This is a genomic window from Idiomarina sp., from assembly GCF_048265525.1.
Lineage (GTDB): Bacteria > Pseudomonadota > Gammaproteobacteria > Enterobacterales > Alteromonadaceae > Idiomarina.
On sequence record NZ_JBLXBI010000001.1, the window covers coordinates 57,672 to 173,014 of the forward strand.

General features: G+C 47.3%; 110 protein-coding genes and 3 tRNA genes (2 of these 113 cut by a window edge). 84 read left to right on the plus strand and 29 right to left on the minus strand.

Features of this window, described 5'->3' with window-relative positions:
• The 7 genes from flgK to ACN0TF_RS00275 all read left to right on the plus strand — a co-directional run.
• Positions 1-1,471, plus strand: partial view of a flagellar hook-associated protein FlgK gene (gene flgK, locus ACN0TF_RS00245; RefSeq protein ID WP_417440301.1) — the 3' portion only. 545 nt of this gene lie to the left of the window's left edge; 1,471 of the gene's 2,016 nt are visible here — the last part of the coding sequence; the start codon falls outside the window, past its left edge; the stop codon is at positions 1,469-1,471.
• A gap of 5 nt (positions 1,472-1,476) precedes the next feature.
• On the plus strand, positions 1,477-2,691 hold the full coding sequence (flgL, locus tag ACN0TF_RS00250; protein ID WP_417440302.1) for a flagellar hook-associated protein FlgL: 1,215 nt from the start codon (positions 1,477-1,479) through the stop codon (positions 2,689-2,691).
• A gap of 254 nt (positions 2,692-2,945) precedes the next feature.
• Positions 2,946-4,373, plus strand: coding sequence for a flagellin (locus ACN0TF_RS00255; protein WP_417440303.1), 1,428 nt, complete (start codon positions 2,946-2,948; stop codon positions 4,371-4,373).
• Positions 4,374-4,592: 219 nt separating this feature from the next.
• Positions 4,593-5,003 (plus strand): flagellar protein FlaG, encoded by a 411-nt coding sequence (locus ACN0TF_RS00260; protein ID WP_417440304.1) that lies wholly within the window; start codon positions 4,593-4,595, stop codon positions 5,001-5,003.
• A gap of 12 nt (positions 5,004-5,015) precedes the next feature.
• A complete protein-coding gene (gene fliD, locus ACN0TF_RS00265; protein WP_417440305.1) occupies positions 5,016-6,410 on the plus strand; it encodes a flagellar filament capping protein FliD in 1,395 nt (464 codons plus the stop codon).
• A gap of 16 nt (positions 6,411-6,426) precedes the next feature.
• Positions 6,427-6,849: a flagellar export chaperone FliS gene (gene fliS, locus ACN0TF_RS00270; RefSeq protein WP_417440306.1), complete on the plus strand. Its 423-nt coding sequence runs from the start codon at positions 6,427-6,429 to the stop codon at positions 6,847-6,849.
• A gap of 1 nt (position 6,850) precedes the next feature.
• Positions 6,851-7,144, plus strand: coding sequence for a hypothetical protein (locus ACN0TF_RS00275; RefSeq protein WP_417440307.1), 294 nt, complete (start codon positions 6,851-6,853; stop codon positions 7,142-7,144).
• A 105-nt stretch (positions 7,145-7,249) separates the two neighbouring features.
• Here the strand turns inward: ACN0TF_RS00275 and rpsT are convergent, their stop codons facing one another.
• Positions 7,250-7,510 (minus strand): 30S ribosomal protein S20, encoded by a 261-nt coding sequence (gene rpsT / locus ACN0TF_RS00280; protein ID WP_011234382.1) that lies wholly within the window; start codon positions 7,508-7,510, stop codon positions 7,250-7,252.
• A gap of 193 nt (positions 7,511-7,703) precedes the next feature.
• Here rpsT and murJ point away from each other — a divergent pair, with 193 nt between their 5' ends.
• From murJ to ispH, 6 genes are all read left to right on the plus strand, one after another.
• Complete coding sequence (gene murJ, locus ACN0TF_RS00285) at positions 7,704-9,266, plus strand: murein biosynthesis integral membrane protein MurJ (RefSeq protein ID WP_417440308.1); 1,563 nt, start codon at positions 7,704-7,706, stop codon at positions 9,264-9,266.
• A gap of 61 nt (positions 9,267-9,327) precedes the next feature.
• On the plus strand, positions 9,328-10,266 hold the full coding sequence (gene ribF, locus ACN0TF_RS00290; protein ID WP_417440309.1) for a bifunctional riboflavin kinase/FAD synthetase: 939 nt from the start codon (positions 9,328-9,330) through the stop codon (positions 10,264-10,266).
• Positions 10,267-10,292: 26 nt separating this feature from the next.
• Positions 10,293-13,127, plus strand: a complete 2,835-nt coding sequence (gene ileS, locus ACN0TF_RS00295; protein WP_417440310.1) for an isoleucine--tRNA ligase — start codon at positions 10,293-10,295, stop codon at positions 13,125-13,127.
• Positions 13,120-13,647 carry a signal peptidase II gene (gene lspA / locus ACN0TF_RS00300; protein WP_253619815.1) on the plus strand — a complete coding sequence of 176 codons (528 nt, stop codon included), beginning with the start codon at positions 13,120-13,122 and terminating at the stop codon, positions 13,645-13,647. Before ileS ends, lspA begins: the two co-directional genes overlap by 8 nt.
• 10 nt (positions 13,648-13,657) lie before the next feature.
• The gene (gene fkpB, locus ACN0TF_RS00305; protein WP_034819709.1) at positions 13,658-14,098 is read left to right on the plus strand and encodes an FKBP-type peptidyl-prolyl cis-trans isomerase; all 441 of its coding nucleotides are present in this window, start codon (positions 13,658-13,660) and stop codon (positions 14,096-14,098) included.
• 36 nt (positions 14,099-14,134) lie between these two features.
• Positions 14,135-15,079 carry a 4-hydroxy-3-methylbut-2-enyl diphosphate reductase gene (gene ispH / locus ACN0TF_RS00310; protein ID WP_417440311.1) on the plus strand — a complete coding sequence of 315 codons (945 nt, stop codon included), beginning with the start codon at positions 14,135-14,137 and terminating at the stop codon, positions 15,077-15,079.
• A 5-nt stretch (positions 15,080-15,084) separates the two neighbouring features.
• Here ispH and ACN0TF_RS00315 read toward each other — a convergent pair whose 3' ends face one another.
• Genes ACN0TF_RS00315 through ACN0TF_RS00330 form a run of 4 tightly spaced genes read right to left on the minus strand, consistent with a single transcriptional unit; the run spans position 15,085 to position 16,527 of the window.
• Positions 15,085-15,429 (minus strand): Type II secretion pathway-like protein, encoded by a 345-nt coding sequence (locus ACN0TF_RS00315; RefSeq protein ID WP_417440312.1) that lies wholly within the window; start codon positions 15,427-15,429, stop codon positions 15,085-15,087.
• The gene (locus ACN0TF_RS00320; protein ID WP_417440313.1) at positions 15,410-15,604 is read right to left on the minus strand and encodes a Type II secretion pathway-like protein; all 195 of its coding nucleotides are present in this window, start codon (positions 15,602-15,604) and stop codon (positions 15,410-15,412) included. The genes ACN0TF_RS00315 and ACN0TF_RS00320 overlap by 20 nt, the downstream gene beginning before the upstream one ends.
• 12 nt (positions 15,605-15,616) lie before the next feature.
• Positions 15,617-16,117: a prepilin-type N-terminal cleavage/methylation domain-containing protein gene (locus ACN0TF_RS00325; protein WP_417440314.1), complete on the minus strand. Its 501-nt coding sequence runs from the start codon at positions 16,115-16,117 to the stop codon at positions 15,617-15,619.
• The gene (locus ACN0TF_RS00330) at positions 16,111-16,527 is read right to left on the minus strand and encodes a prepilin-type N-terminal cleavage/methylation domain-containing protein (protein WP_417440315.1); all 417 of its coding nucleotides are present in this window, start codon (positions 16,525-16,527) and stop codon (positions 16,111-16,113) included. The genes ACN0TF_RS00325 and ACN0TF_RS00330 overlap by 7 nt, the downstream gene beginning before the upstream one ends.
• 167 nt (positions 16,528-16,694) lie before the next feature.
• Between ACN0TF_RS00330 and flhA the strand changes: the two genes are divergently transcribed.
• The 12 genes from flhA to ACN0TF_RS00390 are packed head-to-tail and all read left to right on the plus strand — an operon-like array spanning position 16,695 to position 28,982.
• A complete protein-coding gene (gene flhA / locus ACN0TF_RS00335; RefSeq protein WP_417441099.1) occupies positions 16,695-18,848 on the plus strand; it encodes a flagellar biosynthesis protein FlhA in 2,154 nt (717 codons plus the stop codon).
• A gap of 12 nt (positions 18,849-18,860) precedes the next feature.
• On the plus strand, positions 18,861-20,195 hold the full coding sequence (gene flhF, locus ACN0TF_RS00340; RefSeq protein WP_417440316.1) for a flagellar biosynthesis protein FlhF: 1,335 nt from the start codon (positions 18,861-18,863) through the stop codon (positions 20,193-20,195).
• 56 nt (positions 20,196-20,251) lie between these two features.
• Positions 20,252-21,124, plus strand: a complete 873-nt coding sequence (locus tag ACN0TF_RS00345) for a MinD/ParA family protein (protein ID WP_011234369.1) — start codon at positions 20,252-20,254, stop codon at positions 21,122-21,124.
• Positions 21,117-21,842: an RNA polymerase sigma factor FliA gene (locus tag ACN0TF_RS00350; protein WP_417440317.1), complete on the plus strand. Its 726-nt coding sequence runs from the start codon at positions 21,117-21,119 to the stop codon at positions 21,840-21,842. Before ACN0TF_RS00345 ends, ACN0TF_RS00350 begins: the two co-directional genes overlap by 8 nt.
• Positions 21,843-21,879: 37 nt before the next feature.
• Entirely contained in the window at positions 21,880-22,263 is a 384-nt protein-coding gene (cheY, locus tag ACN0TF_RS00355) for a chemotaxis response regulator CheY (RefSeq protein ID WP_016341317.1), read from the plus strand.
• Positions 22,264-22,276: 13 nt separating this feature from the next.
• A complete protein-coding gene (locus ACN0TF_RS00360; protein ID WP_417440318.1) occupies positions 22,277-23,026 on the plus strand; it encodes a protein phosphatase CheZ in 750 nt (249 codons plus the stop codon).
• A 13-nt stretch (positions 23,027-23,039) separates the two neighbouring features.
• Positions 23,040-25,178: a chemotaxis protein CheW gene (locus tag ACN0TF_RS00365; protein ID WP_417440319.1), complete on the plus strand. Its 2,139-nt coding sequence runs from the start codon at positions 23,040-23,042 to the stop codon at positions 25,176-25,178.
• 15 nt (positions 25,179-25,193) lie between these two features.
• The gene (locus ACN0TF_RS00370; protein WP_417440320.1) at positions 25,194-26,354 is read left to right on the plus strand and encodes a protein-glutamate methylesterase/protein-glutamine glutaminase; all 1,161 of its coding nucleotides are present in this window, start codon (positions 25,194-25,196) and stop codon (positions 26,352-26,354) included.
• 12 nt (positions 26,355-26,366) lie between these two features.
• The gene (locus ACN0TF_RS00375) at positions 26,367-27,143 is read left to right on the plus strand and encodes a ParA family protein (RefSeq protein ID WP_417440321.1); all 777 of its coding nucleotides are present in this window, start codon (positions 26,367-26,369) and stop codon (positions 27,141-27,143) included.
• A gap of 3 nt (positions 27,144-27,146) precedes the next feature.
• Positions 27,147-28,004, plus strand: a complete 858-nt coding sequence (locus ACN0TF_RS00380; protein WP_417440322.1) for a chemotaxis protein CheW — start codon at positions 27,147-27,149, stop codon at positions 28,002-28,004.
• A 21-nt stretch (positions 28,005-28,025) separates the two neighbouring features.
• A complete protein-coding gene (locus ACN0TF_RS00385; protein ID WP_011234361.1) occupies positions 28,026-28,529 on the plus strand; it encodes a chemotaxis protein CheW in 504 nt (167 codons plus the stop codon).
• The gene (locus ACN0TF_RS00390) at positions 28,530-28,982 is read left to right on the plus strand and encodes a DUF2802 domain-containing protein (RefSeq protein WP_417440323.1); all 453 of its coding nucleotides are present in this window, start codon (positions 28,530-28,532) and stop codon (positions 28,980-28,982) included. It abuts the gene before it with no gap.
• Positions 28,983-28,988: 6 nt separating this feature from the next.
• Here the strand turns inward: ACN0TF_RS00390 and ACN0TF_RS00395 are convergent, their stop codons facing one another.
• Both ACN0TF_RS00395 and ACN0TF_RS00400 read right to left on the minus strand, forming a co-directional pair.
• Positions 28,989-29,270 carry an EscU/YscU/HrcU family type III secretion system export apparatus switch protein gene (locus ACN0TF_RS00395; protein ID WP_011234359.1) on the minus strand — a complete coding sequence of 94 codons (282 nt, stop codon included), beginning with the start codon at positions 29,268-29,270 and terminating at the stop codon, positions 28,989-28,991.
• Positions 29,267-30,904 carry a flagellar hook-length control protein FliK gene (locus ACN0TF_RS00400; protein WP_417440324.1) on the minus strand — a complete coding sequence of 546 codons (1,638 nt, stop codon included), beginning with the start codon at positions 30,902-30,904 and terminating at the stop codon, positions 29,267-29,269. The genes ACN0TF_RS00395 and ACN0TF_RS00400 overlap by 4 nt, the downstream gene beginning before the upstream one ends.
• 78 nt (positions 30,905-30,982) lie before the next feature.
• Here ACN0TF_RS00400 and ccmA point away from each other — a divergent pair, with 78 nt between their 5' ends.
• The 11 genes from ccmA (at position 30,983) to ACN0TF_RS00455 (ending at position 39,712) form a co-directional block, all read left to right on the plus strand.
• On the plus strand, positions 30,983-31,639 hold the full coding sequence (ccmA, locus tag ACN0TF_RS00405; protein WP_417440325.1) for a cytochrome c biogenesis heme-transporting ATPase CcmA: 657 nt from the start codon (positions 30,983-30,985) through the stop codon (positions 31,637-31,639).
• Positions 31,636-32,319 carry a heme exporter protein CcmB gene (ccmB, locus tag ACN0TF_RS00410; protein ID WP_114981598.1) on the plus strand — a complete coding sequence of 228 codons (684 nt, stop codon included), beginning with the start codon at positions 31,636-31,638 and terminating at the stop codon, positions 32,317-32,319. Before ccmA ends, ccmB begins: the two co-directional genes overlap by 4 nt.
• Position 32,320: 1 nt before the next feature.
• Entirely contained in the window at positions 32,321-33,058 is a 738-nt protein-coding gene (locus ACN0TF_RS00415) for a heme ABC transporter permease (protein WP_414018540.1), read from the plus strand.
• Positions 33,058-33,288, plus strand: coding sequence for a heme exporter protein CcmD (gene ccmD / locus ACN0TF_RS00420; RefSeq protein WP_414018539.1), 231 nt, complete (start codon positions 33,058-33,060; stop codon positions 33,286-33,288). Before ACN0TF_RS00415 ends, ccmD begins: the two co-directional genes overlap by 1 nt.
• Positions 33,272-33,754: a cytochrome c maturation protein CcmE gene (ccmE, locus tag ACN0TF_RS00425; RefSeq protein ID WP_417438288.1), complete on the plus strand. Its 483-nt coding sequence runs from the start codon at positions 33,272-33,274 to the stop codon at positions 33,752-33,754. Before ccmD ends, ccmE begins: the two co-directional genes overlap by 17 nt.
• Positions 33,751-35,706, plus strand: a complete 1,956-nt coding sequence (locus ACN0TF_RS00430; protein WP_414018537.1) for a heme lyase CcmF/NrfE family subunit — start codon at positions 33,751-33,753, stop codon at positions 35,704-35,706. Before ccmE ends, ACN0TF_RS00430 begins: the two co-directional genes overlap by 4 nt.
• Positions 35,699-36,247, plus strand: a complete 549-nt coding sequence (locus ACN0TF_RS00435; protein ID WP_414018536.1) for a DsbE family thiol:disulfide interchange protein — start codon at positions 35,699-35,701, stop codon at positions 36,245-36,247. Before ACN0TF_RS00430 ends, ACN0TF_RS00435 begins: the two co-directional genes overlap by 8 nt.
• Positions 36,244-36,705 (plus strand): cytochrome c-type biogenesis protein CcmH, encoded by a 462-nt coding sequence (locus ACN0TF_RS00440; protein ID WP_417440326.1) that lies wholly within the window; start codon positions 36,244-36,246, stop codon positions 36,703-36,705. Before ACN0TF_RS00435 ends, ACN0TF_RS00440 begins: the two co-directional genes overlap by 4 nt.
• Entirely contained in the window at positions 36,698-37,906 is a 1,209-nt protein-coding gene (ccmI, locus tag ACN0TF_RS00445; RefSeq protein WP_417440327.1) for a c-type cytochrome biogenesis protein CcmI, read from the plus strand. Before ACN0TF_RS00440 ends, ccmI begins: the two co-directional genes overlap by 8 nt.
• Positions 37,903-38,649, plus strand: a complete 747-nt coding sequence (locus tag ACN0TF_RS00450; RefSeq protein WP_417440328.1) for a VacJ family lipoprotein — start codon at positions 37,903-37,905, stop codon at positions 38,647-38,649. The genes ccmI and ACN0TF_RS00450 overlap by 4 nt, the downstream gene beginning before the upstream one ends.
• A gap of 73 nt (positions 38,650-38,722) precedes the next feature.
• Positions 38,723-39,712, plus strand: a complete 990-nt coding sequence (locus ACN0TF_RS00455; protein WP_417440329.1) for a response regulator — start codon at positions 38,723-38,725, stop codon at positions 39,710-39,712.
• Here ACN0TF_RS00455 and ACN0TF_RS00460 read toward each other — a convergent pair.
• Positions 39,681-39,992, minus strand: a complete 312-nt coding sequence (locus tag ACN0TF_RS00460; protein ID WP_011234346.1) for a DUF6170 family protein — start codon at positions 39,990-39,992, stop codon at positions 39,681-39,683. The genes ACN0TF_RS00455 and ACN0TF_RS00460 overlap by 32 nt on opposite strands.
• Positions 39,993-40,095: 103 nt before the next feature.
• Here ACN0TF_RS00460 and galU point away from each other — a divergent pair, with 103 nt between their 5' ends.
• A complete protein-coding gene (galU, locus tag ACN0TF_RS00465; protein WP_114981594.1) occupies positions 40,096-40,980 on the plus strand; it encodes a UTP--glucose-1-phosphate uridylyltransferase GalU in 885 nt (294 codons plus the stop codon).
• Positions 40,981-40,987: 7 nt separating this feature from the next.
• On the opposite strand, the gene ACN0TF_RS00470 is transcribed toward galU, so the two are convergent.
• From ACN0TF_RS00470 to cmoA, 3 genes are read right to left on the minus strand one after another with little or no spacing between them, the layout of a single operon-like run.
• Positions 40,988-41,881: a LysR family transcriptional regulator gene (locus tag ACN0TF_RS00470; protein WP_114981593.1), complete on the minus strand. Its 894-nt coding sequence runs from the start codon at positions 41,879-41,881 to the stop codon at positions 40,988-40,990.
• A gap of 21 nt (positions 41,882-41,902) precedes the next feature.
• On the minus strand, positions 41,903-42,874 hold the full coding sequence (gene cmoB / locus ACN0TF_RS00475; protein WP_417440330.1) for a tRNA 5-methoxyuridine(34)/uridine 5-oxyacetic acid(34) synthase CmoB: 972 nt from the start codon (positions 42,872-42,874) through the stop codon (positions 41,903-41,905).
• Between the two features lie 8 nt (positions 42,875-42,882).
• On the minus strand, positions 42,883-43,614 hold the full coding sequence (cmoA, locus tag ACN0TF_RS00480; RefSeq protein ID WP_417440331.1) for a carboxy-S-adenosyl-L-methionine synthase CmoA: 732 nt from the start codon (positions 43,612-43,614) through the stop codon (positions 42,883-42,885).
• 116 nt (positions 43,615-43,730) lie between these two features.
• Here cmoA and ACN0TF_RS00485 point away from each other — a divergent pair, with 116 nt between their 5' ends.
• From ACN0TF_RS00485 to ACN0TF_RS00570, 18 genes are all read left to right on the plus strand, one after another.
• Positions 43,731-45,161 carry a diguanylate cyclase domain-containing protein gene (locus ACN0TF_RS00485; RefSeq protein WP_417440332.1) on the plus strand — a complete coding sequence of 477 codons (1,431 nt, stop codon included), beginning with the start codon at positions 43,731-43,733 and terminating at the stop codon, positions 45,159-45,161.
• A gap of 74 nt (positions 45,162-45,235) precedes the next feature.
• Positions 45,236-47,005, plus strand: coding sequence for an aspartate--tRNA ligase (gene aspS, locus ACN0TF_RS00490; RefSeq protein WP_417440333.1), 1,770 nt, complete (start codon positions 45,236-45,238; stop codon positions 47,003-47,005).
• Positions 47,006-47,021: 16 nt separating this feature from the next.
• The gene (locus ACN0TF_RS00495) at positions 47,022-47,771 is read left to right on the plus strand and encodes a YebC/PmpR family DNA-binding transcriptional regulator (RefSeq protein WP_417440334.1); all 750 of its coding nucleotides are present in this window, start codon (positions 47,022-47,024) and stop codon (positions 47,769-47,771) included.
• Positions 47,772-48,308, plus strand: coding sequence for a crossover junction endodeoxyribonuclease RuvC (gene ruvC, locus ACN0TF_RS00500; protein ID WP_110012732.1), 537 nt, complete (start codon positions 47,772-47,774; stop codon positions 48,306-48,308).
• Positions 48,309-48,320: 12 nt separating this feature from the next.
• Positions 48,321-48,938 (plus strand): Holliday junction branch migration protein RuvA, encoded by a 618-nt coding sequence (gene ruvA, locus ACN0TF_RS00505; protein ID WP_417440335.1) that lies wholly within the window; start codon positions 48,321-48,323, stop codon positions 48,936-48,938.
• 9 nt (positions 48,939-48,947) lie between these two features.
• Positions 48,948-49,967 carry a Holliday junction branch migration DNA helicase RuvB gene (gene ruvB, locus ACN0TF_RS00510; protein WP_414018525.1) on the plus strand — a complete coding sequence of 340 codons (1,020 nt, stop codon included), beginning with the start codon at positions 48,948-48,950 and terminating at the stop codon, positions 49,965-49,967.
• Positions 49,968-50,368: 401 nt separating this feature from the next.
• Positions 50,369-50,779, plus strand: coding sequence for a tol-pal system-associated acyl-CoA thioesterase (ybgC, locus tag ACN0TF_RS00515; protein WP_417440336.1), 411 nt, complete (start codon positions 50,369-50,371; stop codon positions 50,777-50,779).
• 3 nt (positions 50,780-50,782) lie between these two features.
• The gene (gene tolQ / locus ACN0TF_RS00520; protein ID WP_011234334.1) at positions 50,783-51,493 is read left to right on the plus strand and encodes a protein TolQ; all 711 of its coding nucleotides are present in this window, start codon (positions 50,783-50,785) and stop codon (positions 51,491-51,493) included.
• Entirely contained in the window at positions 51,490-51,918 is a 429-nt protein-coding gene (gene tolR / locus ACN0TF_RS00525; RefSeq protein WP_034819849.1) for a protein TolR, read from the plus strand. Before tolQ ends, tolR begins: the two co-directional genes overlap by 4 nt.
• 2 nt (positions 51,919-51,920) lie before the next feature.
• A complete protein-coding gene (tolA, locus tag ACN0TF_RS00530) occupies positions 51,921-52,838 on the plus strand; it encodes a cell envelope integrity protein TolA (RefSeq protein WP_417440337.1) in 918 nt (305 codons plus the stop codon).
• An 11-nt stretch (positions 52,839-52,849) separates the two neighbouring features.
• Positions 52,850-54,199, plus strand: a complete 1,350-nt coding sequence (tolB, locus tag ACN0TF_RS00535; protein WP_417440338.1) for a Tol-Pal system beta propeller repeat protein TolB — start codon at positions 52,850-52,852, stop codon at positions 54,197-54,199.
• Positions 54,200-54,260: 61 nt separating this feature from the next.
• Complete coding sequence (pal, locus tag ACN0TF_RS00540; RefSeq protein ID WP_417440339.1) at positions 54,261-54,797, plus strand: peptidoglycan-associated lipoprotein Pal; 537 nt, start codon at positions 54,261-54,263, stop codon at positions 54,795-54,797.
• A 68-nt stretch (positions 54,798-54,865) separates the two neighbouring features.
• Entirely contained in the window at positions 54,866-55,576 is a 711-nt protein-coding gene (gene ybgF, locus ACN0TF_RS00545; RefSeq protein ID WP_417440340.1) for a tol-pal system protein YbgF, read from the plus strand.
• Between the two features lie 132 nt (positions 55,577-55,708).
• Positions 55,709-55,784 (plus strand) — tRNA-Lys (locus ACN0TF_RS00550).
• 30 nt (positions 55,785-55,814) lie between these two features.
• Positions 55,815-55,890 (plus strand) — tRNA-Lys (locus tag ACN0TF_RS00555).
• A gap of 143 nt (positions 55,891-56,033) precedes the next feature.
• Positions 56,034-57,074: a quinolinate synthase NadA gene (gene nadA, locus ACN0TF_RS00560; protein ID WP_114981589.1), complete on the plus strand. Its 1,041-nt coding sequence runs from the start codon at positions 56,034-56,036 to the stop codon at positions 57,072-57,074.
• A 138-nt stretch (positions 57,075-57,212) separates the two neighbouring features.
• On the plus strand, positions 57,213-61,679 hold the full coding sequence (gltB, locus tag ACN0TF_RS00565) for a glutamate synthase large subunit (protein ID WP_417440341.1): 4,467 nt from the start codon (positions 57,213-57,215) through the stop codon (positions 61,677-61,679).
• The gene (locus tag ACN0TF_RS00570) at positions 61,679-63,109 is read left to right on the plus strand and encodes an FAD-dependent oxidoreductase (protein WP_417440342.1); all 1,431 of its coding nucleotides are present in this window, start codon (positions 61,679-61,681) and stop codon (positions 63,107-63,109) included. Before gltB ends, ACN0TF_RS00570 begins: the two co-directional genes overlap by 1 nt.
• A gap of 16 nt (positions 63,110-63,125) precedes the next feature.
• On the opposite strand, the gene ACN0TF_RS00575 is transcribed toward ACN0TF_RS00570, so the two are convergent.
• Positions 63,126-63,968, minus strand: coding sequence for an SDR family oxidoreductase (locus ACN0TF_RS00575; RefSeq protein WP_417440343.1), 843 nt, complete (start codon positions 63,966-63,968; stop codon positions 63,126-63,128).
• A gap of 68 nt (positions 63,969-64,036) precedes the next feature.
• Between ACN0TF_RS00575 and ACN0TF_RS00580 the strand changes: the two genes are divergently transcribed.
• The 6 genes from ACN0TF_RS00580 (at position 64,037) to ACN0TF_RS00605 (ending at position 70,918) form a co-directional block, all read left to right on the plus strand.
• Complete coding sequence (locus ACN0TF_RS00580; RefSeq protein ID WP_417440344.1) at positions 64,037-65,950, plus strand: PilZ domain-containing protein; 1,914 nt, start codon at positions 64,037-64,039, stop codon at positions 65,948-65,950.
• A 93-nt stretch (positions 65,951-66,043) separates the two neighbouring features.
• Positions 66,044-67,429 carry a M28 family metallopeptidase gene (locus ACN0TF_RS00585; RefSeq protein WP_417440345.1) on the plus strand — a complete coding sequence of 462 codons (1,386 nt, stop codon included), beginning with the start codon at positions 66,044-66,046 and terminating at the stop codon, positions 67,427-67,429.
• Entirely contained in the window at positions 67,422-68,399 is a 978-nt protein-coding gene (locus tag ACN0TF_RS00590) for an amidoligase family protein (protein WP_417440346.1), read from the plus strand. The genes ACN0TF_RS00585 and ACN0TF_RS00590 overlap by 8 nt, the downstream gene beginning before the upstream one ends.
• Complete coding sequence (locus ACN0TF_RS00595; protein ID WP_417440347.1) at positions 68,372-69,031, plus strand: gamma-glutamyl-gamma-aminobutyrate hydrolase family protein; 660 nt, start codon at positions 68,372-68,374, stop codon at positions 69,029-69,031. The genes ACN0TF_RS00590 and ACN0TF_RS00595 overlap by 28 nt, the downstream gene beginning before the upstream one ends.
• A 121-nt stretch (positions 69,032-69,152) precedes the next feature.
• On the plus strand, positions 69,153-70,784 hold the full coding sequence (locus ACN0TF_RS00600; protein WP_417440348.1) for a methyl-accepting chemotaxis protein: 1,632 nt from the start codon (positions 69,153-69,155) through the stop codon (positions 70,782-70,784).
• A gap of 46 nt (positions 70,785-70,830) precedes the next feature.
• A tRNA-Ser gene (locus tag ACN0TF_RS00605) sits at positions 70,831-70,918 on the plus strand.
• A 60-nt stretch (positions 70,919-70,978) separates the two neighbouring features.
• Here ACN0TF_RS00605 and bfr (ACN0TF_RS00610) read toward each other — a convergent pair.
• The 9 genes from bfr (ACN0TF_RS00610) to ACN0TF_RS00650 form a co-directional block, all read right to left on the minus strand.
• Positions 70,979-71,446 carry a bacterioferritin gene (gene bfr, locus ACN0TF_RS00610; RefSeq protein WP_011234318.1) on the minus strand — a complete coding sequence of 156 codons (468 nt, stop codon included), beginning with the start codon at positions 71,444-71,446 and terminating at the stop codon, positions 70,979-70,981.
• Complete coding sequence (gene bfr / locus ACN0TF_RS00615; protein WP_034819886.1) at positions 71,446-71,922, minus strand: bacterioferritin; 477 nt, start codon at positions 71,920-71,922, stop codon at positions 71,446-71,448. The genes bfr (ACN0TF_RS00610) and bfr (ACN0TF_RS00615) overlap by 1 nt, the downstream gene beginning before the upstream one ends.
• 33 nt (positions 71,923-71,955) lie before the next feature.
• On the minus strand, positions 71,956-72,180 hold the full coding sequence (locus ACN0TF_RS00620) for a (2Fe-2S)-binding protein (RefSeq protein WP_114981584.1): 225 nt from the start codon (positions 72,178-72,180) through the stop codon (positions 71,956-71,958).
• A gap of 62 nt (positions 72,181-72,242) precedes the next feature.
• Positions 72,243-73,220 (minus strand): calcium/sodium antiporter, encoded by a 978-nt coding sequence (locus ACN0TF_RS00625; RefSeq protein ID WP_417440349.1) that lies wholly within the window; start codon positions 73,218-73,220, stop codon positions 72,243-72,245.
• Between the two features lie 36 nt (positions 73,221-73,256).
• Positions 73,257-75,128, minus strand: a complete 1,872-nt coding sequence (locus ACN0TF_RS00630) for an acetate--CoA ligase (protein WP_417440350.1) — start codon at positions 75,126-75,128, stop codon at positions 73,257-73,259.
• Between the two features lie 101 nt (positions 75,129-75,229).
• On the minus strand, positions 75,230-76,171 hold the full coding sequence (locus ACN0TF_RS00635) for a CorA family divalent cation transporter (RefSeq protein ID WP_034819895.1): 942 nt from the start codon (positions 76,169-76,171) through the stop codon (positions 75,230-75,232).
• 73 nt (positions 76,172-76,244) lie between these two features.
• A complete protein-coding gene (locus ACN0TF_RS00640; protein WP_034819897.1) occupies positions 76,245-77,303 on the minus strand; it encodes an ABC transporter ATP-binding protein in 1,059 nt (352 codons plus the stop codon).
• Positions 77,304-78,932, minus strand: coding sequence for an ABC transporter permease (locus tag ACN0TF_RS00645; RefSeq protein ID WP_110012673.1), 1,629 nt, complete (start codon positions 78,930-78,932; stop codon positions 77,304-77,306).
• Between the two features lie 22 nt (positions 78,933-78,954).
• Positions 78,955-79,980, minus strand: a complete 1,026-nt coding sequence (locus ACN0TF_RS00650; protein WP_034819901.1) for a Fe(3+) ABC transporter substrate-binding protein — start codon at positions 79,978-79,980, stop codon at positions 78,955-78,957.
• A 174-nt stretch (positions 79,981-80,154) separates the two neighbouring features.
• Here ACN0TF_RS00650 and ACN0TF_RS00655 point away from each other — a divergent pair, with 174 nt between their 5' ends.
• The 4 genes from ACN0TF_RS00655 to ACN0TF_RS00670 are packed head-to-tail and all read left to right on the plus strand — an operon-like array spanning position 80,155 to position 85,396.
• Positions 80,155-81,984: a cation:proton antiporter gene (locus ACN0TF_RS00655; protein WP_110012671.1), complete on the plus strand. Its 1,830-nt coding sequence runs from the start codon at positions 80,155-80,157 to the stop codon at positions 81,982-81,984.
• The gene (locus ACN0TF_RS00660) at positions 81,947-83,212 is read left to right on the plus strand and encodes a PqiA/YebS family transporter subunit (RefSeq protein ID WP_417440351.1); all 1,266 of its coding nucleotides are present in this window, start codon (positions 81,947-81,949) and stop codon (positions 83,210-83,212) included. The genes ACN0TF_RS00655 and ACN0TF_RS00660 overlap by 38 nt, the downstream gene beginning before the upstream one ends.
• Positions 83,209-84,849, plus strand: coding sequence for an intermembrane transport protein PqiB (pqiB, locus tag ACN0TF_RS00665; protein ID WP_417440352.1), 1,641 nt, complete (start codon positions 83,209-83,211; stop codon positions 84,847-84,849). Before ACN0TF_RS00660 ends, pqiB begins: the two co-directional genes overlap by 4 nt.
• Positions 84,842-85,396, plus strand: coding sequence for a PqiC family protein (locus ACN0TF_RS00670; protein WP_417440353.1), 555 nt, complete (start codon positions 84,842-84,844; stop codon positions 85,394-85,396). Before pqiB ends, ACN0TF_RS00670 begins: the two co-directional genes overlap by 8 nt.
• Here the strand turns inward: ACN0TF_RS00670 and ACN0TF_RS00675 are convergent.
• The gene (locus ACN0TF_RS00675) at positions 85,393-86,703 is read right to left on the minus strand and encodes a capsule assembly Wzi family protein (RefSeq protein WP_417440354.1); all 1,311 of its coding nucleotides are present in this window, start codon (positions 86,701-86,703) and stop codon (positions 85,393-85,395) included. The two genes, ACN0TF_RS00670 and ACN0TF_RS00675, sit on opposite strands and share 4 nt — an antisense overlap.
• Before the next feature lie 116 nt (positions 86,704-86,819).
• Between ACN0TF_RS00675 and ACN0TF_RS00680 the strand changes: the two genes are divergently transcribed.
• The 12 genes from ACN0TF_RS00680 (at position 86,820) to ACN0TF_RS00735 (ending at position 98,423) form a co-directional block, all read left to right on the plus strand.
• Positions 86,820-87,296: a hypothetical protein gene (locus ACN0TF_RS00680; RefSeq protein ID WP_417440355.1), complete on the plus strand. Its 477-nt coding sequence runs from the start codon at positions 86,820-86,822 to the stop codon at positions 87,294-87,296.
• Positions 87,297-87,411: 115 nt separating this feature from the next.
• A complete protein-coding gene (locus ACN0TF_RS00685; protein ID WP_034819916.1) occupies positions 87,412-87,732 on the plus strand; it encodes a BolA family protein in 321 nt (106 codons plus the stop codon).
• Positions 87,733-87,823: 91 nt separating this feature from the next.
• Positions 87,824-89,002 (plus strand): enoyl-ACP reductase FabV, encoded by a 1,179-nt coding sequence (gene fabV, locus ACN0TF_RS00690; RefSeq protein ID WP_417440356.1) that lies wholly within the window; start codon positions 87,824-87,826, stop codon positions 89,000-89,002.
• A gap of 174 nt (positions 89,003-89,176) precedes the next feature.
• Positions 89,177-90,517 carry a Na(+)-translocating NADH-quinone reductase subunit A gene (locus ACN0TF_RS00695; protein WP_417440357.1) on the plus strand — a complete coding sequence of 447 codons (1,341 nt, stop codon included), beginning with the start codon at positions 89,177-89,179 and terminating at the stop codon, positions 90,515-90,517.
• A 2-nt stretch (positions 90,518-90,519) separates the two neighbouring features.
• On the plus strand, positions 90,520-91,722 hold the full coding sequence (locus ACN0TF_RS00700) for an NADH:ubiquinone reductase (Na(+)-transporting) subunit B (RefSeq protein ID WP_417440358.1): 1,203 nt from the start codon (positions 90,520-90,522) through the stop codon (positions 91,720-91,722).
• Positions 91,715-92,491: a Na(+)-translocating NADH-quinone reductase subunit C gene (locus ACN0TF_RS00705; RefSeq protein ID WP_417440359.1), complete on the plus strand. Its 777-nt coding sequence runs from the start codon at positions 91,715-91,717 to the stop codon at positions 92,489-92,491. Before ACN0TF_RS00700 ends, ACN0TF_RS00705 begins: the two co-directional genes overlap by 8 nt.
• Positions 92,484-93,116, plus strand: coding sequence for an NADH:ubiquinone reductase (Na(+)-transporting) subunit D (locus ACN0TF_RS00710; protein ID WP_011234298.1), 633 nt, complete (start codon positions 92,484-92,486; stop codon positions 93,114-93,116). The genes ACN0TF_RS00705 and ACN0TF_RS00710 overlap by 8 nt, the downstream gene beginning before the upstream one ends.
• A gap of 5 nt (positions 93,117-93,121) precedes the next feature.
• A complete protein-coding gene (gene nqrE / locus ACN0TF_RS00715) occupies positions 93,122-93,730 on the plus strand; it encodes an NADH:ubiquinone reductase (Na(+)-transporting) subunit E (RefSeq protein WP_126782735.1) in 609 nt (202 codons plus the stop codon).
• Between the two features lie 36 nt (positions 93,731-93,766).
• Positions 93,767-94,993, plus strand: coding sequence for an NADH:ubiquinone reductase (Na(+)-transporting) subunit F (gene nqrF, locus ACN0TF_RS00720; protein WP_417440360.1), 1,227 nt, complete (start codon positions 93,767-93,769; stop codon positions 94,991-94,993).
• A gap of 3 nt (positions 94,994-94,996) precedes the next feature.
• Positions 94,997-96,025 carry an FAD:protein FMN transferase gene (locus ACN0TF_RS00725; protein ID WP_417440361.1) on the plus strand — a complete coding sequence of 343 codons (1,029 nt, stop codon included), beginning with the start codon at positions 94,997-94,999 and terminating at the stop codon, positions 96,023-96,025.
• Positions 96,026-96,036: 11 nt separating this feature from the next.
• Complete coding sequence (gene nqrM / locus ACN0TF_RS00730) at positions 96,037-96,249, plus strand: (Na+)-NQR maturation NqrM (protein ID WP_034819948.1); 213 nt, start codon at positions 96,037-96,039, stop codon at positions 96,247-96,249.
• 56 nt (positions 96,250-96,305) lie between these two features.
• Complete coding sequence (locus ACN0TF_RS00735; protein ID WP_417440362.1) at positions 96,306-98,423, plus strand: aminotransferase class V-fold PLP-dependent enzyme; 2,118 nt, start codon at positions 96,306-96,308, stop codon at positions 98,421-98,423.
• 13 nt (positions 98,424-98,436) lie between these two features.
• Here the strand turns inward: ACN0TF_RS00735 and ACN0TF_RS00740 are convergent, their stop codons facing one another.
• Together ACN0TF_RS00740 and ACN0TF_RS00745 are read right to left on the minus strand one after the other, a co-directional pair.
• On the minus strand, positions 98,437-99,507 hold the full coding sequence (locus tag ACN0TF_RS00740) for a WD40/YVTN/BNR-like repeat-containing protein (protein ID WP_417440363.1): 1,071 nt from the start codon (positions 99,505-99,507) through the stop codon (positions 98,437-98,439).
• A gap of 81 nt (positions 99,508-99,588) precedes the next feature.
• Positions 99,589-100,341, minus strand: coding sequence for a YciK family oxidoreductase (locus tag ACN0TF_RS00745; protein WP_417440364.1), 753 nt, complete (start codon positions 100,339-100,341; stop codon positions 99,589-99,591).
• A gap of 185 nt (positions 100,342-100,526) precedes the next feature.
• Between ACN0TF_RS00745 and ACN0TF_RS00750 the strand changes: the two genes are divergently transcribed.
• The 3 genes from ACN0TF_RS00750 (at position 100,527) to ACN0TF_RS00760 (ending at position 105,347) form a co-directional block, all read left to right on the plus strand.
• Positions 100,527-102,896: a VolA/Pla-1 family phospholipase gene (locus tag ACN0TF_RS00750; RefSeq protein ID WP_417440365.1), complete on the plus strand. Its 2,370-nt coding sequence runs from the start codon at positions 100,527-100,529 to the stop codon at positions 102,894-102,896.
• Positions 102,897-102,968: 72 nt separating this feature from the next.
• Complete coding sequence (sohB, locus tag ACN0TF_RS00755; RefSeq protein ID WP_417440366.1) at positions 102,969-103,967, plus strand: protease SohB; 999 nt, start codon at positions 102,969-102,971, stop codon at positions 103,965-103,967.
• 96 nt (positions 103,968-104,063) lie between these two features.
• Entirely contained in the window at positions 104,064-105,347 is a 1,284-nt protein-coding gene (locus ACN0TF_RS00760) for a dicarboxylate/amino acid:cation symporter (protein WP_417440367.1), read from the plus strand.
• Between the two features lie 56 nt (positions 105,348-105,403).
• On the opposite strand, the gene miaE is transcribed toward ACN0TF_RS00760, so the two are convergent.
• Entirely contained in the window at positions 105,404-106,186 is a 783-nt protein-coding gene (miaE, locus tag ACN0TF_RS00765) for a tRNA isopentenyl-2-thiomethyl-A-37 hydroxylase MiaE (RefSeq protein WP_417440368.1), read from the minus strand.
• A gap of 197 nt (positions 106,187-106,383) precedes the next feature.
• Between miaE and ACN0TF_RS00770 the strand changes: the two genes are divergently transcribed.
• Positions 106,384-106,983: a Yip1 family protein gene (locus ACN0TF_RS00770; RefSeq protein WP_417440369.1), complete on the plus strand. Its 600-nt coding sequence runs from the start codon at positions 106,384-106,386 to the stop codon at positions 106,981-106,983.
• Between the two features lie 87 nt (positions 106,984-107,070).
• Here the strand turns inward: ACN0TF_RS00770 and ACN0TF_RS00775 are convergent, their stop codons facing one another.
• The gene (locus tag ACN0TF_RS00775) at positions 107,071-108,615 is read right to left on the minus strand and encodes a M17 family metallopeptidase (protein WP_417440370.1); all 1,545 of its coding nucleotides are present in this window, start codon (positions 108,613-108,615) and stop codon (positions 107,071-107,073) included.
• A gap of 28 nt (positions 108,616-108,643) precedes the next feature.
• On the minus strand, positions 108,644-110,023 hold the full coding sequence (gene cysS, locus ACN0TF_RS00780) for a cysteine--tRNA ligase (RefSeq protein ID WP_417440371.1): 1,380 nt from the start codon (positions 110,021-110,023) through the stop codon (positions 108,644-108,646).
• 117 nt (positions 110,024-110,140) lie between these two features.
• Between cysS and ACN0TF_RS00785 the strand changes: the two genes are divergently transcribed.
• Together ACN0TF_RS00785 and ACN0TF_RS00790 are read left to right on the plus strand one after the other, a co-directional pair.
• The gene (locus ACN0TF_RS00785) at positions 110,141-110,638 is read left to right on the plus strand and encodes a peptidylprolyl isomerase (protein ID WP_011234283.1); all 498 of its coding nucleotides are present in this window, start codon (positions 110,141-110,143) and stop codon (positions 110,636-110,638) included.
• A complete protein-coding gene (locus ACN0TF_RS00790) occupies positions 110,598-111,344 on the plus strand; it encodes a UDP-2,3-diacylglucosamine diphosphatase (RefSeq protein WP_417440372.1) in 747 nt (248 codons plus the stop codon). The genes ACN0TF_RS00785 and ACN0TF_RS00790 overlap by 41 nt, the downstream gene beginning before the upstream one ends.
• Here ACN0TF_RS00790 and ACN0TF_RS00795 read toward each other — a convergent pair.
• Positions 111,326-113,029: a GNAT family N-acyltransferase gene (locus tag ACN0TF_RS00795; protein ID WP_417440373.1), complete on the minus strand. Its 1,704-nt coding sequence runs from the start codon at positions 113,027-113,029 to the stop codon at positions 111,326-111,328. The two genes, ACN0TF_RS00790 and ACN0TF_RS00795, sit on opposite strands and share 19 nt — an antisense overlap.
• A gap of 126 nt (positions 113,030-113,155) precedes the next feature.
• Positions 113,156-114,802 (minus strand): M28 family metallopeptidase, encoded by a 1,647-nt coding sequence (locus ACN0TF_RS00800; RefSeq protein ID WP_417440374.1) that lies wholly within the window; start codon positions 114,800-114,802, stop codon positions 113,156-113,158.
• A gap of 176 nt (positions 114,803-114,978) precedes the next feature.
• On the opposite strand from ACN0TF_RS00800, the gene ACN0TF_RS00805 reads away from it, so the two are divergent.
• A protein-coding gene (locus ACN0TF_RS00805) for a TonB-dependent receptor (RefSeq protein ID WP_417440375.1) crosses the window boundary here: on the plus strand, positions 114,979-115,343 show its start. Its footprint extends 1,795 nt past the window's final position; the window shows 365 of its 2,160 coding nt (coding positions 1-365); it begins with the start codon at positions 114,979-114,981; its stop codon lies off the right edge, out of view.

Here is a 115,343-nt window from a genome sequence, read left to right on the forward strand (position 1 = left end):
TAGTAGTAACGGTGATATTAACGCACTATTGAATAAACGTGACGAACAGCTGCGGGAGCTTGCCGAGTTAGTGGAATTTAGCACCGTAGAACAAAAAAACGGTGCCATTGCGGTTAACCTGAAAAACGGTCAGCCATTAGTTTTAGAAGATGGTCGCTTTAATGCCGTTGCGGTGAAAAGCAACCCGGATACTGAACGTTTAGAGATGGTGCTTAAGAAAGAGCACAGCGGCGGAAGTGTCAGTGAGTTTTATGTGCCAACCGACGAAGTCGGTGGCTCTGTCGGTGGTTATCTGGAATATCGCGACGAAGTGTTAATGCCCACCCAAAAACGTTTGGGGCAGCTAGCAATTCGTATTGCCGACTCAATGAATACTCAAAACCAGAAAGGTATGGACCTGGATAATCAGTTAGGTAGTAAAATTTTTGATTTGGCTAAAACTGAGTCACAAGCGCTACCTTATTCTGATAATGGCGGTACTGGTGAAATTAGCGTGAGTGTGTTGGAAGGAAACAGTAAGTCTTTTCCTTCAGAAAATTTACGTATTACTAAAACAGGTAACCCGGACGAATATGAGATAGTTCCGGTGAACAGCGACGGCACAGTAGTTAGCGGTGCGGATACAGTCACTGTCACTCAGGCATCGCCCGGCACAGTCGATATTGTTGAGTTGGGAATTTCTTTAGACCTTTCCGGGGCTGCGAACGCTGGCGACCAGTTCTTGGCAAAACCCGCTGAAGGTGCGGCGTCTGAAATCAGTTTAGCGATAAGAAGACCCGAAGACATTGCTTTGGCCAATCCTATTCGGGTTAAAGACGGGCTGGATAATCAAGGCGCAGCGGCTATCGAAATTAATTCAATTAATACGCCGGATGACTATTATGATACGACTAATAACACCTTGCTTGGCAGTGCACCTGCTCGCATAGAAGTCACTGGCCAGACAGGTAATGCTTATGACCTGGATGTATTCGATAAAGACGGTAACCTTATAAATTCCATTACTGGAACCACAGACCTTAATGGCATTTTAGGCCAGGCTGGTTTAGCCGACCCGGACTACGAAGTTGATATTAACGGTGAACCGGCGGTAGGCGATGAGTACTTCATTGAATACAACACCAACGGCTTTGATGACAACAGTAACGGACAGTCTATGGCCGACTTGCAGCGGCAGCAATTGGTCCGTCGTTCCGGTGGGGAAGAAGCAGAACCGACTATGACTTTCAATGAAAGTTATGGACGATTGGTATCGGATGTGGGGAGCCGGGTTAGCCAGAACCGCGTATTGCGGGACTCGGCTGAAGCGATAAAGTCACAAACTGAGGCGCTTTACGAATCGCAATCGGGTGTGAACTTGGAAGAAGAAGCGGCTAATCTTATTCAGTATCAGCAAGCTTATACTGCGTCTGCCCGAATCATCACAACGTCGCAAACTATTTTTGATACGCTGCTGACGTCCTTGAGGTAATTACTATGCGTTTAAGTACAAACTTATTTTTCCAGCGTGGTCTGGACAGCTTACAAACCTCTCAAAGCCAGTTGGATAAAATTCAGCTGATGCTGACCAAGCAGACTAAGATATTAAGCCCTGCTGACGACCCGATTGGTAACTCGCAAGTGTTGGCGCTGAATGAAAAAATTGGTCAGAACGAGCAGTTTGAGCGTAACTCCGTAACCTTAGAAAATAATTTACGCCGTGAAGAAAGCGTTTTAAGTAGTATCACTGATGCTATTCAGAAAGCGCGTACTCTGGCCGTGCAAGCGGGTAATGGTAGCTATGATCAGACGAACCGAAAAGCCATAGCCTCCGAGTTACGGAATATTGAAACTTCGATTTTCGACCTGACTAATGCTCAGGACGAATCGGGTGAGTATATTTTTGCGGGTTACCAAAACCGTACGCAGCCAATGGAATTTGATGATGCGACTCAGTCGTACCAATATGTCGGTGACCAGGGGCAACGGACTATTCAATTGTCTCCAACCCTTTATCTACCGGCTAACGACCCGGGTAATAGGGCATTTTCAAATGTGTCTAAACGGGTCGACTTTGAATTGACCGGCGGCAATGACTTTATCAAAAAAGTAGAAGTAACAGACCGCAATGCGTTAATTACTGATACTGAAGCCCGCATTGATGCCGGTGATCCAACCGACTTTACTGTTAACTTTACCGGACCGGATACTTATGAGATTGATGATGGTGTCAACCCCGTAGTAGCAGGAACGGTTACCGACGGTAAAGTGGAATATAACGGTATGAGTCTGGAGCTTGATAAAGATAATATGCCAGTAGCTGGAGATTCCTTTAGCTATAGTATAGGTGAACCGGTTTCGCGTAATCTATTAACTCAACTTGGTGATCTCGCTGACGCTTTGGATGCTTCAGGCCCGGGAAGTAAGGGGTTTCATGAGAGCGAAGTAGCTTTCGCTCTGACTGATTTTAATACGGTCATTAGTGACTTAACCGATACTCAGGCATCCGTGGGCGCGCGGTTGAATGTTATGGATAACGCTAAATTGAGTAATGCCGACATTGAAATTGTGAATAAAAAAGCGCGTTCGGATATTTCTGACGTAGATTACTCTGAAGCGATGACTGATTTAGTAAAGAATGAGACTATCTACTCCGCTGCTCAGCAGATATTTACTCGGGTCAGCCGCTTGAGCCTGTTCGATTATATCTGACCAATGTTGCGTAGCCTGACATTCATGTCAGGTCATATATCCATCCTGACGTAAACGTCAGGCTACGCAACAAATATCTATCCCCACATAAAAAAACTAAAATTCTTAAAAAAAATACTAAAGCTCCCCAAACCCCGGCCGATACCCTTTGTGAGAGGAAACTTTAACCAGGCGAAACACGAAGCCGAACACTTCCTCCAGCTTGGCAACAACGAATGAATCCAAGCTTAGGCCAGAAACTGAGGAGCATTATTATGCCATTATATGTAAACACTAACGTCAGCTCATTGAACGCACAGCGTCAGCTGATGGGCTCAGGTAACTCGCTTGACCAAGCATTTCAACGTTTGTCGTCAGGCTTCCGTATCAACAGCGCTGCAGATGATGCTGCAGGTCTGCAAATTTCAAACCGTTTAAGCTCTCAGGTTAACGGCTTGAACCAGGGTAACCGTAACGCGAACGATGGTATTTCGGTAGCTCAAACAGCAGAAGGCGCGATGGATGAATCAACCAACATTTTGCAACGTATGCGTACTCTTGCTATCCAGTCTGCAAATGATTCAAACTCATCAGACGACCGTGCTGCACTTCAAAAAGAAGTGTCTAACCTTCAGTTAGAGTTAACTCGTATTTCTGAGACATCGACTTTCGGTGGTCAGAAACTTCTGAACGGTGACTTCGCCGGTAAGTCGTTCCAAGTAGGCGCAGATGCTAACCAAACAATTAACATCACAATTGGTGACATTTCAGCTAACTCAATTGGTAGTAACAGAGTTGACGCTGCGGGCAGTTTAGTTGGTGGTTCAACGCAAGGTACTGCGGGACCTGATAACGACTATTTTGTTACAGATACACTGACTGACACTGGTGACTCAGTAAATATTGCAGGCAAGGACGGTGACTTTGACCTTGCATTAACAGCTGGACAGTCTGTTACAGACCTTGCTACTCAAGTTAACGACGCGAACATAGGTGTGTCTGCTAAAACAACAGTAAGCACTACCTTGTCAAACTTGAGCTCAGGCGACCAGGGTACGTTGAGTATTGGCGACGAAACCTTTACTCTTGCTGAGTATAATGGTTCGTCTAAAGAGCTTGCTAATGCAATTGGTAAGGCTGGCTTCCAGGCTTCTGTTAATGAAAGCGGTGAGATTGAAATTTCTGCTGAGAACGTTGATGGTATCAAAGTAACTGGTCAGCAAGACGGAACTACCTTATCACTGGGCGGTACTGTACCTGATGCAACAGCTGGCGATGTCGTTGTTAACTCAAAACTTGAATTAGAATCCAGCGATTCCTTTAGCATTACGGATGAGACTACAGGGACTTCAGCGGGAGAGATTTTCGGAAGCTTGAGTTCTACGCTTGAATCGGTTGGTGGTGTAAATATTAGTTCAGCTGATGGAGCGCAAAGCGCTATTTCAGTAATCGATGCAGCCATTGGCCAAATCGATTCGGAACGTGCTGACTTAGGTGCGGTTCAGAACCGTTTCCAGGCAACGATTCGTAACCAATCGAACATTGCTGAGAACCTTGAAGGTGCGAAGTCTCGAATCAAAGATGCGGATTTTGCTGCTGAGACAGCAAAACTGACTCAGGCTCAGATTCTGCAGCAGGCTTCTCAGACTATCCTGGCGCAGGCAAACCAGCGTCCACAGGCAGCGTTGTCACTGTTAGGTTAATAGTTACCTTACAAACAACAACTGAAAGGTCAAAAACGGAGCTTCGGCTCCGTTTTTTTATGTCTGGAAGAAAATTTTAAGCTAAAATAAGCTGGTTAAAAAAACTTCAAATAAAAGCTAAAGTTTATAGTACTCTGTACCGATAACATACAAGGACAGATGTTTTTTTAGTCCGTTAAAAACTTAATTGATGTTTTTGATAGGGAACAGGTGATTATTATGGCGGATATATCAATGGATACCCGCGATTTCAGCCTCCTCTCAACAGGGAAAGGAGCGGTGCAGACACAGCAGCCTAAAAAGCAGGATGTGCTCGATGCCGTAAGTGAGGTACAGGACAAGGTAGCTGAACGTGTAGATAAAGCTCAGTCAAGCAAACAACTGGATGAATCTAATATTGGAGATATGGTCGAACAGATAAACAAGTCTCCGACTATCCGCAATACCAGTCTGCAATTTGTTTTTGATGAAAAAGGTGATCCTCCTGTTGTTAAGGTTATGGATACTGAGAGCGGTGAAAAAATTCGGCAAATACCTTCTGAGCTTGCAGTGAAGTTAGCTAAAGCTATAGAAGAAATGGCCGATAACCAAGAGAGTCGGGCAGGAATTTTGTTCGATAACGAAATTTAAAGAGGTGATGATATGCCATTAGTTTCATCAATAGGTGCTCGTTCAGGCTTAGACCTGGAAGGTATCATTAAAGCGACGCTAGAAGCGGAACGTGTTCCGAAAACTAACCGACTTGATCAGCAAGAGGGGCGGTTGCAGGTCGAGTTGTCTGCGGTTGGTGAAATGAAATCGGTATTGTCAAAGCTTCAGGAAGCGTCAGAAGAACTGTCGAGCGGCGAGCTATTCAGTGCTATGAAAGCTTCTGTTAAACAGCCTGAGTCAGGTGATGTTATAACCGTTGAAAGCACAGAAGATGCCGGTGTAGGTAATTTTGATATTTCTGTGACTCAACTGGCAAAAGGAAGTCGTGCCGTATCGGCTGATGGTGCTTTTGCTGACTCAGACACAGAGGTAAATACTAATGCTGGTTCATTGACTTTTGGTGCCGGTGAAGAGAGTTTTACTCTGGATATCGAAGCGGGTTCAAGTCTGGAAGATATTCGTAAAGCAATCAACTCGTCCGAGGATAACTTTGGTGTAACCGCCGATATTATTAATACTGGCGACCAGGCGAAACTGGTATTCCGCTCAAATGTTAGTGGTGAAGGCAATAACTTAACCGTGACCAATGATAACGCTGAGTTTGATGCTATTTCTACCCAAGCTAATGGTGGAGCCCCAGGCACAGGCGGTATGAGTATTGCCGATGCGGATAAAGCGACCGATGCTATTATAGAGATTGATGGTATCCAGGCCAGAAATGACACCAATACTTTTGAAGATGTTATTCAGGGCTCAACTATTACTGCGGTGAAAGAATCTGAAGGCACAGAAACAGCTCGATTATCGATAGCCCGTGATGATGAGGGAGTTGCAAAGTCAGTCGATGCCTTTGTCAAAGCTTATAATGGTGCTATTTCATCGTTAAATGAAATTGGTGGCGAAAACAGCATGTTGCAAGGTGATGCGACGGTTCGCAGTTTAAAGAGTCAGTTAAATAATATACTGACTTCCACATTTGGTGACGGTGAAACTTTGTTTGACTTAGGTTTTGGGCTGGATGAGAACGGAAAGCTGGAACAGGAAAACCCTGTAACTAGCGTTAGCGATGTCTTGAAAGATAATCCCGCAGCGTTAAAGTCTGTTCTGGGGGGCGAAAACGGGTTAGCGTCTCGTTTAGATAGCTTTTTAGAGGGGTACGTTAGCGGTGGTGGCTCGTTAGAGCTGCGCAAAGACACGATTGACGAAAGTCTGGTGCGTGTAAAGGAAAGCCGTGAAGATCTCAAACTTCGCATGGAGTCTATGGAAGAAACCCTGCGTTCAAAATATCAGGCTCTGGACTCCTTGGTTGGTCAGCTGCAAAGTCGTGGAAACTCGGTCAGTGCTCAGCTTGCGAACCTTCCTGGCTTCACTAGAGACAATGATTAATTAGAGGTAATATCGTATGAATGCCAAGTTAAAAGGCTACACTAAAGGTTCTCTGCAAACCCGCGTTGCGGGTGCTGACCCTTATCAACTGGTACAAATGTTGATGGCTGGCGTGCTGGAGAACCTGAATTACGCCAAAGGTGCTATTCAGCGAAAAGACTTAGAGAAGAAAAGCCATTATCTAAGTAAGGCTCAGGCCATTGTCGATTCTTTGCGCTATAGCCTGGATGACACTGCGGGTTCTGACGCTGCCGGTAACTTACGTGAGCTTTACATGTACATGAGCGCGCGTATTACTGATGCATCAATTGAGCTGGATGTTGACATTATTGATGAAGTCGCGCGTTTAATGTTGGATATTAAAGGTGCATGGGACCAAATTCCAATGGAACAACGCGATGTTGCTATGAATCAAATACAACAAGCTTCAGGCGCTTAGTTTGAAAGATAAGATGCAGCCTGAAAAGTTAACAAAGTTAAACGACCAGCTGAAGCAACAGTTAGCGGATTCAGAATTTGAATCTGCTAACACTACGCTGGCCGAACTGATTAGAAGCCTCAACCATCTTCCTGACAATTGGCAAGAGTCTCAGCAGTGGGTAACTGTGGTTGCTGAAGCAGATAAATACTTGACTGAAATTCAGCCAACATTGGAGGCGGAGCAGGAAAAAGCCCGGTCTGCGATGAGTAAAATTACAAAAAGCAAAAAAGGCGTTAAGGCTTACACTAAGTAAAATTAAGGTAAATAGCGCAACAGGCTGTTACGACAGATATAAAAAAACCGGCATATTAGCCGGTTTTTTCGTTCCCTGCGCCTAAGCCCAGGTCAGTAATTCTTCTTACAGTGCTTTGATCTTAGCATTCAAACGGCTCTTATGGCGTGCCGCTTTGTTTTTGCTGATAAGACCTTTAGTCGCGTAGCGATCCAGCATTGGAGCTACGTCTTTCATTGCAGTGTTTGCTGCTTCTTTGTCTTTTGTCTCAATAGCTGCGTTTACACGTTTAAGGTAAGTACGCATCATTGAACGACGGCTTGCATTGTGGCGGCGATTTTTCTCGGCCTGGATCGCACGCTTTTTAGCAGACTTAATGTTAGCCAAGGTGAACTCCTAAATTCATTAACAGAACGCTTCTCTTATAAAGGCCGCAGATTATGCCTTTTCTGCTGTAAAAGTCAACAGTGAAAAGGGAAAAACTCAGTGCTTTAACTGAGGTTTTGATAAAATAGCATCCGTCATTGGTCTCAGTTACAATCAAAAACAGAAACTTAGCTGTCAGCCGAAAGGATCTCTCGTGTCAAAAGCTTTACTCCGCTCAGGTTTTATCGTCAGCGCGATGACCCTGATCTCGCGCGTATTGGGTTTAGTGCGCGATGTGGTCATTGCCAACCTGATGGGAGCCGGCGCTGCGGCAGATGTGTTCTTTTTTGCTAATAAAATCCCTAACTTTTTACGCCGGTTATTTGCTGAGGGCGCTTTTGCCCAGGCTTTTGTGCCGGTGCTCACAGAGTACAAGCAGGGCAAAGAACTGCCTGATCAGCAATTACTCATTGCCCGGGTATCGGGCACCTTAGGCACCATTGTGACGGTGGTCACCATTTTCGGTGTGGTAGCTTCCCCGGTTGTGGCTGCGCTTTTTGGTATGGGGTGGTTTTTAGATTGGTGGAATGACGGCCCGCAGGGACAAAAGTTTGTACTCGCCAGCGATTTACTCCGCATTACCTTTCCTTATTTATGGTTTATTAGTTTCGCCGCTATGGCGGGAGCCATACTGAATACGCTGGGCAAGTTTGCCGTAGCCGCTTTTACACCGGTATTTTTGAATGTAGCTATTATTGCGGCGGCTATCTGGTTGGCTCCGCAGCTTGAGCAACCGGAATATGCACTGGCCTGGGGCGTATTTTTCGGTGGTTTTATCCAGCTGTTATTTCAGTTGCCGTTTCTGAAAAAAGCGGGGTTATTGGTTAAACCACAGTGGGGCTGGAAAGACCCGGGCGTTACCAAAATTCGCAAACTAATGCTGCCGGCTATTTTTGGTGTGTCGGTTAGCCAAATCAACTTACTACTGGATACCCTCATTGCCAGCTTTTTAATGACCGGTTCGATAAGTTGGCTGTACTACTCCGACCGATTGCTGGAGTTTCCGCTGGGTCTGTTTGGCATTGCCATTGCTACGGTCATTTTGCCCGCGCTTTCATCACGTCATGTGGATAAATCGAATGAAAACTTCAGTGCTACGCTGGACTGGGGCATTCGCATGGTGCTATTGCTGGGTGTACCGGCCATGGCGGGGCTTTTTGTATTAGCAGAGCCGATGCTTATGGTGTTGTTCATGCACGGCGCCTTCAGCCCGGACGACGCGCGTATGGCGTCTTACAGTCTTATGGCCTATTCCACCGGTTTGCTAAGTTTTATGATGGTAAAAGTCCTGGCAACGGGCTTTTACTCCCGCCAGGACACTAAGCGCCCGGTGAAGTACGGCATTATTGCTATGGCAGCCAATATGGTATTTAACATTGCTTTGGCTATTCCATTCAGCTATGTCGGGTTGGCACTGGCAACGGCGGCGTCTGCGGCTATTAACGCCGGGCTGTTGGGCGTTACTTTATGGCGTGAAGGCGTGCTGAAAAAACAACCCGGAACTGGGCGTTTTATTTTGCAGGTACTGTTCGCCGCTGCCGCTATGATAGCCGGCGTGCTTTGTCTGAGTCCGGATATTGCAACCTGGCGAACCAGTTCTTTAGTTGAGCGACCCTGGCTTTTGGCTCAGGTGATTGGATTCGGTGCAGCCATTTATATTGGTGTGTTGGTTATCACGGGCATGAGACCGAGACATTTCCGTGCGCGCGAGTACTGATTATCGCCTCGGTATCAGTTATAATCGCGTCTTTTCCGGAAAACATTAAGATTGTGCGGGCATGGAACTGATTCGCGGTACTCATAATCTCAGAGCTGAACATTGTGGTTGCGTATTGACCATAGGTAACTTCGATGGTGTTCACCTGGGGCATCAGGCGGTGCTTAGTCAGGTTCGTGAAAAAGCTCAACAGTTGGGAGTGCCTTCCGCGGTTATGACCTTCGAGCCTCAACCGCAAGAGCTGTTCCAGCCTGAAAAAGCGCCTGCACGGTTAACCAACTGGCGCGAAAAATATCTCGCGCTACAGGCGCAAAATGTCGACCGGCATATTGTTGTTGAATTTAATAAGAAGTTTGCCAGCCAGCCAGCCCGCGAGTTTATTGAACAGACTTTGGTGGGTAAGTTGGGCGTTAAGTTTTTGGTCGTGGGCGATGACTTTCGTTTTGGCTATAAACGAGAAGGTGACTTCGAGCTACTGCAAAAAGCCGGTAAAGAACTGGGGTTTGAGGTGGTCGATACCCGCAGTTATCGTCAGCAACAACAACGCGTTAGCAGTACCGCTATTCGTCAGGCACTAGAAGAAGGCGACTTTGAACAGGCCGAACAAATGCTCGGGCGACCTTATCAAATATGCGGAAAAGTCGTACATGGACGCAAAAATGGCCGGACTATTGGTTTTCCTACCGCAAACGTGCCGTTAAAACGTTTAAAAAGCCCATTACATGGGGTATTTGCAGTAACAGCTCAGTTTGGTAAAGACGAAGAAATACATTCCGGCGTTGCCAACCTGGGAACCCGGCCAACATTAAATGGCGACGAAGTACAGCTGGAGGTGCATTTGTTTGAGTTTTCAGGCAATCTGTACGGTCAGCAGATGACGGTCACACCGGTGGCCAAATTACGTAATGAGCAACGCTTTGCGTCGTTGCAGCACTTACAAGAACAAATTGAAAAAGATGCCGCCCGCGCACGTGAAGCATTAGCGTGCCGGAGTCAGTAACTATGCGGAAATGGAAACAGTGACCCATGAGTGATTACAAACACACCTTAAACTTGCCAGAAACAGCATTTCCAATGCGCGGCAACCTGGCTCAGCGCGAGCCAAAGATGCTGGAGCAGTGGTATGAAACTGACCTGTACGGTCAAATTCGTAAAGCTAAAGCGGGCAAGCCAAAATTTATTCTGCACGATGGCCCTCCGTATGCGAACGGGCAAATTCACATTGGTCACGCCGTAAATAAAATTTTAAAGGACGTTATTGTTAAGGCAAAAACCTTAAGCGACTTCGACGCGCCTTACGTACCGGGCTGGGATTGTCATGGTCTGCCAATTGAACTGCAGGTAGAGAAAAAACACGGCAAGCCGGGTAAAAAATTGAATCTGGCCGAATTCCGCGAAAAGTGTCGTGAATACGCAATGACCCAAATCGACCAGCAACGTACGGACTTTAAACGTCTGGGTGTGCTTGGCGACTGGGATAACCCCTACCTGACTATGAACTTTAAGCAGGAAGCCGACAGTGTTCGTGCTTTGGCAAGAATTATTGATAAAGGGCATTTGCATCAGGGCTTTAAACCGGTTCATTGGTGTACTGACTGTGGCTCAGCGCTGGCGGAAGCGGAAGTGGAATATCAGGATAAAAATTCACCGGCTATTGATGTGCGTATGCCGGTTGCGGCTACGGCTGAAACGGTTGAGCGCTTCAGCACGCCGGAAGGGCATGTGGGTGAAGGCAATGTCAGCATGGTTATCTGGACCACCACACCGTGGACCATTCCGGCTAACCGTGCGGTGACTCTGGCCGACGGGCTTGAATATACCTTAGTGCAGGTTGAAGCCAGCGACGACCAGCCAGCAGAGCGCGTGATTTTAGCCGATGACCTTGTTACCTCCTGCATGGAACGTTGGAATATTACGCATTACCACAAGCTGGGTTTCTGTAAAGGCAGAGACTTAGAAGGCCTGCAATTGCAGCATCCGTTGTTTGAATTGCAGGTGCCGGTTATTTTAGGTGATCACGTGACGACCGAAAGTGGTACCGGTTGTGTGCATACGGCACCGGGTCATGGTGTTGATGACTTCTTAGTGGGTCAGAAATACGGCATTGAAGTTTACAACCCGGTGGGTGATAACGGAGTGTATAAAGACGACACTCCACTGTTCGCCGGACAGCATGTGTTTAAAGCGAACGAACCTATTGTTGATAAGTTGCGCGAAGTGGGCAATTTGATGCATGCGGAAAGTTATCGCCATTCTTATCCGCATTGCTGGCGCCATAAAACGCCAATTATTTTCCGTGCTACGCCGCAGTGGTTTATTAGCATGGACAAGAAAGGTTTGCGTGCAGGTGCTTTAGAGCAAATAAAAAAAGTCGACTGGTTCCCTGAGTGGGGGCAGAGTCGTATTGAATCTATGGTTGAAGGGCGCCCTGACTGGTGTATTTCACGTCAGCGTACCTGGGGTAACCCCATTGCCATTTTCGTAAACCGTGAAACGGAAGAGCTGCATCCAAACACGCTGGAGCTGATGGAAAAAGTGGCTCAGCTAATTGAAAAAGACGGCGTGCAAGCCTGGTTCGACTTAGAGCCGGAAACCTTGCTGGGTGACGAAGCTGACAAATACCGCAAAGTTACCGACACTTTAGATGTTTGGTTTGACTCTGGTGTAACGCATCATTGTGTATTGCGTGAGTTTGACGGCTTGCGCTGGCCTGCCGATTTGTATCTGGAAGGCTCGGATCAGCACCGCGGCTGGTTCCAGAGCTCGCTGGTTACCGGTGTTGCAATGTATGACGAAGCGCCGTATCACCAGGTATTAACCCATGGCTTTACTGTTGATGCACAGGGCCGGAAGATGTCGAAGTCTATCGGTAACGTGGTTGCTCCGCAGGACGTGATGAATAAGCTGGGCGGAGACATTCTGCGCTTATGGGTCGCGTCAGCAGACTACTCTGGCGAAATGACGGTTTCTGATGAAATCCTCAAGCGTTCAGCGGATGCGTATCGTCGGATTCGTAATACGTCGCGCTTTTTGCTGGCGAACTTAAGCGGTTTTGACCCTAAACAGGACCTGGTTGCCAAAGAAGATATGGTTGAACTGGATCGCTGGATTGTCGGGCGTGCGGCGGACTTACAACAAGAGTTGCTGGAAGCCTACAATAACTATCAGTTCCATAGTGTGGTGCAAAAGCTTATGCATTTCTGCTCCATTGAACTGGGCAGCTTCTACCTGGATATTATTAAAGACCGCCAGTACACCGCAAAATCTGAAGGTTTAGCTCGGCGCTCATGCCAGACGGCGCTGTATCATATTGCCGAGGCGTTAGTGCGCTGGATGGCTCCAATTTGCAGCTTTACCGCTCAGGAAATTTGGGACTTGTTACCGAACGGACGCAGCCAGTATGTCTTTACTGAAAGCTGGTATCAGGGCTTTGATGAATTTTCTGGTGTTAAAGACGCTGAGAACGAGTTCTGGATGCAGTTATTGGAAATTCGTGATGTCGTTAACCAGGCGCTGGAACAGTCACGCCGGGATGATGTTATCGGTGGTTCGTTACAGGCAGAAGTCACATTATACGCTGATGATAAACTGGCGACAGCTTTGAATCGTTTGGGTGAAGAGTTGCGTTTTGCACTGCTGACATCGGAAGCGCAAGTGGCCTCTATTAATGACGCACCTGCTGACGCCGTTAAAGCGGAGAAAATGGCTTTGGCCGTTAGTGTGACAAAATCTGAATACAAGAAGTGCGAGCGTTGCTGGCATCATCGCGAAGAGGTGGGGACTTTAGATAGCCACTCTGATTTATGCCAGCGCTGCGTAACTAATATTGAAGGTGAAGGTGAGGAGCGTCGTTTTGCCTGATTTTTCTAACCAGACCAACCGTGCAACCGGGCTGCGTTTTTTGTGGCTGACCTTGTTGCTAGTGGTTATTGATCAAATTACTAAAATTTGGGTGGCGGGTGAGTTTGAGCTTTATGAAAGCCGAGTTTTAATTGACGGGCTATTCAACTTAACTTACGTGCACAATTACGGTGCGGCCTTTAGCTTTTTAAGTGACGGCGGTGGTTGGCAACGTTGGTTCTTTACTGCCATTGCTATTGCCATCAGCGTGGTGCTGCTAATTTGGATGCGCCGCAACCCAGTGGGTTTATGGCGCCAAAATTTAGCCTTTTCCCTAATTATGGCCGGGGCTATTGGTAACGTAGCAGACCGTTTAATGTATGGTTATGTTATCGACTTTTTTGATGTTCATTATCAGGGGTGGCACTGGCCGGCCTTTAACGTAGCCGACATGGCCATTACTATTGGTGCCGCACTCATGTTGTTGGAAGCTTTTTTTGATAACCGTCGGGACAAAGCCGAGAACGGTCACGGGCAGTAAGGAGTTTCGTTTGAGTCGTTTACCTATAGAACACGGACGAGAAGTGGTTATGCACTTCACCATTAAACTGGCCGATGGCTCGGTTGCAGACAGCACCAAAATGTCTGGTAAGCCTGCCAGATTCCGGATGGGTGATGGCAACCTGACCGAAAACTTTGAAGCGTGCCTGGTGGGGCTGCGCGAAGGGGCAGAACGCGAGTTCACTTTAGAGCCTAAAGACGCCTTTGGTGAACCGAACCCGGACAACTATTATTATGTTGATTCGGCAAAATTTAACGATGAAACCAAACCGGAAGTTGGAGCCATTTTGGCTTTTACGCAACCGGATGGTACCGATTTACCGGGAATTGTTCGTAAAGTTGAAGGTCCAACAGTTACCATCGATTTTAATCACCCGTTGGCCGGACAAACGGTGATTTTTGAAGTAGAGATTATTAGCGTTGAGCCATAATTGGTTAATGAACCGGGCTAAATGCAGGAGGAACTGATGCAAATTTTGTTAGCGAACCCACGGGGCTTTTGTGCCGGAGTTGATCGCGCTATAACTATTGTTGAGCGGGCTTTAGAAATATTTGAGCCGCCAATTTACGTGCGTCACGAAGTGGTTCACAACAAATACGTTGTCAGTAAACTGCGTGAGGCCGGTGCGGTTTTTGTAGAAGAGTTACACGAAGTACCGGATGACCAGATTGTTATTTTTAGTGCCCATGGCGTTTCACAGGCGGTAAGACAAGAAGCCAAAGATCGAGGCTTGCGGGTATTTGACGCGACTTGCCCATTGGTGACCAAAGTCCATATGGAAGTTACCCGTGCCAGCCGTAAGGGCCATGAATGCATTTTAATTGGTCACGCCGGACACCCTGAAGTTGAAGGGACTATGGGCCAATATAATAATGCCGAGGGTGGTATTTATTTGGTGGAGTCGCCGGAAGATGTTGCTAAGCTCGAAGTGAAAGATCCGGGTAACCTGCATTACATGAGCCAGACCACCTTATCGGTTGATGATACTGCCGATGTAATAGATGCCTTGCGTCAAAAATTCCCTGAGATAAACGGGCCACGCAAAGACGATATATGCTATGCCACTCAAAACCGTCAGGATGCGGTACGCGAATTAGCCAGCGATGCTGATATCATGTTGGTGGTGGGCGCGCGCAACAGCTCAAACTCAAACCGCTTACGCGAGCTTTCCGAGAAAATGGGAACCCCAGCGTACCTAATTGATGACGCCAGCTGTATTGATAAAACCTGGTTAGAAGGTCACGACAAGGTCGCCGTAACCGCTGGCGCTTCAGCACCAGAAGTTCTGGTCAAAGAAGTCATTGCTAAGCTACAGGAATGGGGCGGTAAAACTGCAGTAGAACTGAGCGGCCGCGAAGAAAATATTACCTTTTCAATTCCACCAGAGCTAAGACCTCACCCGGTGGGCTAGAAGGTTTATCGGGAAAGCCAGAATGTCTGGGTCAGTTCGTTATCGTTTCCCCAGTAAACGGTTACCTCGGTGGTTGCGTTGAACTGATCGATAGAGGTCAGCTCCGCTTTTAAATGAAGCTGTCCTGTTTCCCTCGATAGTTCCGGGTTATTACCTTGAGCCCACGCTTGTTGAGCGTCACTTAAATAAGTCATCAAAAGCTCCACCGCCTTTGCTTTTGTGTGGGCACGATCAATCGCCGATAGCCCAACTTGTAAAAGCTGCAGACTGCTCACGGACCAGAGCGCCACCAGAGCAGCTCCCGCCAAAACTTCAAGCAGAGAAAAGCCTTTATTCTTGTGACAGTTCATAAGCTCTGCGCTCTGCTTCAAAATCCTGCTGAAATCGCTGAGAAAGCTGTTCCCACTGATGATGTTGCTGAGCTTCTATCATTTGCGCGTAGAAAATCAGTGCAGCTAAACTGACCGAGCTTAAACTTATAAGAGTTACTAAGGTGAGTATCAGAGCGAATCCTTTCGCGTTCATAGTGAGCTCCATTTAGTTAACCTGAGGAGTGATTGTCCGTTTGAAAACATGTGTCTGTGCATTGTTAGTAACGGTAAAAGTTACAACGAGTTTTGATAACCCTCGACCGGATTTCGGAGAGTAAGAGTCAGCAGTAAATTGCGTGACTTTGAATTGAGACTTATCGGTCAGGGACTGCCAGCCATACCCAACGCAATCGAGAGTCATTGAGTTATGCTGTAGCTGTTCATTCCTGATTCGGAAGCCAACTGAGCCTCCGTTTTGCTGAGGAAACAAATAGCAATTGCCCTGAGGGTTCGAAATTTGCGGTGCGGCTGTATTTTTTAAGGTTTCAAAAAACTGATTTGCGACTGACTGAGCACTTAATAGTAAATTGACCCGCATTAGCTTGCGGTGTTGCATTCCAGTTTGCCATTGCGTTTGTTGCTGCGTCGCCAGAACAACTATCGCGCCAATAGCCGAGGCTATAAGAACTTCCACTAAACTACTGCCGCGCTCAGACACTATTAACATGAGGGGATTCCCGGAAGTGAGTTACCCTGACTTAAGCACAATCGAATACGACCGATACTGCTGATGATGACTTTTACCTGCCATTTTTTGCCCTTTAGCCTGATATGTCCGGGTGTCGCGGCCGCTGACTCTCCATAAAAAATGAGCGACGCGGAAGAACTGTAAGTGTATTTGGTTTGAATACCTGAGGCTTCGGAGCCATTGCTGAATGTGACTAAGTCGACTTCAATAGATTCCTTATTCGCTATGGACTTGGCTTTTACCAACTGCAAATAAGACAGCCAGCGTCCAGCCTCTTTTTGAAGCAACAAAGACTCTGTCTGCTGAGTAAATATTGGCAGGGCAGAAGCGCCAAGCACCGCACTAACAGCCAATGCTACGACCAATTCCATAAGAGAGTAACCGCGCATAAAAACACATTATTTTGAAGAAGAGTAACGAGTATAGAAGTTGTTTAAGCTTTGTCTGTAAGCCCCAACTGAAAAGAATGTAAGATAACCTCCGAGTAAAACGAAAGCTGGCTCGATTCTTGAATAAAACACCGCAGGTTCAACTTTTTGACGCAACAGGAAGACGTATGGCGGGCGGTGCCGAAAAGTTAGTAAATTTAAGAAATTTCACGCAAAACAATGCGCACCTTATCAAAGGATTCGGAACGCCGTTGGCTATTATGGCCATTCTGGCTATGATTGTTTTGCCAATTCCGGCCATGGTGCTGGATATTCTCTTTTCATTCTCAATTACCTTGTCACTGGTGGTTATGTTGGTGGCTGTTTATACCCAACGTCCGCTGGATTTCGCCGCCTTTCCTACCGTTTTGCTTATTGCTACGGTGCTACGCTTAAGCCTTAACGTGGCCTCTACGCGTATTGTTTTATTAGAAGGACATAACGGGCCCGGTGCTGCTGGCTCTGTTATTGAAGCCTTTGGTAGCGTGGTCATAGGTGGTAACTACACTGTCGGTCTGGTGGTGTTCGCCATTCTGGTTATTATCAACTTTGTGGTTATTACTAAAGGTGCCGGCCGTATTTCAGAAGTGACCGCTCGCTTTACCCTTGACGCTATGCCCGGTAAACAGATGGCCATTGATGCTGACCTTAACGCGGGTCTAATCAACCAGGAAGAAGCCAAAGCACGACGTAGCGATGTAACCCGTGAAGCTGACTTTTACGGCTCTATGGACGGCGCCAGCAAGTTTGTTAAAGGTGACGCCATTGCCGGTATTCTTATTCTCTTTATCAACATTATTGGCGGGCTGCTCATTGGTATGATCCAGTATGGCCTGACCTTTAATGAGGCCGTTGAGGTTTATACCCTGTTAACCATTGGTGATGGCTTGGTAGCTCAAATTCCGTCATTGTTACTGTCAGTTGCGACTGCCATTATCATTACTCGTGAAAATAACAGCCAGGACATGGGCGATGCGGTTGTTTTGCAATTGCTCGATAACCCTAAGGTTTTGGTCATTACCAGTGCGGTACTCTTTGCCATGGGGGTTATCCCTGGCATGCCGCACTTGGCTTTCTTAAGTATGTCTGCTGTGTTAGCGGGCGCCGCGTACTTCAAACTCAAGAAAAGCAAAACTGAAGAAGGCGAGCTGGTCGAGAAAGAGCAGGAGCAACAAGTTCAGCAGGCGCAACAAAAAGAACTTAGCTGGGATGACGTGCGCCATGTAGACACCATTGGCCTGGAAGTCGGTTATCGCTTAATTCCTTTGGTGGATAAGCAGCAGGGCGGTGAATTGCTGTCACGAATTAAAGGCGTACGTAAGAAGCAGTCTCAGGAGTTTGGCTTCCTTGTTCCCGCCGTACACATTCGGGACAATCTCGATTTAGGCCCCAACAGTTATCGCATTACTCTTATGGGTGTGACCATGGGCGAAGCTGAAATTCGTCATGACTGGGAGATGGCGATTAACCCGGGGCAGGTATTCGGTGAACTGGACGGTGAGAAGACAAAAGATCCTGCCTTCGGTCTTGATGCCGTCTGGATCCGTCCGGAACAACGAGAGCACGCACAAACTCTGGGTTATACCGTGGTTGACGCTGCAACTGTAGTCGCTACGCACTTAAGTCAGATTGTAACCAATCATGCATCTCAGTTACTGGGTCACGAAGAAGCACAAGAATTGCTGGACCGTCTGGGCCGTACTCATCCTAAGCTGGTTGAAGGCCTGATTCCGGATCTATTGTCACTGGGTAACTTTGTGAAAGTACTGCAGAACTTACTGGATGAAGGCATTGCGATTCGGGATATGCGCACCATTGTACAAACTTTGGTTGAGTATGCAGGACGTAGCCAGGACCCTGAAGTATTGACGGCTGCAGTCAGAATCTCACTACGTCGCTTAATTGTTCAGGACATTGCTGAGGGAGCCGCAGAGTTGCCTGTCATAACTTTGGCACCAGAGTTGGAACAGATGTTGCATCAGTCATTGCAAATGGCTGGTAATGACGGAAATCAGCAAGGGGCCGGAATCGAACCTGGTTTGGCCGAACGCCTTCAACAGTCATTACGCGAAGTGCATCAGCAGCAGGAAATGAATGGTGAGCCTTCAGTACTGCTGACTTCTGGACTTCTGAGGTCAACCATGGCGCGTTTTGCGCGTCACGCTACCGATGGTATGCGTGTGTTGTCCTATCAGGAAGTACCGGATGATAAACAAATTCGCATTGTCAGCTCAATTGGTGGACAACAAAACGGTGGTGAACAAACCGCCACACAAGAGTAACGGGAGTCGCTTGTGAAGATTAAACGCTTTTTTGCCGAAGATATGCGCCGTGGTTTGCAACAGGTTAAAGAAACTTTAGGTCCGGATGCTATTATCCTGTCCAATAAGAAAGTAAACGGTGGTATTGAGCTGGTTGCAGCCATTGACCCCGATGCGCAACAGGCACAGCCATTGGCTGAACAAGCGCCGAATGAGCCGGCCGCGTCAAAGACGCCAGAAGTGCCGGCTGAATCTTTGCAGGAATTGTTACAGCGTCAGGCACAGGCTGAACAGCCTGCGCAACGCTCTGCTACGCAAGCGGTTGCTGAAGCGTCAAAACGGCCAGAACCGAAAGCCGAGCCGCAAGAATTTAATGGCTCTCAACTCAACGACGATATTTTCCCTGAACAAGTAAACGCACCGGCAGCCGACGACTCCCAGGCCATTGCTGAACTGCGCTCTCAGGTCAATGGTATTCGTCAATTGCTGGAACACCAGTTGAGCGGCTTGATGAAACAAGAAATGGATCGTGAAGAACCAATCCGCTCTATGCTGATGAATCGGTTAATGGATATGGGCTTGAGCGAACGAGTTGCCGACCAGATTGCCTGTTTTATTCCTGAAGGCGGATCAGATGATGAGGCCTGGGAACAGACTTTGCATTTATTGGAAGGCCAACTGAATACCACCTCTGACGATATTTTGACACGCGGTGGTGCGGTCGCTTTAGTTGGCCCCACCGGTGTAGGTAAAACAACGACGATTGCTAAATTAGCGGCTCGTTATGCGCAACGCCATGGTGCCGATAAAGTGGCTTTAATTACCACAGACACCTTTCGTATTGGCGCCAGTGAACAATTACAAACTTATGGTCGTATAATAGGGTGTCCGGTCAAAGTGGCTAAAAATGCACAGGAACTGGCAGATGCATTACTTGCGCTACGTCAAAAAAGTCTTATTTTGATTGATACGGCAGGCATGGGTCAACGCGATAAGCGTTTGAATGAACAGTTAAGCCAGTTAATTCAGAATTCCCGGCTGCGCATCCGCCCTTATCTGGTGTTGTCTGCCACATCACAAAGCCAGGTGCTGATGGATGCTGTTAAGCAGTTTAAAGCATTACCTTTGTCTGGCTGCATTTTTACTAAGCTGGACGAATGCTTAAGTTTAGGTGAGAGTATCAGCGTAGCAATAGAACATGGCTTACCAGTTGGCTATTTAACAAATGGTCAGCAAGTACCTGAAGACATTCGGGTAGCGGATGCCAACTTTATGGTTGCCGAGGCTGAGCGGCTGCTTGATAAAAGCATTTGTTCCTCAGTGTCAGACGTGCCAAAATCGTACTGGAATGAGGCGTTTTCTCGCTGAATGAGCCAATATAATATGAAGCTGTTATCAATCTAGTCAGAAAAGAGATACGCCCGATGGATCAAGCAAGCGGTCTGCGAAGAATGAAACAATCGAAAGTAAAAGTTATTGCGGTAACTGGTGGTAAAGGCGGCGTTGGGAAAACCAACGTGTCGCTGAATATGGCTATCGCAATGGCAAAGCAGGGCAAACGAGTATTAGTGCTGGATGCCGACTTAGGTCTGGCTAACGTCGATGTTATGTTAGGCCTGCGGGTTGAGCGCAACCTTTCTCATGTGTTGAGTGGGCAGTGTGAGCTGGAAGATATTCTGATTGAAGGCCCGGCAGGAATCAAAATTGTTCCGGCAACATCGGGAACGCGTTCTATGGTGGACTTGAGTGAATCTGAGCACGCCGGATTAATAAGAGCCTTCAGCCAGCTTCAGGGAAACTATGACGTATTAATTGTCGATACCGCAGCTGGTATTGGTAATACCGTTGTCAGCTTTGCCAGAGCGTCACAGGATGTTTTATTAGTGGTTTGTGATGAACCAACATCAATTACCGATGCATATGCACTGATAAAAGTATTGAGCCGGGAGCAAGGCCTGTTTAAATTCAAGGTGGTTGCCAATATGGTAAGAAATCTGCGCGACGGACAAGTATTGTTCAATAAATTGACTAAAGTAACCGACCGATTTTTAGACGTCGCTTTAGAGCTTGCCGCGATTATACCCTTTGATGATAACTTGCGCTTAGCTGTTAGAAAACAACAACCTATGGTACTGGCTTATCCAAAATCACCAGCCTCTTTAGCGATAAAAGCTTTGGCTAAGAAAGCCATTGACTGGCCTGTTCCTGCTCAAGCCGGCGGACATTTAGAATTTTTTCTTGAACAATTGATAACTTCTGCCGATAACGAGAGTAAGCGGGATGTTGCCAATGAATAAAGCTGCCGTTTATGCCGCCACTGCTGACAACCGGAATGCTATTATTGAACAGCATACCGGGCTGGTTAAGCGTATTGCACACCATATGATGGCTAGACTTCCAGCCAGTGTGCAAGTGGACGATTTGATCCAGGCAGGCATGATTGGCTTATTAGAAGCTGCGCGTAACTTTGATAACACTAAGGGCGCCAGTTTCGAAACCTTTGCCGGCATTCGCATTCGTGGTGCGATGTTGGACGAAATTCGTCGTGGTGACTGGGCTCCGCGCTCGGTTCATCGTAATCATCGGCGCGTACTGGAAGCCATTCGTCAGGTTGAAAATGAAACCGGACGCGATGCAAAAGACACGGAAGTGGCCGCCAAACTGAATATGGGTATGGATGAATATCATCATATTTTGCGGGATGTCAGCACGGGACGAATAGTTGGTATTGAAGATCTTGGTGTATCAGAAGATGCTATCATGCCAGAGCAGGTAACGGGTTCAGCTTATGAGCCACAAAAAGATGTTGAGAACGCGGCGTTTCATAAAGCGCTGGTTTCGACAATATCTTCGTTACCAGAACGTGAAGCTTTGGTGCTTTCGTTGTATTATGACGAAGAATTGAATTTAAAAGAGATAGGTGAAGTGCTGAGCGTGAGTGAATCACGAGTCAGTCAAATTCACAGTCAGGCAATGTTGCGACTGAAGTCGCGAATGCAAAATTGGGTTGAATAAACTTTGGTTGTAATCGAGAGCCTCAGTGGAGGGTGCTTTGGATAAAAATATGAAAATTCTCGTTGTGGACGACTTCTCTACAATGAGACGAATCATTAAGAACTTACTTCGTGATCTTGGCTTTACCAATATACAGGAAGCCGATGACGGTAATACCGCATTGCCCATGTTGCAGAACGGTGATTTCGACTTTGTCGTAACCGACTGGAATATGCCGGGTATGCAGGGAATCGACTTGCTGCGTGAAATTCGCAAGGACGATAACCTGGCTCATTTACCGGTGTTAATGGTAACAGCGGAAGCCAAGCGAGAGCAGATCATTATGGCAGCTCAAGCTGGAGTAAATGGTTATATTGTTAAACCATTTACAGCCGTAACGTTGAAAGAAAAGCTCGACAAGATTTTCGAACGAATCAGCTAAAGGGCGAACGACTATGTCTGATAACGCCCATGATCTTTCTCTGGAGCAAGCCAAGGAATTAGTAGCCTTGCTTGAAGACGGGAAACAACAGCAGGCTAACCAATTACTGGAAGATGTTTACAACCGTCGTAATGACAAGTTGTTTACCTCTGTAGGCCAGTTAACAAGAGACCTCCACGAAGCGCTCCAGGACTTTCAGGTTGACCCTCGCATTGTGCAAATGACGCAGGATGATCTTCCGGACGCGCAAAATCGTCTGCTGTATGTCATTGAAAAAACTGAAGACGCCGCGAATCGCACCATGGATGCCGTAGAAGCCTGTCTACCACTTGCAGACGATATGCATCACCGTGTCGAGAAAGTTATGCCGGCCTGGAACCGGTTAATGAGCAACGATATTCAGTTAAATGAATTCAAGTCTTTATGTCATGAGGTCGATGACGTACTTAAGCGCTGTGGCGAAAATATGCCTCAAGTGCATGGGTTAATGACTGAAGTGCTTATGGCGCAAGATTTTCAGGATATTACCGGGCAAGTGATTCGCCGGGTTATTCAATTGGTCGAAGACGTTGAAAAGAACCTGATTGAACTACTGAAGATATTTGGTAAAGAAGAAGAACGTCGTAACGCGGAAAAAGCAGGGCTTGCGCCTAAGAAAGATGCAGCCCATGCCGAAGGCCCAATTATCGATGCTGATCAACGCGATGACGTGGTTGGCGGACAAGACGAAGTGGACGATTTGTTGTCCAGTTTAGGTTTCTAGGAGCATCAGTCGCATGAGCTTTGATATGGACGAAGACATTCTGCAGGATTTTTTGATCGAGGCTGGAGAGATCCTCGAACAACTGTCTGAACAGCTAGTTGAACTGGAAAATGATCCGCAAAACAAAGATCTGTTGAATGCTATTTTCCGTGGCTTTCATACGGTTAAAGGTGGCGCCGGGTTCCTGTCTTTGGGAGCTCTGGTTGACACCTGTCATGGTGCGGAAAACGTATTTGATACCCTGCGTAATGGTCAGCGTACTGTCACTTCCGATCTGATGGACGTGATTCTTCAGTCGTTGGATACTATCAATACTCAGTTTGCGCAGGTGCGCGCCAAAGAAGAACCTGAAGCTGCTTCACCAGAATTGCTGGAATTATTGCATAAGTTGAGTGAACCAGAGTCTGAGGACGAAGGGCCTATAGAGGTTCCAAAAGATGAATCTGCTGAGGAAACAGCTCCGGAACCAGAACCTGCAGCAGAAGAAAGCAGCAGCGACAGCATTGACGAAATTCAGGACGATGAGTTTGAAGCGTTACTGGACGAGTTGCACGGTGAAGGCAAAGGTCCCGGAAAAGACGATAAGCCAGCGGCGTCCACCCCCAAGGTAAATGAAGACAGTGATGAGATTTCAGATGATGAATTTGAGTCATTGCTGGATGAACTTCATGGCAGCGGCAAAGCGCCTCAAAGTGCTGAGAAAAAACAAGAAAAGCAGAAAGAGCCTGCAAAAGACGACGAGATAACAGACGACGAATTTGAATCTCTGCTGGACGAGTTGCATGGCAGTGGCAAAGCGCCGACACCGAAAGGTGATGAGCCTGCACCGAAAAAGCCTGAACCCAAAGCGCAGCCAAAACCTGCGGCAAAACCAGCATCCAAACCGGAGCCGAAGCCTGAGCCGAAATCAGAGCCTAAATCGAAACCAGCAGCGGCTCAGCCGGTAGATAAAAAACCAGCTGCACCAGCGCCTGCTCCGGTTGAAACTACTGTGCGGGTTGATACCAAGCGCTTAGATGAAATTATGAACATGGTCGGCGAGCTGGTACTGGTCAGAAACCGCCTGCTGAGCCTGAGTAATTCTGATGAGTCAGACAGCGCTGAAATGGGCAAAGCGATTTCGAATCTGGATGTTGTCACTGGCGACTTACAAGGCGCAGTAATGAAAACCCGGATGCAGCCAATTAAGAAAGTATTTGGTCGCTTCCCTCGGGTTGTCCGTGACCTGGCTCGTAGCCTGAAGAAAGAAATCAATCTTGAGATGTACGGTGAAGAAACCGATTTAGATAAGAACTTAGTTGAGGCTCTGGCCGATCCTTTGGTGCATTTGGTTCGTAACTCTGTTGACCATGGTATCGAGATGCCGGATGAACGTGAAGCTAATGGTAAGTCGCGCTCAGGAACCGTCACCTTATCGGCGTCTCAGGAAGGTGACCATATTATGCTGTCGATTAAAGACGATGGTGCCGGTATGGATGCTGAAAAACTGAGAGGCATTGCCGTTAAAAAAGGCATTATGGACGCAGACTCCGCTGCTCGTTTAAGCGATGAAGATGCTTATAACTTGATTTTCGCTGCCGGTTTCTCGACCAAAGAACAAGTTTCGGATATTTCCGGTCGTGGTGTTGGCATGGATGTGGTTAAGACCAAAATCAGTCAGCTCAACGGTAGCGTTAAAATTAACTCAGAGTTAGGTAAAGGTACTGAACTTTTGATTAAAGTGCCGCTGACTCTGGCAATATTGCCGACGCTAATGGTCGCCGTAAGAGATCAGACTTTTGCTTTGCCGCTTGCTGTTGTCAGTGAAATTATCGACCTGGATATGAAGCGCACCAATACCGTAGACGGACAGTTGACTCTTATTGTACGTAACCGTGCTATTCCGCTGTTCTTCTTAGAAAAATGGCTAGTCCGTAACCATGATGGTTCAAGTCGTAAAGAACAAGGTCATGTAGTGGTTGTGCAAATTGGCAATCAACAAGTTGGCTTTGTGGTGAACGCACTGATTGGTCAGGAAGAAGTGGTTATTAAACCTTTGGATAAGTTACTGCAGGGTACGCCAGGAATGGCAGGGGCAACAATTACCAGCGACGGTGGTATAGCTCTGATAGTCGATGTGCCCAGCATGCTTAAGTATTACGCCAAAAGATAACGGGACAAACCGTTCATGACTGTAAAAGTTCTCGTGGTAGACGACTCGGCGTTCTTCAGACGCCGGGTGACTGAGATTTTAGAAGACAATACCAACATTAAAGTGATTGGTAGTGCGAATAATGGCGAAGAAGCGGTAGAACAAAGCCGAACCCTTAAGCCGGACGTTATTACCATGGACATTGAGATGCCGGTAATGAACGGTATTGATGCTGTGAAAGCCATTATGAGCAGCAATCCTTGTCCTATTTTGATGTTCAGTTCGCTGACTCATGAGGGGGCGACAGCAACGCTGAACGCACTCGAGGCGGGAGCCGCAGACTTTCTGCCGAAGAAATTTGAAGATATCGCCCGTAACCGCGACGAGGCAGTAAAAACTCTGCAGGATCGCGTTATAGCGATTGCTAAGCAGCCGGTAAGCCGAACGTCTGCGCGGCCATTAACACCGCCGCCTGTTGCGAAGCAACCCGAACGTCCGTCAGAGCCCACTACAGCGCTGGATCGTATCCGGCAACGTAATAATGAGCTGCAAAGTCAGCGTGAAAGTGATGCGCGTACAGCGACATCGGCTGGCGCATTAACAATAAACCGGGCTTATCAATTACTGGCGATAGGAACCTCAACCGGTGGCCCTGTCGCATTGCAAAAAATACTCACCCAATTGCCCGGCAATTTTCCTTACCCTATTGTTATGGTTCAACACATGCCTGCGGCTTTTACCAAAGCCTTTTCACAGCGCCTGGATGGTCTGTGCCAGGTGCATGTTAAAGAAGCCGAAGACGGTGATGTGCTAAAAGCCGGAACCGCGTATTTAGCGCCGGGTGGCAAGCAAATGATGGTTGAAGGTCGTCCGGGCAGTGCAAGACTGCGCATAAAAGATGACACTAGTGGGCGCATTACTTATAAGCCGAGTGTCGATTTAACGTTTGCCAGCTTATCGAAAACCTACATGGGCAAAGTGCTGGGTGTCATTTTAACCGGCATGGGTGCTGATGGCCGTGATGGTTCACGAATGCTGAAGGACCAGGGCGCGACTATCTGGGCTCAGGATCAGGCTAGCTGTGTTGTGTACGGGATGCCACAGGCGGTTGCCCAAGGGGGCATTTCAACCCGCAGTATCAGCCTTGAAGGAATGGCCAAGGCTATTATGAAAGAAGTCGGTTACAGCGGCTTATAGCAGGATGAGTGAATGATCGTATGGACGGTAGCTAATCAAAAAGGCGGGGTCGGAAAGACCACCACAACCGTTGCGCTGGCAGGCCTATTGGCTGAACAGGGTAAGCGAGTCCTTTGTATTGATACTGACCCCCATGCGTCATTAACCTATTATTTTGGGATTGATTCAGAGTCACTGGAGTCCGGCTCCTTTGATGTATTCTGTGCAGGCAAAGCTGTAACCGCAGATTTGATGCGCCGCAGTATTTTGCCTACCCAGTTTAAGCATTTGAGCGTTATGCCTGCCACTATGGCACTGGCTACGCTTGATCGTAAGCTTGGCACTCAGGACGGCATGGGACTGGTCTTAAAACGCGGCCTGGCTATGGTCGCTGACGATTTCGACTATGTGCTTATTGATGTGCCGCCAGTGCTGGGGGTTCTTATGGTCAACGCACTTGCCTGTTGCCAGAGAGTGTTGATTCCGGTTCAAACTGAGTTTTTAGCGCTAAAAGGGTTAGAGCGCATGATGCGAACCTTAACGCTAATACATAAATCTCGCGGTGAGAATTACTCTTATACGATTATCCCGACACTTTATGACAAGCGAACCAATGCGTCTTTGCAAACGTATAAGAAACTTATTGCACGTTATGGTCGCTCGGTCTGGAATGGCATGATCCCAATAGATACGAAATTCCGCGATGCCTCTAATGAGCAGCTCACTCCTTCTGCTTATGCACCGAAATCGCGAGGGGTGTTGGCTTACCAGTCCCTACTAACTAATTTGAAGCAGCTGGAAGAGCGTTGATTTATGACGACTAAACGCGATAACAGTGAAGCCGCTATGGCAGAATACCTCAACGCTTTACTGCTTGAGGAAGAAACGGTTGAGTTTGACAATGAACCGGTTAAACGGCTGTTAGAGCAAGCGGCACCGAAAATTCAGGCGGTTGCTGAGGAAGAAACGGTTAGCTTAAACCGTGAACAGGATTTATTACCTTTAGTTTCTGCAAAAGCGGACGATAGCTATAAAGAACCAGAGGTTGAAACGGTAACAGAAACAGAAGTTGAAACAGAAACTGTTGACCTGACAACTACTGAAACAGACATTGATACGGAAGTACATACTGACACCGAAACAGAAGTGGAAACTGAAGTTTTTGAGGTTTCTGAACCTCCGACGGAGCCACTACCGGATGCGATGTCAGAGTATATGGAACAGGACTTTCAGGCATTATTTTTTAAAGTGGCGGGCTTAACCCTTGCTGTGCCGCTAAAAAGTCTGGGGGGCATCCATCAACTGGGCAAAATTAGTCCGCTGATGGGAAAACCTAAATGGTTCCGGGGTATTATGACCGAGCGTGAAAATAAACTGCAGGTGGTTGATACAGCTCGTTGGGTCATGCCGGAAAAATGTACGCCGGAGCTGGAAGAGAATTTAGATTATCAGTATCTAATTACTTTGAATGACAGCCCATGGGGACTGTTGTGTGAAGAATTAGTGACCAGTGAACCTTTGCAGCCGCAATCGATTCAGTGGCGTAAGGAAACAAATAATAAGCGACCCTGGCTTGCCGGGGTTGTCCGTGACAGAATGTGTGCATTGCTGGATGTTAACGCATTGATTACACTTCTGGATAAAGGTCTGGGACATATCCAGCAAGATTAATAACGCATGGCGGAGTAAGAGATGAGTAAAGACAATCGCGCTATCAAGAATGAAACTGACGTTGATGGGAATGACGAAGTTCTGCAGTGGGTAACTTTCCAGCTGGAACAGGAAACTTACGGTATCAATGTAATGCAGGTTCAGGAAGTGCTGCGCTACAGCGAAATTGCTCCCGTACCCGGCGCACCCAGCTACGTACTAGGTATTATCAATTTGCGCGGTAACGTGGTTACGGTCATTGATACGCGTCTGCGCTTTGGCTTGCAGACAACCGAAGTAACTGACAATTCGCGTATTGTGATCATTGAGTCTGAACAGCAGGTTATTGGCATACTGGTCGATAGCGTTGCCGAGGTGGTTTATCTGAAAACCTCAGAAATTGATAGTGCTCCGAATGTGGGTACTGACGAGAGTGCTCGCTTTATTCAGGGCGTAAGTAACCGAGATGACGAACTTCTGATTCTGGTTGACCTGGATAAAATGCTCACCGATGAAGAGTGGGATGAAATTTCCCGTCTGAGCTAAATGATGACGAACTGGTTATTTGTTATTTCAGCGCTGGCTCTTGGGCTGGCGCTTATTGCTTTAGTCGCGGTGGTTATTACCTCGCGGCGGCAGGCTGAGCTCATTGAACGTCAGCAGCAGCGCCTGCTCATGCTCACGGAAACCGCCAGCGAAGTGTTGTCGCTACGAGAGCAGTTTAAACAACAACCCGCTGAAGCCTCCTCAAAGACCGACTTTGCTCAGCAGCAGGTGGTTGCTCAGTTGCAGCAGCAAGTTGCGCAGCTAAACGAGGAGCAACAGCAGTTACAGCAAAGGTTGCAAGAAGTTGCCGAGCAGGATCCGGGTAGTAAGCTTTATCAGCGCGCAGCTAAGTTAGTGGCGAGCGGAGCCAGTGTTGAAGAACTGATGCAGGAATGTGACCTGCCGCAGGCTGAGGCTGAGTTATTAACCTCGTTGCACAAAAAAGGCGCATAAAGCGGACTAACCCTCTTCCCATTGTCTTGGGAATTTGCCATCCAGTAAGTACGCGAAAGCGATAATTTCCGCGATAATAATGTACAGCTCCCGTGGAATTTCATCACCCACATTCAGTTTGGCCAGCGAATCGGACAGCAAAGGATCTTCATGGACTAAAACGCCATGCTCTTTTGCAACGGCAATAATTTCTTCAGCAAGTTCGTCAAACCCCCGGGCTATGACTTTGGGCGCATTAAAGCCGTCGTAAGACAAACCTATCGCTTGTTTTTCTTTCTTGTCACTCATACTGTCACCCGAATAATACCGCTGTGCTGCTGCGCCAGGTTGTCCGGAATTTTACCTTGCTGAACCCGAAGCTTAACGCTGTTAACCTCCAGTTCGGCAAGCCTTTTTTCAAGCTTTTCAACATTACTCTCAACCACTTTTTGCGCCGCGTTCGTTTCAGTGTAGAAGTCAACCGATGACCCTTGCGGGTGGTAGCGACCTTTAACCAGTAAAGGCCCGGTACTTTCCAGTTCAAAGCGCAGAGTAAATAACCATAAGGTGCGGCCGTTACTCTCTTTATTGCTGCTTTCGCGTTCACTGCGAATAAGCAATTCATGCTGCTGTGGCTTTTGTGTATCAGCGGGTAGCAGAATGTAATATTCCGGTTGTTGAGGAGGTGAATCCTGCAATCTGGCCTGACTGCTTTGCGCCGAGTTGAGGATGCCGGTAAAAAGCTGTAATAGTCGCTGCAACTGTTGTTGCGGTAATTGTTGCAGCAGGGCATTAATGCGCTCGCGCACTTCGCCTGCATTTTCAGGGGCAGGATTAAGCACCTGCTGAATAAAGGCCTGAGTAAACTGATTTGGTGAGGTTCTAGCTGCACTACTACTGCTGGTTGTTTCTGGTTGCTGCTGCATTGCAAGGCCCAGCAACGTCATTAGCATTTGCCCTAATCCTCCCATTTGCTGACTGGGTTGAGCGCTGACCGGGCGCGCCGCAAACCAATCGCTGACCCAGCTCTGCAAGGCCTGGGGGCGTTGCATGGCATCCGGTGTTGGCATTTGCTGAAGTACTTTGACCAAAAGCTGTTGTAAGGCCTTAGGCGGTGACTGCAATGCTTCTCTTGCTGCTTCCGCTGACAATCGGGCCGTCGGCTGCTGAACGCTTTCAGCCGTGCCTGTGGATGAGGGCGAAGGCCGCAGGCTTTGCGGTATAAAGTTCTGCAATGCCTGTTGAAATTGTTTAGGTGTTATTTGTTGAGCCTGTTTTATTGCTAACCCGGTTGCCGTTGGTATCGATACTTTTTGTGCCTGCGAGGGCTGGACAGTGGCGTTTGGTTGACTCACTGGCTGGTTAACTGGTTGCGTGCCTGGCTTTGATGTTACCGGCTGTTGCGGTGTCGGTTGCACCGTAGCAACCCGGCCCTGCTCAACAAAGGCTTTAATCAGCTTTGGTGGCAGTTGAGTTACCGGTACATCTGCAACAGCCACCGGTTTTGTTGCACCAGTGCTAAGAGCTACACGAACTATCGGTTGTTTGGGATCAGGCTGAGTTATTGTCAGTTGCAATTTTGTTGCCGCCGTTAATGGCGGCTGAATATTTTTTGGCGGGTTAGGCCATTGCCAGTTGTTACCCTGAATACGAGGTGGCTGTTGGCCTTTCGTGGGCTCAAAAGTTACCGGTAAACTGATCTGGACCAATAATTGAGCGAGTAACCTGGTCGTATTTGCCTGATTCAGCGAGCCTGCATTTATCGAGGGCGTCGGAATATTGCCCTGTTGTGGAGCCTGAGTTGTGGCTGCGGCTGAATTGCCACTAGAGGCTGAGCCGCTGAAAATACGCATTAGACTGGACAATTGCTGCTGTTCGGCACGAGCTAAGGTTCGTTCCGGAGAAGCCATCATTTGTTGTAACAGTTGCTTAATATCAGCCATGCGCTTTACCTAATTTTTATGGTAGAATCTTGGGCATTTGCGTCAGCTTACCAGTAAGGTTCCGGTTGTAAAATCCGCATGACACAAGTTGCTTCCACCAACAGCCCACTATTGCACGCAGAGCAGCTAAGCTCAATCCGTGGCGGGCGAGTATTATTTGAAAATCTCGACTTTTCCGTGAGCGCTGGTCAGTTATGGCAGGTTAGCGGTCCTAATGGTGCTGGAAAATCGTCGTTACTGCGAATTCTTACCGGATTGCTGGAGCCGTCCGACGGTGTGGTTTCATTTGCCGGTCAGCCGCTCAGTCAGAATTGGTCGGAATACTGTCAGCAGTTACTGTTTATCGGACACAAAGCCGCGGTTAAAGGTGAGTTAAGTGCGCTGGAGAACTTTCACTGGCAGCAACAGTTATCCTCTGTGCAAGACGTTGATGCCTGGGATTTGCTCGAGAAGCTAGGGCTGTTGGGTCTGGAAGATGAATTAACCACGCGACTGTCTGCAGGCCAGCAACGACGAGTTGCATTAACCCGGTTATGGGCGACGCAAGCCTCGTTGTGGATATTAGACGAGCCCTTTACCGCGTTGGATGTCCAGGGAATAGCCTTATTACAACAACGCTTTGTCGAGCATTTAGATGCAGGCGGCACCATTATTTTCACCTCGCATCAGTCACTGACTTTATCAGGTTTAACGCCTGAAAAACTGTCTCTGGAATACCGGGGTGAGGTGCTATGAGTCAGCTTTCGAACAGACAAACCTGGTTAACTCTGCTGAAGCGGGACTTACGGATAGCCGCACGGCGACGCAGCGATGCCTTAAACCCTCTGCTCTTTTTATTAATGGTCGTGACGTTGTTTCCGTTGGGCATTGGTCCGGGCCCTGATATTCTGGCTCGTATTGCCCCCGGAATTATTTGGGTAGCTGCTTTACTCGCCAGTTTATTGGGGCTTGAACGCCTATTTCGCGATGACTTTCAGGACGGCACCCTGGAACAGCTGTGTTTATTACCGCAGCCTCTGGCTTTTACGGTTACTGCGAAAATGATGGCGCATTGGCTGTTAAGTGGTTTACCGCTGGTTATTTTGTCGCCCGTTCTGGCTTTGTTGCTGAGTTTACCGTTGCAGGGTTGGTGGGCACTGGCGTTGACTTTGTTGCTGGGAACTCCGGCGTTAAGTGCGTTGGGAGCTATTGGTGCAGCATTAACTCTGCAGGTTCAGCGCGGAAGTTCGCTGGTCAGTTTAATTTTAATTCCGCTTTTTATTCCCTTATTGATATTTGCCACGGCAGCAGTTGAAAATGCCTCAATGGGGCTTGCAGTTCATGGTCAGTTAGCGATACTGGCGGCAATTTCAGTTTTAACCGTAACATTGGCTCCGCTGGCTGTAGCAGCTGGCATTAGAATGAGTGTGAATTGATATGTGGCGATGGTTACATCCGTACGCAAAACCCGAAGCAACTTATAACCTGTTGCAAAAGCTGCTGCCATGGTTTGTGGCATTAACACTTGTAACCCTTATTACCGGCGTAATTTGGGGGCTGGCATTTGCTCCGGGAGATTATCAGCAGGGCGACAGCTACCGGATTATTTTCCTGCATGTGCCGGCGGCAATTTTTTCTATGGGTGCTTATATGGGCATGGCCATTATGGGAGGCATTGCGCTCATCTGGCAGATAAAAACAGCGGAATGGGCTATCCCAGCTATCGCCCCTGTGGGGGCGGCATTAACTATTGTAGCTTTATTAACCGGGGCTATTTGGGGCAAACCCATGTGGGGCACATGGTGGGTGTGGGATGCAAGGCTGACTTCTGAACTGATTTTGCTATTTCTTTATGTCGGCGTTATGGCTTTGTATTTTGCTTTCGATGACGCCAGAACCGGTGCCAAGGCTGCGGCTATTTTATCTTTAGTTGGTGTTATCAATTTGCCCATCATCCATTTTTCGGTGGAATGGTGGAACACTCTGCATCAGGGCGCGACCATTACCAAGTTTGAACGACCTTCGATAGCGGCCAGTATGCTAATTCCGTTATTAATCTGTTTGGTTGGCTTTGCGTTTTTAACCGTATCGTTAGTGATGATGCGGTTAAAAAATGAGATACTAAGACACGAATTACACCGCCCCTGGGCACAGCAACGGCTGGAGCAAGATTAATGGCTTTTGATAGTTTTACTGACTTCGTCGCTATGGGTGGTTACGGACTTTATGTTTGGTTGTCATTCTTTTTGAGTTTTGTTGTTCTTGCCGGAGTTGCGCTAGAAACTTTAATGGCAAAACGACAGTTGGTTAAGAAAAGCCGGCAGTTACAACAGCGTCAACAGCGCTTAGCCAGACGCACAGCCAACCGTGCAGCAGTAGGAGACGGTAATGAATCCAAGACGTAAACAACGCTTAACCTGGGTCGCTATTTTAGTGATTGGGGTTTCCGTAGCAACGGGACTGATGCTGTATGCATTAAGCCAAAGTATCGATCTGTTTTACACCCCCTCTGAGCTGGTTGAAGGCAAAGGAAAAGATAAACAGAAGCCTCAGGTTGGCCAGCGGATGCGAGTTGGCGGCATGGTGGTTGAAGGTTCAGTAGAGCGCAACAGAGAAACTCTGGAGGTTTCTTTTAAAGTCACGGATATCGGCCCTGAAGTTACCGTGTTGTACCAGGGGATTTTGCCTGACTTATTCCGCGAGGGGCAAGGTATTGTTGCGCAGGGGGAACTGATTGAGCCTACCGTGTTAAAAGCCAGTGAAGTTCTGGCTAAGCACGACGAAGAATATATGCCGCCGGAACTGGCGGAGCAGATGAAAGGTATCAAACATGTAAACCCAAATACAGTTGAAGAAGGTGAAGGGCAATGATTGCTGAAGCAGGACATCTTGCCATAGCCATTGCGCTGGCTTTTTCTGTATTACTGGCTGTTTATCCTTTATGGGGTGCGGCAAAAGGCAACGGTGGCATGATGGCATTGGCCCGGCCGTTTGCTTACGGACAGTTTTTCTTTACAGCTATCGCTTTTGCCTTATTAGTCTGGGGCTTTGTCAGCAACGACTTTAGTATCGCTTATGTTGCGGCAAACTCGAATACTCAGCTGCCAGTTGCGTATAGGGTGACGGCTGTCTGGGGCTCACATGAAGGCTCTTTTCTTCTCTGGATGTTAATGCAGGCGGGCTGGATAGCGGCAGTCGCGATATTCTCCCGCTCAATGCCATTACCGATGATAGCGCGAGTACTTGCTATTCTGGGCTTAGTCAGCATTGGCTTCTATTTATTTATGCTAACGGTTTCGAATCCGTTTGACCGGAGCTTGCCGTTAATACCGGTGGACGGGCGTGACCTTAATCCACTACTGCAAGATCCCGGGATGATCATTCATCCGCCTTTGCTGTATATGGGCTACGTAGGGTTCTCCGTCGCTTTCGCTTTTGCCATTGCTGCTTTATTGTCAGGCAAGCTTGATGCTGCCTGGGCGCGCTGGTCTCGGCCCTGGACTCTCGCTGCATGGATTTTCCTGACACTGGGTATAGCCATTGGTAGCTGGTGGGCATATTACGAACTTGGCTGGGGTGGCTGGTGGTTCTGGGACCCGGTTGAAAACGCGAGCTTTATGCCATGGTTGGTAGGAACGGCATTACTGCATTCCCTTGCCGTAACCGAAAAACGAGGCAGTTTTAAGTCCTGGACGGTATTGCTGGCTATATCAGCTTTCAGTTTGAGCTTACTGGGCACCTTTTTGGTACGTTCTGGTGTTTTGGTTTCGGTGCACGCGTTCGCATCTGACCCCACCCGCGGCTTATTTATTCTGATACTGCTGGGGCTGGTTGTAGGTGGCTCGCTTATTCTGTATGGCCTGCGTGCAGGCAAAATGCAAAGTTACAGCCGTTATGAATTGCTGTCGCGAGAGGTCATGTTGCTGGGCAACAATGTCTTATTAATGGCTGCCATGGTGGTTGTGTTCCTGGGAACCATGCTACCTCTGGTTCATAAGGAAATTGGACTCGGTACCATTTCTATTGGCACACCTTTCTTTAACGGAATTTATAGCTGGCTGGTTATCCCGTTTGCATTAATGCTGGGTCTTGGTCCCTTAATGCGCTGGCGCAGACAAGCCATGAAACCACTTCTGAAGCCACTGGCCTTAGCACTTTCTTTGGCGCTGATTCTGGCTTACACCTTGCCTAAAATTTGGGCCGACGAGTTGCCTGCATTAGTGGTTATCGCTCTGTTTCTGGCGTTCTGGGTGGCTCTGGCTACACTGACCGAAGTGCAGCAAACCGTAAAACAACGCAAACAAGGCTGGGCCGGACTGACCCAAATTTCGGGTAGTCACTGGGGAATGGTTCTGGGGCATTTAGGTTTTGCTGTAACGCTCATTGGTATTACGCTGGTTTCAAACTATGAACAGGAACGTGATATTGCGCTTGCTCCCGGGCAATCGGTTGAGGTTATCGGTTATAACGTGGTGTTCGAAAGTCTGCAGCATCGCGAAGGGCCCAACTACGATGCCGATGAGGGATTATTTACGGTTTACAAAGACGGGCAGGAAGTAACGCAGTTAACCAGCGAGAAACGTTTTTATCGGGTACAACGCACCAGTATGACGGAAGTTGGACTTGATGCGAGTTTATTACGCGATATCTATATTGCTATGGGCGAGCCGCTGGATGATGAAACCTGGGCTATTCGTTTCTATATCAAGCCCTTTGTCCGCTGGATTTGGCTGGGCGCTATTATTATGGCAATAGGTGGTGCCATGGCATTGGCCGACAAACGGTATCGTAAGCGCGGTAAAAAGGAGATAACCAATGACTAAGTTTCGTTGGTTGATCTTATTTGGTCCGCTGGTTTTATTCGCCGTTTTGGTGGTCTTTTTACTTAAAGGCCTTAGCAGCGATCCAACCGAGCTGGATTCAGCACTTATAAACGAGCCGGTACCACAGTTTAAGGCACGCGACTTGTACGAAACCGAGGTAACTTACGACCAGTCGGTGTTACATGAGGGGCCGCTGTTGCTTAATGTCTGGGCTACTTGGTGTCCAACCTGCCGTGCCGAGCACGAGTTTCTCAATGAGTTAGCATCAAGGGATGTGCCTATTGTGGGTCTCAATTATAAAGACGACTCCCGGGAAAAGGCCGTTAACTGGCTGAATACGCTGGGTGACCCCTATATTGTTAATTTATTCGACCCGAAAGGCGAGGTTGCGTTTGAGTTTGGTGTTTATGGTGCACCAGAAACCTATTTTATTGATCATAAGGGCGTAATACGTTACCGGCATGTGGGTGATGTTAATGAACGCAACTGGTCAAATAAACTGCAAGGCATATACCAGCAATTGCTGGAGGAGGCCGAATGATCCGCTCATTGCTAGTGACTGTTGCCGCTGTGTTGGTATTGATTTCTGCAGCGTCGGCGGAGAATGAAAACAGTTATAAGTTTGATAACGAACAACAGCGTGCAACCTACCAACAGCTGACGAAAGAGTTACGTTGCCCTAAATGTCAGAATCAAAATATTGCTGATTCTAATGCGCCTTTAGCAGAAGATATGCGGGATCGTAGCTATCAGATGCTAAAAGAGGGCAGATCACGGGAAGAAATTATTCAGTTTATGGTCGCCCGTTATGGCGATTTTGTGCATTACCAGCCACCTTTTACAACGGTCACCAGTGTTCTTTGGTGGGGGCCTTTGCTGATTGTCGTTATTGGTATTGGCGTAGCCGTTGGCTTAACCCGCAAGAAAAAAGCGGCCGTTGAATTAACATCGGAAGAACGTGAACGTTTACAGCAATTGAGGAAGTCGGGCGATGAGTAGTTTATGGTTACTAATGGTGTTGATGTTGCTCGTTGCTGTGGTATTCGTATTTCTGGCTACAGGAAAGCAGCGGCGTTATCAGAAACGTCAGGATGAGAATCAGCGCTGGTATGAACAACGCCTTTCAGAGCTTGAAGATGAGCGCTCTCAACATGGGCTGCCAGAAGAAGATTATCAACATGCAAAGCAAGAGTTGGATAAGACCTTTCTGAACGATAGTCAGGACGTTGAAGAAAGCGTTAATTGGCATCGGGCTCCGCTTATTGTACCAATTGTATTATTAGTGGTGATGTCCGCGGGGCTTTACTGGGCTTTTGGTAGCTGGCAACTGCAACTGCAGGCGGAAGATGCGCGTAAACAGTTACCGGAGTTAGGGAAAACCCTTTTGCAGCAACAGAACCAGGAGGCCAGCCGCGAAGACTTAAATACCTTTGCGTTGGGTTTACGGCAAAAGCTGATGCGGGAACCGGATGACGCGGTTGCCTGGTGGATTTATGCTGGGTTAATGGTTGATTTGGGAGCAGGTGAAGACGCCGATGAAGCTTTTCAAAAAGCCCTGGAACTTGAGCCTGACAGAGTAAACACCTTAGTCAGTTACAGTCGGTTTTTATTAATGTCCGGAACCGAAGGCGGACAGCCTAAAGCGGCTCGTATGCTAGCCCATGCGCTGCAGCAGGAACCTGACAATATCGAAGCTTTATCATTACTGGGTTTTGTTGCTTTCGAGCGTCAGGACTGGGAGCAGGCTATTAATGCGTGGCAATTATTAAAAGAGCGTTTACCTGAAAGTTCCAATAGGTATCAGGCGGTTGTTAATGCACTGGAAAACGCGAAAAGCCAGCAGGAAAATGCTGATATTCAACTACAGGTTACTGTCGAAATAAGTGATAACATGCGCCATCATTTACCTGCTGACGGTACAGTTTTTGTCTATGTCACAAGCTCTGAACAACCCATGCCGGCGGCTGTTGTCCGCCAGTCCGTCAGTGAGTTCCCCATTACGGTAACCTTGTCGAATAATAATGCCATGTTACCGGACTACAAGTTGAGCGACCTTGACGAGTGGCTGGTACATGCGCGTATTTCGCAGGATGAAAAAATAGATCGCCAGGTGGGTGATCTGGAAGCTGATACTGTCACTATACAAGCTGACGGTTCAACCGAATTAACTTTGACTTTATCGACCCGGATTGACGAATGAAAAAATATGGTTTTTTACTGCTGGTTTCCCTGTTTATGGTTGGGTGTTCATCGACACCTGAAGACCCTTATGCCGACCCACGTGACCCGTTTGAAGATTTTAACCGTGATATGTGGGAATTTAACCGGGATGTTGATAAAGCGGTGTTAAAACCTGCCGCTGAAACCTACGAGTATATTCCTCAGCCAGTCCGTTCATCTTTATACAATGCTGTAGAAAACCTCGATGAGCCTTCGTCGTTTGTCAATAACCTGCTGCAATGGAAAGTGGCCGATGCCGGCATTTCACTGGGACGATTTGTGGTTAATTCGACGGTTGGTCTGGTCGGTCTGTTTGATGTAGCAACCCCAATGGGCCTCACCAAGCGTGAAGAAAGCTTTGGTCAGACGTTAGCGGTATGGGGCGTGCCTGAAGGCCCTTATTTAATGTTGCCGTTTTTAGGTCCCACCGTCGTGGTAGACCGGGGGGGTGACTATGCCGACGGTCAGTATTTTCCATATCCATTGCTGAGCTGGCCGGTAGACGTGGCTCGTTACGCAATAAAAGGTCTGGAAACACGCTTGCGCCTGCGTGATCAGGAGCAAGTACTGGAGAACTCTCTTGACCCTTACTCTTTTGTTAAAGACGTTTATTATCAGCGCTGGCAGGATCAAGTGTTTGATGGTAACCCGCCGCTTGAAGAAGAAAACTTCGATGACTTTGACGATGACTTCGACGAAGACTTCGACGATTACGATGAATGAGTCGATGAGTATTATTGACGATTAACCATTCGTGAACAATGCTTAGGGCATGAGTCATAACTAAGAATTGACAATGCCCCGAGCACACATCGCATTAATTGAAGACGATCCGGTATTTCAGTCTGTCGTCAGACAGTATCTGGTAAATAGCGGTTATGATGTGTGTTGTGCCGATAATGGTAAGCAAGGTATTAAGCTTTGTCAGGAAGAATGCCCGGACATTGTGCTGTGCGATTTAAAACTGCCGGACATCGACGGCCTTGAAGTCATCGAGCAACTGCTTAAGGTTTGCACCCAAATTCCAATCATTGTCATTTCCGCTTCTGAAAAGATGTCCGATATCCGCGAGGCTGTTCGCCTTGGGGCCTGGGATTATCTGGTTAAACCTCTGCAGAGCCTTAGTGTGATTGAAAACGCGATAGAGAGTTGCCTGCAACGTTACCAGTTGGAAGAAACTTACCTGCATGATGTGTGGGAGCTGGATGCTCATATTGATATTTTGTATCAGGACGATGTTATCGTTGGGCGACTGGTTGAGGAGTTGCTGCCGGACGGGCCATTAAACCTTAATGGCTACCAGTTTAGCTGTTCTATTAATGACTCAGGGAAGGCTCCAGTCTGGATTGACTATCGGCCTTTAACCGAGGGCAGAGTTTTAGTCATTATGGCTGCTGCGCAAAATGCAACTGAACAGAACCTGCTGCCCTTACTGGTATTGAAGACCCTTATAGACCCACTTATTCGCCAGCACTTGTCCGGGCACGATAATACCTTGCTTGCGCCCGGGTTGTTATTACAGCATTTGAATCACGAGCTTTGTCATTCACAGGTGAGAACCGCTTTTGATGCTTTGGTGGGCGTTGTTGACACGGCAAAACATAGTTGGTTATGGGGTCAGGCTGGAGATAAATTTGAGCCAGAGCCGGGAGCAAAACCGGACCTGGCGTTAGGTATCTGGCAGCACGCCAATTTTCGTGAGCACCGTATGGACAACTTGCACAAGTTGCATTGCGGGTACGAAAACACTGAGCTTACTGTGACTGCTGTGCCTCAAACTGTTTAATGGCTTTATCAAGATAGGGCAGTGACATATTCAGATTAATGGGTTGTGTAAATAGTGGGTAACCAATACCTGCGGCTAATAAAGCCGGAACTTTCCACCAACCTTCGACCTCTACAATAAAGAAGAAAATAAGACAAATAGGCACCAATTTAGCCATATTACAAATGAGGCGGCGTGGTACCGGCATTTTTTCCTGAGCCATGGATAAAATCATAGCTCGCTGAGTAAAGCTGTAGTTAGACAGTTGAGGAATGTGACGCGAAGAAAAATATAAAGCCATAGTCAGTCTTTCATTTGAATTTTGTTAATTGGGTTGCATTATAACATGGGAAAAGGTTATAAACTTGCGCTTCTGAAGTGAACAGAATTTAAGGACAGCTGTTATGGTCAAAAAAGTCGTTATTCCAGTAGCCGGGCTCGGAACTCGGATGTTACCTGCTACCAAAGCCATTCCGAAAGAAATGTTGCCATTGGTCGATCGCCCACTTATCCAATACATTGTTGAGGAATGCGCCGCTGCAGGTTTGACCGATGTCATTCTGGTCACTCACTCAAGTAAGAACTCGATAGAAAATCACTTTGACACGAGCTTTGAGCTGGAAACGACTCTGGAGCAGCGGGTAAAGCGCCAACTGCTGGCTGAAGTGAAAGCCATTTGTCCTGAAAAAACCACGATTATGCATGTTCGTCAGGGTGTTGCAAAAGGCCTGGGGCACGCTGTTCTGTGCGCCCGCCCATTAATTGGAGATGAGCCTTTTGCTGTCGTATTACCTGACGTTCTGGTTGATGAAGCCAGCTGCAAACTGAATCGCGATAACTTAGCTGAAATGGTGAAAAACTTTGAAGCAAGCGGGCATTCGCAAGTCATGGTTGAAAAAGTTCCGCAGCAAGACGTCAGTAAGTATGGCATTGCGGATATTAATGGTGCGGAGTTGAGTCCGGGCGAACAGGCTGGTATTACTCAGCTGGTTGAAAAGCCGTCAGTTGAAGAAGCACCGTCAGATTTAGCCGTAGTTGGGCGCTATGTCTTCTCAGCTGATTTATGGCCGCTGCTGGAGCAGACTCCGGTGGGTGCCGGCAATGAAATTCAGTTGACTGATGCCATGGCAATGCTGCTGGAAAAACAACCGGTTAATGCGTATTACATGAAAGGTAAGAGCCACGACTGTGGTAACAAACTAGGGTACGCTCAGGCCTTTGTTGAACATGCTTTGCGACACCCGGATTTGGGCGCCGACATGAAAGCCTACATTCAGTCTCTGAAATAAAGGCCTTTTAACGGGACTGGTACTTGAGTATCAGTTCCGACAAGGTTTTTGCACAAGGTCCGGTTAGTTCTGCTTTGGGTAATACCATATACAGACTGCCTTTGCGCGAACTGCTTCCCTCAACTTCTATTTGAGCGAGTCTGCCAGAATCTAAATCTTCCTGAGCGATGTAGCCTGGCAACCAGCAAAAACCTAATCCGTTACGAATCAGTCTGAGAGCTTCATCAAAATGGCTGACAGTCCAGCGTTGCTCGGCTTTTAACCAGCCTTCGTCTTCTACCGGCTGGCTGCCGGTATCCTGAATGACTATTTGCAAATATTGAGACAGCTCGTTCTGGTTAATAGGTTGTTCCAGTTTTGCCAGCGGGTGTTCAGGGTGACAAACCAAACCCATACTGTACTGACCTATGGGTTCTCCGATAAAGCCGCGAGGCAGGTGATGCGTAATAACGACATCAGCTGTTTGTTCCTGAATTTGCTCGACGGTGCCGGTAAGTACGGTATCGTTGATAATCAGGCGACTGCCACGACTCAGCTGTTGGAACTCATTCAGCACAGGAATCAACTGGCTGCGGTCAAATGCCATCTCTAAGGCGAGTTTAACTTCCGGCTCCCAGCCTTGCTCCAGGTTATCAGCCAATTGTTCTATTTCTTCAGTCAGGTTGGTTAACTGACGCGAGCGGCGAAGCAAAACTTCACCCGCCGCTGTTAGGTGAGCTTTTCGGCCTCTGACTTCCAATAACTGTACGCCTACCACTTGTTGCAGTTTGGCAACAGCGTGATTGAGCGATGACTGACTTTTGTTCAAAGCTTCAGCCGCGTGCGCGTAACCGCCACAGTCAACAACAGCTTGCAGGATACGCCATTGCTCAATGGTCGATTTAGGTCGGTAAACACTCATCTTGATTCCACTCCGGTGGGGCTAAACCCGAGCGGTAATCACTGCTCGAATTGGTGCCTGGTAACCTTCAATAGTCTTATTTGTGTCATTTGGATCAAGAAAGTCGGCTAACGACTCTCCGGTCATCCAATCTGTGCGCCGCTGCTCTTCCGTTGAGGTTGTATTATGGTCAACTATAGAGATGTCTTTGAACCCTAATCTTTCTAACCAGACAGACAAGGCACTGGCGCTGGGTAAAAACCAGACATTACGCATTTGCGCGTAACGCTCGCCAGGCATCATAACAGTGGTTTCATCTCCTTCCACGACAATGGTTTCTAAAACCAATTGACCACCCGGACGGATTAATGATTTCAGTTGTTGTAAAAACTCGACGGGTGAGCGGCGATGATAGAGCACCCCCATACTAAATACGGTATCGAAGCTTTTTAGTTCCGGCATATGTTCAATACCAACCGGGAAAAAGTGTGCCCGTTGCTGCCATGACGAAGGCATTAACTGGCTAATGGCTCTGAATTGCATGAGAAAGAGCTCGCCCGGGTCAATCCCCCATACTTGCTCTGCACCGGCTTCCAGCATCCGCCATAAGTGATACCCGCTGCCACAGCCAACGTCCAGTACCTGACGACCGCTTAAGTCATCTAAATGCGGTGCCACGCGTTGCCATTTCCAGTCAGAGCGCCATTCCGTATCAATAGACACTCCGAATAAATTAAAGGGCCCTTTACGCCAGGGCTGTAACTGCTGGAGTAGGCCGGTTAAGCGAGCCCTGTCGGCATCCGAGGCTTCATCTGCATTGCCTATTTGCACGGTATCGGACAATTCAACCTGTTTTGCGGTCAAATTTGGCAATTGTGTTAGAACCCGCTGCCAGCGTTTTAAGTTACCGTGAGGGTTATTCTTAAAGGCCGTGAGTTGTGGTGCCAGAGTATCCAGCCACTGGCTGTGCGGACTTTGCACAAGTGCGCGAAGTTCTTTACTGAAATCAACCATAATATCCCTTATTTAACGGCCAGCATGGCGGCAAAGTTAAAGCACTGGAACCAAACCGAGCTGTGTTGAAAACCTGCTTTTTGAAAACGCTGTTGATGAGCCTGCAATGTATCAACTTTCATCACGTTTTCGATTGCCGCTCGTTTTTGGCTAATCTCAAGTTCACTGTAACCATTGGCTCGTTTAAAATTGTGGTGCAGTTCAATGAGCAGGTCGTTCATAGATTCATCCGAATGGCGTACTTTTTCCGCGACTAATAACGCGGCGCCTTTATTCATACCATTAAAAATGTTCTGTATAACGTCATCTCTTTTATCCTGGCTAATAAATTGCAAGGTGAAGTTTAGTACGACCACTGACGCATTTTTAATTTCGGTTTCGGCTAGATCCTGACAGTGAAGCTCAACCGGAATCTGGCTTTTAAAGCCATCCAGATGCAGTTGCGCGCGTTCTATCATTGGTTGAGAGTTGTCTATTCCAATAATTTTGCAGTTTTCTGTCTGCTCGCACCCTTTACGCATAGCAAGGGTCGCTGCGCCCAATGAACAACCTAGATCGTACAAGCGACTATTAGGCTGAACATAGCGGCTAACAATTTGCGGCAACGTCTGTAAGATACTGGAGTAGCCCGGAACAGATCGGTTAATCATGTCGGGGAATACTTCGACAACCTGCTGATCAAAACAGAAGTCAGAGATGCTGGGCAAAGGCTTTGAAAATATCGTGTCATGTTGCGTCATAGAAGCTACTTTTATTCGATAAGAGTTCAGATTAATGGGCATTTTACCGATAAATGCTACTGACGCACAGGCAATATTCGACTAAAATCCGCGCTATTGCTGTGGAGGGTAAAACATTGAAACGAGCTTTAGGTGTAGTAAGTGCCATTTTTGTCACTTTTACTACAACCGTCTTTAATAGCCATGCAGGCCAGTCTGATAACTGGACCCAAGCCTATAAAGAGGTTCGTATTGGTGTGCCTGACCAAATGGAGCCCCTGGTATCAATAAAAGACGGTAAAGCCATAGGGCTCGATGTTGATTTAATTAAAAAATTCACCCAGAAAATTTCGGCAAACATAATCTGGAAACCTTGCGGGCATTGGCGTGACTGCCTTGAGGCGATAAAAAACAAAGAGATTGATGTACTGACCAGCGTTTCTTACTCCGTTGAACGCAATCAGTTTATGGATTTTACCCAAAGTTACTGGTCGACGCCCTGGGCTGTAGCTTCCATGAATACCACTCAACTGAGCAGCGGCAGTCTGCATTTGGAGCAGTTAACCGATAGCAAAATTGGTGTGGTCGAAGGTTACAATATAGTGCCGCAGTTGGCGCAGCTTCGTAGCGTTCAAACCGTTGAAGTGGGAGGCATACGTGAAGGTGTCAATTTACTGCGTAATGGTGCCGTTGATTATTATGTTGATAGTCTGCCGTTGTTGGTTCATGAACTGCAGGAACGGCCGCTGCCTGGCTCTGAGCTTTCAGTTATTGATGATGCACAAGGCGAAGAGCTTTATCTGGCGGTAAGAGATGACTGGAAACCTTTGGTCATGGCTTTAAATCATGGCATTGATGCGGTGACTGAAAGTGAGCGTAATGAACTAAAAAATAATTGGTACGGGTTTCATTTAGAGCAGGGCTGGAGCAATAAAGAATTACTTGATATTGCTATGAAAGTTGGCTCTGTCGTTTTATTAATTATTGTTGGCTTCGCTATATGGAATAGCCGTTTACGCCGGGAAATTAAATTGCGTAAAGCGGCAGAGAGGCGCATCCGGCATATCGCCACGCACGATGAGCTGACGGGCCTGCCGAACCGAAACTTAATGCAGGATCGTCTGGAGCAAACCATTAGTCAGAATGAAAGAGCGGGAAAACCTTTTGCCGTGCTTTTTTTAGACCTGGATGGATTTAAAAAAATAAATGACGAATTTGGGCACAGTTATGGCGATGAGCTCCTAATTCAGGCCGCGCACCGAATGGGCACGTTATTAAGACGTTCGGATACGGTATGCCGTCATGGTGGTGACGAATTTGTTATTTTGCTACCAACAGCGAATAGTGTTGGTTCATCACTGGCGGTGTCTCGTAAACTGGTTGTGCAGTTGGCTAAACCTTACAAAGTGAAAAAGCAACAACTGGAAATTAGTGTATCCATTGGCGTTGCACTTTACCCTAAGAACGGCACCAACACTGACGATTTGCTTCGCTCTGCGGACAAAGCCATGTACCGGGCAAAAGCCGCTGGTAAAAATGATGTACGTCTGGCTGGCGACGACGGATGACATTCGGCGTCAGTCCGCTATAATGTTGCGCTTCGTGAAAACATTCATTGCAACAGCTGGCAGGATAAACGCGCATGCGAACTCATTACTGTGGACAAATAAATGCTGAATTGGCGGGACAAGAAGTCACGCTATGTGGTTGGGTAAATAAACGCCGGGACTTAGGCGGCTTAATTTTTATAGATCTGCGTGACCGTGAAGGGATGCTGCAGGTTGTTTTTGACCCTGATCAAAAAGCGTTATTTGAAACAGCAAACAGCCTGCGTCAGGAATTCTGCGTGCGCTTAAGCGGCAAGGTTAATCGTCGTCCGGAAAGTCAGGTAAACAAAAACATGGCAACCGGCGAAGTTGAACTGCTGGCTACTGACTTAGAAATATTAAGTCGCTCAGAACCGCTTCCAATCGACTTTAATCAGCAGGTGAGCGAAGAAGCTCGTCTGCGTTATCGCTACCTTGATTTACGTCGTCCGCAAATGAACGAAAAACTTCAGTTTCGCGCTAAAGTAACCAGTGCGGTACGTCGTTTTCTGGATGACAGCGGTTTTCTTGATATTGAAACGCCAATGCTGACCCGCGCAACGCCGGAAGGCGCTCGTGACTATCTGGTACCAAGCCGTACCCACAAAGGTCGCTTTTTCGCGCTGCCACAAAGTCCTCAGCTGTTTAAACAGTTGCTGATGATGTCGGGCTTTGACCGTTATTATCAAATTGTTAAGTGCTTCCGCGACGAAGACTTACGTGCTGATCGTCAGCCTGAATTCACTCAAATTGATATTGAAACCTCGTTTATGAGTGCTGAGCAGGTCATGGAAATCACCGAGCAAATGGCTCGTGACCTCTTCAAGCAACTACTTGATGTGGACCTGGGTGAATTCCCGAGCATGACCTGGCATGAAGCCATGCGCCGCTTTGGCAGTGACAAACCAGACCTACGTAACCCGTTGGAGTTGGTAGATGTTGCTGATGTCTTAAAAGACGTTGAGTTCAAAGTATTTTCTGGCCCAGCGAATGACGAAGAAGGCCGTGTTGCTGCTCTTCGTTTACCGGGGCAGGCTGAAAACGTTTCGCGCAAGATGATTGACGAATACACACAATTTGTCAGCATTTATGGCGCAAAAGGTTTGGCCTGGATTAAAGTAAACGACCGCAGTGCAGGCCGGGACGGCTTGCAGTCACCTGTTCTTAAGTTCCTGCCGGACGACGTGATTGAGCCATTATTAGAGCGCACTGAAGCGCAAACTGGCGATGTTCTGTTCTTTGGTGCCGATAAAGCGAACGTTGTTGCTGAAGCACTGGGTGCTTTACGCCTGAAATTAGGTAAAGACTTTGAACTGGTCAGTAACGAATGGAAGCCGCTATGGGTTGTTGACTTCCCTATGTTCGAAGTTGCAGACGATGGCAGCCTGGCCGCGTTACACCACCCATTCACCGCGCCGGTCAATGTGACTCCGGAGGAGTTAAAAGCCAACCCGGCAGCCGCTATTTCAAACGCTTACGATATGGTGTTGAATGGTGTTGAGTTAGGTGGTGGCTCGGTTCGTATCCACGAAAACGCAATGCAGCAGGCTGTGTTTGAAGTTTTAGGTATTGAAAAAGACGAAGCGCAGGAAAAATTTGGCTTCCTGCTGGAAGCATTGAAGTACGGCACGCCACCACATGCAGGTTTAGCTTTTGGTTTAGACCGCCTGGTGATGTTAATGGTTGGCGCAAGCTCCATTCGTGACGTTATTGCCTTTCCGAAAACAACCACCGCGGCTTGTGTTCTGACCGACGCACCGGGTGCAGCGAACCCGGCAGCATTGCAAGAGCTGGGCGTAAAAAGTATTGTGAAGGAAGGCGAGTAATCAACAGAGGTGAAAAATGGCTGGTCATTCCAAATGGTCTAATATTAAGCACCGAAAAGCCGCGCAGGACGCTAAGCGCGGCAAAATCTTTACCAAGTTAATTCGTGAAATAACGGTCTCTGCCCGCGAAGGCGGCGGAGACCCTGAAACCAACCCGCGCTTACGTGCGGCTATCGATAAAGCCTTATCCAATAATATGAAACGAGACACCATCGATACCGCAGTCAAACGCGGTTCGGGTGATCTTGAAGGCGATAACGTTGATGAGCTGACTTATGAAGGTTATGGCCCCAACGGTGTGGCTGTTCTGCTTGAATGTATGACCGATAACCGAAACCGGACAGTGTCAGATGTTCGCCACGCGTTCAGTAAGTTAGGTGGTAACTTGGGTACCGAAGGCTCTGTCGCCTACTTATTTAATAAGAAGGGCGTTATTAGCTATTCTGACGGTGTGACCGAAGAACAGGTTATGGAACCGGCGCTGGAAGCTGGCGCGGAAGATATCCTTGCTTATGACGAAGGGAGTATCGATGTCATTACATCGCCGGAGAACTTCGGTGCAGTTAAAGATGCTCTGGATGCAAAAGGACTGGAAGCCAGCAACGCTGAAGTGACTCAGGTTCCTGACACCCGCGTTGATTTGGATGAGGAATCCGCACGAACCTTTTTAAAACTGCTGGATGCGCTGGAAGACTTAGACGACGTGCAGAACGTTTATCACAATGCCGATATCTCTGATGAGATCATTGCGCGACTGGACGACTAAGTGGCGATTATTCTGGGTATCGACCCGGGTTCGAGACTGACCGGCTACGGCGTTATAGAGCAGCGGGGGCGGCAACTGAATTACCTTGGTAGTGGTTGTATCAAGGTTATTGGTACCACTAAAGAGCCTTTAACTCTGGCGGAAAAGCTGCGTCGAATTCATGACAGCGTCAGTGAACTCATTACTCAGTTTAAGCCGAACGAATTCGCGATAGAACAAGTGTTCATGGCAAAAAACCCGGATTCCGCTTTAAAGCTTGGGCAGGCTCGAGGGGCTGCGATAGTAGCTGCCGCACGTGCAGAGCTTCCGGTAGCGGAATATTCAGCGCGACAAATCAAACAGTCTGTAGTGGGTAATGGTGGTGCAGAAAAGTCTCAGGTTCAGCATATGGTTATGGCCTTACTGAATTTGCAGCGTTGCCCTCAGGAAGATGCCGCAGATGCACTTGCCGTTGCCTTATGTCATGCTCACAGTTCACAAAACCTGATTAAAATGGCAGGCGCCGCGCGTAAAACTGTGCGTGGTCGTTTGCGCTAACGGAGTACAAAAGTGATAGGTCATATTCAGGGCGTACTAACCAGCAAGCAGCCGCCGGAAGTGGTATTAGATGTACAGGGCATTGGTTATGAAATTCAGTTGCCAATGACCTGCTTCTACCAATTGCCGCCAGTAGGGGAAACCATTAAGTTAATCACGCATTTTGTGGTACGCGAAGATGCGCAACTATTGTATGGTTTTATTTCTGCTTCAGAACGTTCACTGTTCCGGTTACTACTGAAAACTCAGGGGGTTGGTCCGAAACTGGCTCTGGCTATTTTATCCGGCATGTCAGCAGATGAGTTTGTCACGGCTGTGAACCAAAACGACGTTACTCGTTTGGTAAAATTGCCGGGTGTAGGCAAAAAGACCGCCGAACGTCTGGTGATTGAAATGCGTGACCGCCTCAAAGACTGGCAGCCGTCTACGCCATTTACTGATCGGGCACCGCTGGATAGTCAGGGTATGGATGCAGGAGAACATCCGGCCGATGCAAGAACCGATGCCATTAGCGCTTTGCAGTCACTTGGCTATAAAGAAAATCAAGCTGAAAAAGCCTTGCAAAAAGTGTACTCTGCAGAACATAACAGTGAGACCTTGATTCGACTGGCGCTAAAACAGCTGTCGTAAGGAAGCCCCATGATAGAAGCCGATCAAATACCAACTCAGCGGCTCATTGAACCCGACGTACAGGGTGAAGATGAGGCTGTTGATCGTGCCATACGGCCTAAGACTCTGGCGGATTATACTGGGCAGAAGCACGTCGTTGAACAAATGGGGATTTTCATTGAGGCCGCGCGCAAGCGTCAGGAAGCACTGGATCACCTTTTAATTTTTGGCCCTCCGGGGCTGGGTAAAACGACGCTGGCGAACATTGTGGCGAATGAGCTGGATGTGAGTATTAAAACAACTTCTGGCCCGGTTCTGGAAAAAGCCGGTGACTTAGCTGCATTGTTGACCAATCTGGAAGCACACGATGTTTTATTTATTGATGAAATTCACCGTTTAAGCCCGGTTGTTGAAGAAATTCTTTATCCAGCTATGGAAGACTATCAGCTCGACATTATGATAGGCGAAGGTCCTGCAGCGCGTTCGATTAAATTAGACTTACCACCCTTTACCCTTATTGGAGCCACCACCCGTGCTGGCGCACTGACGTCACCGCTACGTGACCGCTTTGGTATTGTGCAGCGTCTTGAGTTTTACGATGTTAACGAATTAACCGACATTGTTGCGCGGTCGGCTCACTTTATGAATGTTCGGATGCTTGATGGTGGAGCCCGGGAAATAGCACGCCGCTCAAGAGGAACGCCACGTATAGCTAACCGCTTATTGCGTCGGGTACGCGACTATGCAGAAGTCAGAGGTAATGGCGACGTTGATGAAGTGACAGCCAATGCGGCTTTGACCATGGTGGACGTTGATCAGGCCGGTTTTGATTATATGGATCGGAAGCTGTTATTAGCCATTATGGAAAAGTTTATGGGTGGGCCTGTGGGGTTAGATAACCTGGCAGCAGCGATAGGCGAAGAAAAAGATACCATTGAGGATGTGCTGGAACCTTACTTGATTCAGCAGGGCTTTTTACAACGCACGCCGCGTGGACGTATAGCGACTCCCAGAGCTTATCAGCATTTTGGGTTAAAGCCCGAGAAATAGATAAAAAAAAGCCCGCACATTGTACGGGCAAACAGAACAACAAGAAGGAAGTTAAATCCAGGGAACTATTACTGAATAAACTATCTCAGAAAAAGTGACAACCAATCTCTTCGTCTTTGATATGCCGGGTATTATAAAGTTAATCTGATTCTGATCAAACAAGAAAAATTAGATGTTCGCATTACAATAACTAATCTGTAAGTTGTGTTTTTTGTTCAAAAAAAGCGCAACATATTTATAACAAAATAGAAAAACCTTTAAAAATCATAGTATTGATATTTTGTTCTTTTCGTTCTGTCATAAAAAAAAGTCTGCTGACAAAATAACCAGTTGTGGTTTTAAGGGCTTCTTTACAAAATATTACACAAAGGTAACTTTTCGGAACTTTACTTGAGGTGGTAATGTCTCATTATGAATTTGAATGGCCTATCCGAGTTTACTACGAAGACACGGATGCAGGTGGTATCGTTTATTATGCTAATTATCTCAAGTTCATTGAAAGAGCCCGAACAGAGTGGTTAAGATCATTAGGGATTGAACAGGATACCTGGTTAGCTCACAATATAGCCTTTGTGGTTCGCAAGGTAGAACTGGATTTACGGCAGGCGGCTAAGTTTAATGCTGAACTAAGAGTCACTGTCAAAGTAACAAAGATTAAGAAAGCCTCTTTGGTTTTCGAACAACAAGTTTTGGCGAAGGATGGCAGTGTGCATTGTCAGGCAACAGTTTTGGCAGCCTGTATTGATAATCAGGCGATGAAAGCTGTTGCTATTCCGGAACCGATAATATCGCGTATTCAGTCAGGGGTTTAAAGCGTGGAAGCAGAACTATCGTTTATTGATTTATTCATGCAAGCCAGTTTATTAGTCAAGCTGGTGATGGTTATGTTACTGGCGATGTCGGTATGGGGCTGGGTGTTAATTTTTCAGCGCAAGAAAGTGTTGAAGCAGGCTCGAAATGACGCGCTAAAGTTTGAAGATAGATTCTGGTCAGGCGTCGATCTTGCACGCCTTTATCAGGAAATCTCGGCTCGTGCTAAAAATGCACGAGGAATGGAGTTACTGTTTCACGCGGGCTTTAAAGAGTACGCTCGGCTGCGTAACCACTCAACAACAAATACGCAGACAATGCTTGAAGGTGCGTTTCGTGCCATGCGCGTAGCTCACGCCCGAGAAACCGAAAAGCTGGATAATAACTTAGGTATTCTGGCAACTATTGGTTCTATAAGCCCCTATATTGGTTTGTTTGGAACGGTATGGGGAATCATGAACGCCTTTATCGCTTTAGGTGCCGTGCAACAGGCTACGCTGGCCATGGTTGCACCGGGTATCGCCGAAGCTTTGATTGCAACTGCGATGGGTCTTTTTGCCGCGATACCGGCCGTTATTGCTTACAACCGATTTACCACTAGTGTGGAAAAAGTTGATAATCAGTACATGAACTTTATTGATGAATTCATCTCAATTTTACAGCGGCAGTCTTCGGCTCAGGCAGGCAAAAGTAAAGTAGAGGGCGAAACGGTATGATGGTAATGCCGCGCAAGCGTCGTAAGCCGGTTGCGGAAATTAACGTAGTGCCGTACATCGACGTGATGCTGGTTCTGCTGATCATCTTTATGGTAACAGCTCCTTTAATCACCCAGGGGGTTAAAGTGGACTTACCAAAAGCAACGGCCGAGCCTCTTTCTGAAGAGAGCAAACCACCTTTGGTTGCATCGGTTGATGCTGAAGGGCGTTACTATTTAAATCAGGGAGATACTCAGGATACGCCCATGCAGGCTGATGAACTTGCAACTCTGGTTGCTGCTCACCTGCAAGTTGAACCTGATACTCCGGTTATGGTCAATGGTGATGGTGCGGTGTCTTATAACCAAATCGTGCAACTGATGGTGTTACTGCAAAGAGCAGGTGTGCCCTCAGTCGGTTTAATGACAGATTCGTCGGATAATTAGTTGTGGAAAAATCAGATAGCTTAACCTTACCGCTGATATATTCGATTGTCATACACGTTGCAATTGCGGGCGTGTTGTTGATTAGCTTTGAGTTTACACCCTCAACGCCGGAGGCGATGGAGGTGAATTTAGATCAGAGCGAACTGGATATGTCAGAAGAGATTGTTAGCGCGGTCACCGTTGATAAATCCAAAGTTCAGCAACAGGCGGATAAAATTCGTCAAAAGAAAGCGGAGCAAGAGGCGGCTGAACAGCGCCGTATTGAAAGACTTGAGCGGCGTGCTGAAGAGGCACGTAAAGCACGCGAAAGAGAAGAACAACGTAAAAAAGAAATAGAGCGTCAACAGGAATTAGAAAGACAAGAAGCTGCGGAAGCACGCAAACAGGCAGAGCGAGAAAGGAAAGAAGCTGAACGCCTGGCGCAGGAGCGTGCCAAAGCGGAGGCTGCGGCAAAAGAGGCCGAGCGGCGTAAACGCGAAGCAGAAGAAGCTGAACGTCGGGCTGAAGAAGAACGTCGTAAGCGTCTGGAAGAGCAGCGTAAGCGTGAACAAGAACAGCGTGAAGCGGCTGAACGTGAAGCTCAGTTGCAAAAAGAAATGGAAGAAGAGCGGGCGCGTCGGCAAGCAGCTCGTCGCCGACAGGTACTTAGTGAAGTTGAAAAGTATCAGGCGCTCATTCAGCAAACTATTCAGCGAAACTGGAATGTTGATGACTCAATGCGAGGCAAGTCCTGTGAGTTGACCATTAAGGTTGCGCCTAGCGGATTCGTTAAATCGGTGACAACGGGTAATGGCGATCCTAATGTCTGTCGTTCAGCACAAAACGCTGTATTAAAAGCTACAACGCTGCCGGTTTCTGAAGATCCGGAAATTTATGAACAAATGAGTACAATTAAATTGACTGTAAAACCGCAGTTGTAACAAGGTGACCGATGAAAAATATATTAATTAGAAGCATTTTACTCTTTGTTGCGCTAACCGCTTTTGTGCGTGCAGGGGTACTGGAAATCGTCATCACGGAAGGTATTGATACGGCGCGGCCGATTGCGGTTGTGCCTTTTCAGTGGAAAGGTGAAGGACAAGCACCAAACGAGCTTACCGATGTTATTGCTGCGGATCTTATGCGTAGTGGTAAATTTAATCCGATTCCTGCAAGTGCAATGCCACAACGCCCGGCTGCCGATGACGAGATAGATTACTCAGCTTGGGCTAAGATGGGCGTAGAAGCGATTTTAGTCGGTTCAATAGAACCCTATTCAGTTGACCGCTACATGGTTAAGTTTGAAGTTATTGATGTGCTCCGGGGACAAATTACCGGCGGTAATTCGCAAATGTTACGCAATGGCGAGTTGGTGCAGAGTAACGATCATGTTCTTGATTCTCGCTCCAGTGTTATTGATGGTGATCAATTTCGCTCTTATGCACATCGAATTTCAGATGTTGCTTACGAAGCGTTAACTGGCGAACGTGGTGCTTTCATGACAAAAATCGCTTATGTCACGGTAAACCACGATGATCGCTATCCATACAAACTGGCAGTTGCAGATTATGACGGTGCGAACGAGAAAATATTGCTGCGTTCACCCGAGCCGTTGATGTCTCCGGCCTGGTCTCCGGATGGTAATAAATTGGCTTACGTTAGTTTCGAGAATAAAACGGCAGAAATATTCATGCAGGATATTTATACCACCCGTCGCGAGAAGCTTACGTCGTTCCCGGGGATAAACGGTAACCCTGTTTTCTCGCCAGATGGCAAAAAGTTAGCTATGGTTTTATCTAAGGATGGAAATCCTGAACTTTATGTCTTTGATATTAAAACTAAGGACTTGCAACGTGTTACTCGTAGTCGTACGATTGATACAGAGCCGAACTGGACACCAGATGGTGAATCTTTAGTCTTTACCTCAGAAAGAGGTGGCAGACCGCAACTATATAGCGTAAATTTATCATCAGGTCAGGTTCGTCGGTTAACCTTTGATGGTGAACAGAATTTAGGTGGTACGTTAGTACCGTCTGGCGAAGATATGATTTTAGTGAACCGTACACGGGGTAACTATCATATAGCTAAGCAAGAGTTTCCGCGTGGAAATATGCAAGTTTTAACGAAAACGGCATTAGATGAGTCACCTAGCGTGGCGCCAAATGGCAGTATGGTTATTTACAGTACTACGCACAATAATAAGCAAGTGCTGGCTTTGGTTTCTATTGACGGACGTTTTAAAGCACGATTACCGGCAACCGATGGTGAAATTAAGTCACCGGCTTGGTCGCCATTTATGTAAAACAAAAGCCTGAATGGTTGAATTGTTGAATTGTTCGATAAAAACGATAAGGACGAAAAGGATGCAGCTTAATAAACTTTTAAAAGCTCTGGCAATCGTTGTACCAATGGCAACTCTGGCCGCTTGTAGCTCAAACCAGGAAACTGATTCAGGCGCGGGCGCAGGTCAGGAAACCAATCAACAAGCTGAGCAAGACTCAGGCGTTGAAGTCGGTGCAGCAGAACGCCAAAAATCGGCTGAAGAACAACGTAAAGAGAAAATGGAAGCGTTACGTAAAGAACACATCGTTTACTTCGCTTTTGATAAATCTAGCGTTCAGTCAGAGTACACTGACTTGTTATCAGCGCACGCTGATTACTTAGTTAAAAACCCATCTGTGAAAGTTGTTATTGAAGGTCATACCGACGAGCGCGGTACACCTGAATACAACATCGCGTTAGGTGAGCGTCGTGCTAAAGCGGTTGAGAGCTACTTGCACAACTTAGGTGTTCAGGATTCTCAAACCTCGACTGTTTCATATGGCGAAGAGAAGCCAATGGTAAATGAATCAAACGAACGCGCATACTCGAAAAACCGTCGCGCTGTTTTAGTTTACTAATTTAAAAGTAACGGATAGTAATGAGAAAAACGCTGTTAGCTGTATGTTTGTGTGTGCCTGGGGTTGTTATGGCCCAGGCACCTGTTTCTGGGCTGTCGTCTTCAGGTGACGTTGAGCAACGACTGGAACAAATCGAGCGCATGCTCGAAGCTCGTTCTAGTGCTCAGCTTGAAATGCTTAATCAGTTAGGTTCTCTGCAGCAAGATGTTGCTGAATTAAGAGGCATAACGGAAGAGCATGAATACCGTCTGGAGCAATTGTTGGAACGCCAGCGCGAGCTGTATCAGGAAATTGATCGTCGCTTCAGTAATTTGAAGACGAGCAATAGCCAGAGTGGAAGTACGGGCGATGATTACAATGACCTGGAGCAGGTACCGACTCAAACAGACAATAGCAGCTATTCTCCAAACCTTAGCGAGAATGATGCTTATGACAAGGCGATAGCTTTAGTCCTTGAAGATAAGCGTTACGATGAAGCGATACCTGCATTTGAGTCCTTTCTTAAGAACTTTCCAAACTCAACTTACTCTCCTAACGCTCACTACTGGCTAGGTCAGTTGTTTTTTGCGAAACGTCAATACGACGAAGCAAAACAGCAGTTTGAAACTGTTGTCAACGACTACCCTGACAGTAATAAACGTGGTGATTGTTTATTAAAGCTTGGTGCTATTGCCAGTGAACAAGATAAATCGGCAGATGCAAAAGCATATTACGATCAAGTGATTGAAGAATACCCTGAAAGTACCGAAGCTAATTTGGCAAAACAACGCTTAAATTAGTAACAACTGGGCAACATGTGTTCGTGAATTAAGCAGTCGCACAGTTTTTTTCAATTTTCAGTTGCATACGCGCACTATTTCAGTAAACTATGCCGCCGTTGCCAAGCAGAAACGGGCAATATTATTGGCGTTGGGTTGTTAGCTCAGTTGGTAGAGCAGTTGACTTTTAATCAATTGGTCGCAGGTTCGAATCCTGCACAACCCACCACGTCGCCGATAGAAATATTTACCAGAATTTGGGTTGTTAGCTCAGTTGGTAGAGCAGTTGACTTTTAATCAATTGGTCGCAGGTTCGAATCCTGCACAACCCACCACTTCACCGAATACCCCATTAAGAAAACCACTGAAACCATACTGATGAATTACGAGTTGTACTGACTTAGCTATAAGCGTCCCTTGAATTCCGCTATAATAGTCCTCACTTATTAAGAACACTTGGAAAATAAGCCGTAGTATCATGACCGAGATTCAAACTCTGGATAGCCTGGATTATACTTTTCCGCCAAAACCTAAACCGTTAAGCGCGGAAGAGAAGTCCGAAACCATTAATCGTATTAAGCAGCTTCTGATTGATGAAGACGCTGTATTGGTGGCTCACTACTACACGGACCCGGATATTCAGGCATTAGCCGAAGCAACTGGTGGCTGCGTGGCCGATTCTTTAGAAATGGCTCGATTTGGTCGCGACCATCCGGCAAAGAAATTGATTGTGGCAGGTGTTCGTTTCATGGGCGAGACAGCTAAAATTCTTACGCCTCATAAACAAGTACTGATGCCGACATTAAAAGCCGAGTGCTCCCTTGATCTTGGCTGTCCACCAGAAAAATTTGCTGAATTTTGTGATCAACACCCTGATCGGACAGTTGTCGTTTATGCGAATACTTCGGCAGCGGTAAAAGCTCGTGCAGACTGGGTAGTGACATCCAGTATGGCGCTTGAGCTTGTTGACCATTTGGATGCCAAAGGAGAAAAAATTCTTTGGGCACCAGATAAGCATTTAGGCGGCTATATTGCACGGGAAACCGGAGCTGATATGCTGCTGTGGCAGGGTGCTTGTGTCGTGCATGATGAGTTTAAAGCAAAAGCACTGCAGGATATGAAAAAGCTTCATCCTGAGGCGGCTATTCTCGTGCATCCGGAGTCTCCGGAGAATATTGTCGCGATGGCAGATGCTGTCGGTTCTACCTCGCAGCTTATTAAGGCGAGTCAGGAATTGCCGAATGAAACCTTCATAGTGGCAACCGACAAAGGCATTTTTTATAAAATGCAGCAGTTGCAACCGAATAAGACCTTTATTGAAGCTCCCACTGCCGGTAACGGCGCAACGTGTCGCAGTTGTGCGCATTGTCCCTGGATGGCAATGAACGGCTTAAAAGCGATAGAAGAGGCGTTAACGGACGGTGGAGAAACACATGAGATTCATGTCGATGAAGCTCTGGGCAAAAAAGCCATGGTGCCGCTAGACCGAATGCTGGAATTTGCAGCGACTTTAAAGTGATATGAAAGGCTCCTTCGGGAGCCTTTTTGCTTTTTGTCTATACAACATATTTGTAACAATAATAGCCCCAGTGCCTACCGAAGCTGATGCCTGCATGGTAATCTAGCTTTATTGAATAATTATTCGAGTGGTATAAGCATGGGACTTTATGATCCAGCTGATGTCCGTGATAACTGCGGCTTCGGCCTTATCGCTGATATTAATGGCGAAGCTCAGCAAGGTTTAATTTCTACCGCAGTAAAAGCGCTGGACCGTATGCAACATCGTGGTGGTATTGGTGCCGACGGTAAAACCGGAGATGGCTGCGGTTTGCTGCTGCAAATGCCGGAGCAGTTTTTCCGCCACTACGCAGAAACTGAAGGTTGGCAGCTCAGTAAGAAATTCGCTGTCGGTATGGTATTTTTTAGCCGCGATAAAGATAAGCGTGAGTCTGCCCGCCATCTTATTGAGCAAGAGCTGCAACGAGAGACTTTAGCGGTCACTGGCTGGCGCAAAGTTCCGGTCAACAACCAAGTACTGGGTGAAGGTGCTAAAGTCTCTGAGCCGGTCATTGAGCAGGTTCTGGTGTCGGCTCCGCCGGGCTGGCGTAAAAAAGATTTGGAAAGACGCTTGTATATGGCCCGAAGACGCATCGAAAAGCTGATGCCTAATCAGGACGAGCTCTATATTTCGTCGTTGTCGAGTCTGGTCTTAGTCTATAAAGGTTTAATGATGGCAGCTGACTTGCCAGCTTATTACACCGACTTAGCTGATGCCGAAATGAAAACCTCAATTTGTGTTTTTCATCAGCGCTTTTCCACCAATACAGAACCGCGCTGGCCGCTGGCTCAGCCGTTCCGGTTCCTTGCCCACAACGGTGAAATTAATACTATACGTGGGAATCGCCAGTGGACGCAGGCAAGAGCTTATAAATTCCAGACCCCCTTACTGCCTGACTTACAGGACGCAAAGCCACTGGTGGGACTGTCAGGGTCCGATTCTGCGTCGTTAGACAATATGCTGGAGCTGTTACTAGCCGGTGGCATGGATTTATTCCGGGCAATGCGGCTACTAATTCCGCCGGCATGGCAGGGCGATGCCACTATGTCGGACGAAATGCGGGCCTTTTACGAGTTTAACTCCCTGCATATGGAGCCCTGGGATGGGCCTGCCGGCGTGGTTATGAGTAACGGTCGGCATGTGGCCTGCAGTCTGGATAGAAATGGTCTGCGTCCGGCGCGATATGTTCTGACCCGCTCGGGTATCCTGACCATTGCTTCAGAAGTGGGTATCTGGGATTACGACGAGCAGGAAGTGATTGAGAAAGGCCGCTTAGGACCGGGACAAATGATGGCGGTGGATACCTATACCGGCAAAATTTGGTATAACGACCAAATTGAAGAAGAACTAAAGCAGCGTCACCCTTATAAACAATGGCTGGAACAACACCGTCGTCACTTAATACCGTTTGAGCGCAGCCACGCCGACAAGCTGGGTAAGCGTTTGTATGACGACGAGACCATGCTGGTTTTTCATAAAGCGTATTTGTACTCCGAAGAAGAAATACAGCAAATTATCAGTGTTCTGGCCAAAGATGGTCAGGAAGCTGTGGGTTCTATGGGGGACGATACACCTACCGCAGTGCTTTCAAAGCAGCCGCGTTTGCTTTACGACTATTTCCGCCAGCAGTTTGCGCAGGTGACTAACCCGGCTATTGACCCTATTCGTGAACGTCATGTTATGTCGCTTTCCACTATCATTGGTCGTGAGCATAACGTATTTAACGAGGCATCAGGGGATGCCGACCGGGTGGTATTTGAATCACCTATCCTGATGTACACCGATTTAAAACAGCTACGCGAACTTGATGAACAACATTACCGGGCAGCCACTTTATCGCTTGGTTTTGAACCGAAGCAGCAAAACCTGCAACAAGCCATCGAGAGTTTGGTTGAGCAGGCAAAAGCCGCGGTTAAGGATGAGCAAACGGTTATTCTGGTTCTCAGTGACAGAGATTTACAGCGGGAACAGCTGACGATACCGGCAGCCATGGCCGTTGGGGCGGTGCAACAAGTGCTGGTGAAGAATGATCTTCGCTGTGACTCAAACATTATTATTGAAACCGCATCCGCGCGTGATCCGCACCATATGGCGGTGTTAATAGGCTTAGGTGCCACTGCGTTTTATCCCTACCTTGCGTATGAAACCGTGGAGCAACTGGTCGCCCGGGGCAAAGTTCAGCTGGACATAAAAGAAGCATTGCTCAACTACCGTAAAGGCCTGAATAAAGGCTTACTGAAAATACTTTCGAAAATGGGTATTGCGACAGTGGCGGGTTACCGGGGCTCTTCCTTGTTTGAGGCGGTTGGGTTGAACGAAGATGTGCGTCGTCTTTGCTTTGAGAACGTACCAGCACGCATTGACGGTACCGGCTTTGACGATATACAGCAGGATCTTCAGCAGAGCTTCCATCGCGCCTGGTTAACACGAAAAAAACTGGCTCAGGGCGGTTTGCTAAAATATGTGCACGGTGGGGAGTACCACGCTTATAACCCGGATGTTGTGACATCACTGCAACGCGCGGTAGCAAAAGGCGAGCAGCGAGATTACGACGTTTACGCTAAGTTTGTTAATGAGAGGCCGGTGACTCACCTGCGTGACTTGCTCAGCATTAAACTGCCTGAAAAAGCGAAAATTAAAAAAGAAAAAGTGGAAGCCAAAGAGCTTCTGTTTCAGCGTTTTGATACGGCGGCTATGTCGATAGGCGCGTTAAGCGCTGAAGCGCACGAAGCCTTAGCTATTGCCATGAATACTATTGGCGGGCATTCAAATTCTGGTGAAGGCGGAGAAGATCCGAAACGCTTTAACAACGCAAAAAACTCGCGAATTAAGCAAGTGGCCTCGGGACGTTTTGGCGTCACGCCGCATTATTTGGTTAATGCCGACGTTATACAGATAAAAGTTGCGCAAGGGGCAAAACCTGGCGAAGGCGGTCAGTTGCCCGGCGAAAAAGTCACAGCGGAAATTGCCCAATTGCGCTATGCAGTTGCTGGTACTACCTTGATATCGCCGCCACCGCATCACGACATTTATTCCATTGAAGATTTAGCCCAGCTGATTTTTGACTTAAAGCAGGTGAACCCTAAAGCCTTAGTTTCAGTCAAGCTGGTTTCTACGCCTGGCATTGGCACCATTGCTACGGGGGTTGCAAAAGCGTACGCCGATTTAATTACTGTGTCGGGCTACGATGGCGGAACCGGTGCCAGTCCCATGACCTCGGTCAAGTATGCCGGCTCGCCCTGGGAGCTTGGTTTGGTTGAGGTGCACGAAGCCCTGGTGGCGAATAACTTGCGCCACAAAATTCGGTTGCAGGTCGATGGCGGCTTAAAAACCGGTATGGATATTGTGAAGGCGGCTATTTTAGGCGCTGAGAGCTTTGGTTTTGGCACCGCCCCTATGATTGCTCTGGGGTGTAAGTATTTACGCATTTGTCATTTGAACAACTGTGCAACAGGCGTTGCTACTCAGGATGAAACCCTGCGACGGGAGCATTTTTCCGGCTTGCCGGAACGCGTGGTGAAACTGTTTGAGTTTATGGCGGAAGAGGTGCGCGACATTCTCGCTCAATTGGGTCTGGAAAAGTTAACCGACGCGATTGGCCGGGTTGATCTACTGGAACGGCTGACTGGTGAAACCAAACGTCAGCAGCAGTTACAGTTAATTGCCTTGTTGCAGTCAGCCGGGGTTCGCTCAGAGCATTCTTTATATTGCACCGAGAAGAACCCGCCGTTTGATCAGGGCAAGCTGAACCAGCGATTGCTGGAGTTGTGCAAAGAGTCTATCGATAAGCGCAGCGGAGGTCATTGGTCTTTGACTATCCGTAATGACGACCGTTCGGTTGCTGCAAGTGTATCGGGTTACATTGCCAGCCAGCATGGAAATCAGGGAATGGCAGTTGCGCCAATTACCTTAGGCTTTATTGGTACCGCCGGACAAAGCTTTGGTGCATGGAATGCCGGGGGCTTAAAGCTTCATCTGACCGGAGACGCCAACGACTACGTTGGGAAAGGTATGGCCGGTGGTGAAATTACTATTAAGCCGCCAGCAGGCTGTCGTTATAACACGCACGAAGCAGTCATTATGGGCAATACCTGTCTGTATGGCGCGACTGGCGGAAAACTTTATGCTGCCGGTTGTACCGGCGAACGTTTCGCGGTGCGTAACTCCGGCGCGACAGCTGTGGTAGAGGGTATTGGTGACCATGGTTGTGAATATATGACCGGCGGTATTGTGGTGGTACTGGGTGAGTGCGGCATCAACTTTGGTGCCGGCATGACCGGCGGTTTTGCTTATTTAAGAGACAGCGACGGCGACTTACACCGTCGGCTTAACCACGAATTGGTTGAAGCCGTTGCCGTGGATACCCCGATTATTCAGGAACACTTGCGTGGTTTAATTCATGAGCATCACGAAGCAACTGGAAGTCACTACTCGCGCGAGTTATTAAACAACTTCGAGCAAGTAGTGGACAGCTTTTATATCGTCAAACCAAAAGCGGCAGATGTGAAAGAGCTTTTAGGGCATCGAGCGCGGTCAACCGCAGAATTACGTGTGCAGGTGATGTAATGAACAAGAATATTTATCAGTTTTTGGACGTGCAGCGCATTGATCCGCCGAAACGTCCGGTTGAAGAGCGCCGCATTGAGTTTAAAGAAGTTTATGATCCAATGCCCGACGTGCAGCTAAAAGGCCAGGCAGATCGTTGCCTGGACTGTGGAAACCCATATTGTGAGTGGCAATGCCCGGTTCACAACTATATTCCTCAATGGCTGGAGCTGGCCAACGAAGGGCGGGTTATTGAAGCCGCTGAGCTTATGCATAAAACCAACAGCCTGCCTGAGGTTTGTGGCCGGGTATGTCCTCAGGATCGTCTGTGTGAAGGTGCCTGTACACTGAATGACGGTTTCGGCGCAGTAACTATTGGCAGTATCGAAAAACAGATGGTCGACGAAGCCTTTAAACAGGGGTGGCGGCCAGACTTAAGCGGCGTGACTCAGCGTCAGGAACGGGTTGCTGTTATTGGGGCAGGGCCTGCCGGTCTTGCCTGTGCTGACGTATTGACGCGTAATGGTGTCAAAGCTGTAGTTTACGATCGCTACCCGGAAATTGGTGGCCTGCTAACTTACGGCATTCCGCCATTTAAGCTGGATAAAGCGGTAATGACGTTGCGTCGTGAAATATTCACTGACATGGGCATTGAGTTTAAGCTGGGTGTCGAAGTGGGAAAAGACATCAGTTTTGCTGAGCTGGAAGCCAATTATGATGCGGTATTTCTAGCTCTGGGAACCTATAAAGCGTTGGATGGAAAATTAAAAGGTCTGGATGCAGATGGGGTTTATCCGGCATTGCCGTTTTTGATTGGCAATACACAAAAACTTATGGCTCATGAGCCTATGTCGCAGTATCCGTTGATTGACATTAAAGACGAGACCGTGGTTGTGCTTGGTGGTGGCGATACCGCGATGGACTGCGTCAGAACTTCAATAAGACAGGGGGCGAAGTCGGTTGTCTGCGCTTATCGTCGGGATGAAGGCAATATGCCTGGGTCGCGTAAAGAAGTGCAGAATGCTCGTGAAGAGGGAGTCTCTTTTGAGTTTAATTTGCAACCGCTGGAAGTGATTACGGACAATTCAGGTAAGGTTAGCGGCGTGAAAATGGTACGCACTGAGCTTGGCCCGGCTGATGAAGATGGTCGCCGGCGTCCACAGCCAGTGCCTGATTCAGAATTCGTTATGCCGGGTACTGCGGTCATTATTGCCTTTGGCTATCAACCTAACCCGCCGGAATGGTTACAACAGCATAAAGTGGAGCTAAGCGACTGGGGCACCGTGCTGGCTACCGGTGACACGGAGTATGCTATGCAAACCAGCAACCCGAAAATATTTGCCGGTGGCGATATGGTGCGCGGCGCAGATCTGGTGGTGACGGCGATAGCGGAAGGGCGCAACGCCGCGGAGGGAATGCTCGATTATTTCGACGCCGTAGACGCCGTATAAGTTATGGGCAGCGCAATCAGCGCTGCCATTGTTTAATAATCGGCGCATAACCTTCGCGAAAATTCGCATACTGAAGTTGGTAACCACTGTCTTTCAAACCCTTGTTCATACAGCGTTTAGAGCCTCTTGGACCAACGTCTGTATCAATGCTTCCTGTCAGCTCAATTCCAAGCTGCTCAGCCAGCCACTGGTAAACTTCGTATTGTTTGACCGGTTCATCGTCATTAACCAAATAAACAGGACTGGGCTGATTAACCTGGGTAAGTAAATGCACAATAAAGCCAGCGACATCATCTTGATGTATGCGGTTGGTCCAGCTGTCACGAAGCTGAACATTGCCTTGACTTAGTTGACGCAGCAAAAAGTCACGTCCTTCTCCGTAAATACCACTGCAACGAAGAATAGAGGTTTGCCCCGGTAAGGCATCGATAATGGATTCAGCCTGCAATAGAGCTTTACCAGAGTCTGATGTAGGCTCAGTTGCACTGTTTTCATCAATCCACTCTCCGCCGCGTTGTGCGTAAACGCCGGTGCTGGAAACGTAAATAATATTAGGCTGATGCCTTTGCTGCGACAGTACCTGTTGCAGGTGACGACAGGGAACGACATAGCCCTGATGATAGCTATCTTCTGCGCCTTTTGCAGGAGTCAGGGTAATGACAACATTATCCCATTTTTTCCGAAACAGTTGGTAAAGCTCTTGTTCACTGTTTAAGTCTGCTGCAACTAAATTGACCCCTTTGCGCACCGGCTTGCTCTCCGGGGTTCTGCAAACTCCGGTGACCTGCTCGTTTTGCCCGCTCAGCCTTTGCGCAACGCGGTCTGCAATATCGCCGTAACCGAGTAAAAGCGTTTGCATGAAGATCCTCTTGGCGTTAATGTAAAAGAAATGTTGAACTTAATATAGATACTGACCAATAGCCCATTATGAGCAGTGACCCTTCAATAGAAAGTCTGATTGATGAGCTTAAAACAGATTATCACCGCTCTCAATTTGAGTCTCTGTTTAAACGTAAAACAAAACACCTTAGCGGGCCCGAAAGGCTGCAGGCGCGTATGCGCATTACCGAATTAGCGAAACCGGCTTTGGGTGTTATCGACCTTCGCAAGAAAATTCAGTCCGAAATTGAACCCTACCCTTTTCAGGGGCGCGTACATTATTTTGATATAGCAGCGAAACGGTTATTTGAAGACGGCTTACGGCTATATAAAGGCGTTTTTACAAACGACACAAAACAGCAGATATTAGCGTTAAAAACACAACATCAGCAGTTGGCGGAAGACAAAGCCTTAGCCCAGCAGGAACAAGAGAAAGCGCTTGCCAGTTTCGTGGCAGGGCGTAAGTACCAACGTTGTGAGCAACGCATTAACCTGGTTAGCGCCGTGACCATGGAGCTGGCCGACGGCCAGGAATTCAGTGCGATGACTGTGGACATCTCTAATAATGGACTGCAGTTAAAGCTAGGCTTTGATCCCCAGCTAACCGGTTTGAAGTATGCACGATTAAAAATTTATTTTTCCGGGCTTAGCGACGACTTTGTGTTTGACGCAACCCAGGAATATGAATACAGGGTGGTTGGGCTTAAAGAAAAAGACTTCTGTCTTTACTTACGCTTAAGGCGCATGGATGAAACTGGCGATGACGAACTTGGCCGGTTTTTAGCGGCTATGTTGAGCAAGTCTCGGCGTCGCTATAAAGTCAATGTTGAGCATTTAGCCCAGAGGATTACAGCCCGGGGGCATGAAAGCTACTGGTTTGATGCCATTCAGGCTGTGCCAATCATTCTAAAAGCTGGCTCAGCGAGCTGCGCGTTAGTTCAGACAAACTCAAATCAAACCCTGCTGAACAGCTGGCAGCAACACCAGAGTGACCTTATTGCGGAGCTTATTGAGCAACCATGGGTTCAATCTGTGGTAAATGAGTTGCGAAAATCCAGGAAACCAACACGCCGACAAGTTACCTTGTTTCGTATTAGTCTGCCCATAAATAAAGTCTGGCGTGAGTACTTACTGCCGCTGCAGGCTATACAAAAAGAAAAAAGTTTAATTGCTACGCTAAACGCATTGCGTGCGGCGGGTTACGGGGCAAGGTGTTATCAACTGACGCTCACTTACAGCAAAGACGATGAGCTAATCTACGGCGAATTGAATGCGATAAAAACACCACTTTGGCGCGAACATTCCAATGAGAGTCTGAAATTATCTGTGCTACAGGAATACCGAGCCAGAGGAGCTAAAACCCTGGCTTGTAAACTGCTCAGTCCGCAAGCGTCAGCAGAGCAGAACATGTTTCGTTACGCTTTATCCAGCGCTTTGTTTTTGTATAAAAACGGCGTTGACTGGGAGCCTCAACTGGCCGCATTAATGTCTATTGCCGAAGGTTTACCGAAATTGTTTGATGACACTGAATTTTGGTTAGCAAACAACGAACGCTTACTTGGCGGACGGCGCCTGAGTTCAGAGTTAAGAAAGGCATTGCGTCGGGTATCGGAGAACAGCAGTTTGTCGCCGCGTATATTACTGTTAAGAGTTACTCAGGCTACTCAGAAAGACGGCGTTATGGGGCGAGAAATAAGCGAGTACGACAGCTTTGAAGAGGCGGCAGAATACATTCGCTTTCTTGATGAAGATGATAACTTTCTTGCGCTTCTGATATCAGGACAGCCATGCCAGAATAAAATATCAGCCGAATTGATGACAGATTTGTCTTATATTCAACGCTACCTGCCGCATCGGGCTAAAGAGCTTGAAACCAGTTTTAAACAACTTCGCGCCGTGATGACACTGACAGACGTGACTCAGACTCTAAGCGGGCTTGCGCAACTAACGGAGCAGTCATAAAGGTAACTGTTTTCTGCTCCTGCGCGTGGCTTTCCATCCTTCGTTATATACCGCATAATCGAAACAAGCTCATTAATTAACAGGTATTCAATTATGTTCAAATCGTGGACAAGTTCATTACTGGCGGTAAGTGTTGGTTTAGCGACTCCGCTGAGTGCTATCGCTCAGGATAGTATTGACTATAAAGAGCAGGAAAAGCTACATAAAATAGCTGGCGCCATGCAGGCTGACCGTATTGAAAGCGATATTCAGACCCTGGTGGATTTCGGCACGCGCCATACCTTATCTGAAACAGAATCTGATACTCGCGGTATTGGTGCTGCGAGGCGCTGGATTTTTGCCGAATTTGAGCGCATATCCGAAGCCTGCGGTGGTTGTCTTGAAGTGATGTACGTCAGCGACACTATTTCGGGAGAAGAGCGCATACCCGACCCTGTGGAAGTAAAAAGTGTCATTGCTGTTCAGCGTGGCAAAACAGACCCTAATCGTTATGTGATGATGTCCGGTGACATCGACTCGCGCGTTAGTGATGTCATGGATTATACCTCCGACGCCCCAGGCGCAAACGACAATGCCTCTGGTGTCGCTGGCGCGTTAGAAGCGGCTCGAGTGCTAACCCAGTACGAGTTTGATGGTTCTATTGTCTATGCGGCACTGGCCGGCGAGGAACAAGGCCTGTTTGGCGGGAAAATTCTGGCCGAAAAAGCCAAAGAAGAAAACTGGCATCTGACCGCTGTGCTCAATAATGACATGATTGGTAACATAGAAGGCATTAACGGAGTCATTAACAACACCACTGCACGTATTTTTGCTGAAGGCACCCGTATGAATGAATCGGATCGCGAAGCAACCATGCGCCGTTTTTATGGTGGCGAAGTGGACTCTCCCTCACGCAACTTAGCGCGCTACATTGATACAGTGGCCGATCGTTACATCAACAATTTAGACACTATGATTGTTTATCGTTTAGATCGTTTTGGTCGCGGAGGGCATCACAGACCCTTTAACGACTTAGGTTATGCAGGTATCCGCATTATGGAAACCAACGAAAACTATAATCGCCAGCACCAGGATCTGCGCGTGGAAGATGGCATTGAATATGGCGATACCATCGATGGCGTAGACTTTGACTACGCAGCGAAACTGACGGCATTAAACGCCGCTTCTATGGCGAGCATGTCGTGGGCACCAAGGCCGCCGGCTAATGTCGAAATAGAAGGTGCAGTAAAACCGGATACAACCCTGCGCTGGACGGCGCAGGAGGAAGATAAAGAAAATATTGCGGGTTATAAAGTTTACTGGCGCTTAACCAGTGCCCCACAGTGGCAGTTCAGCCGCTACGTGGGTAACGTAAACGAATACACACTGGAGAATGTGGTGATCGATAATTACATTTTTGGTGTAGCTAGTGTCAGTAACGATGGCTTTGAAAGCCCAGTTGTATTTCCGGGACCAGCGGGGACGTTTTCTATTGAGTAAAAGTTTGTTCAAAGCATTAACCGAGCCGCTAAATTATGAAGGGGAAGACCGAAAAGTCGGTTTTGAACTTGAGTTTAGCGGTTTAACCCTGGAGAGAACCATTGAAGTTCTGCAACAACAATTGTTGGGGGAACGGGTTGCTGTCTCTAAAGCTGAACAAAAAGTTGAAGTGGATGAACTGGGTTCATTCAAAGTTGAGATAGACTGGGACTATTTAAAGCGAAAAGCCAAAGCTGAAGGCGGAGACAAGTCTGCCTGGGTTCGCGAGTTAGGAAGCATAGCTGAGAACCTGGTACCTATTGAAATTGTTTGCCCACCGCTGACTCTTGAACAGTGTGAGCAGTTAATTCCATTGACTGACGCTTTACGGGAAGCCGGTGCGAAAGGCACAGACGAATCCTGGATTGCGGCTTACGGTGTGCATATTAACCCAGAGGTACCGTCGTTAGACCCAAATGTCCTGCTGCGTTATTTGCAGGCATTCTCTTTGTTGCAATGGTGGCTGGTAGAGGCTCACCGGGTTGATACAACACGAAAGCTGAGTCCTTATATTGATAAATACCCTGAAGCATACACCCGCTTGCTGGTTTCTCAGCAGGAGGTAAGTCAGGAGCAACTGATTAATGATTATCTGGAACACAATGCTACCCGTAATCGGGCGTTGGATATGTTGCCGCTTTTTGCTTTTTTGAATGAAGAAAAAATTATGAAAGCGGTGGAAGATAATAAGATTAAGGCACGACCGACATTTCATTATCGTTTACCGAATTGTCAGCTTGAACACCCTGACTGGAATTTAACCGAACCATGGAAAATTTGGTGGGTAGTGGACGCTCTGGCGAATGACGAACAGGCTTTAGAATACTGGAAGCAAGCGTTCACTGACGCTGAACGCCCGTTAATAGGGGTTTCAGAAAAAGACTGGAAGGAAAGGTTACAGCAATGGCTCACAGACCGCGAGTGGTTGTAACAGGGACCGCCAGACGGTGGTCTCCTTCCTGGTGGTGTACCTGGCTTATTCTTAAGTGTCTTGGGGCAACCCCTGTGCGCGCGAGTGTCAGACATAGCTGTGAACACGAAGGCATCGACGCCGTGATTATTGGCGGCGGCGATGACATTAGTCCATCTGAGTATAATCAACCACCTGAGCGTGACGGTGAGTACGATCCTGACAGAGATGAGCTTGAAATTGCCTGGATACGCTGGGCACTGGAAGAAAAAAAGCCTCTGTTAGGTATTTGTCGTGGCTCGCAATTGATTAATGTGGTGCTGGGTGGTGAACTGAACCAGAATATCCGGGAGCTACGACAGCTAACTTATAATAGGCCCGGGTTATTGCCAACCAAACAAGTGTTTATTGAGCCCCGGAGTCAGTTGGCGAAAATTTGTAAAAAACAAAAACTGAGAGTTAACAGTCTGCATTCACAAATTGTGAAGCAAACCGGCGTCGGTATGCTTGCTGTGGGTTGGGATCTCGATGGTTTTCTGCAGGCTTCTGAAGGCCAGTCCGAACAAACTATTATTGGTGTGCAGTGGCATCCTGAGTATCTTTTCTATGTGCCCAGCCAGCTCAGAATCTTCCGTTGGCTTATCAAACAATAATTGAACATCTCGATTATACCGTCATCAATATATCAATTTTTTTGATCCATCCTTAAGCCTGATTAGTATAATCGTTCAATTACATAGATAAATATATCATCATCACTTTCTGGAGTACCACATGACCATAGCAAATCGATTGTATGCGGGGTTTGCCTTTATTCTACTGTTACTTGTTATAACGACAATTATCGGTACGTATCAGGTTAGCGAAATCGATAAAACACTAACAAGAGTGAATGAAGTAGGAAGTGAAAAACAACGCTTTGCTATTAATTATCGCGGCAGTGTACATGACCGGGCTATTGCTCTGCGCGATTTAGTACTTGTGGATGATGCCGCTGATCGTCCTCCGCTCCGCGAGCTAATTGATGATTTAAAGGCGAATTACAACACGGCAGATAAGGGTATGAGTGCTATTTTTTCTGACAGCACTTTGGTTAGCAGCAAAGAACGTGAATTATTGGCAGCTATTGAAGACGTGCAGGTGCGAGGACTGGCCGCCGCCGATGAAACTGAGCGTTTACTGAGTTCAGATCAACGACAACAGGCGCAGGAATACGTACTTAATGAACTGTCTCCGGTTTATGCTGAATGGCTGAATCGTATTAATACCTTCATTGATTATCAGGAGCAGAATATAGCGTCAGGTACCGAAGGTGTTATGGACCGTAGCGAAAACTTTGCCACTTTAATGTGGTGGGTGACTGCTTTCGCTATTATTACGGGTGGTATAGCTGCCTGGCGGATAGTGGCCAAGCTGACTCACACCATAGGCGGTGAGCCCGAAGAGGCGGCCGAGGTATTGCAGCGCATTGCAGACGGTGACTTAACGGTTTCGACCCGAACACGCTATGAAGATAGCATGATGGCAGACGTTAACCGCATGGTTCGTCAACTTAGAGAAATTCTGCAGGATGTTAATGATTCGGCCGATACGATTCTGAACTCATCGAACGAGTTGTCTGAAACAGCGAATGATAACCAGCAATTAGTGGTTCAGCAGCAAGAGCAGACCACTCAGGGTGCAACGGCAATTCATCAGATGGCACAGACGGTGCGGGAAGTTGCTCAGCATACAGAGCAGGCGGCTCAGTTGGCGGACGACACTGATAAAGAGACTGTTGGTGGTAGCCGTGAAGTTGAAGCGACCGTTCGCTCTATTGAAGAGTTGGCAAACCAGGTTGAAGGTGCGTCAAAAGTTATTGGTCAGTTATCTGATAACACCGCAGAAATTCATAAAGTACTGGAAGTGATAGAAGGCATTGCTGACCAGACTAATTTACTGGCGTTGAATGCCGCAATTGAGGCTGCCCGTGCCGGTGAACATGGCCGCGGTTTCTCCGTGGTTGCTGATGAAGTGCGTGCGTTAGCGAACCGAACTCAGGACTCTACCCGTAATATTCAAAGCTTAATTGAAACCATGCGAGTGAGTGCCAACGACGCTGTTACTGTTATGGAAAAAGGCAGAGAAAAGGCTGCAGAAAGTGTCGAACAGGCACGCTCTGCCGGTAAATCTTTGCATGCGGTGAATAGCTCGGTTGCAAAAATGAGCGACATGAACGCACAAATTGCGACTGCAGCGGAAGAACAAACCGCTGTAGCGGAAGAGATAAACCAGAACTTCACATCCATTACTCAGGCTGCTGAGCAAACAGCTGCTGGCTCAGAACAGATTAGTGAAGCCAGTCGCGAGCTGAACGAACTGGCAAAACGGTTAAATAATGGCATGAAACGCTTTAAAATTGCTTAAACCCCTTGATTAGAACGGCTAAAACCCCTACCATAGCGGCCGTTCTGGAGAGGTGTCCGAGTGGCTGAAGGAGCACGCCTGGAAAGTGTGTATACGGCAACGTATCGAGGGTTCGAATCCCTCTCTCTCCGCCAGATACAAAGAAACCGCCCTTGAGGCGGTTTTTTTGTGTCTGCAGAAAAGGGGGGACTGGATTACATCATGCTTTGTAAATAAAGCTGCTCACCCAGTCGATCCATTAAGTTCAGCTGTATCTGTAGCCAGTACGCGTGATCTTCTTCGGTATCTTTTAAAATGCCGACCAGCATTTCGCGGGTAACGTAATCATCCACTTCTTCGCAGTATTCAATGACTTCACGCAGTGTTTTGGCGTTGTTGTGCTCAAGCTTCAGATCATTTTCCAGCATCTCCCGGACATCCGAACCTATGGTATGAGGTTCGCGATTGCTCATGTTGGGTTTGCCTTCCAAGAATAAAATTCTGCGAATGAGCAAGTCTGCATGACCGCGCTCGTCGTCAATTTCATGGTTAATGCGCTCATAAAGCTTCATTAAACCCATGTCTTCGTATTGACGCGAATGTGAGGTGTACTGGTCAATTGAGGTTAGCTCAAAAGCCAGAAGACGGTTGAGCTGCTCAACAACATTGTTATCTCTGCGCATTATTCAGCTCCTTGAATTTTTGTTTGCAAATAGACCTCGTTACCCAGGCGCGATATCAAATCAATTTGAGTTTCAATCCAGTCGAGATGTTCTTCCTGCGAGTCGAGAATATCGCGTAAAGCGTTACGGCTGACATAGTCTTTGTGTATCTCACACTCTTTTATGGCTTCGCGTATTGCGCTGACATCGTTAAACTGGACTTTATGGTCCATTTCCAGCATTTCTCTTGGGTCTTCACCAACGTATAATTTACCGAGTTCCTGCAAATTAGGAATGCCTTCCAGAAATAAAATGCGTTCGATAAGCACATCGGCGTGCTTCATTTCATTAATAGAGGCTTTATAAACAGGCTTGTTCAAACTTTCGAAGCCCCAGTTACGATACATGCGGGCATGAAGAAAGTACTGATTAATGGCGGTAAGTTTGAGCGTCAGTATTTTATTCAGTTGCTGGATGACTTTAGCATCACCTTTCATAGCCGTATTACTCCTTAATTCACTAAGTATGAATTAAGTGTAGCATACGGAAACCGGAAGTTGAGTCTCTTTACCTGCTTGATTAGAACGTTGCTCGAGGGCTTCGTGAAGAACATCTTTGGCGCAGTTTTTACAACACCCGCACTGTGAGGCTACACCGTATTGCTGGCGTAAGTCTCGCATTGAGTTCACCTCACCAGAAACTACGGCCTGATGGATGACTTTATCGTTAATACCTTTACAAAGACAAACATACATAGACTATCACCTCACTTGATAATGACAGTCTATGTTAAATGCGAACGATTTGCAATAGTGTTTTATTGCGGCGCGATGAAGCCGGTTTTCAACAAGTACAAGGTATAGAGCAGATACAGGCAGATAAAGATAAAACCGTGTACGCGGTTAATTCGCCCTTGCCGTGCCTTACGAATACCAAAAACCATTAGCAGCAATGTCAGTATGGCCATGGCAACCCAGTCGCGGCTTAACACCAGAGGTTCAAGCGAAACTGGTTCAATAGCACCGGCAATACCGACGACGGCTAGGGTGTTAAACATATTCGAGCCGATAACGTTACCCAGTGCCAGGTCGTGCTCATTCTTGCGGGTTGCCGCAATGGCTGAAGCCAGCTCTGGTAAGGAGGTACCAATGGCGACCACAGTCAAACCTATGACTAAATCGCTCACGCCGAGTGATACCGCAATGTTCACGGCACCCCAGACTAAAGCACGTGAGCTGACAATTAACAGTAGTAAGCCAACAATAAGCCAAATAATGGCGGGTTTCATTGGCAGAGGATTTGCGTCCAGTTCTTCGGTGAATTCCGCGGCTAAGCTGTCGTCGCTGCTTTTTGAACCTATCCATACAGACCAGCCCATGTAGCCAACAAAAATAACTAACAAAAGAATGGCTTCCAGTCTGGTAATTTGATAGTCGAGCAAAAAGAGGGCGCTTAAAAGCGTTATTGCGATTAGCACTGGCATTTCGCGGCGGATAACCACAGATTTAACCGCAATAGGAGCGAGCATGGCGGTAATACCTAAAACCAGTGCTATGTTGGTTATGTTAGAGCCATAAGCGTTACCCAGTGCTAATGCAGGGTTGCCCTGCATTGAAGCCAGTGCTGACACGACCATTTCCGGGGCCGATGTACCAAAGCCAATAATGACCATACCGATAACTAATGGCGCCATGCCCAGATGTTTTGCTACTGCGGCTGCGCCTTCAACAAAGCGGTCAGCACTCCAGACCAAAACAGCCAAACCTATAATGACCGCAACAATCGATAACGTCATAACACCCTGATCCTGTTTAAAAGAAAGGGCGCTAGTTTAACGCATGGTTTCCTTAATAGCATCAATACTTGACGGATCATCAATGGTTGAAGGAACAGCAACATCGTCGCCCTGTAATACCTGCCGAATAAGACGTCTCAATATTTTTCCTGAGCGAGTTTTAGGTAGCCGGGATACTACGTGTAAGGTTTTCAGGCAGGCAATAGCGCCAACCTCTGCACGTATTGACTGGATAAGTTCCTGTTGTAATTGCTCGTGAGCAATAGTGGAAGAGTTTTTAAGAATAACGAAACCAACCGGTAACTCACCTTTTAGTTCATCGGGTTGTGCGACAACGGCGCATTCAGCAACGTCTTTGTGAGCGGCCAGAATTTCTTCCATCTCTCCGGTGGATAAACGGTGGCCGGCAACGTTTATTACATCGTCTGTACGGCCCATGATAAAAACATAGCCTTGTTCGTCGATGTAACCCCCGTCGCCACTGCAGTAATAACCCGGGAAAGCGTTGAGATAACTGCTGTGCAGGCGTTGCTCATCGCCCCATACGGTGGTCAGGCAACCGGGTGGCAAAGGCAACCGTACACAAATTGCACCTTCTTCTTTGCTGCCTAAACCTTTGCCGAGAGGATCCAGAACACTAATTTCGTAGCCGGGAACCGGAAAGGTGGAAGAGCCGGGTTTTACTTTTACTGCTCCAATACCGACAGGGTTAGCGCACATTGGCCAGCCGCTCTCGGTCTGCCACCAGTGGTCGTAAACCGGCAAGTCGGTTAATTCGGTTGTCCATTCATAGGTAGCGGGATCTAAACGCTCTCCTGCCATATAAATGCGTTTCAACGAGCTTAAGTCATAGCGCTGAATAAATTCGCCTTCAGGATCTTCTTTCTTTATTGCCCGGAAAGCCGTCGGAGCAGAAAAGATGGCGCTGACGTTATAGTCCTGAACGATGCGCCAGAAAGCTCCTGCATCTGGCGTATTAACCGGCTTGCCTTCGTAGAGTACACTGCTGCACCCAAAAAGCAGGGGACCATAAACAATATAAGAGTGACCTACGACCCAGCCTACATCGGATGCCGTGAAGAAGACTTCCCCGGGCTCTAATCCGTAAACGTAATTCATGGAAAAATTCAGGGCAACGGCATAGCCACCGTGGTCGCGCACAACGCCTTTCGGTTTGCCCGTAGTGCCCGAGGTATAAAGAATATAAAGAGGATGAGTTGCCGGTAGAGGAATAGCTTCTAAAGGGCTTGCTGTCGTCAGCGCCTGTTCCCAGTCGGTGTCCTGACCTTCCTGCATTTCTGCCTGGCACTGCTCGCGCTGATAGACAATGGTGCGTGGCTTGTAGATCGCTTCCGCCAAAGCTTTATCCACAATAGGTTTGTAAGGCAGAACTTTTGTCCCCTCAATACCACAAGACGCGGTGATAATCAGTTTGGGAGCCGCGTCGTCGATGCGAACAGCCAGTTCGTGCGCTGCGAAACCACCAAAGACGACCGAGTGAATTGCCCCGATGCGGGCGCAGGCCAGCATTGCAATAGCAGCTTGCGGAATCATGGGGAGATAAATAATAACCCGGTCGCCTTTTTCTACGCCTTGTTGCTTCAGGACATGAGCAAAGCAGGCAACCTGTTCACGCAACTGGTTAAAGGTGTAATTTGCTTTGCTTTGGGTTACCGGGGAATCGTAATACAAAGCGACTTGCTCGCCGCGGCCTGCTTCTATTTGTGCATCGAGTGCTAAATAACTGATGTTAACTTCGCCGTCCGGAAACCAGTCTGCCAGTCCATTCTTTTTGACCTGTGCAGCGACTTTAGGCGTTTTGAACCAATTTAAGCGACGCGCTTGCTCTAGCCAAAAACCTTCAGGATCTTGCTGAGCTTCGGAGTAAACGTTTTTATAGGCTTGCATAGCACTACCTCAAATCCTTTTATGCAGAGCCTTTAAGCATATTCTGTTGGCTTAAATTTCCTATTCGACTTAGGTCTAAACCGCTTTGATATAAGTCAGGTTTACCAGAATCTCAGGCGTCTCAACAACAGGAATTCGACAATAGCGATAATTACCAGCGCACCACAGAAAATCATAAATGCACCTTCGCTTTCTACCCCGGGCATACCACCAATGTTTATTCCAAAAACACCGGTTAAAAAACTGAGAGGTAAAAACACTCCGGCAATAACCGAGAGCCAATAGGTGTTGCGATTCATTTTTTCGGCTATGGCCTGCTGCAGTTGCTCGCGCTGCATCCAGATTTGCTCCAGCATGAGGTCAATTTGCTCGAATAAGCGCTGAGTGGTATCGCGCTCGTTGATAAGCCATTGGTGCAACTCTGTGCTCATAACCTTTTCGGTTTCGGTACTGAGTTTTTCTAAAGCGGCCAACTGCGGGCGGATAAAGCGGTTAAGGCGTAACAGACGACGATGCAAAGCGGTGAGTTTTATCTGAACTGATGCCGTATTATCAAAGCCTTCACCCTCAATAGCTTCCAATTTTTGCTCCGCTGAGGACACCACATCTTCAATTCGTAAGTTTAATTGCTCAATTAGGGCAACGATAAAGTCGTGTAACGACTCCGGCCCTATTTGTTGACCAAGTTGCTCACGCAATTTTGCTACGGATAAAAAAGGACGTTTACGAAAGCTGTACAACGCGCCTTTATAATACAGTAGACGCAGACTGAGCATGTCTTCGGGAGATTCACCCGTGTTTAAATTAACACCCCGTAGCAACAGCATAAAACCGTCGGGTAAACGCTGAAAACGAGGACGGGTATCTTCTTCCAGTACCGCATCAATAAGAGGTTCTGGTATACCGGCTTGAGTTAACCATTCGGTTAACCCTTCGGCATCACGCTGAAAATGAAACCAGGTGTTTTCTGTGGCGCGCGATGGCGACTGAAGTTGTTTTGCGGGATGTTGACTGAAATCCCATGCGTCAATTAAAAAATCCATAGAATCCTCACATATGACAATTATTCAGAGTCTATAGTGAGGTATTCAACTTGTCATTTGTTTTACGCATCAGTTAGTCGGGCAACTCGCACAAAGACGAGTCGAATACGACCAAGTGATCAAAGTCGATATCAATTCCAATTTGTTCGCCTGTTTTTAACGGTTGGTGTGATGGACCGACCGCCAACACGTGACTGGTGTCGGCCAGCTCCAGAGTATAGAGATAATGCGAACCACGAAAACCGCAGCCAACCACTATGGCCTGCATACTGCTATCGTTATTAATTAATACATCATCGGGGCGAACTAAAAAGTTAACACTCATGTCGGGTTTGTTGTGCAACTGAGAGTGCTCTATGATTCCAAATGCACAATGTAATTGATGTTCTCTTATTTCGCCATTCAGCAAAACGCCGCGGCCAATAAAGTCGGCGACCAGTTGATGCGTTGGTTGATGATAAAGGGCATAAGGCGTTTCCCACTGCAGTAGCTGACCTGAATACATCACGCCGGATTTATCTGCCATAGCAAAAGCTTCTTGCTGATCATGAGTCACCAGTAATGCGGTAATACCTTCTTCTTTTAGCAATCGTCTTACGTCGTGAGCCAGCACTTCGCGTAGTTCGGCATCAAGACTGGAGAAGGGCTCATCAAGCAGCATCAATTTAGGTTTCGGAGCCAGAGCGCGGGCCAGAGCAATCCGTTGTTGTTGTCCTCCGGATAACTCGTGCGGGTAGCGATTTTGATAACCGTTAAGACCAATGCGGATGAGCAGCTCTTTAACTCGCTCTTCCTGCTGCTTTTTGGGTAATCGATTAATGCCAAAACGGATATTGTCGGCCACAGTTAAGTGGGGGAATAATGAAAAATCCTGGAACATCATACCAACTTCTCTTTGCTCGGTTGGTATTTGCACCTGGCTGGATGAGACCGTTTTTCCGTGCAGCTCAACTTGTCCGCCGGAAACCGGAATAAAGCCGGCAATAGCGCGCAGCAAAGTGGTTTTCCCACAGCCACTGGGGCCTAGCAGGCAACCTATCTCGCCCGGCTCCAGAGACAAACTCAGTCTGTCGACGATGAGGTCACCGGAGAGCTGGATGCTGACTGCGTCAATATTCAGTAATGTGCTCATTTACTCTCCTGCTTTCAGTGTTTTACTGCGTAAGGCTCGGGACAGCATAATAACCGGAATTAGCCCGACTGCGACAATCATCAATGCGGGGGGCCCGGCATCAGCTAAGCGTTCATCAGAGGCCATTTCGAATGCGCGCACTGCCAGAGTGTTAAAATCAAATGGACGTAATACCAGCGTGGCGGGCAGTTCTTTCATCACATCGACCAGCACCAAAATTAACGCCGCCAATAACGGGCTGCGAAGCAAGGGTAAGTGAACCCGCCATAAAATGCGTTTACCGCTGGCGCCCAGAGTTCTCGCTGTATCGTCCATTTGCGGTGTAATTTGTTCCAACCCCGAGTTAACGGTTTGCAATGACACCGATAAAAACCGGACACTGTAGGCAAACAAAAGTGCGACAACGGTACCAGAGAATAATAAACCGGGATTAAAGTCGAATAACCATTCGCTGATACTGATAATTTGATTGTCTAGCCAGGCTAAAGGCGATAACAATCCAACGGCTATAACAATACCGGGAATAGCGTAGCCCATGCCCGCCAGACTGATAGCCGCGCGTAAAGGTCGGGTAGGGTGGCGCCGGCGACCGTAAGCAAGCCATAATGCCAGAGCAACAGTGATCAACGCCGCTAATAAGCCTAACCAGAGTGTGTTGAAGGTTAACATCCAGAATTCGCTTTGCTGCCATATTTCTGATTTCTGAACCGACCACAAGAGCAGTTGTGTCGCTGGTATAACAAAGCCAAGCACAACGGGCAGCCAGCAGACCAGCGAAGCCAGAGCCGCTCGCCAGCCGCTTAGTGGTCGCCGCTGAGGAGGCTTGGTTGCAGAGCGCTGTTGATAAAAACGAGCGCGACGTCTGGAGTAACGTTCAACCATTATCAAAATAATGACGAATACCAGCAATAAAGCGGACAGTTGCAGCGCTCCCTGCGCATCGCCAATGCCATACCAGGTGCGGAAGATACCTGTGGTAAACACTGTGACGCCGAAGTATTCCATGGTGCCGTAATCAGCCAGAGTTTCCATTAACGCCAGAGTGACGCCTGTTGCTATAGCCGGTCGCGCCAGTGGCAGAGCAACTTTCCAGAAACTTCGTAATGAGCTGGCGCCCAGAGTTTTTGCACTTTCAAACGCGGTTGTTGATTGCTGCATGAAAGCGGAGCGTGTAATAAGGTAGACGTAGGGGTAAAGAACAATACAAAGAACAAAGATAGCACCGTTCAGGCTGCGTATTTCAGGAAACCAGTACTCACCTATATTGACAGAGAAAATGTCCCGGATAACCCCCTGTACCGGGCCGGCATAATCGAGCAGGCTTGTATAGGTATAAGCTGTAATGTAGGCAGGCATAGCCAGTGGCAGCAATAACGCCCAGCTTAACCAACGCCAGCCGGGAAAATCGTATTGACTAATGCACCAGGCCGTACTTACCCCGAGCAAAGTGACACCGGTACCGACAGCGAACAATAAGATCACTGAATGACCGATGTATTCCGGTATCACGGTTTGCCAAAGATGTTGCAGAGTGTCCCATTGAGGGTTCAGTAACGACAAAGCTACCACTATGAGTGGTAGCCCTATCAAGACCGCGACGGCAAACAGCAACAGCGTGCCACGGTTCATCTATACGTCTCCTGGTAGTAAATTAACGCCAGCCGGCACGGTTCATTAAACGCACAGCGTCGCCGTTATTCTCACCCAGAATATCCATTTCAATGTCATCCTGTTTAAAGTCACCCCACTGCTGGAGTGTTTCACTCCATTCGACGCCTTCGCGAACCGGGTATTCATAGTTGGCCTGAGCATACCATTTTTGTGATTCTTCAGAGACCAGGAACTCGATGAGCTTTTGAGCTTCGTCAACGTTTTTAGCGTGTTTGGTAATGCCTATGCCAGAGACGTTTACATGAGCGCCTTGTTTGTCCTGTGCTGGCCAGAATATTTTAACTTTTTCGGCCGCTGAACGCTCTTCTGCGTCGTCGGAGTTCAGCATATGACCAAAGTAATAGGTATTGGCAATAGCGATATCACAAACACCAAAAGCTACGCCTTTAATTTGGTCGCGGTCGCCACCAACGGGTTTGCGAGCAAAGTTTTCGACAAAGTCTTCTGCCCATTCTTCAGTTTTTTCTGCGCCGTGGTGTTCAATTAGCGCAGCAACTAACGACTGGTTATACAGATTATTGGAAGAGCGGATGCAGATACGGTCGTTCCATTTTTCATCTGCGAGGCTTAAATAAGAGTCCAGTTCGTCCGGGTTAACGCGCTCTGGCGAGTAAAAAATGGGGCGGGCGCGTAAACTTAATCCGAACCAAAGGTTGTCGGTAGAGCGAAAATGAGAAGGAACGGCTGAATTAATTTCGTCAGAGTTTACCGCCTGAAACGCGTCTGCTTCAACGGCGCGGTGAAGAGCACCTGCGTCAACGGTTAAAAATAGATCCGCCGGGGTGTTCTCGCCTTCGGAGTTCAATCGGGCCAGCAACGCGTCCGCTTTACCGGTTAATAAATTAACTTCGATGCCGGTTTCTTCAGTGAATTTTTCCAAAACGGGTTTGATCAGCGCTTCTTTTCGGGCTGAGTAAATATTAACTTCAGCGGCGGCGCTAGTGAAGGACACCAGTGTCGCAGAAGTCGCAGCAAGTATTGCCAGTAGTGAATGAAACTTACGCATTTCAGATGACTCCTTAACGAACTATTTTAAGAGAAACGCGACGATTATATCAAACAAAGCGAATAATGATAGCCATTCTCATTTAAAAAAATAGTCATCTAAATTCGCTATTTGAGGGTAGTCAGAGTGTTAGCTTCTGCTATTCTAAAACGACTTACTTTCAGCGGAGAAATTATGTCTGACTTATCGATGCTTGCCCTGATTGGCGTATTGTCCATTAGTTGTCAGTGGTTAGCGTGGCGTATTAAGTTGCCGGCAATACTGCCGTTATTAATTTGTGGCTTATTGCTAGGGCCTACTCTGGGGTTACTTGAACCCGACTCGCTATTTGAAGACTTGTTATTTCCTTTTGTCTCGTTAGCGGTAGCGGTTATTTTATTCGAAGGCAGCCTGACCCTTAAGTTTGAAGAAATTCGTGGTCATGGCCGTATGGTAACCAATCTGGTCAGCATAGGCATGCTGGTAACCTTTATTGTTATAGCGGTGCTAACGCACTTTATTATGGGCTATGGCTGGGAAATTTCAGCCTTGTTTGGCGCACTTGTTGTGGTAACGGGGCCTACCGTTATTCAGCCTATGATACGATCTATCCGGCCGATTAATAAGTTAGCAAATATTCTACGCTGGGAAGGCATTATTATTGATCCGCTGGGTGCTTTGCTCGCGGTATTGGTATACGAGTTTATTATTGCCAGTCAGGATGTCGCTTTCCTGCACGCGTTGCAGGCTTTCGCGACAACCATTGCTCTGGGTTTTGCTCTGGGCTGGGGCGCTGCTCGCCTGTTAGGTTTAGCTTTAGGTCGTGGCTGGTTCCCGCATTATTTACAAAACGTTGCTACCCTGACCATAGTGCTGGGAGTTTTCGCGTTATCCAACGCTATTCAACATGAATCCGGCTTATTAACCGTTACGGTTATGGGTATGGTTATGGCCAATACGCGTAACCTCAATATGGAAGAAATACTAGAGTTTAAGGAAACTCTCAGTGTGCTCCTTATTTCTGCGCTTTTCATTATTTTGGCAGCGCGGCTGGATTTTGCAGAGTTTGATGCGTTGGGAATGCCCGCAGTTATTCTAATTGCCATTATTTTGTTTGCGGTGCGCCCTCTGGCTGTTTGGTTGTCTGCGATAGGAACCGAGCTGAGGTTTAAAGATAAGGTCCTATTATCCTGGATAGCCCCCCGTGGTATTGTAGCGGCGGCAGTTTCTGCATTGTTCGCATTAAAAATGGAAGAGTCAGGCTGGACTGAAGCCGCGGCGGTTGTTCCGTTGGTTTTTCTAGTGATAATGACCACCGTTGTATTGCAGAGTTTAACTGCAAAACCGCTGGCCAGAATGCTTGGGCTGCTGGAACCTCAAGCCAAAGGGTTCTTAATTTTCGGTGCCAACCAAATGGCGCGGGCGGTTGCAAAAAGCATACAGGAAAGCGGCATTCCGGTTCGCCTGGCTGATACCAACTGGGAAAACATCAAGTTAGCGCGAATGGATAACTTACCTGTGTATTTTGGTAACCCGGCTTCTGAACACGCAGCTAATAATATTGATTTAACCGGCCTTGGACAGTTGTTGGTTATGTCGCCCTACAAACAGCTGAACCCCTTAGTGTCTATGTACTATCAGGATTGGTTTGGTTCCAGAAAAGTGCATGGTTTAAACGGTGGAGAGCAGGATTACCGAGCCAGCCATCAGTTGACCGAAAGTTACCGCAAGACATTAAACTTATTTGGCGACAGCGTAACCTATTCAAAGCTTGCAAGCCTGCATTTTAAAGGCGCTAAAATTAAGTCGACACCTATTACCGACAGTTTTAGTTTTGCAGACTACCAGCAGAAGTATGGAACTCGTGCGTTGCCGATGTTTGCGCTGGACGATGCCGAAAAACTCCATATTTTTACCACTGAAAGGGAATTGATACCACAGTCGGGTTGGACAGTAATAGCCATGATTTCAGCGGAGCCTGAAGAAAATGACGTCGAGCAGGATAACGCAGAGCGAAAAGAATGATGTTGTCGGCTGCCCTCAATGTGACTGGGTAAGCCGACTCGTCTCTCTTTCCGGGAATGAACGCGCTGAGTGCCCACGTTGCGGGTACGTTCTGGAGCATGGCAGGAGAACAGAGCATTTTACTTTGGTGGCAATAGCCACCTCGGCTCTGGTCATGCTTTTAGCCAGTCTATCGGTCGACTTTATTCGTTATTCTGCGGCCGGTGTTGAACAGTCAATGACCCTAATGGACACTGCCTGGCAGCTTTCTTATTTTCACGAAAAAGTATTGGCTGTGTTAGTTCTTTTAACAGTTATTCTCATTCCGTTAATTTATCTGTTAAGCCTGATTTGGGTATACAGTCACACTAAGAATGCAGCATGGAATACAGCACGAAACCGGGGCAGTTTGTATTTACTGCGCTTAACCGAGCACTTAAAGCCCTGGTTAATGACCGACGTTTTTCTGCTTGGCACTTTGGTGGCGTTGGTTAAGATCTCCAGCCTGGCAGATATTCGCTTACTGGAAGGCTTCTGGAGCTTTAGCGCCTTTGTTGTGCTGTTACTCTTTGTTTATGAGCGGGCGAAACATACACCCGTCTGGCGACACTTGATTAAAACGTCACAGTCGGCACCAGATGGTAAACCCGGAATGACAGCATTGGAGCAAGGCTTGCAAACTTGTCCTGTGTGTTATGCGTTGAACTCTCAGAACGCAAATATTTGTTACCAGTGTACAGAGCCGCAGAAAACGTCCTGGTGGCGTAAGCCGGGCACAACGGTCGCATTAATTATCGCCGGCGCTATTATGTTAGTTCCTGCGCATTGGTTGCCGGTTATGGAAACCGTCCGTTTTGGTAACGATCAACCGTCGACCATAATTGGCGGGGTAACGGAGTTATGGCAAAGTGGAGACAAACCAATAGCAGCTATTGTTTTTGTGGCCAGTCTGGTTATCCCCGTAGCAAAAGTACTGGTGCTGGTGACTTTGCTAATATTAGCGCGCTGGCAAACTCCGCAAACGGTTCGCCATCGCCTTATTTTATTTAAAATGACGGACTGGATAGGGCGCTGGTCAATGATCGATATTTTTGTTGTTGCGATACTGGTAGCTTTGGTTCGTAGTGGTTCCGTAATGTCGGTTTATCCAGGCAGTGCAGCGGTTTCATTTGCGGCAGCTGTGGTTCTTACTATGCTTGCAGCAATGAGTTTTGATACACGCTTATTCTGGCGAGAGGCAGATAAATGACAGATAGTTCAACCAGTAAGGCCCGCAAATTTACCGGTATATCGCCGGTCTGGATTGTACCGCTGCTTGCTCTTGCTGTGGCACTTTGGATGGTTTGGCAGGATACTCGCGGAACCGGCCCCACTATTACGGTGGCAGTAGGGGATGCCGAAGGTATTGAGGCCGGGAAAACTCAGGTGAAAGTTCGTAATGTAGACGTCGGACAGGTCACTGAAGTGCGTCTATCAGAAGGTTTCTCTTCGGCCGTTATTGAAGTAGCGATGAACGAAGGAACTGAGCGTATGCTAAACCCCGATACCCGCATCTGGGTAGTAAAACCCAGAATCGGGCGGCAAGGAATTAGCGGTCTGGGAACCTTGCTTTCAGGTGCGTATATTCGTTTGCAGCCGGGGGAATCTAAGGAACAGCAGTCGCATTTTAAAGCCCTGGAGCAGCCGCCCGTCACTTCTCAGGAAACTCCCGGGCGCCGGTTAAATTTAACCAGCGAGGGGCAGACCAGCGTGACGGTAGGTGACTCCGTGCAGTATCAAGGCTTTACTGTTGGTCAGGTGGAACAGTCGGAGTTTCTGGTTGATGAACGACAAACTCGATACCAAATTTTTGTGAAAGCTCCTTATGACGAGCTTATTACCGAGAATACGCGATTCTGGTTGCAGCGGGGCGTCTCTATTCAGTGGAATTCGCAAGGGCTGGATTTGGCTCTGGGCTCTATAGAATCTTTATTGGGAGCTAGTGTGACTTTTGGCGTTCCTGAAGGACAGCCACGGGGCGATAAGCTGGCCAGTGAACAGGAATTCGAGGTGTTTGAAAGTCTGGAAGAAGCAAAACAGCAAGGTTATATTCACGGTATTGACTATGTTGTTTTACTGGATGAATCAGTTGCTGGCCTTGAAAAAGGAGCGCCAGTTCAATTTAAAGGAGTGCGTGTTGGCACCGTCAGAGAAGTGCCGTTGCGTTGGTTCCCGGATAATGGCGATGAAGCTCCGCTAAAACGTATTCCCATTCTTATCCGGTTTGAACCCGAGCGCTTACGGGGGCTGGTGGCCGATACCGATATTGAAAGCTGGGAAAAACGGCTGCCGGAATTATTCAAGCAGGGCTTACGAGCGAATATCCGAGCTTCTAACTTATTAACTAATACCTTATTTGTCGATGTTCGTTTTTATCCTAACGCTGATGAGGAAGGCGTCGACGATAAATTTGCCGGATACCCGGTTATGCCGGCAATGGCCAGTGACTTCACCCGACTGGAAGAGAAATTGACGGCACTGATGGATAAATTCAATCAATTGCCGCTGGAGCAGGGACTGAACGACTTTTCGGCAGCAATGAGCTCCGTCGACAGCACGGCTAAAAAGCTGGATAGCGTGTCGGAAAGCCTCGCTGCTATTGTTGAACAACCGCAAATGAAGCAATTGCCTCAGTTATTGCAGCAAAATCTTATTCAGTTGAAGGAGCTTACCGGTAGCTTTAATGAAGGCTCCCCGACACGACAGCAGCTTAATCAGACATTAACTGAAATTGAGCAGCTTTCACGTGAGTTAAAACCGGTAATTGAGTTGTTACAGGAACAGCCGAACTCGCTTATTTTTAGCCCATCTATAGAGCCCGATCCGGAGCCAAAAGCTTATGAATAGCAGATATACTTTTCCAAAAACACTCAAGCCATTTGTTATAGGGGCAGCAATTGCTTTGGTTGCCGGGTGTTCCTCTAACTCTTATGAGGTAACGCAATATCGACTTCCTCATTTAAGTCAGTCTGCAGAAGCCTTGTGTCAGGCGAATAAGCGTCCTGTATTTGTCGGTGACTCGGCGGCAAAACCCGGGTTACAGTTACAGCAGGATGAAACCCGCTGGCACAGTGCAAGGCAGCATCGCTGGAGTACGCCTCTGGCGCATCAGCTTCAACGTAGTGTGCAGCGTCTACTGTTGGCTGATAATTGCGAAGGCAAGCTAACGGTTTGGGTTGATGATTTTTATGGAAGCAATGATTCCCGGGCGGTGGTTGCAGGCCATTGGGAGTATAAAAGTCAGGATAACCAGACGGTGCTGGAAGGAACCTTTACTGAAAGCATGCCATTAAAAAGCGACGGTTATCCTGCCTTAGTTAATGCGCTGGATGAGGCCTGGCTGAATGTAATGGACACCATCAGCCTGGGCGTTGGGCAGAAGCTGGCGCGTTAAAAGCGCCATTCTCCGCTCAACTGCACACCCACTTCGCCGTCGTAGTTGCTGCCGTCAAGGTATTGCAAAGAGAGGTTAACTAAACCGGAAAAGGCCGGTTCAGTGCGCCGTAGTAACGCTCGTGACAGGGTGTCATCGTCTTTTTCTTTACTATGACTGACCAGCGCCGTCCAAGCAGAGCCGTCGGCTGTAAACTGGCGATAGCTGGCAGATACGGTCTGACTCTCACGTGGAAAGGGCGAGCCTGGATTACGCTGGTGGTTCAGAAAGTACTGTTTTTGATTTTCGTCCAGTGAATAAAAGTCGTGCTCTTCTCCGCCATCCAACTGACTGTATTCAACGGTGAAACTATGACGGCGCTCTTTAGAGCCTGTCATCCATTGTGCGCCCAGGGTATATACTGGTTTGTCATCGGTTTCCAGTTTTCGGTCAATACCCAGCTCTGCGTAAGCTGAAAACTGATGAGCTCCCCAGTCGAAACCGGTTCTGGCATCAGCGGTTAACATCCGGTTGTCGGGACGGTTGTCGCCACTCTGCTCTATAGCGCTTATACCAAACCATAAATGCTGAAATAATTGACTGGAAAAACGAATGCCGCTAACCCGGTAATGATCGCTGTATCCGTCGTCCTGATAGGCACTGAATAAACTGATTTTGAATGGATTCATTCCGGCAGGTGGATAATCAGGAGCGTAATCGATTCGAATTTTGGGCATAGGGCGTGCATTGTTAGAAAACAGCAAACTGCTGTGCTCTGCCGGCCCCCAACGCAGTGGCAGTGAATCCAGACTGAAACTCCAGTCATTCAGGTTGTAAGCTAAGTAACTGCCATCCAGGGTCTTTTTGTGGTCGCCTTCAAAAGGGTCCTGACGATAATTCACCTGAATTCTGGCCGCCCAGTTAGTACCGTGCATACTGCGGCTTAGGCTAATTTTACCTTCTTCATAGGTGTCGTCGCCGTAATCCTGAACGACTTGTTCACTATCCGTTGCACCAATATACCATCGTGTTTTAGGCCCATTCTGAGCTTGTGACAATTGGTGACGCACATGGCGTAACGCTAATTGCTGGGTTGGGCTTAAGTTTTTCAATTCAAGCGCATCCAACTCAGGCAGCAAGCTTTTCCAGGTAACTGGAAATTGCTGAATAGGTGTTCTGATAAGCCCTGATTCAGCTAATACAATCAGACTGTTTCGCAATTCCGCGTCACCAGCTTCAATCCATACGGAGCTAAGCGCAGAAGGGGTAATGAGTAAGCTAAAACCACCAGCAATAAGGGTGTTACGAAAAAATGAAATGGATGACATGAAACTGATTTGAATCCCTATGACAAATTACACTCTATACTGCCAGAAATTTTAACACTAAGACAACGGTTTATCTGCGCTTTTCAGTTATAATATCAAGCCTTGGAGGTTTCCTTATGACTTTTAAAAATTTTTTGGTGGCAGGGCTATTTCTCGCAGTTCTTAGTGGCTGTGGTCAGGAAGGTACAATGGATTTGCGCAGTGCTGAAGTTAAAGCTCTGGACGAACAGTTACTGCCTAATGATAACTGGCAATTGAGCCGGGCAACGATTGAGCTCAGCTTTTGTCGTAACCGCACTAATGAGGCTTTGCTGGCATCGGAGGCAGAGCTCAGAGGTTGGCGCTTATCGGGAGAAAGTACCGCGTTTCCCCCATACAGAAGCGAGGGCTTAGATGCCTTGTCCAAGCTTCTTGATAAAACTGATGTTTTATTGTGGCAGGCAGAAGGGAATGTCAGCGCACAACGCTATCACGTGGTTAAACCGGCAACTGCCTCAAAAGGCGAAGTTGTGGATGCGGTCTTTCCTGCCGTGGTTAGCTTATCCTCGACTGAGGAAGTTTGTCATGCGGCAGTTGATGACTCCGAATATTGAACAAACTTTATTTGTTGAAAATTCGTAGAGTTAGCAGGTTTTTGTAAAAATTTTCTGCGATTCAGTATAAGTAATCTAAACTGAAGATTAGAGGCGAACGCAGAGGGGAGCAGTTATGTCTATCGGGCTAAATATTGAAAATAAGTTGCGGGAAGCGTTTACTCCCGTGCATTTGGAAGTAGCGGACGAAAGTCATATGCATTCGGGGGGCGCTAATGCTGAATCTCACTTTAAAGTGGTCTTAGTTACCCCGAAGTTCAGCGGTGAACGGCTCATTAACCGACACCGTGCGGTTAATAAAATTTTAGCGGATGAACTAATGAATCATATCCATGCATTGGCGCTACACACCTATACCCAAGGTGAGTGGGAGCAACTAGGAGAGTCCAGACGGTCACCAAACTGCCTGGGTGGGTCGAAAATAGCGGCAAATTAAGAAAAATTCTGCATGTCTGATGTGTTCCTGTCGTTTGATTGGTTACAATAGCCGAAATAATGCGAACAACGAACAACAGGGATACATCAATATGATCATTAAGCCAAAAATTCGCGGTTTTATCTGCACCAATTCTCACCCGGTGGGTTGCGCCGAAAACGTCAAACGTCAAATCGAATTTGTCCGTAATAAGCCTGCCATTACCAATGGCCCTAAGAATGTTCTCGTCATAGGTTGTTCCACAGGTTACGGACTTGCTTCAAGAATTACTGCTGCCTTTGGCAGTGAAGCCCATACTCTTGGCGTGTGTTTTGAAAAAGAGCCTACAGAAAAGAAAACAGCGACAGCTGGTTGGTATAATACTGCCGCTTTTCATCAAGAAGCGGACACAGCCGGTTTAGCTTTCCATTCAATTAATGGCGATGCATTTTCTGATGAAATTAAGCAGGAAAGTATTGACTACATTAAGCAAAACATGGGGGAAATTGACCTCGTTGTTTACAGTCTGGCATCACCTAAACGTAAAGACCCCGATAGCGGCGAAGTCTACAGCTCAGTGTTAAAGCCAATAGGCAAACAATACACAACCAAAACCTACAATACGGACAAAGATCAGGTACACGAAGTGACGCTTGATCCGGCTACCGATGAAGATATTGCCAATACGGTAAAAGTCATGGGCGGTGAAGATTGGGAGCGCTGGGTAAAAGCTCTGCACAATGCCGGCGTGCTGGCCGAAAACTGTCAAACCACAGCTTATACCTACATAGGTAAAAAACTGACATTGCCAATTTATGGTCATGCAACCATTGGTCGCGCAAAAGAAGATCTGGATCGAGCGGCATCAGAACTTGTTGCCGAATGCGATGATCTTAATTTGAAAGCTTACGTTTCTTCATTAAAGGCGTTGGTTACACAGGCAAGCTCAGCTATTCCTGTTATGCCGCTGTATATTTCATTAATTTATAAAGTGATGAAAGAAGAAGGCACGCACGAAGGTTGTATTGAGCAAATTTATCGCCTGTTTACTGAAGGTCTATATAGCAGTAACCCTGAACTGGACGACGCAGGTCGGCTTCACATGGACGGTTACGAAACCAATGATAAGACTCAAGCGAAAATAGAAGCACTCTGGGAGCAAGTAACTCAGGACAACTTCCATCAGCTTGCCGATTACGAAGGATATCATCAGGAGTTCCTGCACTTATTCGGTTTTGGCTTCGATAATGTCGATTATGACGCGGATATTGATCCAAAAGTAAACTGGTAAGCGTTGTGGGAAAAATGCTAAAATCCCAACGATAAGTGTGGAAAATGTTTCAGGTTGCCGATGACAAGCCCCCTGAAGGCGGTTGTTTGTGTCGGTAACTATTTGATTATTCAGGTTTCCAGCCCTGGTGGCTGGTTGTGATGAATCTTCCCTTAACGAGTAGTGCAAACGCATATGATTACGATCAAGAAAGGGCTGGACATCCCTATTAAAGGGGCGCCCCAGCAAGAGCTATCCGACGGTAAGGCTGTGACGACGGTCGCTACCCTAGGTGAAGAATACGTGGGTATGCGCCCAACCATGCACGTGAAAGAAGGTGACCAGGTTAAAAAAGGTCAGCTGATTTTCGAGGATAAGAAAAACCCTGGTGTCAAGTACACAGCCCCTGGTGCTGGTGTAGTAAAAGACATCCTGCGTGGTGAGCGCCGAGTGTTGCAGGCGGTTGTTATTGAGTTGAAAGGTGACGAGCAAGTTACTTTCGACAAATTTGACAGCGACAAACTCAATTCATTAGGTCGTGAAAAAGTTCAGGACATTTTGGTTGAGTCTGGTCAATGGACTGCGCTTCGTACCCGTCCTTACAGCAAAACTCCGGCATTAGATGCTGAAGCCAGCGCGATTTTTGTCAACGCGATGGATTCTAACCCGTTAGCTGGCGATCCAACTTTATTTATAAATGAACAGAAACAAGCTTTCATTGATGGTCTGAAGGTTCTTTCTAACCTGACCGAAGGCAAGTTGTTTGTTTGTAAAGCGGGTGACGCTGAAGTGGATACTGGCGACGCAGATATCACGCTGGAGTCGTTTTCCGGCCCTCATCCATCAGGTTTGGTTGGTACTCATATACACTTCCTTCAGCCTGCGAGCATCAAACGCCCGGTATGGCACATCGGATATCAGGACGTTATCGCTTACGGTAAGTTATTCACTACAGGTGAAATCTTTACTGACCGCGTTGTTGCTGTTGCTGGCGAAGCCGTTAAAGAGCCACGTTTGCTGCGCACACGCATAGGTGCAAATTTGCACGAGTTAACGGATGGTGAGCTAAACGGTGATAACCAACGTATTATCTCAGGGTCAGTCCTGCATGGTCACACTGCGGATAACGACCACGCCTGGTTAGGTCGTTTCCACAATCAGGTTAGCGTTATTCCGGAAGGCAATTATAAAGAGTTCCTGGGCTGGATACGCCCTGGCTCGGATTTGCACTCAGTTACACGCGCTTATGCCGGACACTTTAATCCGAAGAAGTTATTCAGCATGACAACGTCACTGAATGGTTCTTCACGTTCAATGGTTCCAATTGGCAACTACGAACGCGTAATGCCTTTGGACATTCTGCCAACATTACTGTTACGTGACTTGTTGTCAGGGGATACTGATGAAGGTCAGCAGTTGGGTTGTCTGGAACTGGACGAAGAAGACCTCGCATTGTGCACTTATGTTTGCCCCGGGAAGTACGAATATGGCCCGGTGCTGCGTGACTGTCTCACTAAGATTGAGAAAGAAGGCTAACCATGAGCTTGAAAGACACTCTCGAGCGTATTGAACCGCAATTTGAAGAAGGCGGTAAATACGAGAAGTGGTACGCGCTTTACGAAGCCGTAGCCACTATTTTGTACACACCAGGTACTGTGACTAAGTCGGCTACTCACGTTCGTGACCGTATCGACCTTAAGCGCATCATGATTCTGGTGTGGATGATGACTTTCCCGGCAATGTTCTGGGGTATGTATAACGTTGGTAACCAGGCTGCTTTGGCTTTGGCTGACGGCTATGCGCTTTCTGACGTCTGGCAGGTTGGGTTATTCCACTTGTTTGGCGGCGAGTTAGGCGCTAATGCCGGCTGGGGCGCGAAAATGTGGTATGGCGCGTGTTTCTACCTGCCTATTTACGCGGTTACCTTCTTTGTTGGTGGTTTCTGGGAAGTCCTGTTTGCGTCTATTCGTAAGCACGAAGTTAACGAAGGTTTCTTTGTTACCTCGGTTTTATTCTCCCTGATTTTACCGGCAACAACGCCACTATGGCAGGTTGCTTTAGGTATCACCTTCGGTGTCGTTATTGGTAAGGAAATTTTTGGTGGTACTGGCCGTAACTTCCTTAACCCGGCACTAACCGGCCGCGCATTCTTATACTTCGCTTATCCTGCCAGTATGTCAGGTGACTCCATCTGGACGGCCGTCGATGGCTTTTCTGGTGCGACAAACCTGGGTAAAGCAGCTCTGGGAGAAATGGATTACGGTAACACCCAGCTTTGGTGGGATGCTTTCCTTGGTAACATCCAGGGCTCAGTAGGCGAAGTCTCAACCTTACTTATTCTGATTGGCGGTTTAGCGTTAATTTATTTCCGTATTGCCTCCTGGCGTATTGTTCTGGGTGTCTTTGTTGGCATGGTTCTGTTCTCTGGACTACTGAACCTCGTTGGCAGTGAGACAAACCCAATGTTCGCTATGCCCTGGTACTGGCACTTAGTATTGGGTGGTTTTGCCTTTGCAATGATGTTTATGGCAACCGACCCAGTATCTGCGTCCTTTACCAATAAAGGGAAGTTTGCGTACGGCTTGTTAATTGGTTTTATGACGGTGATGATTCGTGTCATTAACCCGGCGTTCCCGGAAGGCATTATGTTGGCCATCTTATTTGCTAACGTATTTGCACCGTTATTTGACCACTTTGTAGCACAGGCAAATATCAAACGGAGGTTAGCGCGCAATGGCTAAGAAAAATGAAAGTTTAGGCAAGACCGTTGGTGTCGTGCTAGCGCTTTGCCTGGTTTGCTCAATTGTTGTTTCTGGTGCCGCTATTGGTTTGAAACCCATGCAGGAAAAGAATGCGGCACTTGATATGCAGAAGAACGTTTTGGATGCGGCAGGCATTCTGGAAGCCGATACCGACGTTGTTGAAACTTACAAGCAACGCATCGATACTATGGTTGTCAGCCTTGAAGATTTAACCGTTAAGGATGACATTGACCCGACATCTTTCAGCAACCGCAAAGCAGCGGGTGACCCTGAAACAAGTAAAAAACTTGAGAAAAAGAACGATCCTGCTGGTTTAGGTACCCGCGAAAATTTAACACAGATTTATCTTGTTAAAGATGAGAGCGGTGAGACAACAGGTCTTGTTCTTCATGTTCGTGGTCAGGGGCTATGGGGAACCATGTACGGCTTGCTGGCGTTAGAAGGCGACTTTGACACTGTTAAAGGCGTTAACTTCTACGAGCACTCTGAAACTCCGGGGCTGGGTGGTGAAATCACCAATCCGGCCTGGGTAAAAACTTGGCAAGGTAAAGAAGTTTACGGCGAGGACGGTAACGTCCAGTTTGAAGTGGTAAAAGGCGGCGCCAAAGGCGAGCACGAAGTTGATGCGCTTTCTGGTGCAACTTTGACCAGTAATGGTGTTGAATACCTAGTTCAATTCTGGATGGGCGAAAACGGTTACGGTCCATTACTCAAGAAACTTCGTGAGGGAGAGTTGAACAATGGCTAATGTAAAAGAAATGAAGTCCGTATTATTCGGACCGATATTCGCCAACAACCCCATCGCACTGCAGATTCTTGGTATCTGTTCTGCATTGGCTGTAACGTCGAAAATGAGCAACACCTTGGTTATGTGTATTGCACTAACTGCGGTTGTCGCGTGCTCTAACTTATTTATTTCGATTATCCGGAATCATATTCCGTCAAGCGTACGTATTATTGTCCAAATGACAATTATTGCGAGCTTGGTTATTGTCGTTGACCAGATACTAAAAGCTTACGCTTACTCAATTTCTAAAGAGTTGTCAGTGTTCGTTGGCTTAATCATTACTAACTGTATCGTTATGGGTCGCGCAGAAGCTTACGCTATGAAGAGCACTCCGTTTATGTCCTTCCTGGACGGATTGGGTAACGGTTTAGGTTACTCAGTGGTGCTGTTGGTTGTTGGCTTCATTCGTGAACTCTTTGGTTCTGGCAGCTTGTTTGATGTACAGATTTTACCTCTGGCATCACAAGGTGGTTGGTTCGAGCCGGTTGGCTTGTTGCTTATGCCACCAAGCGCCTTCTTCATCATTGGCGGGTTTATCTGGGTACTGCGTACCTTCCGCACTGAACAAGTTGAACCTAAGGAGTAATGGTCATGGAACAATATATCAACCTGTTCATCCGCGCGGTTTTCATTGAAAACCTGGCATTGTCCTTCTTCTTAGGTATGTGTACGTTTTTGGCCGTATCTAAGAAAGTAAAAACAGCATTTGGTCTGGGTGTTGCGGTTATCGTTGTATTGGGTATTTCGGTACCGGTTAACAACTTAATTTACCACAACATTCTGGCACCAGGTGCTCTGGAATGGGCGGGCTTCCCGGATGCAGATTTAAGCTTCTTGAAATTCCTGACCTTTATCGGTGTTATTGCGGCACTGGTACAGATTCTGGAGATGACGCTGGATAAATATGTGCCTGCATTGTACAACGCACTGGGTATTTTCCTGCCACTAATTACCGTTAACTGCGCTATTTTTGGTGGCGTAGCCTTCATGGTCGAGCGTGACTATAACTTCGGTGAGTCAGTCGTGTTCGGAATCGGTAGTGGTGTTGGCTGGGCTTTAGCTATTGTTGCTTTGGCCGCAGTGCGCGAAAAATTGAAATATGCAGATGTACCTGATGGCCTGCGTGGCTTAGGTATCACATTTATTTCAGTGGGTCTGATTGGTTTGGGCTTTATGTCGTTCTCCGGCGTATCCTTATAACCAGTGTGTTGAATCGGTAAAAAAAGGTACGAATCGATGCAAGAGATATATCTCGGTGTAGGGATGTTCACCATCATCGTACTGGTTTTGGTTGCGATTATTATGTTCGCAAAATCAAAGCTGGTACCTCAGGGTGATGTGGAAATCCTGATTAATGACGACGAAGACAAAAAAATCGTGACCCAGCCAGGTACTAAACTTCTGGGTGCGCTGGCTAATGCTGGTATTTTCGTCTCGTCAGCTTGTGGTGGCGGTGGTTCATGTGGCCAGTGTCGTGTAACTATCAAAGAAGGTGGTGGTGATATTCTGCCCACCGAACTTGACCACATTACGAAACGTGAAGCTCGTGAAGGCTGCCGTCTTTCGTGTCAGGTTAACGTTAAACAGGACATGAAAATTGAATTACCAGAAGAAGTTTTTGGTATTCGCAAGTGGGACTGTACTGTTAAGTCTAACGACAACGTAGCAACCTTTATTAAAGAGTTTGTGGTTCAATTGCCGGAAGGTGAAGAAGTGCCTTTCCGTGCTGGTGGTTTCATTCAGATTGAAGCTCCGCCGCATCACGTTAAATACAAAGATTTTGATATCGCGGAAGAGTACCATGCTGACTGGGATCGTTTCGGCTTCTTTGATGTTGAATCTAAAGTTGATGAAGAAGTAGAGCGTGCTTATTCAATGGCTAACTATCCGGAAGAAAAAGGCATTATTATGCTGAACGTCCGTATAGCAACGCCTCCACCTAACGACTTAAGCTTGCCTGCAGGCAAAATGTCATCGTACATTTTCAGTCTGAAGCCAGGCGATAAAGTCACAATTTCAGGTCCATTTGGTGAATTCTTTGCCAAAGATACTGAAGCAGAGATGGTATTCATTGGTGGTGGTGCCGGTATGGCGCCAATGAGATCCCACCTTTTCGATCAGATGCGTCGTATAAAAACGGATCGTAAAGTATCGTTCTGGTACGGTGCCCGCTCGAAAAAAGAAATGTTCTATGTTGAAGATTTCGACATGCTGGCCGAAGAGAATGAGAACTTCGACTGGCACGTGGCATTGTCTGATCCACAGCCTGAAGACAATTGGGAAGGTGATACTGGCTTTATTCACAACGTTCTTTATGAGCGTTATCTTAAAGACCACGACGCACCAGAAGATTGTGAGTACTATATGTGTGGACCACCGGTTATGAACGCGGCAGTTATCAACTTGTTGAAAGACTTAGGCGTTGAAGACGAAAATATCATGTTGGATGACTTTGGTGGTTAATTCATGATGCTATCGAAACTGTCGATTGCTAAAATTTGGCTAGCCCTTCTGGGGCTGGCCTTTTTAGTTTCTTGTTCTGACTCACCTGAGAAAATATCCTTTAGCGGTAAGACTATGGGAACCACCTATAGTGTCACTGTCTACTCGAAGGATCCCAGACACAGCAAAGAAGAGATTCAGAAGAAAGTCGATATTGTACTCGAGCGTGTTAATGCACAAATGTCGACTTATGATCCCGAGTCTGAACTTTCTCAGTTTAATCAGTTTAAAAGTACCGAACCTATGGTGATTAGCCGCGATCTTGAACGGGTAGTCACTCGCGGGCTTGAGATTGCTGAGGAAACGGAAGGTGCTCTGGATATAACCGTTGGTCCCCTGGTAAACCTTTGGGGCTTTGGTCCTCAGGCAAGACCAGAAAAAGAGCCATCGGAAGAAGAGCTGAATGCGGTTCGGGAAAAAACGGGTTATCAAAAATTACGTGTCGAAAATCATCAACTGATTAAAGATAACCCGGATATTTATGTCGACCTGTCCACTATAGCCAAAGGTTACGGTGTCGACAGAGTTGGTCATTTACTGGATCAATTGCGCATAAAACAGTATCTGGTGGAAATTGGCGGTGAGGTTATCGCAAAAGGCGGCAAGCCTGATGAAGCATTATGGCGGCTGGCTATAGAAAAACCGGTTTCAACGGAACGTGCAGTGCAACGTGTTGTCCAATTTAAAGACGGCGCTTTGGCGACAGCGGGTGATTATCGTAATTACTATGAAGAAGATGGTAAGCGATATTCCCATATTATTAACCCGGTAACCGGTGCTCCTGTGCAGCATAACTTAGTTTCGACTTCAGTTTATGCCGAGGACACAATGTCTGCCGACGCTTATGCAACTGCCTTATTTGTTATGGGAACGGAAAGAGCAAAGTCCTTCGCAAAAAAACACAATATGGCAGTTATGCTCATTTATAAAACCGAAGACGGTTTTGAAGAGTATATGAGTGATGCATTTAAGCCGTTGTTGGCCGAGCAGTAGTAGGAGTTCTAATGCAAACCTTTATAATGGTATTCGCCTTATTCATCATCGTTGTGCTGGCGATGGCCGTTGGCTATATTGTACAGCGCAAGACAATTTCCGGTAGCTGCGGTGGCATCGGCGCTTTGGGTATGGAAAAAGCTTGTGACTGTGATGAACCATGCGATAAGCGAAAAGATAGGATGAAAAAGGAACAAGCCTGGAAAGAAAACCAGATTCATTGACCCTTTTAGTCATAAAGGTTATAAACATATAACTTTTAGTTAATTTGGAGGGTGGCATGAAACCAGTAGATATTCAGACAAACGCAAACGAACTTTATCTGGACTGTAATGCTACCACTCCGGTACTTCCCGAAATTATCCAAGCTGTTTCTCACACTATGGAAACGGTTTTTGGTAACCCTTCAAGTAGCCATATTACTGGCTTAAAAGCTCGCTATATTCTGGATACCACACGCCAGTTAGCTCGCAAAATTGTCGGCTTGCCGTCAGGGCGGCTTATTTTTACCAGTGGTGCGACAGAGGGTATACAGACGGCTGTTGTTTCTGCAATTCACGCAGCTATGCAGGTTGCTCCCGATAAGCGAAAAAAATACCTGCTGTATGGTGCGACAGAACACAAAGCAGTGCCCCAAGCCTTGGCCCACTGGAACCAGTTACTTGGGCTGAAAGCTGAGCTTGTTGCCATTCCGGTTGATAAACAAGGCCTTTTGGATAGCCAGTTTATTGCTGAGCATGTACAAGATGCTGCCATGATATGCACTATGGCAGTTAACAATGAAACCGGTGTTATTCAGAACTTAAAACAACTGGAAGAAACGATACGTCAGCATAGCCCGGATGTACCCTGGATGGTCGATTGCGTTCAGGTATTAGGGAAAAAAGCTCTTAATTTAGATGAAACAACCATTGATTACGCACCGTTCAGTGGTCATAAGCTTTATGGACCCAAAGGCATTGGGTTTATGGCGGTTCGGGATTCTGCGCCTTATACTCCTCTAATTATTGGTGGGGGGCAGGAGTCAGGTTTGCGTTCCGGAACCGAAAACTTACCCGGAATAGCAGCATTAAATGCATTATTTGAATTGATGCTGGATGACAGTAACCGTCGCTTTCATAGTGAGGCTAAATTACAGGATTATCGATCTCAGTTGGTTGAAGCCCTGAGGTCAGCCTTCCCCTCTATTGTATTTAACCATGACTTTGAGCGCTCGGTTCCTACTACGCTGAACTTCTCCGTAGAAGGGGTTGCATCGCGCGATATTATGGATGTTTTTGACGCATGCCAGATAAGAGTGAGTTCAGGCTCTGCGTGCAGTTCTAAGGTAACAAAGAGCTTTGTTTTAGACGCCATGGGGCTGGAAGAGTGGCGCAGCGGTTCCGCTATTCGATTATCTTTTGGTCCGGCAACGCGACAAGAGGAAATAACTGAGGCTTGTCTACGTATAAAGCAAGCCGCTGACGCATTAAGAAGTTCCTGCCTGATTGTTGCGGATACGAATAACGATAACGACGCTCAGTTAGATGGTGTTGTGCAACTGAAGTACGATGATCATTGCTGTTACCTGGTGATAGATAAGCAAGCTAAAGAAATAGCCGTTATCGATCCTCATCCGGCTTTAGCTGGTAGAATTGAAAATATTGTTAGTTGCCAGCACTATCAAGTGAAAGCGGTGGTATCAACGTCGGCTGATTCAATGACCAGCCAGTCCATCGAGTTACTATTGCCAATACTCATGCCTGCGCAGTCTATAGGTGAATATGATGTGTTTGGCTGGCCGCAGTCTGCTGCTGATTCCTGTGACGCGGTTCCGGTTGAGTGCGAAGGCAGCGTCATTGGCTGTGTGAGTATTGGTGAACGGCGCTTATTTCGAGTCGGTAGTCGTAATCCGGTCTATGTATTAAGTGAATCAGCTGCACTGAAAAGCCGGGTGGGTTCAGACTTTTTATTTACGGGGTCTGAGGCAGCACCTGGCGCTTATGAGTGCTTTATAGGCGAGAGTACGCTTATTTGCCCGGGGCAAGACTCAGAGCACCATATTGTTTACACGCCTTGTGAATTAAACGGTGACTGTCGTGTGGATGATGGGGTTAATATTCCGGTTGGAGATACTGACGAATTCTGGCATCGCGATGATTTATTAATTGTTGATGTGCGGGAGCGGCAGGAGCACGTATTGTCCGATATTCCCTGCAATGCAGCGGTGGTTAATGTACCACTGACCGAAGTCATTCAATTTATACACAGTAATTCACACTTGCGTGAACGCGATATTATTTGTCTGTGCCGCTCAGGCAACAGAAGCCAGGTTGTAGCTAATGTGCTTAAGCGACACGGGTTTAATAGCCGTCACTTATTAGGCGGGCTGGCTTTATTGAGTTCTCCAGCCGCTTAATATTCGTTAACCGTTAGAGTTTCGGGCGCTGTTGCGGCGCCTGCCATTGCAAACGACCGACATAACCGTCTTTACCAACCAGCCAGCAGCTGATATCCCCATGACACTGAATATTCCAAATATTGGCATCAGAGAGCTTAAACCACTCATTACTCTGTAGGTTTAATGCTGCCGCGCCTTGAGGGTTAGAAGTCAGTAGCCAGGAACCATTGTGGTCGACCAGGCTTAAGCTATAAAGAGCACCTTTAATTGGTGGTCCGGGCAAAGCATTAAATTCGTCGTTTTGATAATGCCACAAGCGATTTTCGTCACCAGAAGCATCATTTAAGTCACCACCGGCAATATAAAAGGTTTTGTCGTCAATAGGCCACACACTGGTAATGCCCGCCATAGGGCCTGCTTCCATTGGTGTTTCTACCACACGAAAACGTATACCAAACGAGCCTTTAATTAATACTCGGGCTTTGTCAGCATTGCCTGTTGCTATCATCCAGTTGTCGTTATTGAAACGGGCACAGCTGCCACTTGAGGCGAAACCACCTTCGTTAGACTGAGGTGGCTCGGCAACCGCGCTGCGAACTTGCATCCAGTTACGGCCATCGGCACTGCGTACCATCCGCCATTCATCTCCAACACTGTCGCCATGCACCCAGGCTTCACCGCTAGGAGAGAGTGCCATACAGTTGAAGAAGCTGTCTGACTCACCGCGATAACGCAGACGCCAGCTGCTACCACCATTTTCAGTGTAGTAAATACGTGACTGACCACCGGTACCAACGCTTAACGCATAGGCTCGGCGGTCATCAATAGCTTCAATATCGCGAAAATCGAGGTCGCCAGGTCCGGGCTGAAAATATTCCCAGCTTTTTCCTGAATCGGTAGTTCTGGCTACAGTTCCTTTCTCACCCGAGAGCCAGATAGTATCGCGACTAACCGGACTTACTCCCACCCATTGTTGCTGGCGGACGTTATCAAAAATTTCGATTTCCGGGGGCTCAGCAACTGCTGAAAAACTAAACATTGCGCTGAAAGGCAAAGCGAGCCTGAGTATATTAACGGCTCGCTGCTGTAGCTTCGATGTCATAGACGTAACCTAATTAATTATGCATGTTACTGAGTGTAACACGTTTCCTTTTTACCGATACGTCAGTTCGAAGCTGCTGGTTTACTGGGCGTCGAAACACAAACCATTATCTGAAATGCTGTCATCACTCATCAGGTATAAATAAGTTGGCATCAGATCTTTTGGTGCTTTAAGCGACTTCGCGTCTTCTGCCGGATACGCTTTCGCACGCATTGATGTGCGGGTTGCGCCGGGGTTAATGACGTTGGTGCGTAATTTGGTATCTTCATACTCGTCGGCGATAACCTGAGCCATACCTTCGGTAGCAAATTTACTGACAGAATAAGCTCCCCAAAATGCCCGGCCTTTTCTTCCTACGCCGGAAGATGTGAAAACTAAGGAAGCATTCGGAGACTTTTCCATTACCGGAATCAGTGCCTGAGTCATCGCAAACTGACCCGTTACGTTAACCTGCATAATGTCGTCCCAGCTGTCTTTTTCAATGTGAGTAAAAGGGGACAGAATGCCAAGTAGCCCAGCGTTATGCAGCACGCCGTCTAGTTTACCGAACTGATCGGCAATGGTGGCTGCCATATCACGATAATGATTTTCTGTTGCGCCTTTTAAATCGAGCGGAATAATTGCTGGTTGAGGGCTTTCCTGAGCGATAATTTCATCGTAAACCGATTCCAACTTGCTAACAGTACGCCCCAGTAAAATAACTGTGGCACCATGTTCAGCGTAGCTCAGCGCGGCTTGACGACCAATTCCGTCGCCTGCACCAGTAACTAAAATAACCTTATTTTTCAATAATTCAGGGCTAGCCTGATAATCATGTACGGTTTTAATTTCCATAACAGTTTCTTAATACCATTGGACTGTGGTCGGGTGAGTGGGCTATTGTAACGATATTCGAGTAACTTCTCAGCAAACGAACGAAAAATCGGTAAAAAGCCTTTCATCTTATTTGATACAGGTGTATAAAAATCGTTAAGAGAAGACGTAAAATAACAAATCATAAAAAGAATTGAGGATACCTCATGAAGAAATTATTACTCCCGCTTGCAATTGGTTCTGCACTTAGCCTTGTAGGCTGTGGTAGCGGCGACGAAGCTCCTGTTACAGAAACTGAAGTCAGTGTTGCTGCGTCTCGCGTAGTTTTTGACCCGTCCAATGGTGCTTTACCTGCACCTACTAACATCTTATTAAGTGGCTCAACTGATGGCACGTTGAATTTGCCGGTTGAAGATGCGTCAGATATAGCAAACCCTCAGGTTGCTATCAATGGGCTTGATGGCTGGGGTACGCACTCAACTTTAACTTTTGATTTCTCATTACCAGTTGATGAAAACGGTGAGCGAGTCACTATTGAAGCTGCTAGCCTGGAAGCCCAGGGCTCAATCCGTGTATTTGAAACGATTCAGGGCGGCAGTGAGGTTTCTGAGCAATGTGCCGCAGCAAATCCAGCGGCTGTATGTGCCGTAACAGGTGAACTTGAACACAATACCGACTTTACCGTTAAAGCAACGGGTGAGGGCAGTGTTGCCGTTGTACCACTGCGTCCATTCAAACCTAAAACCGGTTACCTGGTGGTATTGACCGACAATATTCAAGACTCCCTCGGTCGCGATGTTAAGCCATCACAAACCTATACCTTAATGAAACGTAATGCCGATGAGAAGCCTGTTTCAGGTGATGCAAGTGCAGTCTCTCTGCAGCGCCTGGTTAACAGTTATGAAGGTTCTTTAGAGCAGTATGGCGTTGATCCTGAAGGCGTGATTTACAGCTCGAACTTTACTACACAGTCTGTGGGTGATGTTTTGGGCGCGACTAAAAGTTTACTAGGACAACGGGTTTCGGCCTCTAATCCACCAGTGCTTCAAGCCGTTTCTCAGGGGATTACTTTGAATACGGTTTTGTCCGGCGAAGGAATTACTGATCCGAACGTTCTGGCTGTAGCAAGTGCAGCAAAAGTTTATGGAGGGCAGGTAGACTTACCTTATTACTCGCCGTTACCTACTACAGAGAACCCAAATGCACCTTTGACAGGACGGTGGACGGCTCAATGTGATAGTCCGGCTGCTATACTAAATGCTTTGCAGGCTGGTGAAATTGATGCTGCAGCTGAGGGAATCAGTGCTGCAATGATTGATGATCCAAAATTGATGCTGCCGCCTAACGACTGCTTTGATATTGAAGGTGTTGATGAGGAACGCAATTTAACTCGATATAATCCTATTCCTGCAAATCAGGGCGATCAGACTATAGAAGCGTTTATTACCATTCCTGATTTGGCAACGGCAAATGGCGTGCGAGCTACAATGGGGCTTGATCCTTTAACCGCTCCGGCCAATGGTTGGCCTGTTATTATCTTCCAACACGGTATTACGGGCGAGAAAGAAAATGCTGCAGCAATAGCGGGGACTTTCGCAGTAGCCGGATTTGCGACTGTTGCCATCGACCATCCATTGCATGGCGGGCGTGCATTTGATGTCGACAATGACGGCACTGATGATATCGACGCATCCAGTGAAAGTGGCGTTACCGCTTATATGAACTTAAGCAGTTTATTAACGACACGAGATAACTTGCGTCAGTCTATTACTGACCTTATTGGGCTTCGTCTAAGTTTGAATTACTTTCAGGATGCGGGTGCTACAGAAGAACTAAACGGTCAGGATGTGCATTTTGTTGGACATTCTTTAGGCGCAATTGCCGGAACTGGTTTCACAGCCTTAGCTAATACGTCTTTCGGTGAAGACAGCCCGCTTGCGGCTCTTGATGGACAGTTTTCTGTTCAAGCCTCAAGTTTAGGTATGCCAGGTGGTAGCATAGCGAGTTTCCTATTGGCTTCTGACAGCTTCGGGCCGACTATTAAAGCAACTTTACTCTATTCGTCTAACCCAGAGTTTAAAGCGGCGGCCGACCAGGCTATCGCTGGCGGCGCGACTCTTGAAGAATTCTACGCAGGATTTATGGCACAAGCGTCAGAACAGCAAGTTGCGCAAATTAATGCAACTCTTGAACAGTTCGCTTTTGCGGCTCAGACCGTTATCGATTCAGGAGACCCTGTTAACTATGCAAGTAGCGTAGTCGCATCGGAAACACCTGTACTTATGATTGAAGCTGTAGGTGATGCAGTAATTCCAAACGCAGTTGAAAATAAACCTTTGGCAGGTACCGAACCTCTAGCCGGATTACTAGGTTTAGAGGGCATTTCTGAGACAACAACACCTGATGGCAATTCAGTGTCGGGCATCGTTCGTTTTGGCGGTGATGCAGAGCACGCTTCATTAGTTAGTTCAGAATCGTCTGCGGCGGTTACGGCTGAAATGCAGCAACAAATCGCATTTTGGTTTGCATCTGATATGATGCAAGTGACAATCAGCGACGCAGATTTGGTAGAATAATCTCAGGTTATTGAACACTTGGTATTCAAAGGCCGGCAGTTATGCTGGCCTTTTTCGTTTTAGGAGAGTGGTATGGATTTTGTTGCTGATATTGGAGGCTTTTTACTAAAAGCCGCTATTATTGTTGTGGCTGTTGGTTTTATTGTGGGCCTTATTGCTCAGGCGGCGCAGAAGCAGAAAAAGAGTAAAGGCGATTTGCAAGTCACGCATTTATCTAAAGAGCTGAATGAGCTGAGTGAACAGTTGAAAATTGAGCTTATGGATAAAAAAGCTCAGAAAAAAGCATTGAAAGCATTAAAGAAAAAGAAAGCTGCGGAGAACAAAGAGAAACGTCTTTTTGTTATTGATTTCAAAGGCAGTATGGACGCGAAGGAAGTCGATAGTTTACGCCATGAAGTCAACGCTATTCTAAACTTGGCCACTGAGAAGGACGAAGTACTGGTAAGACTGGAAAGTGGCGGTGGTGTCGTTAATGGCTATGGTCTGGCGGCTGCTCAGTTACAGCGGTTGAGAGCGCAAAAGTTAACAGTCAATGTGGCTATTGATAAGGTCGCTGCAAGCGGTGGTTATATGATGGCTTGCGTTGGTCATAAGCTCATGGCGGCACCTTTTGCTTTTATCGGCTCAATTGGTGTGGTCGCTCAAATACCGAATTTCCACCGTCTTTTGAAAAAGCACAATGTCGATTTTGAACAATTAACCGCGGGCGAATATAAGCGCACTTTGACTATCTTTGGTGAAAATACTGATGAAGGGCGCCGTAAGTTTAAGCAGGATTTAGAAGCTATTCACCGTCAGTTTAAGTCTTTTGTTCAGGAAAATCGCAGCGAGCTGGATATAGACAAAGTTGCAACGGGCGAAGTCTGGTCAGGTCAGGAAGCAAAAGAGCTTGGCTTAATTGATGAAGTGATAACCAGTGACGCGTGGTTAATGAAACAGCATAAAGGTTTTGATGTATTGCAATTACAGTATGTTATCCGTAAACCGCTAAGTGAACGTTTTGCTAAAGGTATGTCCGTTATTATCCATACCTTAAAATCTTCCTTAACCCGGTCAGATGTCGCACAATAGAAGGTGTTCAGCGAGGCTTACAGTTTTATAGCTGCTTATTTAAAAGCTTTCTGCTAGGCTGTCGCAGTTTTTTAGAATGAATAATAAAGGACGCTTATGAGCGAAAAGAAAAAACTCAGCCTGACTAGCCGCATTGTTATTGGCATGGTCGCTGGGATCATTCTCGGTACCATTATTCGTTACGTTGCCGGTGATAATGCCTGGGTCTCTCTGTATTTAACCAATGGTCTTTTCGATGTTGTTGGTCAAATATTCATTACCTCTTTGAAAATGCTGGTTGTGCCTCTGGTGTTTGTATCACTGGTGGTCGGCACCTGTTCCTTAAGCGACCCCAGTAAGCTGGGACGCTTAGGTGGTAAAGCGGTTGGCATGTATATGATCACCACGGCAATCGCTATTACTTTTGCTATTAGTTCGGCTATTTTGGTGCAGCCAGGCTCCGGCATTGAGCGTGCTTCGGACGCTACCTTTGAGCCCAGCGAAGCGCCATCGGTTAGCGAGGTTATTGTTAACTTGTTCCCCGATAACCCCATCAATGCGATGGCTGAAGGCAATATGCTGCAAATTATTGTGTTTGCGTTGCTGTTCGGCATTTCCATGGCGCTAGTTGGCAAACCAGGTGAACGTTTGAAAGGCTTTTTCGATGATTTGAATTCGGTCATCATGAAGCTGGTTGTTATTTTAATGAACCTGGCGCCTTATGGTGTGTTTGCATTGATGGCCAAACTTTTCACGGAAATTGGCGTGGAAATGATAGGCAGTCTGGCGAAGTACTTCCTGCTGGTGCTGTTTGTGTTGCTTGCTCATGGCTTGATTATCTACCCCATATTTATGCGCGTTCTGGCACGGGTTAAACCGGGCATCTTTATGCGTAAGATGCGGGATGCTCAGCTGTTTGGCTTTAGTACAGCGAGTAGTAACGCGACTATGCCTATCACCTTAGAAACCGTTACCCGTCGTTTAGGCGTCAGTAACAGTGTGGGTTCCTTCACTGTGCCGCTGGGCGCTACCATCAATATGGATGGTACGGCTATTATGCAAGGTGTTGCTACCGTCTTCATTGCGCAGGTTTATGGGTTGGACTTAGGTGTTGCTGAATATCTTATGGTGATTATGACGGCAACTCTCGCATCGGTCGGTACTGCCGGGGTTCCTGGCGTTGGGCTTATCATGCTAGCCATGGTGCTGCAGCAAGTTGGTTTACCGGTTGAAGGTATTGGCCTTATTATCGGTGTGGATCGCTTGTTGGATATGACCCGAACCGCAGTTAACGTAACCGGTGACGCTATGGTCAGCTGTGTGGTTGCGCGCTCAGAAGGCGACTTTGATGAAGATGTTTATTATGACAAAGACGCTGGCAAAAAGCTGGAAGAGCTCTAACTGCCGAGCTTTCTCCGGTTACTTCCCCGGTTGTTACTTCGAGAGCCGGTGCGCATTCAAGCGTGCACCGGTACTCCTGAGTGAAAGCGTAGCTCAGTGTCTTCAGATGTAATCAACTCCGCTTCCCACGCCCTGAACTGATTAACCCGCTCAGTAATGTCTGTATCGCTTAGCTTCTGCGCTAACTCTAGGTAATCCTGATAATGGCGTGCTTCTGAACGCAACAGGGACACGTAAAAGCGGGCTATATCCTCATCCAGATAAGGAGCCAGTGCGGCAAAGCGCTCACAAGAGCGCGCTTCAATAAGAGCGCCTATAATTAACTTATCAATTAAAGCCTGCGGCTCGTATGTACGTACATGCCGGATCAGGCTGGCCGCATAACGCGATGCGCTGAGTTTATAAAGGGGCACATCACGCGCCTGCATTATTTCAAGAACCTGCTGAAAGTGATGCAGCTCTTCCCGAATTAAACGGGACATTTTATCAATAATTTCGTCGGCGTATGGTTGTGACTCTGCGGCTTGTAAAGCATGAGACAGCTGCTTGCTTTGTTTAAGTTGCTGAAAATCTCCAATACCGCGATAAACCAGGTCTTCGTATGGTTGCAGAGCGTCAAGCAGGGTTTGTCCGTGATCTTTATTAACGGCATAACGGCGCAGCAATAAGGCTGCACTTTGAGCCGCTTTTAACTCACAATGTAAATGATCCAACAAAATCACGGGCAGGTTCTCAGCCAGCGACGCTTGCTTAACCCACTCAGGAGGCGTCCGACAAAGTAAAAATGAGTGTATTGGGTCGAGCAGATTGAGATAGGGTTCGACGAGACTATAATTCACAGCGATCCTTCTTGGCGTAAAAGGTGTAATAAGAAATTAACAACTAACCCTTTGTTCTATAACAAAAGGCCTTGACAGAATACAGATGGTGCTGAATATTAGGTGCATGGGGTGAATTTTCAGCAGTACCCGCATCAAAAATTATAACGTATTTACGAATTTGGCGGTATGACCGCGAACTATGGGGAAGTGAAATTATGATACTGAATCATATTTGGGGTTTATACGCCCATCCAGCGCAAGAGTGGAAATCGATAGACAGCAAGCGTGAGAGCTTTCTTTATTCGTGTTCTCATATTTTACTGATAGCAATATTACCTTGTCTGGCAGCTTACTACGCTTCAGCTCATATCGGCTGGAGTGTTGGTGCCCGCGAGTCTATTTATCTTACCCAAAGCAGTGGCATCATGCTTGGCGTTGCAATGTATATTGGTATTTTGGGAGCCACGTTTGCGTTGGCTTACTTAATTTACTGGATGGCAAAAACCTTTGGTGCTGATCCCAGCTATACGAAATCGCTTGAATTAGCAGCTTACGCGGCAACTCCGGTTATTATGTCGGGGATAGCGTCACTTTATCCTGAGCTGTGGTTTGTTGCTTCCGTTTTTCTTATTGGTGTGGCTTATTCGGTTTACCTGCTTTACTCAGGCCTACCGGTTATTATGCACATTCCGGAAGAACGTGGCTTTCTGTACGCGAGCTCGGTAGTGACCGCAGGTCTTATTGCTATGGTTGTACTCATGGCAACAACCGCCATTTTATGGACCAATGGTTTTGGGCCAGACTTTATTTCTTAAGGTAAATGCTAAATAAAAAAATGCCCGGTTCTGTTTAACCAGAATCGGGCTTTTTTTATTGTTTTCAATAAAGTGCTTTCGTAAAAGTTACTTCTTCAGGTAATGACCCGCCAGACAAGTAACCGGAGCGGCTGTTGGTTTGCCGTGTTGCCAGTCTCCGCCTTCCACGCCGCTGCCGGCAATATCAATATGGATATAACTTATTGGGTGCTCACTATCAATGCCGTGATTGTCCAGACCGGACACTCCGGTTAGAAATGCCATTGGGAACTGGTGTCCACGTGGAGTAGCGGCAGAAGGACCGTTGTTAGATGACAGCAGGTCATCGCATAGGGTACGGCCTTTAACAAAGTCAAAGTCTTCACGACGCGACCAGGATATTTCTGTCGGATCACCATAGGTTTCGCCTGCATCGAATAATGCCTGAGCCAAGTTCTGACGACGTGCATGGCCATTGGGTACCAGAGCGCTGTATGGACCTTTTGAAAGGGCTGCGTGGCCTGTCAGAGTCGCTACCGTATACAATTCGTGTTCGCCGTCACTTTTCGCCGCTTCTTCGCGCAAATGCGACAACAAGTCGGCCATTATCAGACGGCCTTCCGCATCAGTATTACCAATGCGGACACGCTTGCCGCTGTGGCCGGTAATAATTTCATCGGCAACAAAAGCATCCGAACCAATGCTGTTACGTACCGCGCCAATCTCAGCTACCACATTAAGGTGTTCTGGCTGTAATTCCGAAACCGTTTTTAAGAAGCCGGCAACCCCTGCGGCACCGCCTTTATCTCGACTCATACCAGCCATATGACCACCGGTTTTTAAGTCAGCACCACCGGTATCGTAAACAATACCTTTACCGGCAAACATAACTGTACGCTCGGGGTTGTTGCCTTGATACTCAAGGCGAATAACACAAGGGCGGTGACGCTCCACAGCCATTGATGAGCGACCAACGGCTGCCAGCAAAGGGTACTCATGTTGGAGTTGCTGGTAGTCATCGATAACCGTGACCTTAACCGAAGTGTGCGCAAAGGCCTGGCGGCAATATTCAGCGAATTTAGGTGGTGCCATACGCTCAGGTTCGGTACCTGCAAGGTCGCGGGCAACGCGTTTACCGGCTTCAACCGCCATGGCCCATTCAGCGTCTAGCTCTCCGACTAAAATGACGTTCTGAGTCGGTTCAATGGCTTCTTCACCATGAGCTTCACGAGCTTCCAGTGGCTGGTAAAGTGCCTGACAAAAGCCAAGGTAAGCGGCTAAAAAGGCTTGTTGGTAACGTTCGTCATTGATATTGACATTATTCAGTGCAATAACCGGGTGGCGGGCTCCTGCATCTTGTGCAACTTTTGCTGCCGCATGTGCCGCATCGAAAACCTGACGAACATCGTCAAAGTCACGGTTTAACGGCCCGGTAGGTGCCGCGACCAAACGCTGGCCCGGAACGCCGTCAGCTTTTAACAGTAAGGGCTGTTTGCCCACTCTTTGATCGGTAATTTTTGCCTGCTGAATAGTCTCAGCCAGAGCTGAGTCGTCAATAGAATCAAAATTTCCAATTAAGATAAGTGCGTCGGCACCATCTTTTGAGTATGCGTCAGCCAGTGAGCTGACGATTTGCAGTTGTGCAAATGCCATAGGTTAAACCTCTTAATCAGTTTGTCGGTTAAGCGCGACGCCAGCGGGTGCCTTCAGCACCATCCTCTAAAACAATACCCATGTTGGTTAGTTCATCACGGGCTTCGTCTGCTGCAGCCCAGTCTTTATCTTCCCGGGCCTGATTACGCTTGGCAATCAACGCTTCAATTTTGGCGACATCGTCGTCGTCACCCTGTAAAAACTCTTCCGGAGACTGTTGCAGCAGCCCCATTACTTCAGCCAGCTCAAGTAAAACGTGCGCTAATTGCGCGGCTGTGTCCTGAGCACTCTCGCGGTTGCGGTTAATTTCCCGGGCAATTTCAAATAACACACTCATGGCTTCCGGCGCGTTTAAGTCGTCGTCCATTGCCTGCTGAAAGCTCTGCCAGTATTTGCTACGCAATTCTTCGCTGGCAGTTTGTGGTGTTATGTCACGCAATGCGGTGTATAAGCGCTCCAAAGCGGAGTGCGCCTGATCCAGATTTTCCTGAGTATAGTTTAGCTGTGAGCGATAATGACTCGACAACAGGAAGTACCGAACCGTTTCAGCGTCGTATTGCTCCAGTACGCTGCGGATAGTAAAGAAGTTGCCCAGTGACTTCGACATTTTCTCATTATCGACCTGCACCATACCGCTGTGCATCCAGTACTTTACGTACTCAGACTGATTCGCGCAGCAGCTTTGAGCTATTTCATTTTCATGGTGAGGAAAAGACAAATCAGAGCCACCACCATGAATATCGAAAGTGCTGCCTAAGTGCTTCTTATTCATCGCTGAACATTCAATATGCCAGCCCGGACGACCTTCACCCCAGGGCGAAGACCAGCTGGGCTCACCGGGTTTAGCGCTTTTCCAAAGCACAAAGTCGAGCGGATCTTGCTTGGCTGCATCAACATCAACCCGTGAACCCGCTTGTAATTGCTCTAAGTCCTGACGACTGAGCTTGCCATAATCGTTAAATGTGGATACATCAAACAGAACGTCGCCGTTACCAGCTTCATAGGCGTTGCCGTTTTCAATCAGGCGTTCAATCATCTGGATAATTTCATCCATATGGTCAGTTACACGCGGTTCGATATCGGGACGGACTAAGTTCAACGCGTCAAAATCTTTGTGCATTTCCCGAATAAAACGCTCAGTCACCTGATGAAAGTCTTCTCCGTTTTCTGCTGCACGTTTAATGATTTTATCGTCCAGATCGGTGATGTTGCGGACGTACTTAACGTCGTAACCAAGCTTACGCAGATAACGCACAACAATATCAAAAGCGACATAGGTTCTGGCATGACCAATATGGCAGTAGTCGTAGGTGGTAACACCGCACACATAAATACCCACGTGGCCGGGTTGAATAGGCTCAAATGACTGCTTTTTGCGGGTGAGGGTGTTAAATACGGTTAATGCCATAAATAGTGTCTCTTACTTTTAAACGGTTAGCCATGAAAACTGGGGGCTTATGATACCACCTATGGTACGGCTCTGGTACACTATTGGCTGGTTTAGTCAATGAAACAGGTACATTCAATGCAAGTCGTTTTACATACCAATCATGGTGATATCACTTTAGAAATGCACAATGAAACCGCACCTAAGACTGTAGATAACTTTTTACAGTATGCCCGTGACGGTTTTTATGACGGCACAATTTTTCACCGTATTATTAGCAACTTCATGGTGCAGGGCGGTGGTTTTGAGCCCGGCATGAAGCAAAAAGAAACACGCGCGAATATTGAAAACGAAGCTCCGACAGCAAAACCGAATGTGGTTGGCTCGGTGGCTATGGCGCGCACGCCCGATCCTCATTCAGCATCGTCTCAGTTTTTCATCAACGTGAATGACAATGCCTTTTTAAACTTTCAGAATGAAACACCTAACGGTTATGGTTATTGCGTATTTGCCGAGGTTGTAGAAGGTATGGATGTGGTAAACACCATTAAAGACGTGAAAACTGGTTCAGCGGGCTTCCATCAGGATGTGCCGGTTGAAGACGTGGTTATTGAAAGTGTGTCGGTTAAAGACTGATTCCATGACCACCGGCTTTATCGCTGACTTACATTTAAGTCCGGGGCGGCCAGATATTCTGGCTGCCTTTAGCGAATTTTGTCAGCAACACCGCAACCTTGATGCGCTTTATATTCTTGGTGATTTGTTCGATGCCTGGCTGGGCGACGACGATACCAGCGAATTTGCGGCGCAAGTGAAAAAACAGCTGAAGCACATGACGGATAGCGGTGTATGCCTTTACTTTATGGCCGGGAACCGTGATTTCATGGTGGGTGAGCGTTTTGCCAGCGACATTGGCTTAACCCTTCTCCCGGATGAAACGGTCATTGACTTGTATGGCGAGCGGATACTGCTGATGCATGGTGATACCTTATGTACGCTGGATAAAGGCTATCTGCGTTATCGGGCTATTATCCAGAATGCTATGGTCAAAGGTATTATGCGCAGCTTACCCTTGTCCTGGCGTATGCGTATTGCTAATCGGTTACGGCAAAAATCCAGTAGCCAAAGACCTGAACTAACCCCGGAACAGCTTTATAAAATGGATGCTCAGCACAGTGAAGTGCTGCATGTTATGGAAAAGCACGGCGTTAGAAAACTAATTCATGGTCACACACACAGACCGGCAGTGCATTGCTTCACTCTCGGTGACGGCAAACCCGCTAAACGTATTGTACTGGGCGACTGGTATCAGCAGGCCAGTGCTTACCTTGTTTCTAAATAACGCTTGCGCTTTTTCGCATTGAGTTTTGTGGTATCCACCAACACCAACCCATCTATCGAATGGTTAAAGTCCGGATCAACGCCAAACTCTAAAAACTGCACTCCGCCGGGTTCGCATAGCTCCGAGTATTGTTTGTAAAGTGTGGGAATGGCAGAGCCGATATTTGCCATGTAGCTTTTTAACAGAACAAATTCATCTGCATAGTTGTTACCGGTAAAGTCAGGCACCGTTGAGTCGGTGTTTAAACGATAAGGAATGTTCGCCCTGGCCATGGGTGTTTGGGGCGGAAAATGGCTGCTGTAAAATTTAACTAAAGCGGCCTGCGCATCCTTTGGTAACGCGTTGCTAATACTGACAGAACCAAATAAATAACGATAATTTGGATGCTTACGCAACAGCGCACCAATACCAACCCAAAGATAGTCCAGGCTACGCTTGCCCCAATACCGGGGCTGCACAAATGAACGGCCCAGTTCCAGACTTTGCGGAAAAATCTCCTTCATAGCGTCTGAGAATTCATAGAATCCGTCACTGTAGAGTCCGTTTTGGCCGTGCGCTTCTATTATTTTTTTGCAGTCGCCCAGACGGTAAGCACCGGCAATTTCAAGATCGTCCGGATCCCAGAGTATCAGGTGCATATACCAGGTATCGTACTCATCAAGGTCGCGTTTACGCCAGGTACCTTCGCCCACGGTGCGAAAAGCGACTTCTCTTAAGCGGCCTATTTCCCGAAGAATAGGAGAGCTGGCACTGAATTCATACAGATAAATCTTTTTGCCACATGGGGTTTCACCAAGTAATTCACAGGCTTCAATGGCCGCTTTCAGAGGTTGGCGCGATTCAGGACGGGCTATTGCTGTCTGAGTTGGAAAAATAGATTTCTTTTGAGTACCTAAACGGTATAAATGCTTTTTAAACAGTTTAACCTGCTGGTTGACACTAAGACCCTGATGAAGAAAGGCTTCAACCGGAATTCTTTGTCCTATATGACATTTAACTTGTTTACGCTGCTGACGAAACATTTCTTTCACCAGGAGCATTGTAGCTAAAGGCTTGTAGACCATAGAAGCGGTGTAAAACCAGGCTGAGTTGTGAGCGTCGAGACGTATGGGCAAAATGTCACTTTGGGTGGCCTTGGCTATTTTAAGAAAGCCACTTTGCCAGTGTGTGTCGCGTACCCCATTAGGGCGTAACCGCGACACTTCACCTGCAGGAAATAGTATGACGCACCCTTCATCGTGAAGGTGGTTATGTATGTTGCGAATGTCTTTGCGGCTGGGTTTGCCGCCGAAGACATTAACCGGCAGCAATAAAGAATTAAGAGGTTCGAGTGCAGACAGCCATTCATTGGCAACTATTTTTACATCGCTGCGCATTTCACTCACTAACTTTAATAACGCCAGCCCATCAAGAGAGCCTATCGGATGATTCGCAATAATAACCAGACGTCCGCTTACAGGGATATTATCCAGTTCTTGCGAAGAGTAGGAGTAAGTGAAATTGAAGTAGTCCAGAATGTGTTCAACAAAGTCTATGCCTTCTAAAGAGGGAGAGCTTTTGCCAAACTTCTGAATATCTTCTTCGTGTAAAAGGTTGCGTAAAACCCAGGTTGTTGGCTTCTCTAACCAGGGTTTACCTTTAATGAGTGGAAGCTTGTCATTAACGACTTTGTCTACAGATAACATCAAGTGCTCCGGCAGCTACTGATGGTAAAAGTGTAGAGAGCGTAAATGACAGTTTAATGACGGTCGCTAACAAAAAGGGAGCCGGTTAAGGCTCCCTCGAATTCGTTCTGTGCTTTAACAGTATGCTTAGTCGTTAAATTGCTTACCGAAGAACGAGTCTTCCAGCCATTGTGGACGCTTATCAGCGTTAGCAATTTCTTTACCAATGGCAAAGTTAATGTTGGTAAAGCGGGCGCCAGCTTCGTAGTTAATGTCTAAGTTGAGTCCATCGCTGGGCTTATGATAATGCTCAGCAAAAAACTCGCCCCAGACTTCGCCGCCGTCTTCACCTTCGGTACGTGAGGTAAAGCCGGTCATTAAAAATACCGCCGGAATGCCTTTTTTAACCAAAGTGTAATGGTCTGAGCGTGTAAAAATAGCCTGCTCAGGCATAGGGTCAGGGCTTTGCTTTGTATCGAACTGCTCAGCTGCTTTGCTAACAGTATCACCTAAAGTCGAATGTGAAGCACCAAAGGCAATGACGTCGGCAAAATCATACAGCAGTACGGGCATATCCAGATTTACGTTTGCTACAATGTTTTCTAATGGAACCGTCGGGTTATTCGCAAAGTAGTCCGCACCTAACAGGCCTTTTTCTTCTGCTGTTACAGACAAAAACATAATTGAACGATCGAATTCCTGTCCAGATTCCACAAATAAGCGCGCGGTTTCCAGCATAATGGAAACGCCACTGGCATTATCCATAGCGCCGTTATTGATGTTGTCTTCGCGGCTCATATCTTTTACTACGCCAATATGATCGGAATGCGCAGTATAAACAACGTATTCGTCTTTCAAGGTTTCGTCAGAACCGGGTAATACAGCCGCGACGTTAGGACTGGAAATTTCCGCATGACGCGATTCACGAGCCAGGGTTACTTCACCTTCCATCTCAAACCCTTTAGGAGAGAAGTCCGGATCTTCTTCGATTTTCTCGAAGATACTGCTCAGTTCAGTCGGAGCATTGGCAAAGAGTTTTTCGGCAGGTTCATCATCAATATAGGCGGAACCTTTTAACTGTTGCTCTTCACCTTTAGGCAAACCGTTAGGACCTAACCAGGTCATGCGTGGTGTTTTGGTGTAATAAACACTGGTTTCGTATTTGCGAGTTTTTTCGCGTACCGGAGTGTGCAAAGTAATAATACCAACCGCGCCTTTTTCGCGGGCAATATCACTTTTAATATTGGCTAAATGAGCGCCTTCTTCGCTAGGCAAAAAGTCCGGACGACCGGTTAGCATCACAACAATTTTGCCTTCTACGTCAAGGCCGTTATAGTCATCAAGTTCAAACTCAGGGGCTTCCATACCATAGCCAACAAAAACTAATGGCGCGGTAATTTCATCTTTTTCTTCATAATGACTTGGGCCGGTAATGAATTGCTTAGGGAATTCAAATTCAACCACTTCACCATTGTTTTCAAAGGTCATGCGAGCGCTGTTTTCTTTCAGTGTACTTTTACGAAAGGGAATACGCTGATAAAAAGTATCGTCATCGCCAGCAGGCTCCAGGCCTAGCTGCTTGAATTCAGAAACAATGTAGTTAGAGGCAATTTCATGCTCGTCGCTACCGGTTTCGCGGCCTTTAAGGTCATCGTCTGCAAGAAACTCTAAATGAGCACGGATATTGGATTCGTCAGCACGGATCTCTTCAGTTTTTGACGTGGTTTCTGATGCACCGCAAGCCGCTACCAGCAGGCTTAATGTGACGGGCAGAAGAATATGGGATGGCTTCATATCGTGTCCTTGGTGTTATTTTTATCATAATAGCCAATCTAGTGTACCGCAGCAGATAACAGACAACCAGAGTGGATAGTTGAAAGAGTGTTGCAAAACGTATCAATATTTCGTAATGTTATATTATTACAATAACGAGATGGCGTTAATCTGAAACGACGTTAACTGGAGTGGTTATGAAACTGAATGCATTAACTCTTGCATTACTGGCAACAAGCACCGTTGCGCATGCGCAACAGCAAGAAGAACATGAACACATTAATGACTATGAAGTCATAGTGATTAATGCAAGCCCGCTGGATAAGACGGCGCTTGAATCGGCACAGCCTGTCAATATTATTTCTGGTGACGCGCTTAAGCAAAAGAATGCCCATAGTCTGGGAGAAACTCTGGCAATGGAGCCGGGTATTAACAATACCCATTTTGCTAATGTTGCGGGCAGCCCTATTATTCGGGGGCTAGGCGGGCCACGAGTAAAAATCACCCAAAACGGACTTGATACTGGTGACGTATCTCGAGGTGGTCCTGATCACGCGGTCAC

Coding starts and splice junctions, on each gene's coding strand:
- flgL (WP_417440302.1), top strand. CDS start 1,477: ATGCGTTTAAGTACAAACTTATTTTTCCAGCGTGGTCTGGACAGCTTA.
- ACN0TF_RS00255 (WP_417440303.1), top strand. CDS start 2,946: ATGCCATTATATGTAAACACTAACGTCAGCTCATTGAACGCACAGCGT.
- ACN0TF_RS00260 (WP_417440304.1), top strand. CDS start 4,593: ATGGCGGATATATCAATGGATACCCGCGATTTCAGCCTCCTCTCAACA.
- fliD (WP_417440305.1), top strand. CDS start 5,016: ATGCCATTAGTTTCATCAATAGGTGCTCGTTCAGGCTTAGACCTGGAA.
- fliS (WP_417440306.1), top strand. CDS start 6,427: ATGAATGCCAAGTTAAAAGGCTACACTAAAGGTTCTCTGCAAACCCGC.
- ribF (WP_417440309.1), top strand. CDS start 9,328: ATGGAACTGATTCGCGGTACTCATAATCTCAGAGCTGAACATTGTGGT.
- ileS (WP_417440310.1), top strand. CDS start 10,293: ATGAGTGATTACAAACACACCTTAAACTTGCCAGAAACAGCATTTCCA.
- ispH (WP_417440311.1), top strand. CDS start 14,135: ATGCAAATTTTGTTAGCGAACCCACGGGGCTTTTGTGCCGGAGTTGAT.
- ACN0TF_RS00315 (WP_417440312.1), bottom strand. CDS start 15,429: ATGAACTGTCACAAGAATAAAGGCTTTTCTCTGCTTGAAGTTTTGGCG.
- ACN0TF_RS00320 (WP_417440313.1), bottom strand. CDS start 15,604: ATGAACGCGAAAGGATTCGCTCTGATACTCACCTTAGTAACTCTTATA.
- ACN0TF_RS00325 (WP_417440314.1), bottom strand. CDS start 16,117: ATGTTAATAGTGTCTGAGCGCGGCAGTAGTTTAGTGGAAGTTCTTATA.
- ACN0TF_RS00330 (WP_417440315.1), bottom strand. CDS start 16,527: ATGCGCGGTTACTCTCTTATGGAATTGGTCGTAGCATTGGCTGTTAGT.
- flhA (WP_417441099.1), top strand. CDS start 16,695: ATGGCGGGCGGTGCCGAAAAGTTAGTAAATTTAAGAAATTTCACGCAA.
- ACN0TF_RS00345 (WP_011234369.1), top strand. CDS start 20,252: ATGGATCAAGCAAGCGGTCTGCGAAGAATGAAACAATCGAAAGTAAAA.
- ACN0TF_RS00350 (WP_417440317.1), top strand. CDS start 21,117: ATGAATAAAGCTGCCGTTTATGCCGCCACTGCTGACAACCGGAATGCT.
- ACN0TF_RS00360 (WP_417440318.1), top strand. CDS start 22,277: ATGTCTGATAACGCCCATGATCTTTCTCTGGAGCAAGCCAAGGAATTA.
- ACN0TF_RS00365 (WP_417440319.1), top strand. CDS start 23,040: ATGAGCTTTGATATGGACGAAGACATTCTGCAGGATTTTTTGATCGAG.
- ACN0TF_RS00370 (WP_417440320.1), top strand. CDS start 25,194: ATGACTGTAAAAGTTCTCGTGGTAGACGACTCGGCGTTCTTCAGACGC.
- ACN0TF_RS00375 (WP_417440321.1), top strand. CDS start 26,367: ATGATCGTATGGACGGTAGCTAATCAAAAAGGCGGGGTCGGAAAGACC.
- ACN0TF_RS00380 (WP_417440322.1), top strand. CDS start 27,147: ATGACGACTAAACGCGATAACAGTGAAGCCGCTATGGCAGAATACCTC.
- ACN0TF_RS00385 (WP_011234361.1), top strand. CDS start 28,026: ATGAGTAAAGACAATCGCGCTATCAAGAATGAAACTGACGTTGATGGG.
- ACN0TF_RS00390 (WP_417440323.1), top strand. CDS start 28,530: ATGATGACGAACTGGTTATTTGTTATTTCAGCGCTGGCTCTTGGGCTG.
- ACN0TF_RS00395 (WP_011234359.1), bottom strand. CDS start 29,270: ATGAGTGACAAGAAAGAAAAACAAGCGATAGGTTTGTCTTACGACGGC.
- ACN0TF_RS00400 (WP_417440324.1), bottom strand. CDS start 30,904: ATGGCTGATATTAAGCAACTGTTACAACAAATGATGGCTTCTCCGGAA.
- ccmA (WP_417440325.1), top strand. CDS start 30,983: ATGACACAAGTTGCTTCCACCAACAGCCCACTATTGCACGCAGAGCAG.
- ccmB (WP_114981598.1), top strand. CDS start 31,636: ATGAGTCAGCTTTCGAACAGACAAACCTGGTTAACTCTGCTGAAGCGG.
- ACN0TF_RS00415 (WP_414018540.1), top strand. CDS start 32,321: ATGTGGCGATGGTTACATCCGTACGCAAAACCCGAAGCAACTTATAAC.
- ccmD (WP_414018539.1), top strand. CDS start 33,058: ATGGCTTTTGATAGTTTTACTGACTTCGTCGCTATGGGTGGTTACGGA.
- ccmE (WP_417438288.1), top strand. CDS start 33,272: ATGAATCCAAGACGTAAACAACGCTTAACCTGGGTCGCTATTTTAGTG.
- ACN0TF_RS00430 (WP_414018537.1), top strand. CDS start 33,751: ATGATTGCTGAAGCAGGACATCTTGCCATAGCCATTGCGCTGGCTTTT.
- ACN0TF_RS00435 (WP_414018536.1), top strand. CDS start 35,699: ATGACTAAGTTTCGTTGGTTGATCTTATTTGGTCCGCTGGTTTTATTC.
- ACN0TF_RS00440 (WP_417440326.1), top strand. CDS start 36,244: ATGATCCGCTCATTGCTAGTGACTGTTGCCGCTGTGTTGGTATTGATT.
- ccmI (WP_417440327.1), top strand. CDS start 36,698: ATGAGTAGTTTATGGTTACTAATGGTGTTGATGTTGCTCGTTGCTGTG.
- ACN0TF_RS00450 (WP_417440328.1), top strand. CDS start 37,903: ATGAAAAAATATGGTTTTTTACTGCTGGTTTCCCTGTTTATGGTTGGG.
- ACN0TF_RS00455 (WP_417440329.1), top strand. CDS start 38,723: ATGCCCCGAGCACACATCGCATTAATTGAAGACGATCCGGTATTTCAG.
- ACN0TF_RS00460 (WP_011234346.1), bottom strand. CDS start 39,992: ATGGCTTTATATTTTTCTTCGCGTCACATTCCTCAACTGTCTAACTAC.
- galU (WP_114981594.1), top strand. CDS start 40,096: ATGGTCAAAAAAGTCGTTATTCCAGTAGCCGGGCTCGGAACTCGGATG.
- ACN0TF_RS00470 (WP_114981593.1), bottom strand. CDS start 41,881: ATGAGTGTTTACCGACCTAAATCGACCATTGAGCAATGGCGTATCCTG.
- cmoB (WP_417440330.1), bottom strand. CDS start 42,874: ATGGTTGATTTCAGTAAAGAACTTCGCGCACTTGTGCAAAGTCCGCAC.
- cmoA (WP_417440331.1), bottom strand. CDS start 43,614: ATGACGCAACATGACACGATATTTTCAAAGCCTTTGCCCAGCATCTCT.
- aspS (WP_417440333.1), top strand. CDS start 45,236: ATGCGAACTCATTACTGTGGACAAATAAATGCTGAATTGGCGGGACAA.
- ACN0TF_RS00495 (WP_417440334.1), top strand. CDS start 47,022: ATGGCTGGTCATTCCAAATGGTCTAATATTAAGCACCGAAAAGCCGCG.
- ruvB (WP_414018525.1), top strand. CDS start 48,948: ATGATAGAAGCCGATCAAATACCAACTCAGCGGCTCATTGAACCCGAC.
- ybgC (WP_417440336.1), top strand. CDS start 50,369: ATGTCTCATTATGAATTTGAATGGCCTATCCGAGTTTACTACGAAGAC.
- tolR (WP_034819849.1), top strand. CDS start 51,490: ATGATGGTAATGCCGCGCAAGCGTCGTAAGCCGGTTGCGGAAATTAAC.
- tolB (WP_417440338.1), top strand. CDS start 52,850: ATGAAAAATATATTAATTAGAAGCATTTTACTCTTTGTTGCGCTAACC.
- pal (WP_417440339.1), top strand. CDS start 54,261: ATGCAGCTTAATAAACTTTTAAAAGCTCTGGCAATCGTTGTACCAATG.
- ybgF (WP_417440340.1), top strand. CDS start 54,866: ATGGCCCAGGCACCTGTTTCTGGGCTGTCGTCTTCAGGTGACGTTGAG.
- nadA (WP_114981589.1), top strand. CDS start 56,034: ATGACCGAGATTCAAACTCTGGATAGCCTGGATTATACTTTTCCGCCA.
- gltB (WP_417440341.1), top strand. CDS start 57,213: ATGGGACTTTATGATCCAGCTGATGTCCGTGATAACTGCGGCTTCGGC.
- ACN0TF_RS00570 (WP_417440342.1), top strand. CDS start 61,679: ATGAACAAGAATATTTATCAGTTTTTGGACGTGCAGCGCATTGATCCG.
- ACN0TF_RS00575 (WP_417440343.1), bottom strand. CDS start 63,968: ATGCAAACGCTTTTACTCGGTTACGGCGATATTGCAGACCGCGTTGCG.
- ACN0TF_RS00580 (WP_417440344.1), top strand. CDS start 64,037: ATGAGCAGTGACCCTTCAATAGAAAGTCTGATTGATGAGCTTAAAACA.
- ACN0TF_RS00585 (WP_417440345.1), top strand. CDS start 66,044: ATGTTCAAATCGTGGACAAGTTCATTACTGGCGGTAAGTGTTGGTTTA.
- ACN0TF_RS00595 (WP_417440347.1), top strand. CDS start 68,372: ATGGCTCACAGACCGCGAGTGGTTGTAACAGGGACCGCCAGACGGTGG.
- ACN0TF_RS00600 (WP_417440348.1), top strand. CDS start 69,153: ATGACCATAGCAAATCGATTGTATGCGGGGTTTGCCTTTATTCTACTG.
- bfr (WP_011234318.1), bottom strand. CDS start 71,446: ATGCGCAGAGATAACAATGTTGTTGAGCAGCTCAACCGTCTTCTGGCT.
- bfr (WP_034819886.1), bottom strand. CDS start 71,922: ATGAAAGGTGATGCTAAAGTCATCCAGCAACTGAATAAAATACTGACG.
- ACN0TF_RS00620 (WP_114981584.1), bottom strand. CDS start 72,180: ATGTATGTTTGTCTTTGTAAAGGTATTAACGATAAAGTCATCCATCAG.
- ACN0TF_RS00625 (WP_417440349.1), bottom strand. CDS start 73,220: ATGACGTTATCGATTGTTGCGGTCATTATAGGTTTGGCTGTTTTGGTC.
- ACN0TF_RS00630 (WP_417440350.1), bottom strand. CDS start 75,128: ATGCAAGCCTATAAAAACGTTTACTCCGAAGCTCAGCAAGATCCTGAA.
- ACN0TF_RS00635 (WP_034819895.1), bottom strand. CDS start 76,171: ATGGATTTTTTAATTGACGCATGGGATTTCAGTCAACATCCCGCAAAA.
- ACN0TF_RS00640 (WP_034819897.1), bottom strand. CDS start 77,303: ATGAGCACATTACTGAATATTGACGCAGTCAGCATCCAGCTCTCCGGT.
- ACN0TF_RS00645 (WP_110012673.1), bottom strand. CDS start 78,932: ATGAACCGTGGCACGCTGTTGCTGTTTGCCGTCGCGGTCTTGATAGGG.
- ACN0TF_RS00650 (WP_034819901.1), bottom strand. CDS start 79,980: ATGCGTAAGTTTCATTCACTACTGGCAATACTTGCTGCGACTTCTGCG.
- ACN0TF_RS00655 (WP_110012671.1), top strand. CDS start 80,155: ATGTCTGACTTATCGATGCTTGCCCTGATTGGCGTATTGTCCATTAGT.
- ACN0TF_RS00660 (WP_417440351.1), top strand. CDS start 81,947: ATGACGTCGAGCAGGATAACGCAGAGCGAAAAGAATGATGTTGTCGGC.
- pqiB (WP_417440352.1), top strand. CDS start 83,209: ATGACAGATAGTTCAACCAGTAAGGCCCGCAAATTTACCGGTATATCG.
- ACN0TF_RS00670 (WP_417440353.1), top strand. CDS start 84,842: ATGAATAGCAGATATACTTTTCCAAAAACACTCAAGCCATTTGTTATA.
- ACN0TF_RS00675 (WP_417440354.1), bottom strand. CDS start 86,703: ATGTCATCCATTTCATTTTTTCGTAACACCCTTATTGCTGGTGGTTTT.
- ACN0TF_RS00680 (WP_417440355.1), top strand. CDS start 86,820: ATGACTTTTAAAAATTTTTTGGTGGCAGGGCTATTTCTCGCAGTTCTT.
- ACN0TF_RS00685 (WP_034819916.1), top strand. CDS start 87,412: ATGTCTATCGGGCTAAATATTGAAAATAAGTTGCGGGAAGCGTTTACT.
- fabV (WP_417440356.1), top strand. CDS start 87,824: ATGATCATTAAGCCAAAAATTCGCGGTTTTATCTGCACCAATTCTCAC.
- ACN0TF_RS00695 (WP_417440357.1), top strand. CDS start 89,177: ATGATTACGATCAAGAAAGGGCTGGACATCCCTATTAAAGGGGCGCCC.
- ACN0TF_RS00700 (WP_417440358.1), top strand. CDS start 90,520: ATGAGCTTGAAAGACACTCTCGAGCGTATTGAACCGCAATTTGAAGAA.
- ACN0TF_RS00705 (WP_417440359.1), top strand. CDS start 91,715: ATGGCTAAGAAAAATGAAAGTTTAGGCAAGACCGTTGGTGTCGTGCTA.
- ACN0TF_RS00710 (WP_011234298.1), top strand. CDS start 92,484: ATGGCTAATGTAAAAGAAATGAAGTCCGTATTATTCGGACCGATATTC.
- nqrE (WP_126782735.1), top strand. CDS start 93,122: ATGGAACAATATATCAACCTGTTCATCCGCGCGGTTTTCATTGAAAAC.
- nqrF (WP_417440360.1), top strand. CDS start 93,767: ATGCAAGAGATATATCTCGGTGTAGGGATGTTCACCATCATCGTACTG.
- ACN0TF_RS00725 (WP_417440361.1), top strand. CDS start 94,997: ATGATGCTATCGAAACTGTCGATTGCTAAAATTTGGCTAGCCCTTCTG.
- nqrM (WP_034819948.1), top strand. CDS start 96,037: ATGCAAACCTTTATAATGGTATTCGCCTTATTCATCATCGTTGTGCTG.
- ACN0TF_RS00735 (WP_417440362.1), top strand. CDS start 96,306: ATGAAACCAGTAGATATTCAGACAAACGCAAACGAACTTTATCTGGAC.
- ACN0TF_RS00740 (WP_417440363.1), bottom strand. CDS start 99,507: ATGACATCGAAGCTACAGCAGCGAGCCGTTAATATACTCAGGCTCGCT.
- ACN0TF_RS00745 (WP_417440364.1), bottom strand. CDS start 100,341: ATGGAAATTAAAACCGTACATGATTATCAGGCTAGCCCTGAATTATTG.
- ACN0TF_RS00750 (WP_417440365.1), top strand. CDS start 100,527: ATGAAGAAATTATTACTCCCGCTTGCAATTGGTTCTGCACTTAGCCTT.
- sohB (WP_417440366.1), top strand. CDS start 102,969: ATGGATTTTGTTGCTGATATTGGAGGCTTTTTACTAAAAGCCGCTATT.
- ACN0TF_RS00760 (WP_417440367.1), top strand. CDS start 104,064: ATGAGCGAAAAGAAAAAACTCAGCCTGACTAGCCGCATTGTTATTGGC.
- ACN0TF_RS00770 (WP_417440369.1), top strand. CDS start 106,384: ATGATACTGAATCATATTTGGGGTTTATACGCCCATCCAGCGCAAGAG.
- ACN0TF_RS00775 (WP_417440370.1), bottom strand. CDS start 108,615: ATGGCATTTGCACAACTGCAAATCGTCAGCTCACTGGCTGACGCATAC.
- cysS (WP_417440371.1), bottom strand. CDS start 110,023: ATGGCATTAACCGTATTTAACACCCTCACCCGCAAAAAGCAGTCATTT.
- ACN0TF_RS00785 (WP_011234283.1), top strand. CDS start 110,141: ATGCAAGTCGTTTTACATACCAATCATGGTGATATCACTTTAGAAATG.
- ACN0TF_RS00795 (WP_417440373.1), bottom strand. CDS start 113,029: ATGTTATCTGTAGACAAAGTCGTTAATGACAAGCTTCCACTCATTAAA.
- ACN0TF_RS00800 (WP_417440374.1), bottom strand. CDS start 114,802: ATGAAGCCATCCCATATTCTTCTGCCCGTCACATTAAGCCTGCTGGTA.